We start from the raw sequence: 115,343 nt of genomic DNA on the forward strand, positions 1-115,343 counted from the left end.
CGGCAAGAAACACACGACGCTGCACCTAAATGCATTTCGGGGAGAACCAGCTATCACGGAGTTTGATTGGCCTTTCACCCCTAACCACAGGTCATCCCCCAGGTTTTCAACCCTGGTGGGTTCGGTCCTCCACGACCTCTTACAGCCGCTTCAACCTGCCCATGGCTAGATCACTCCGCTTCGGGTCTTGGGCGCGCTACTCTGGTCGCCCTATTCGGACTCGCTTTCGCTACGGCTTCCCCACACGGGTTAACCTCGCAACACACCGCAAACTCGCAGGCTCATTCTTCAAAAGGCACGCAGTCACGAGATGCCACAAAGTACATCCGACGCTCCCACGGCTTGTAGGCACACGGTTTCAGGTACTATTTCACTCCGCTCCCGCGGTACTTTTCACCATTCCCTCACGGTACTATCCGCTATCGGTCACCAGGGAATATTTAGGCTTAACGGGTGGTCCCGCCAGATTCACACGGGATTTCTCGGGCCCCGTGCTACTTGGGTGTCGCACAAGCAAGCCGCTAATGTTTCAGCTACGGGGGTCTTACCCTCTACGCCGGGCCTTCGCATGCCCTTCGCCTACATCAACGGTTTCTGACTCGCCTCCATGGCCGGCAGACCATGAAAGTGCGATCCCACAACCCCGCATACGCAACCCCTGCCGGGTATCACACGCATACGGTTTGGCCTCATCCGGTTTCGCTCGCCACTACTCCCGGGAATCACGGTTGTTTTCTCTTCCTGCGGGTACTGAGATGTTTCACTTCCCCGCGTTCCCTCCATACTGCCTATGTGTTCAGCAGTAGGTGACAGCCCATGACGACTGCCGGGTTTCCCATTCGGACACCCCCGGATCACAGCTCGGTTGACAGCTCCCCGGGGCCTATCGCGGCCTCCCACGTCCTTCATCGGTTCCTGGTGCCAAGGCATCCACCGTGCGCCCTTAAAAACTTGGCCACAGATGCTCGCCGTCCACTGTGCAGTTCTCAAACCAACGACCAGCCACCCATCACCCCACCCCAAAAAGGCGAGTTCACTGGGACCGGCAACTGAAGGACAACCATGACGGCCGTACCCTCAGATACCCAACAGCGTGCCCGGCCCAGCCTCCGAGAAGATTTCGCGTTCCACGCCGAAGCAGTACTAACGAACACCCCTGAGACTGTGCCGAATAGTCAACGTTCCACCCATGAGCAACCGTGCGAGACATTCGCTCGCAGTCGGCTATGTGCTCCTTAGAAAGGAGGTGATCCAGCCGCACCTTCCGGTACGGGCTACCTTGTTACGACTTCGTCCCAATCGCCAGTCCCACCTTCCGACGGCTCCCTCCACAAGGGTTGGGCACCGGCTTCGGGTGTTACCGACTTTCGTGACGTGACGGGCGGTGTGTACAAAGGCCCGGGAACGTATTCACCGCAGCAATGCTGATCTGCGATTACTAGCAACTCCAACTTCATGGGGTCGAGTTGCAGACCCCAATCCGAACTGAGACCGGCTTTTTGAGATTCGCTCCACCTCACGGTATCGCAGCTCATTGTACCGGCCATTGTAGCACGTGTGCAGCCCAAGACATAAGGGGCATGATGACTTGACGTCGTCCCCACCTTCCTCCGAGTTGACCCCGGCAGTCTCCTGTGAGTCCCCATCACCCCGAAAGGCATGCTGGCAACACAGAACAAGGGTTGCGCTCGTTGCGGACTTAACCCAACATCTCACGACACGAGCTGACGACAGCCATGCACCACCTGTACACCGACCACAAGGGGGGCACTATCTCTAGCACTTTCCGGTGTATGTCAAGCCTTGGTAAGGTTCTTCGCGTTGCGTCGAATTAAGCCACATGCTCCGCTGCTTGTGCGGGCCCCCGTCAATTCCTTTGAGTTTTAGCCTTGCGGCCGTACTCCCCAGGCGGGGAACTTAATGCGTTAGCTGCGGCACGGACAACGTGGAATGTCGCCCACACCTAGTTCCCAACGTTTACGGCGTGGACTACCAGGGTATCTAATCCTGTTCGCTCCCCACGCTTTCGCTCCTCAGCGTCAGTATCGGCCCAGAGATCCGCCTTCGCCACCGGTGTTCCTCCTGATATCTGCGCATTTCACCGCTACACCAGGAATTCCGATCTCCCCTACCGAACTCTAGCCTGCCCGTATCGAATGCAGACCCGGGGTTAAGCCCCGGGCTTTCACATCCGACGCGACAAGCCGCCTACGAGCTCTTTACGCCCAATAATTCCGGACAACGCTTGCGCCCTACGTATTACCGCGGCTGCTGGCACGTAGTTAGCCGGCGCTTCTTCTGCAGGTACCGTCACTTGCGCTTCTTCCCTGCTGAAAGAGGTTTACAACCCGAAGGCCGTCATCCCTCACGCGGCGTCGCTGCATCAGGCTTTCGCCCATTGTGCAATATTCCCCACTGCTGCCTCCCGTAGGAGTCTNGGCCGTGTCTCAGTCCCAGTGTGGCCGGTCGCCCTCTCAGGCCGGCTACCCGTCGTCGCCTTGGTAGGCCATCACCCCACCAACAAGCTGATAGGCCGCGGGCTCATCCTGCACCGCCGGAGCTTTCCACCACCAGGGATGCCCCCAGTAGTCGTATCCGGTATTAGACCCCGTTTCCAGGGCTTGTCCCAGAGTGCAGGGCAGATTGCCCACGTGTTACTCACCCGTTCGCCACTAATCCCCGGCCGAAACCGGTTCATCGTTCGACTTGCATGTGTTAAGCACGCCGCCAGCGTTCGTCCTGAGCCAGGATCAAACTCTCCGTGAATGTTTACCGGCCGCGTTTAATTAAAAACTGCCGGTGCACACACACGAGAGCGGAACAACCAGGCGGAATAAGCCCGGTCGTTCACAGCGTCCTCGCTGTGTATTTCAAAGGAACCTCACCCACCACAACGTGGTGGACGGGGTTATTTTATAGTCTGGCGTTGACTTTTGGCACGCTGTTGAGTTCTCAAGGAACGGACGCTTCCTTCGTACTCACCCTCTCGGGCTTTCCTCCGGGCGCTTCCCTTCGGTGTTTCCAACCTTACCAGATCCGATTTCTCGTTTCCGGCCCCCTGCTGGAGCGGGGTTTCTCGCCTTTTCGCTTTCGCGTCCCGGCGTGATCACTACTTTAGCGGATTTCCCCGGTGACTCCTAATCGAAGTCCGAGCCGGAATTCGGGCACGCCGAAATCCATCCCGTTCAGGGGCCGTGCAGTAGTGGATGCCGCCGGTGCGGCCAGAGGTGCCGCCCCGTCATCCGTATGGACGCCGTGGCAACCCGAAGAACTCTACACGAGGCTGTACGCACCATCAAATCCCTCGCGGAGGCCCCCTGCCCGGGGTACTGTCGTCCGCATGACCAAGCAGCATGCGCACACCCAACAGTGGTGGGCCGCCTAGGGCGGCCGGTTCTCGCATGCACTCAACGGCCGCCGCCTCGGCGGCCGTTTTTGCTGTCCGTGGCGGTGGTCCCGCACCTGGGGAGAAGGACACCATGACCACACGGACCACTCGGATCTTCAGCGGCGTCAAGCCCACCGGCCACCTCACCCTTGGCAACTACCTCGGCGCCATTCGCCAGTGGGTGGAATCCGACCAGCACCGGGCCGAGGCCCTGTTCTGCGTGGTCGATCTGCATGCGCTGACCGTGGATCACGACCCCGCCCGGGTGCGGCGGCTCAGCCGGCAGACGGCGACCCTGTTCCTGGCCGCCGGCCTGGACCCGGAGCTCTGCACGCTGTTTGTACAAAGCCATGTGGACGAGCACACCCGCCTCTCCTATCTCCTGGAGTGCACGGCCACCGATGGCGAGATGCGCCGGATGATCCAGTACAAGGAGAAATCGGTCCGCGAGCGGTCCACCGGAGGCAGCGTAAGGCTGTCCCTGCTGACCTATCCCGCGCTGATGGCGGCGGACATCCTCGCCTATGGCGCGGACGAGGTCCCGGTCGGCGACGACCAGGCCCAGCACGTCGAGCTGACCCGGGACCTGGCGGTCCGCTTCAACCAACGCTATGGGCACACCTTCACCGTGCCCCGGGCAGTGCTGCCGGAGGTCGCGTCCCGGGTGATGGACCTCCAGGACCCGACGTCCAAGATGGGCAAGTCGCACGCCGAGACCTCCGGCATCGTCTATCTGCTCGATGAACCGGAGGTGGTGCGCAAGAAGATCATGCGCGCGGTCACCGACAGCGGAAGCGATGTGGTCTACGACCGTGAGGCGCACCCGGGAGTGGCCAATCTGCTGGAGCTGCTGGCCTCCTGCACCGGCGACAAGCCCGCGGTGCTGGCCGAGCAGTACAGCTCGTACGGCGCGCTGAAGAGGGACACCGCCGAAGCGGTGGTCGAGCTGCTGCGTCCGGTGCAGGCACGGCACGCCGAGCTGTGCGCCGACCCGGGCACGGTGGACGCGGTGCTGCGTACCGGCGCCGAACGGGCCCGGGCGCTGGCCCGGCCGACTGTTGACGCGGCATACCGGGCCATCGGGCTGTTGCCCGCGGCTTGAAGTGAGAACACCGGCGGGGACGGGGCAGCGCCCGCGTCCCCGCCGGCCCAACCCTTCCGGTGGTCAGCCCTGTCCGGAAGCCAGTTCCCGGCTGCGGTCGCGGGCTGCCTCCAGGGCGGCGATCAGCGCATGCCGTACCCCGTGCTTCTCCAGCTCCCGGATGGCGCTGATGGTGGTACCGGCCGGGGAGGTCACCGCCTCACGCAGCTTGACCGGGTGCTCACCGCTGTCGCGGAGCATCACCGCGGCACCGATGGCCGCCTGGACGATCAGATCGTGGGCCTTGTCCCGGGGCAGGCCGAGCAGGATGCCGGCGTCCGTCATGGCCTCGACCAGGAAGTAGAAGTAGGCGGGGCCCGAACCGGACAGCGCGGTGGCCGCATCCTGCTGCGCCTCCGGCAGCCGAAGCGTCTTGCCCACCGGCTTGAAGATCGCCTCCGCCCGGAGCAGATGCTCCTCCCCGGCGTGACTGCCGGCCGAGATGACGGACATGCCCTCGTCCACCAGCACCGGCGTATTGGGCATCACCCGCACCACGGCCGTACCGGCCGGCAGCCGCTCCTCGAAGAAGGCGGTGGGCACGCCGGCCGCCGCGCTGATGACCAGCCGGTCAGCGGGCAGATGCGGGGCGAGCTCGGTCAGCAGGGCCGCCATGTCCTGTGGCTTCACGGCCAGAATCAGAGTGTCGGCACGTTTGGCCGCCTCCGCGTTATCCACCACCTGTACGCCGTAGCGCTCCCGGAGCGCTTCCGCACGCTCCGGGCGACGGGCGGTGCACATGAGGTCGGCCGGTGACCAGCCGGCCCGGATCATGCCACTCAGCAGGGCTTCACCGATCTTTCCGGTGCCGAGGACGGCGACCGTCTGGGGCATGGGCACGGACTGACTCACCTCTTCGCGGTACTGGGCGTACTGGGCAGCACGCAGGCCGCAATCCTGCCACTCACACCGGGCGGCATGCGGCGCCTTTACGGCCCGTCTGCCAAGGGCCCCGTACGCACACGCGGTCAGCCGACCAGCAGCACCACCTTGCCCCGGCCGTGCCCACGCTCCACGTCCCGCTGGGCGTCGGCGGCACGCTCCAGCGGATAGGCGGCGCGAATGTGCCAGGCCAGCTCGCCCCGTATATACCGCTCGGCCAGCTCGGCGAGACGCGCCGCCGACCGGGCCGGCGGGGTGGTCCGTACGCCGGCGGAGGCGGCGCGGTCGTGTTCAACCAGGGTCAGCATCCGGGAACGGTTCTTGACCAGGCCGAGCGAGAGGTCGAAGGCCTCGCCCCCCGCCCCGTCGATCACCATGTCCACGCCCTCCGGCGCCAGCCGGCGGATGCGATCGACCAGCCCGTCCCCGTACGCCACCGGGACGGCGCCCAGCGACCGCACATACTCATGGTTGGCCTCCCGGGCGGTGCCGATCACCATGGCGCCGGCCGCCCGGGCCAGCTGTACGGCCGAGGTGCCCACCGAACCGGCGGCACCATGCACCAGCAGTACCTCGCCGGGCCTCGGCGCCAGCACCTCCAGGGCGATATGCGCGGTCTGGTTGCCCGCGGTGAAACCGCCCGCGACCTCCCAGGACATCCCCTCCGGCTTACGGGCGATCTGATCTGCGGGCGAGACCAGCAGCTCGGCATAGGCTCCGAGCCGGCCGAAGCCCAGCACCTCGTCCCCTACCGCCCAGCCGGTGACGCCCGGCCCCACCTGGTCGATCACCCCGGCGAACTCATTGCCCGGGATCCGGGGCAGCGGCCCGGCCCCGGGCGGCGTCCAGCCGGAGCGAATGGCCACGTCATACGGCTGGACTCCGGCGGCCCGCACCCGGACCCGTACCTGTCCCGGACCCGCCTGCACCTCCGCGACCTCCTCCAGCCGCAGCACCTCCGCCCCTCCGGGCTGATGGAACACAATGGCTCGACTCATGGTCCGCTCCCTCCGCTGCCTGGTGATGCGACGCGCGATGTCGTCGTCGCTGGTCACGACCGTAGGCAGCGGGGCGGCACGGGGAATCCGTAGCGCTACGGTAGTCAGCGGGGCGGATCCGCCAGCAGGGCCGCCAGCTCTCTGCGGGACCCGATGCCGAGCTTTGGGTAGGCCTTGTAGAGGTGGTATTCGACCGTGCGCGAGCTGAGGAAGAGCCGGGCGGCGATGTCCCGGTTTCCCACCCCGCCGGCGGCCAGCCGGACCACCTGGCGCTCCTGCGGGGTCAGCGCACCCAGCGGATCGGGGCGCGCGACCGGCGCATCCAAGGTGTCATCACCCACCGCGCGCAACTCCACGCGGGCGCGCTCGGCCCAGGGTATGGCGCCCAGCCGCTTGAACTCCGCCAGCGCATGGCGCAGTTGGGGGCGTGCATCGGTTCGGCGACGCGCCCTGCGCAACCACTCTCCGTACAAGAGCTCGGTACGCGCCTGTTCAAACGGCCGTCCTCCCTCCCGATGCCGGGCCAACGCGGCCTGGTACCGCTTCTCGGCCTCCTCCTCCGGTCCCGTCAACGCCGCACAACGCAGCGCCATGGCACCGGCCCATGACTGCCCGCCCGCCTCGGCCCAGGCGGTGAAGGCCGCCAGCGGCCCGGCCGCCCGCTCCGGCACACCGGCCCGTACCGCCGCTTCCACCAGGTCACCGGTGGCGGGCAGCAGCGCCACGGCCGCCGCCGGCCCACTCCGGCGGGCGTCCTCCAGCCCGCACAGCGCCTGCTCATAACGGCCAAGGCCAAGATCCAGCAGGGCGACCGCGGCCGGCCCGGCGGCCCGCACACCGGCCGCGTCCAGCGCCCGCTCGTCCCCGGCCGACGCCGCGGTACGAGCCGATACCCGCGCGGCGACCGCCAGCAGCCGATCGCGCGGCGCCGCCGCCACATCCGCGATGGTCGCGGCGGCACTCTCCGCCTCATCGGCGATCGACTCGGCCTCCCGCTTACGGCCCGTCACCAGCTGGACGGTGGCCAGCGTGCCCAGCACATCGCCCAGCGAGAGCAGGGTGCTCCGGGCGAAACAGCGGACGGCCTCGGCAGCGGCCAGGTCCAGCGTGGCCTCGTCATCACCGGTCAGCACCGCACAGTCCATGGCCAGCAACCGGATCAGATGGGAGTCGGGGTTGTGATCGCGTACATCGGCCACAAAGCCCCGCAAGGTGTTCATCGCCCGGCGAACCATTGGCCAATCCTCTTGATCCACGGCGGTGTTGAGAGCGGCAACCGCCATAAGCGCCGCCTCGGGAAGATGCTCCGGCCCCAACCGCCCCGCAAGTTCGGCGACCCGGCGCACCAGCGCCCCGTCCGCCACGGCCCAGGCGCTGCGCCAGGCGAGCACCAGCAGCGGAACGGCGGCGTCACGGTGGACCGGCACCATGGGCTCGGCATGGTCCAGGAAGATGTACGCGGCCGCCCGCGGATCCCCGTTGGCATCCGCCACCGCGCCACGCACCATGCCCAGCCCGGCCCTCAGCCGACGGTCGGCGGTCAGCTCCAGGGCCTGTCCGGCCAGCTCACCGGCCTGGTCGACCCGCCCGGTGGTGACCGCCACCTGCGCCGCGGACAACAGCCGGCGGGCGCGCTCCCCTGCTGTCGCGCTGAGCTCGGCCGCCCGTAGCCGGCCGGCGATGGACGCGGCGAACGCCCCGCGCTCCCAGGCCGATTGGCCAACCCGCTCCAGCCGGGACGCGACCTCCTCGTCCGGCCCGTCGGCGGCCGCGGCCAGATGCCAGGCAATACGGTCCGGGCACCGGTCGGCATCGAGCACGTCGGCCAGCGCCCGGTGCGCGGCACGGCGCTCGGCGGGCTCGGCGCCCTGGTAGGCGGCCGCACGGATCAACGGATGCCGGAATCGCAGAATGCCGTCCCAACCACCCTGACTGCTCCCGGTATTCCCGTTCCCCCCGAGGTGGATCAGCCCGGCGTGCTCGGCTGCCCGCAGCTCCTCGGCTCCGGCTCCGAGCCTGCCCGCCGCCGCCAGCACGGTGCCAAGCTCACCGCTGCCCTCGGCCGCCGCGACCAGCAGCACGGTACGGGCCCCAAGAGCCTCGATCCTGGCCTGGTACTCCACCAACAGCCGGTTGGGCACCGGCAGTTCATCCGGCAGCGGAGCGGCACCCGCCTGCTGGGCGGTGGTCAGTGCGCTCGGCAGCTCGACCAGAGCCAGCGGATGGCCGCCGGACTGGACGATCACCCGCTCCCGGACCGGCGCCGCCAGCCCCGGCACCCGTTCGGCCAGCAACTCCCCGGCCGCGGTGGCATCGAGGGAGGCAAGGCGCAAATCCGGAATGCCCGCGGCCAATGGCCGCAGCTCGGCGGGGAGCGGATCACGGGCCGCCAGCAGAAAGGCGATGGGCTCGCCCTCCAGCCGGCGCGCGGCGAACAGCAGGGCCTCGGCGGAGGACGGGTCCAGCCACTGCACATCGTCCACCAGGCAGAGCAGCGGCTGTTCGGCAGCGAGGTGGGAGAGCAGGGTAAGCACCGCCAGGCCGGTGCGAAAACGGTCCTCCGGCGCTTCGTCGGCCAGCCCCAACGCCCCACAGAGCGCCCGCCGTTGCGGACCTGGCAGTGCGGCGAGCCGCTCCTCGGTCAGCACCGGGCGCAACAGCAGATGCAGTGCGGCAAACGGCAGCCTTGCCTCCGCCTCCACCCCGGTGGCCCGCAGCACCCGGACCGCGCTGCCGGCCGTACCCGCCCGGCGAGCGGCCTCACCCAGCAGCGCGGATTTACCGATCCCCGCGATTCCATGTATCAGCAGGGCACCACCCTGCCCGTCCCATGCCCGCTCTAACAGCCCCGCGACCGCGGACTGTTCCGCGTCCCGCCCATACAGCAACGTTTCCCCCTCCCTTGGCCCCATGGCCTCCGGGGACCGCGGGACCCATGGTCCCGGGCGCCCGTAGTCCTACGGATTCGCCAACCAACCCGGGAAGCCTACGTTTTCCAGCATGCTTCGAACCAAGATCGGCGTCTTCGCCCCGGCCCTGACCCTCGACCCCGCCGCCGCTCCCGGAGAGACCGTGGAAGCGGCCCGGCTGGCCGAGGAACTGGGCTTTGAATCCTTCTGGACCAGCGATCTGCTCACCGGCCGCTGCCCCATGCTCGATCCCCTGCTGCTCCTGGCCACGGCCGCCTCGGTCACCACCCGGCTGCGCCTGGGTACCGCCGCATTGGTACCGGCCCTGCAGCCGTTGCCCGTACTGGCCCAGCGGCTGGCAACGCTGCAGTTCCTGTCCGGCGGGCGGCTGATGTTGGGGTGTGACGCGGGCGACGGCACCTGGGCCCGGTGGCGGGGCGGGCTCAAAGACCAGGCCGCTTGGCGGGCCTTGGACATTCCCTTTGAAGAACGGGACACCAGGACGGATGCCACGCTCGCCCGGCTGCCCGGTGTTCTGCGCGGTGAACCGGGTCTACTCGACCCGGAGCAGCCGGAGTTGGCCCTTTCCATTCCCGCCGCGGTGCCGCCACTGCTGATCGGAGGTGAAACGGAAACGGCGCTACGAAGGGTGGTGACCCATGGCGACCACTGGTTCCCGGCCCTTACCTCTCCGGCTTCATTGCGCACCGGCCTGGCACACCTTGGGAAACTGGCGCAGGAAACCGGACGGCCCATGCCGGGCGTCACCATCGCCCAGCCCTTCGGCCTGGGTGACGACGTCGGCCGTCCCCTGATACCCAACCAGGCGGATGCGGTGGCCCAGGTCTATGGCTTCCCGGACGACCGGGCCAAGGCCCTGCTCATTGGCGGCAGCCCGCAGCAGGCGGCGGAACACATCGCGGAGTTCATCGAGGCCGGCGCGGACCGAATCGTCTTCAGCACCTATGACCCGGCCTGGCACAAGCAATACGAATTGCTGGCGGAGGCGGTGGCACTGCTCGGCGACCAGATCCCTGAATCCCATGAATTCCACTGAACGCGCCTGAACGCAAAAATGCCTCAGGGGCGATCCATCAAATGAATCGCCCCTGAGGCTAAAAATTGTTCGGCGGCGTCCTACTCTCCCACACGGTCCCCCATGCAGTACCATCGGCGCTGAAAGGCTTAGCTTCCGGGTTCGGAATGTAACCGGGCGTTTCCCTAACGCAATGACCACCGAAACACTATGAAACAGACAACCGGCTTTTGGTTGTTCGTGGTTTCAGAACCAACACAGTGGACGCGAGCAACTGAGGACAAGCCCTCGGCCTATTAGTACCAGTCAGCTCCAACCGTTACCGGTCTTCCACACCTGGCCTATCAACCCAGTCGTCTACTGGGAGCCTTACCCCATCAAGTGGGTGGGAGCCCTCATCTCGAAGCAGGCTTCCCGCTTAGATGCTTTCAGCGGTTATCCCTCCCGAACGTAGCCAACCAGCCATGCCCTTGGCAGGACAACTGGCACACCAGAGGTTCGTCCGTCCCGGTCCTCTCGTACTAGGGACAGCCCTTCTCAAGACTCCTACGCGCACAGCGGATAGGGACCGAACTGTCTCACGACGTTCTAAACCCAGCTCGCGTACCGCTTTAATGGGCGAACAGCCCAACCCTTGGGACCGACTCCAGCCCCAGGATGCGACGAGCCGACATCGAGGTGCCAAACCATCCCGTCGATATGGACTCTTGGGGAAGATCAGCCTGTTATCCCCGGGGTACCTTTTATCCGTTGAGCGACGGCGCTTCCACAAGCCACCGCCGGATCACTAGTCCCGACTTTCGTCCCTGCTCGACCCGTCGGTCTCACAGTCAAGCTCCCTTGTGCACTTACACTCAACACCTGATTACCAACCAGGCTGAGGGAACCTTTGGGCGCCTCCGTTACCCTTTAGGAGGCAACCGCCCCAGTTAAACTACCCACCAGACACTGTCCCTGATCCGGATCACGGACCCAGGTTAGACATCCAGCACGACCAGAGTGGTATTTCAACGACGACTCCACACACACTGGCGTGCATGCTTCACAGTCTCCCACCTATCCTACACAAGCCGAACCGAACACCAATATCAAGCTATAGTAAAGGTCCCGGGGTCTTTCCGTCCTGCTGCGCGAAACGAGCATCTTTACTCGTAGTGCAATTTCACCGGGCCTATGGTTGAGACAGTCGAGAAGTCGTTACGCCATTCGTGCAGGTCGGAACTTACCCGACAAGGAATTTCGCTACCTTAGGATGGTTATAGTTACCACCGCCGTTTACTGGCGCTTAAGTTCTCAGCTTCGCCCCACCGAAATGGAGCTAACCGGTCCCCTTAACGTTCCAGCACCGGGCAGGCGTCAGTCCGTATACATCGCCTTACGGCTTCGCACGGACCTGTGTTTTTAGTAAACAGTCGCTTCTCGCTGGTCTCTGCGGCCACACCCAGCTCAGAGAGCGTGTCTCATCACCGGACATGGCCCCCCTTCTCCCGAAGTTACGGGGGCATTTTGCCGAGTTCCTTAACCATAGTTCACCCGAACGCCTCGGTATTCTCTACCTGACCACCTGAGTCGGTTTAGGGTACGGGCCGCCATGAAACTCGCTAGAGGCTTTTCTCGACAGCATAGGATCATCCACTTCACCACAATCGGCTCGGCATCAGGTCTCAGACTATGTGTCACGCGGATTTGCCTACGTGACGTCCTACACCCTTACCCCGGGACAACCACCGCCCGGGCTGGACTACCTTCCTGCGTCACCCCATCGCTCACCTACTACAGGTCTGGTCCGTCGGCTCCACCACTCCCCTCAACTCCGAAGAGATCAGGGCGGCTTCACGGACTTAGCATCGCCTGGTTCAGCGCTGGCGCTTCAAAGCGGGTACCGGAATATCAACCGGTTGTCCATCGACTACGCCTGTCGGCCTCGCCTTAGGTCCCGACTTACCCTGGGCAGATCAGCTTGACCCAGGAACCCTTAGTCAATCGGCGCAAGAGTTTCCCACTCTTGTATCGCTACTCATGCCTGCATTCTCACTCGTGAACCGTCCACAACTACCTTCCGGCGCTGCTTCACCCGGCACACGACGCTCCCCTACCCATCACAGCCACCGTTAGATGTACATGCTGCAATGACACGACTTCGGCGGTACGCTTGAGCCCCGCTACATTGTCGGCGCGGAATCACTTGACCAGTGAGCTATTACGCACTCTTTCAAGGGTGGCTGCTTCTAAGCCAACCTCCTGGTTGTCTCTGCGACTCCACATCCTTTCCCACTTAGCGTACGCTTAGGGGCCTTAGTCGATGCTCTGGGCTGTTTCCCTCTCGACCATGGAGCTTATCCCCCACAGTCTCACTGCCGCGCTCTCACTTACCGGCATTCGGAGTTTGGCTAAGGTCAGTAACCCGGTAGGGCCCATCGCCTATCCAGTGCTCTACCTCCGGCAAGAAACACACGACGCTGCACCTAAATGCATTTCGGGGAGAACCAGCTATCACGGAGTTTGATTGGCCTTTCACCCCTAACCACAGGTCATCCCCCAGGTTTTCAACCCTGGTGGGTTCGGTCCTCCACGACCTCTTACAGCCGCTTCAACCTGCCCATGGCTAGATCACTCCGCTTCGGGTCTTGGGCGCGCTACTCTGGTCGCCCTATTCGGACTCGCTTTCGCTACGGCTTCCCCACACGGGTTAACCTCGCAACACACCGCAAACTCGCAGGCTCATTCTTCAAAAGGCACGCAGTCACGAGATGCACAAAGTACATCCGACGCTCCCACGGCTTGTAGGCACACGGTTTCAGGTACTATTTCACTCCGCTCCCGCGGTACTTTTCACCATTCCCTCACGGTACTATCCGCTATCGGTCACCAGGGAATATTTAGGCTTAACGGGTGGTCCCGCCAGATTCACACGGGATTTCTCGGGCCCCGTGCTACTTGGGTGTCGCACAAGCAAGCCGCTAATGTTTCAGCTACGGGGGTCTTACCCTCTACGCCGGGCCTTTCGCATGCCCTTCGCCTACATCAACGGTTTCTGACTCGCCTCATGGCCGGCAGACCATGAAAGTGCGATCCCACAACCCCGCATACGCAACCCCTGCCGGGTATCACACGCATACGGTTTGGCCTCATCCGGTTTCGCTCGCCACTACTCCCGGAATCACGGTTGTTTTCTCTTCCTGCGGGTACTGAGATGTTTCACTTCCCCGCGTTCCCTCCATACTGCCTATGTGTTCAGCAGTAGGTGACAGCCCATGACGACTGCCGGGTTTCCCCATTCGGACACCCCCGGATCACAGCTCGGTTGACAGCTCCCCGGGGCCTATCGCGGCCTCCCACGTCCTTCATCGGTTCCTGGTGCCAAGGCATCCACCGTGCGCCCTTAAAAACTTGGCCACAGATGCTCGCGTCCACTGTGCAGTTCTCAAACAACGACCAGCCACCCATCACCCCACCCCAAAAAGGCGAGTTCACTGGGACCGGCAACTGAAGGACAACCATGACGGCCGTACCCTCAGATACCCAACAGCGTGCCCGGCCCAGCCTCCGAGAAGATTTCGCGTTCCACGCCGAAGCAGTACTAACGAACACCCCTGAGACTGTGCCGAATAGTCAACGTTCCACCCATGAGCAACCGTGCGAGACATTCGCTCGCAGTCGGCTATGTGCTCCTTAGAAAGGAGGTGATCCAGCCGCACCTTCCGGTACGGCTACCTTGTTACGACTTCGTCCCAATCGCCAGTCCCACCTTCGACGGCTCCCTCCACAAGGGTTGGGCCACCGGCTTCGGGTGTTACCGACTTTCGTGACGTGACGGGCGGTGTGTACAAGGCCCGGGAACGTATTCACCGCAGCAATGCTGATCTGCGATTACTAGCAACTCCAACTTCATGGGGTCGAGTTGCAGACCCCAATCCGAACTGAGACCGGCTTTTTGAGATTCGCTCCACCTCACGGTATCGCAGCTCATTGTACCGGCCATTGTAGCACGTGTGCAGCCCAAGACATAAGGGGCATGATGACTTGACGTCGTCCCCACCTTCCTCCGAGTTGACCCCGGCAGTCTCCTGTGAGTCCCCATCACCCCGAAAGGCATGCTGGCAACACAGAACAAGGGTTGCGCTCGTTGCGGGACTTAACCCAACATCTCACGACACGAGCTGACGACAGCCATGCACCACCTGTACACCGACCACAAGGGGGGCACTATCTCTAGCACTTTCCGGTGTATGTCAAGCCTTGGTAAGGTTCTTCGCGTTGCGTCGAATTAAGCCACATGCTCCGCTGCTTGTGCGGGCCCCCGTCAATTCCTTTGAGTTTTAGCCTTGCGGCCGTACTCCCCAGGCGGGGAACTTAATGCGTTAGCTGCGGCACGGACAACGTGGAATGTCGCCCACACCTAGTTCCCAACGTTTACGGCGTGGACTACCAGGGTATCTAATCCTGTTCGCTCCCCACGCTTTCGCTCCTCAGCGTCAGTATCGGCCCAGAGATCCGCCTTCGCCACCGGTGTTCCTCCTGATATCTGCGCATTTCACCGCTACACCAGGAATTCCGATCTCCCCTACCGAACTCTAGCCTGCCCGTATCGAATGCAGACCCGGGGTTAAGCCCCGGGCTTTCACATCCGACGCGACAAGCCGCCTACGAGCTCTTTACGCCCAATAATTCCGGACAACGCTTGCGCCCTACGTATTACCGCGGCTGCTGGCACGTAGTTAGCCGGCGCTTCTTCTGCAGGTACCGTCACTTGCGCTTCTTCCCTGCTGAAAGAGGTTTACAACCCGAAGGCCGTCATCCCTCACGCGGCGTCGCTGCATCAGGCTTTCGCCCATTGTGCAATATTCCCCACTGCTGCCTCCCGTAGGAGTCTGGGCCGTGTCTCAGTCCCAGTGTGGCCGGTCGCCCTCTCAGGCCGGCTACCCGTCGTCGCCTTGGTAGGCCATCACCCCACCAACAAGCTGATAGGCCGCGGGCTCATCCTGCACCGCCGGAGCTTTCCACCACCAGGGATGCCCCCAGTAGTCGTATCCGGTATTAGACCCCGTTTCCAGGGCTTGTCCCAGAGTGCAGGGCAGATTGCCCACGTGTTACTCACCCGTTCGCCACTAATCCCCGGCCGAAACCGGTTCATCGTTCGACTTGCATGTGTTAAGCACGCCGCCAGCGTTCGTCCTGAGCCAGGATCAAACTCTCCGTGAATGTTTACCGGATATCCGGTGCACACACACGAGAGCGGAACAACCAGGCGGAATAAGCCCGGTCGTTCACAGCGTCCTCGCTGTGTTTTTCAAAGGAACCTCACCCACCACAACGTGGTGGACGGGGTTGTTTTATAGTCTGGCGTTGACTTTTGGCACGCTGTTGAGTTCTCAAGGAACGGACGCTTCCTTCGTACTCACCCTCTCGGGCTTTCCTCCGGGCGCTTCCCTTCGGTGTTTCCAACCTTACCAGATCCGATTTCTCGTTTCCGGCCCCCTGCTGGAGCGGGGTTTCTCGCCTTTTCGCTTTCGCGTCCCGGCGTGATCACTACTTTAGCGGATTTCCCCGGTGACTCCTAATCGAAGTCCGAGCCGGAATTCGGGCACGCCGAAATCCATCCCGTTCAGGGGCCGTGCAGTAGTGGATGCCGCCGGTGCGGCCAGAGGTGCCGCCGTGAAACCCTGAAGGGTCCGTGGCAGCTCGGAGAACATTACGGGTCTGCCGAACCGGTGTCAACCCTGGTTCAGTCAAGGTCACTCAGACGCCCGTCGGCGTCCGGCTGGGCGTTCTCCACCCGGCGCAGCAGGCGCGTCAGCAGTTCGCCCAGCTTGCCCCGGTCCTCGGCGGAGAGGTCCTGGAGCAGCTCCTCCTCGAAGACGGTGGCCATGCGCATGGCGTCCATCCACTTATGGCGGCCGCTCTGGGTGAGGCCGACGATCACTCGTACCCGGTTGCTCTCGTCCCGTTCCCGGGTGACCAGTCCTTCGGCGACCATCCGGTCGATGCGGTGGGTCATCGCGGCGGGAGTGAGGCCGAGCCGCTTGGCCAGGTCGCCCGGGCCCATGCGGTAGGGGTCGCCGGCCAGGACCAGGGCCTTGAGGACCTCCCACTCGGCGTTGCTTATGCCGAGCTCCGCCGTCTGCCTGCCATAGGCGACGTTCATACGCCGGTTGAGGCGGCTGAGGGCCGAGACGACCTGCTCGACCTGGGGGTCGAGGTCCTGGAACTCGCGCTGATAGGCGGCGATCTGGTCTTCGAGGCTCGGCTCGGCGGAGCCCGGGATGTCAGCCATGGCCCGCAGTATGACACGGCCGTTGACGCTAAAGCCCTTTGATGTGTACTCTTTAACTTCGAAGTTTAGAGTTGAAGTCTTTGAGCCTGGACTGTTGCGCTCTGTGCCGGTCCAGGCTCTCTCCTGACCTAGGAAGGTGAGTGTGACCACCGCGATGGGCGCAGCACTGCGCCGGATCCAGTTGGGCAACGCGTTGAGCGCGTTCGGCAACGGTTTCACCGTCCCGTTCCTGTTCGTCTATGTGTCGCAGGTACGGGGTCTCGGGGCGAGTACGGCAGGCGTCGTGCTCGCGACCTTTGCCGTGGCCGCTCTTGTTGTGCTGCCGTTCATCGGTCGGGTGATCGACCGACGGGGTCCGCTGCCTGTCGCCGTCGCGGGTACGGTCTCCGCCGCCATCGGGTCGATGGGGCTCGGCCTGGCCGACACCAAGGAGCTGGTGGTGGCGGCCGCCGCCGCGCTGGGCGCGGGTATAGCGGTCGTCCAGCCCTCGCTGGCGACCATGATCGTCTGGTGTTCCACCACGGCCACCCGCTCCCGGGCCTTCGCCATGCAGTTCTTCCTCAACAACCTCGGGCTGGGTGTGGGCGGTCTGCTCGGCGGGCAGCTGGTGGACACCTCCAATGCAGGCAGCTTTGTCCGGCTGTTCGCCATCGAGGCCGTGATGTTCCTGGTCCTGGGCGCCACCGTGGCGACCGTCCGGCTGCCCAAGGCGCCCAAGGTGGAGGACGCGATACCCAGCGACCGCTCCGCCGGGGGCGGCTGGCGGGCCCTGGTGGCCGACCGGGCCATGGTGCAGCTGCTGGTGCTGGGCTTTGTGATGTTCTTCGCCTGCTACGGCCAGTTCGAGTCCGGGCTGGCGGCCTTCGCGGTGGATGTCACCCGGATATCGCCCGCCACCCTGGGCATGGCCCTGGCGGCCAACACCGCGGCCATCGTGCTGGCCCAATTTGTGATGCTCAAGCTGGTGGAGCGGCGCCGCCGCAGCCGGGTGATCGCGACGGTGGGGCTGATATGGACGGCGGCCTGGCTGGCCGCCGGCTTCTCCGGGCTGGTCCCCGGGGCGCATGCCCTGGCGACCACCCTGCTGATCTCCACCTATGCCCTGTTCGGTCTGGGTGAGTCGATGCTGTCGCCGACCATGGCCCCGCTGGTGGCCGACCTCGCGCCGACTCGCCTGGTCGGGCAGTACAACTCGGCGTTTGCCCTGGTCAAGCAGCTGGCGCTGGCAGCCGGTCCGGCGGCCGGCGGGATGATGGCCGGTGCCGGGATGTACGCGGCGTACATCGTGCTGCTGATCTTCTGCTCGCTGGGCATCACGGTGCTGGCGCTGCGGCTGGGCCGCCGGCTCACCCCCGCCCAGGAGAATCCGCTGCGGCACACGGTCGTCCAGCGACGGGTGCCCTCGGACCGTGAGCTGGTGGCCGCCTGAGCGCTCCGCCGGAAGTGCGGGGCGGCGTCAGCCGTGGATGAGAGTCGTGGCTGGTCGCGCCCCGGCGGCGGAGCCGCATGGTGGACAGCGTCCATACCCTTCACCCTTCGCGGCGCCGTCAGGCCGCACCGGGCTGCGCATCCGGCCATGACCCGGTGACGGGCGTCACCCGGCGGTCCGTGTCATAGGTGGCCTGCCGTGGCCGGGAGGGCGAATTCGCACCAGACCGCCTTGCCTCCGCCGGGCGTCCGCCGGGACCCCCAGGAGGAGGCAATGGTGGCGATGATCGAGATGCCCCGCCCGGCCTCGTCCGCCGGTTCGGCGCGCCGCCGCCGGGGCAGGTGGTCGTCCCCGTCGGTGACCTCGATGATCAGCCGCCGGTCGGTGCGCCGCAGCCGCAGCCGCATCGGCGGGGTGCCGTGCTGGAGCGAGTTGGCCACCAGCTCGCTCGCCGCCAGAACCCCCAGGTCCCGCAGGTCGGCGGGGAACCGCCAGCTGGCCAGCACCCCCGAGGCGAAGGCCCGGGCCCGGGGCGCGGCCTCCACCCCGCCGAGCAGCTCCAGCGCGGCGTTGTGGAAGAGCTCCGCGTCGTGCCCGGTACGCGCGGGGTGCTGGAGGACCAGGACGGCGACATCGTCATCGTGCTCTTCGGTGATGCCCATGGTGCGGATCAGCCGGTCGCACATCACCTGGGGCGAGCCGGTGGCGCCGGCGAAGGCCCGCTCCAGGGCGGCCACGCCCTCGTCGATGTCCTGGTTGCGCCGCTCCACCAGGCCGTCGGTGTAGAGGACGGCACTGGAGCCGGGCCCCAGCGGCATCGAGCCCGAGGTGTGCAGCCAGCCGCCGGTGCCCAGCGGCGGCCCGGTGGGCTCGGCGGCGCGGTGGACCACGCCGTCCGGGTCGCGGACCAGGATCGGCAGATGCCCGGCGGAGGCGTAGACCAGCCGTCCCTCGTTGGGGTCGTGCACGGCGTAGACGCAGGTGGCGATCTGGGTGGCGTCGATCTCGGCGGCCAGCCCGTCCAGCAGTTGCAGCACCTCGTGCGGTGGCAGATCCAGCCGGGCGTAGGCCCGTACCGCCGTGCGCAGCTGGCCCATCACGGCGGCGGCCCGTACCCCGCGGCCCATCACATCGCCGATGACCAGCGCGGTGCGTCCGGCGCCCAGGGTGATCACGTCGTACCAGTCACCGCCCACCGCGGTGTCCTGGCCGCCGGGCTGGTAGGTGGCGGCGACCCGGAGGTCGTCCGGCTGTTCCAGCTCCTGGGGCAGCAGGCTGCGCTGCAGGGTGACGGCGGCCTCCCGCTGGCGGCGTTCGCTGGCGCGCAGCCGCTCGGCGGCCTCCACCTGGTCGGTGACATCGGCGGCGAAGACCAGCACCCCGGACTGGTGGCGCGGTGCGCCCTCGCCCGCCGCGATCTGGATGGGTGAGCAGGTGAAGGTGTAGTAGCTGTGCCGGGCGGCGGGTTCGGCGGTGGTGACCCGGCGGGACTTCACCGTGCGCGGCCGGCCGCTGCGCAGCACCTGGTCCATCAGCGGCAGCAGGCCCAGCTCCGCCAGCTCGGGCAGGGCCTCCCGGGCGGGCATGCCGAGGGTGCGCGGGCCGAAGGTCGCGGCATAGGAGTCATTGACATAGGCGAGGCGGTGGTCGGCGCCGTGCACCACCGCGACCAGGGCCGGGACCTGGCCGAGGATGTCGTGCACACAGAGCCCGCCGAGGGCGGGCACGGCACCGGCGGGGTGCGGGGCGGTCTCGGCGCGGGCCGCCGGGACGGAGCCGCCGGCGGCCGGGGCCGCCGCGGCGGTCGTACGGTCGGCGGCCCGCGCCGCTGCTCGGCGCTGTGTTCCGGGGAGCCGGGCGCTCCAGCGGGTGAAGTTCACTGAGGATTACCTCGCGGAGTCGTGCCGGATCAGCTCGGCGACATGCGGTGGCGCGGTCGGGCGCCCGGTGCGGGGCCACGGTCGGCGATGCGGGGTCCGGGCCCCGGGGATGTGCGGCACGCGTCCAAACCCTCATGATCGTTACTCTTCGGAAGTACGAACCCACCCATGGTCACACGACCAGTGTGGCCGACCGGACTGACATCCGTGAGACGTCGGGAACTCCCGCGGGAGTTCCCCGCTCCGGCGCCGGTCCACCGAGTGGGTCAACTGGCCTCCGGCTGGCGGCCGGTGCCCGCCGCCAGCTCGAACTCGGCGCGCGGGTTCTCCAGCGAGCCGAGTGAGACGATCTCACGTTTGAACAGGCCGGCCAGGGTCCACTCGGCCAGCACCCGGGCCTTGCGGTTGAAAGTGGGGACCCGGCTGAGGTGATAGGCGCGGTGCAGGAACCAGGCCGGGTAGCCCTTGAACTTACGGCCGTAGACATGTGCCACGCCCTTGTGCAGGCCCAGTGAGGCGACCGAGCCCACGTATTTGTGCCGGTATTCGGTCAGCGGCCGGCCGTGCAGCGCGGCGATCACATTGCCCGCCAGGGTCTTCGCCTGGCGTACCGCGTGCTGGGCGTTGGGCGCGCACTCCACGCCCTCCCGCTCGGCGGTCAGGTCGGGTACGGCGGCCGCGTCACCCGCCGACCAGGCGTGGTCCACCTCCTCGATGCGCAGGTCCGGACGGCAGCGCAGCCGGCCGCGCTCATTGCGGGGCAGGTCGGTTGCGGCGAGCACCGGATGCGGTTTGACGCCCGCGGTCCACACCAGGGTGCGGGTGGGGTGCCGGGAGCCGTCGCTGAGCACCGCGACCCGGTTCTCGCAGGACTCCAGCCGGGTTTCCAGGCGTACGTCGATATTGCGGCCGCGCAGCTCCCGCACGGCGTAGACGCCCATCTCCTCGCCGACCTCGGGGAGGATCCGCCCGGTGGCCTCGACCAGCAGGAACTTCAGGTCGTTGGGCTCCAGGTTGTGGTAGTAGCGGGCGGCGTAGCGGGCCATGTCCTCCAGTTCGGCCAGGGCCTCCACGCCCGCGTAGCCGCCGCCGACGAAGACGAAGGTCAGGGCGGCGGCCCGGACCTCGGGGTCGCGGGTGGAGGAGGCTATGTCCAGCTGTTCCAGGACGTGGTTGCGCAGGCCGATGGCCTCTTCCACGGTCTTGAAGCCGATGCCGTGTTCGGCCAGACCGGGCACCGGCAGGGTGCGGGAGACCGAGCCGGGGGCGATCACCAGTTCGTCGTAGTGGATGTCGATGGGGCCGGTGCCCTGTTCCCTGGTGGCCAGGGTGGTGATGGTCGCGGTGCGTTTGGCGTGGTCGATGCCGACGGCCTCGCCGACCAGCACCTGGCACTTGTCCAGGGTGCGGCGCAGCGGTACCACCACATGGCGCGGCGAGATGGAGCCGGCCGCGGCCTCGGGCAGAAACGGCTGGTAGGTCATATACGGGTCGGGGCTGAGCACCAGGATCTCGGCCTCGTCGGCTCTGAGCTTCCGCTGCAGGTGCAGTGCGGTGTACATCCCTACATAACCGCCGCCGACGATCAGGATGCGGGCCGGTTGCTTCTCCGCCGTTGCCTTGGCCAAGGGTGCCCCTTCGGATCGTGGTCCCGAGTCTTCCGCTCCCGGCAAAGCTTCCTTCCATGAGGCAACGCCGGCCGGGGTTTGTCCACAGGGCCGTCGAAATGTATGACAGGCAGCGGAGCTGATCCCTCCCCGTTCCGCCCGTCCTTCCATGGAACGGCCGCGCAGGTCAGAGTGGGTGTGCCGGGGTGGTGAAGTGGTGTGCGATCAACGGTCGGCGAGCGCGTACTCCGATTGGGGACGACCGGTGCGGAACAACCCTCTTCTTTCTTGACCTGGGCTCAACTATGTTCGTACTTCGTCGGGGTACGGAGAGGGCGTGCCCGGCAGTCAGGGCGGGGAGTCTCCGGGGGGAGACGTCATAACCGGGGGAACATATGCACATTCAGGGCTCTCATTGGTCTACCGCTGTCGCGCCGTCGGACAGTAACGGCGGTCGCAGCACGCCACTGCGGGTGGACGCTCAGCGCAACCTCGAACACGTACTGCGAGCGGCTCGCGAGGTCTTCGGCGAGCTGGGGTACGGGGCGCCGATGGAGGATGTGGCGCGCCGGGCCCGGGTGGGCGTGGGGACGGTCTACCGACGGTTCCCCAGCAAGGACGTGCTGGTCAGGCGGATAGCCGAGGAGGAGACGGCCCGGCTGACCGAGCAGGCGCGCACCGCGCTCGGTCAGGAGGAGGAGCCCTGGTCGGCGCTCTCCCGGTTCCTGCGCACCTCGGTGGCCTCGGGCGCCGGGCGGCTGCTGCCGCCCCAGGTGCTGCGGGTCGGGGTGGACGCGGAGACGGTACAGACGCAGGAGGCGCAGCCCCAGCAGCAGCCCCAGCCGAGGGTGCCGCAGCAGCGCCAGCCGGGGGCCACCGGCGGCCAGTTGCACGAGCTGCGGCTGGTGGAGCAGCGCCCGGTGGTCACCGAGGAGCGCGAGAGCTCGAGTGCGGCGGCACTGCTGGATGTGGTCGGACGGCTGGTTGAGCGGGCCCGGGCGGCCGGGGAGCTGCGGCCCGATGTGACGGTGGCCGATGTGCTGCTGGTGATAGCCACCGCCGCGCCGTCACTGCCGGATGCCGCCCAACAGGCCGCGGCGTCCTCGCGGTTGCTGGACATCCTGCTGGAGGGTCTGCGCTCGCGGCCGGTGGGGTAGGTGGTTACCGGGCCGCCTCCGCACCGGGTGCACTCGCGGGAGCGAGACAAGTGTGGGGCGGCCGCCCCTATCGGGTGAATTTCGGCGGCCTCCGTCAACTTGGCGCCAACTCCGGTACGGCCGAAAGGGGTTGCCATCGGGCCGCCGCCTGGTGTTCCGATGTGCGAACTCAACCCGGATGAGTGGTTGCCGTTCAAGCATCTGTTTTTGCCGCGCGCACCCGTGCGACGCTGGCCCGGTATTCGGGTGTCTGTCCGGCGTTGTACGGGAGCCTGAACCATGGGAGTTGACGAGCGGGACGAACCGCAGGGGCATGACGGCGCGGATCGCGCGCCGGCCCGCCAGGTGCCGGGCATTCCCGCGCAGGGCGGACCGGCTACCCCCGGCCGTGCCACATCCGGTGAGGACGTTGCCGGCGATACCGAAGGCGGGGCGAGCGTGCCCCAGCAGCGCAAGGGGGCGCGGCGGGGGGCACACGCCCGTACGGACGGGAGCGCTCGCGCGGAGGGGAGTTCCCGTACGGACCAGACGGACCAGGAGGACGATGCCGCCGGGCCCGGCGGAGAACCGCCGGCGGAGGCCGAACCGCCGCCGTCCGACGCCGAGTTGGTGGCCCGCATCCGGGAGGGCCGGGACGCCGAGGAGCAGGGCACGGCTCACGCGGCGTACCAGGAGCTGTACCGCAGACACGCGCCCGCGGTCCGCGGCTACGCCCGTACCTGCTGCCGTGATCTGCACACCGCCGACGATCTGACCGACGAGGTCTTCGCCCGTACCCTGCACGCGGTGCGCCTGGGCTCGGGGCCGGACACCGCGGTAAGGGCCTATCTGCTGACCACGGTCCGGCAGGTGGCCGCGGCCTGGACCCGTACCGCCCGGCGGGATCAACTGGTGGAGGAGTTCGCCGAGTTCGCCGCCTCGGCCGAGGCGGCCGCCACGGTGGAGCTGGAGGCGGGTTTCGAGCCGGGCGCGGATGTCCGGGCCATGCGACAGGCCGAGGCGTCGCTGACGGTACGGGCCTTCCACAGCCTGCCGGAGCGCTGGCAGATGGTGCTCTGGCACACCATCGTGGAGAACGAGTCGCCAAGCCAGGTGGCCCCGTTGCTGGGCCTGTCCGCCGATGCCACGGCGGTGCTGGCCCGCCGGGCCAGGGAGGGCCTCAAGCAGGCGCACCTCCAGGCGCATGTCGGCAGCGCGCAGGCGGCGGGCGGCGGTTGCGCCCAGTACGCCGACCGGTTGGGCGCCTACGCCCGCGGCGGGCTGCGGATGCGTACCGAGCGGGGGATGCGCAAACACCTGGAGAGCTGCGCCAGGTGCCGCACCGCCGCGCTGGAACTGGCCGATGTGGACGGCCAGTTGCGGGCACTGCTTCCGGTGGCGGTGATTGGCTGGTTTACCGCCGGAGCGTCCGTGAAGGTGGTGGCCAGTGCGGTTGGTGTGACCGGAGCGGCGGAAACGGGAGCAGGAGCCGGAGCGGCGGGCGGGGGCGCGGCCGGTTCCGGTGCGAGTGCGGGCGGGGGCCGGGGTGAGGGGGCTTCCGGCCCGGCCTCGGGTCCGGGTGCGGGGGCTGGTGCGGGGGCTGGCGCGGTCCCGGACGGGGGCGCGGGTGCGGCTTCGCATGCGAGCGCGGTGGGTTCGGGAGCGGCGGGCGGCGGGTCCGCGGCGGGGTACGGGGCCTCGGCGGCCGCGGGGTCCGGTGCGGGATCGGGTGCCGGCTCCGGCCAGGGGGGTACCGCCTCCGGCACAGGAGCGGCAGCCGGAGCCGTCGCCGGGGCCGGTTCAGGCATCGCGGGCGGCGGCGCCGGTGGCGCCACGGCGGGCTCCCGGGCGGGCACCGGCTCCGGCTCGGGGAGCGGCTCGGGGGCGGGGAGCGCCGCCGGGGAGGGCATCAGTGTGCCCGCGAAGGTCGGCATCGCCGCCGGGGCGATGCTTGCCGCCGGTGCGGTGATCGCCTACGCGCTGACCGGTGACCCCTCGGCGCATCCCCCAAGGAAGGTGCAGGCCAACAGCTCGGTGGCACCGGCCGTTCCTTCGCCAACGCCCAGCCCGGAGCAGGAACACACCGAACCACCGGCTCCCTCGTCAGCACCCGCTCCCCCGCCGGAAGCCGCTCCCACCCCTGCGCCACCCCCGGCGAGGCCCGTCCCGCCGCCGCCCGCCGCGCCGCAGCGCCAGCGGGCGACCGTGGCCCGGCCCGCGCCCACCCGGCCGCCCGCCACCCATCACGTCGCTCCCCCGCCCGAGGCGGCTCCCGCCCCGTCGCACCGGGCCAAGCCGGTGGCGCCCGACCGGCCGCCGGCCCCCAAGCCGATGTCCAAGCCGGTCCACCACCCGGCCAAGCCGTCCCCCCGCCCCGCCCCGGCGCCACACCGGCCGTCGGCCTACCAGCTCACCCAGCTGGAGCTGGAGGGAATCGGCGAGGTCGAGGAGCCGGAGACCGGCCTGGAGGAGGGCTTCTCCGCCTGGCCCAGCCACCAGTTCCAGACCCGGCAGGCCGGCTACCGGCACGGGGTGACCGCCAATGGCTCGTCCGAGGTGAGCATCCAACTGCACAAGCCCTGCGCTTCCTTTGACGCCATGGTGCGCGTGGACGAGAGCTCGCTGGGCGAGGGCGCGGTGCGGTTCGTGGTTTACGGGGACGGCATCCGGCTGTGGAGCTCCGGCCTGGTACGGGCCGGTCATCCGGCGCTGCCGGTTCATGTGTCGCTGCATGGGCACAAGCGGCTGCGGCTGGTCGCGGAGCCGAAGGAGCCGTTCGAGGGAGTGGCGCTGGTGGATTGGGGGCAGGCCCGCATCCGCTGCTGACCCGGGGCCCGGGCCGGGTCCGGTGGCGTCCGCCGCTGCGCGGCGGGTTTCGCCCACCCGCCGACCCGATTGCCCCGCGCGATGACCGTGGTTGCGTTTCGCCTGCGGGCCGTTGGAGGTTGTTCGCGCAGTTCCCCGCGCCCCTTACGGGGCGCCCCCTCACCCCCCAAGCGCCCCCCGCAGGCTGGCCCGGTGGGATACCCCGCCCGCGACGGCGCGCTGGCGGGGTGTCACGCCCGTCCAGCAGGTGCCGCGCCGGGCCAGCAGGCGGCGTAGCCAGGTCTCCATGGCGATCACCTCGGCCAGGCCGTCCAGGGGCAGTGGCGCGCCCTCGGCGGCCGCCTGCAGGGCCCCGCGCACCACTTGGGCCTCGATCAGGCCCGCGTCCGCCAGCAGCGGGGTTTCGAAGAGCCCGGCCAGGGGCGCGGCGAAGGTCCGCAGCCCGGCGCGCAGGGCCGCCTGGTGGGAGGCGTGCGAGGTCGCTCCCCAGCCGGGCGGCAGATCGCGGATGCCCGACCCGGCCAGCACGGCGCGCAACACCGAGGCGCGCGCTCCGGGTTGCACTCGTAGCGTTTCGGGGAGCGCGCGGCAGGCCCGTACCACCTGGTTGTCCAGAAAGGGCGCGTGCAGCCGCTGCCCGCGTACCTCGGCCGCCTGTTCAAGGATGCGCAGGTCGGCGCCCTGCCTGGCCAGTGCTGCCGCGGCCCGTTGCTCTCCGGGCCGCTGGGGCAGGCCAGTTGGGCGTACCGCCGCCGCCTGTAGCCGGGCCGACACCTCGGCCAGTGCCTCTCCGGTGAGCCAGCGCGCGGCCGGTCCCGGGCGGCACCAGCTCAGGGCCGCCAGTGAGGCGTCCACCGCGCCCGGCACCCCGGCCAGCCGCTCCCGGTCCGCGAACCCGGGCGTCAACAGCCGTGCGGCGGCGGCCTCCAGGCCCTCCCGGTAGGAGGTACGGGCCAGCCGCCGGGCGGCCCGGTAGACGGTGAAGGGAACGGTGAGAGGGTGGGCCGCGGGCCCGTCGGCCCGTGCCAGGGCGGACACCGGGCGCAGCAGATGGCGTCGTCTGCGGTCCAGCAACAGGTCGGCCAGCCGGGCCGGATGGGCGTCCAGCACCTGCCGTGCGCCATGCCCGGTGAAGTGGTCGGCGCTGCCCGCCACCAGGCGCTGGCGGTGCCGTTCGGCGACGGTCAGCGAGGGTGCCGGTTCATCGGTGAGCGGTCCGGACTCCAAGTCGGCGCAGGGCAGGGCGGTTTCGCCCGCCGCCACCACCACATGGCGCATCCGGGGCCCGGTGGCCAGGGCGCGGGCGCGCTCCAGTTCCTGGGCGCCGGCCCGTCCGCTGTCGGTGGCCAGGTCGTTGAAGGTGACCGCCAGCAGGCGCTCGCCCGTGCCATGCCCGTAGGGGGTGCCCGGAATTCCCGGCAGTCCGGCGGCCAGCAGCGCCAGGGTGCCCGAGGCGCTGCCGCCGGAGAGGTCGGCCCCCAATCCGGGCGCCGGACCGCCGCGGGCGGCGCGCCGGAAGGCCGGCCCCATGCCGGGCACGGGGCCGGGATCCAGCACCCCGGCCCCGTACGCCGACAGATGGCGCGGGGCGGCCAGCCGGGTGCGGACTGCCTCCACCAGGGCGTCCCGGACGCCCTCCACCGCCTGGTCCGGGTCGAGTTGGGGGGCGGCCACGGCGAGCGAGGCAAGGGGTTCGTACCCGGAGATGTCCCGGGCTCCGTCGCGCACCACCAGCGCGTGCCCGGGCGGCACCCGCCGTACGCCCGCGTACGGGGTCCCGTCGCCCACCGCCTCCGGCGAGTCCGGGCAGGCCAGCAGCGCCGCCAGATGCCCTATGTCCAGCTGGGCCTCCACCAGGTCGGCCAGCGGCAGGGCGGCGGTGGCGTAGGCGGTGCCGCCGGCCCAGGCCGCGTGGAACACCGGACGGGCCCCGGCCAGGTCACCGGCGATGGTGATGCGGCGGCCGATCTGGGCGACCGCGGTATAGCTGCCCGGCCAGGCGGTCAGATGGCGCAGTGCCCCGCCGCGCGCCGCCAGCAGTCCGGTGCGCAGCTGCTCGTCGGTGGCGCCGCAGCGGCCCAGCACCGCGATCCGGGTCACCATGGCGGCCCCGGTGCGGCCGGGCTGGTCGGCCCAGACCAGGCGCACCTCGTCGGGCCGCCAGTCGCCCACCGCCCACAGCGGATCCGGGTCCCCCCACAGGAGTTGGGCCCCAACCGGCTGCACGGTGGGGCCGGTGGCCTCCGGTTCGGCGCGGTGCGCGGTCCCGGCGCGGCTCCACCCCACCAACCAGCGCATCGTCGCCTCCACAGGCTGTGGACAACCAGCAATCAGCAGCCATCATGCACAGTGGGACGAACGTCGCGGCGCAAACGCGGACGGCGGATTCGGCCGCCGCCCTGCGCCCAACTCCCCCTGGTCCGAGGTGAAGTGCCGTTTCGCCGGGTCCCCGCGCAGCGCTCCATGCTGCCATGAGCGCGGCCGGATGTGACCATTCCGTATGTGTCCACGGCCGCGTCGCGGCGAAACGATCCGGCCAACGACGGTCCGGCGCAGCCAGACACGACCAGGCGCGGCCAGGTGCGACCAGGTGGTGGCCAGACGCGGCCAGACGCACGGGCGCGACCAGGCGCACGGGCGCGGAGCCGTCGGACCACAGCGGGAAGCCCGCGAAACCATCGAAATGCGGCGTCGCCGCCACCCGTCCCCACCGCCGCCCCCACCGGGCGAACTCCCCCGGGCGGACGGGGCGTTCGCGCGGCGGTGTGCCGCAGTGGTGCCGCGGCGCAGCCCGGGAGGCGCCGCAAGGTGCGCCCCCCGGGCCGTACCGCCGCCCGCGGGGAATGAGGCGACGGCTCCCCCAGCCCACTGGATCCAGGCAGCGGGCCAACCCACGCACCACCATGGAAGCGCCACCGCGAGGGCGGGGACAGAGCGCACGGCGGGCGCACGCGCACACACAACCGGAGCACGTGCCCCTCGGTGCACGCACATACGGACCGCAATCTCGCCATCCGGGACAACGCCCCTTAACGGTCGGGATGTGGGGAACTACGCTGGGTTTACGGATGCCCCGCGCTTATGCCGGGGCGGGCGTCGCCGTAGTCGAGGGGTGCGCATGTCCAGGGAGTCACGCGGGCCGAACGAGAAGCTGGGCACGGTCCTGGCTCTCGCCGGAATCAGCAACGCCGGACTGGCGCGCCGGGTCAACGACCTCGGTGCGCAGCGCGGATTGACCCTCCGCTATGACAAGACCTCGGTGGCCCGCTGGGTTTCCAAGGGCATGGTCCCGCAGGGTGCGGCGCCGCATCTGATCGCCGCCGCGATAGCCGGGAAGCTGGGCCGGCCGGTGCCGCTGCACGAAATCGGCCTGGCGGACGCCGATCCGGCGCCCGAGGTGGGGCTGGCCTTTCCGCGCGATGTCGGCCAGGCGGTGCGCTCGGCGACCGAGCTCTACCGGCTGGATTCCGCCGGGCGGCGCGGGGGCGGGGGCATCTGGCAGAGCCTGGCCGGTTCCTTCTCCGTCAGCGCCTACTCCACGCCCGCCTCGCGCTGGCTGATAACGCCCGCCGACTCCTCGGTGGCCCGGGAGCCCCAACAGGCCGCCCGGGAACGGGAGTCGGGCACGGTCCCGGACTGCGGAGTGCCGCAGCGAGTGGGCCACAGCGATGTGTCCAAACTGCGCGAGGCGGCCGAGGACGCCCGCCGCTGGGACTCCAAGTACGGTGGCGGCGACTGGCGTTCGTCCATGGTCCCCGAGTGCCTGCGGGTGGACGCCGCCCCGCTGCTGCTGGGTTCGTACACCGACGAGGTGGGACGGGCGCTGTTCGGCGCCACCGCCGAACTCACCAGGCTGGCCGGGTGGATGGCCTTTGACACCGGCCAGCAGGAGGCCGCCCAGCGCTACTACATCCAGGCGCTGCGGCTGGCCCGGGCCGCCGCCGATGTCCCGCTCGGCGGGTACGTCCTGGCCTCGATGAGCCTGCAGGCCACCTACCGGGGCTGCGCCGACGACGGGGTGGACCTCGCCCAGGCCGCGCTGGAGCGCAACCGGGGGCTGGCCACCGCCCGCACCATGAGCTTCTTCCGGCTGGTGGAGGCCCGCGCCCAGGCCAAGGCCGGTGACCAGAGCGCCTGCGGGGCCGCGCTCAAGGCCGCCGAGGGCTGGCTGGAACGGGCCAGGGCGGGCGACCCCGACCCCTCCTGGCTGGATTTCTACACCCAGGAGCGGTTCGCCGCGGACGCCGCCGAGTGCTACCGGGACCTGGGCATGCCGCGGCAGGTGCAGCGCTTCACCGAGCAGGCGCTGGCCCGTCCGACCGAGGAGTTCGTCCGCTCGCACGGGCTGCGGCTGGTGGTCTCGGCGGTGGCCGAGCTGGAGTCCGGCAATCTGGACGCGGCCTGCGCGGCCGGCGCCCGGGCGGTGGAGGTGGCCGGGCGCATCTCCTCGGCCCGTACCACCGAGTATGTACGGGACCTGCTGCACCGGCTGGAGCCCTATGGCAATGAGCCCCGGGTGGTGGAGCTGCGCGAGCGGGCCCGGCCGTTATTGGTGGCTTCCACGGCCTGAGCCCATTGGCTTCCGTCCGGTCCCGTTGACGTCCGTCCGGTCCCGTTGACGTCCGTCCGATCCCGTTGACGTCCGTCCGGGCCCGCCGGCCTCGGGGTCCAGGCGCCTCGGGATGCGGGGCGACGGCCCCGAGTATGTTCCCGCCGCGGCGGCGACCGGCCACCAGGACGGAACCCGGCGGTGCCCAAATGCGCCGCTACCCCTCGGCGGAAATCCGCGGAGCGCTCGGTTTCAGGCCACTGTCAGTGGCGCACGTCATGATAGGAGCCTGGAGTCGGGGTGCGGGGAGCGCGGGGAACGCGGGGAGGTGGGCGGCATGGTGGCGTACGACTGCGATGTGCTGGTGATCGGCGGCGGGATCGTGGGCCTCTCGACGGCCTATGCGATCACGCGTGCCGCGCCGGGCACGCAAGTGGTGGTGCTGGAGAAGGAGCGGGGGCCCGCCTTCCACCAGACCGGGCGCAACAGCGGAGTGATCCACAGCGGGATCTACTACCGGCCGGGCTCCTACAAGGCCCGGTTCGCGGTGCAGGGCGCCGCCGAGATGGTCAAGTTCTGTGCGGAGTACGGGATTGCGCATGAGGTCACCGGCAAGCTGATCGTCGCCACCGAGCACACCGAGCTGCCCCGGCTGCACGCCCTGGTCCAGCGCGGCCGCCGGAACGGCATCCCGGTAAGGGAGTTGGGGCCCCGGCAGATAGCCGAGTTCGAGCCGCGGGTGCGCGGGCTGGCGGCCATCCATGTCGGCACCACGGGCGTGGTGGACTTCGGCACGGTGGCCGGACGGCTGGCCGAGCTGGCCGAGGATGCGGGGGCCTCGGTGCGGTACGGGGCCGAGGTGCGCCGCATCGGCCGGCGCGGGCCGGTGGTCGCGGTACGCACCGCGGACGGCACGGTGCTGCGGGCCCGGGCGCTGGTCAACTGCGCCGGGCTGCACAGTGACCGGGTGGCCCGGCTGGCGGGCGTGGATCCGGGCATCCGGATCATCCCCTTCCGCGGCGAGTTCTATGAGCTCGTCCCCGGCCGTACGCACCTGGTCCGCGGCCTGGTCTATCCCGTGCCCGACCCGGCCTTCCCCTTCCTGGGAGTGCACCTCACCCGGGGCATCGACGGCCAGGTGCACATCGGGCCCAACGCGGTGCCCGCGCTGGCCCGCGAGGGCTATCACCGGCGCACCATACGTCCTGCGGACCTCGCCACCACCCTGGGCTACCCGGGCAGCTGGCGCCTGGCCCGCCACCACTGGCGATACGGCCTCGGCGAGTTCCACCGCTCGCTCTCCAAGCGCGCCTTCACGGCGGCGGTCCGCCGGCTGCTGCCCGAGGTCACCCCGGAGGACCTGATACCCGCCCCGTCCGGGGTGCGGGCCCAGGCGGTGCTGCCGGACGGAACCCTGGCCGACGACTTCCACTTCGCCCGCTCCCCGCGCATGGTGCATGTACTCAACGCACCGTCCCCGGCAGCCACCGCCTCCCTGCCCATCGGCCGCGAGGTGGCCCGCCGGGTGCTGGCGGAACTGCACTGAGGGCTGCCCGGGCCGTCTGCACGGGCCGTCTGCCCTGGCCGCCTTGTCCTGGCCGTCCGCCGGGGCCGTCCGCCGAGGCCGTCTGGGCCGACCGCCCGTCCGCGCCGACCGCCCGGACTGTGCGTCCGGGTGCGGCGCGGTGCGGGCACGGGCCGGTACGGGCACGAGCCGGCACGGGCACGAGCCGGCACGGGCACGAGCCAGTACGGGCACGAGCCAGTACGGGCATGGGCAGTACGGTCCGTGCACATCCGGCGCCACCTCACCCGCCCATACGACGCCCTCCGCACCGGCCCCGTACCGCCTCGGTCGCTCGCCCGGCGCCCGCCCCGTACCGCCTCCCTCACCCGCCCGTCCCCGCCCTCACCCGCCCGTACTATGGAAGGACTGTGCCCGAGAACCATGCCCCCACTCAGCCGACCGCCCAGCCGACCGCCCCGCCCCGTGCCCGGCGGGAGCCGATGTTTCCCGATGGTCCGGCCCCGGACCCGGCCGGCTCGCACCATGAGCGGCGCATCCGCTCCTTCCAGCCGCGCCGCAGCCGGGTGACCACCGGGCAGGCCGAGGCGCTGCGCCGCCTGTGGCCCAAGTGGGGCCTGGACATTGACGGCCTGCACCGCCTCGACCTCGGCGAACTCTTCGGCGACCCGAAGCTGCCGGTCGTCCTGGAGATCGGCTTCGGCATGGGCGAGGCCACCGCGCGGATGGCCGCCGCCGACCCGTCCACCGGCATCCTGGCCTGCGATGTCCACACCCCCGGCCAGGGCAACCTGCTGGCCCTCGCCGAACGCGAGGGGCTGGAGAACATCCGGGTCGCCAACGGCGACGCGATCATCCTGCTGCGCGAGATGCTCGCCCCCGACTCCCTCTCCGGCCTGCGCGTCTACTTCCCCGACCCGTGGCCCAAGAAGCGGCACCACAAGCGCCGGCTGATCCAGCCGGAGTTCCTGGACCTGGCCGCCACCCGGCTCGCCCCCGGCGCCCTGCTGCACTGCGCCACCGACTGGGAGCCATACGCCGAGCAGATGCTGGAGGTCCTCACCGCGCACCCGCGCTTCGAGAACACCCAGCCCGACGGCGGCTTCGCCCCGCGCCCCGAGTTCCGTCCGCTGACCCGCTTCGAGGGCCAGGGCCTGGACAAGGGACACATCGTCCGCGACCTGCTCTTCCGCCGCGTCTGACGGCCCCGGGCGGCCGGGAAACCACACCCGGAACGTCACCCCCCTGCCTTAGGGTCGTCAGGTGCATGAGTCGCCGTCCAACCAGCAGCCGATATCCGCGCCCGCACCCGCGCCGCCCGGCGGTTTCCCCGCCCCGGCCCAGGTGCGTTACAAGCCGCGCCGCGCCCTGTGGGACAACAAGGCGATGCGCGCGGGCACCCTGATCCTGCTGCTCGCCCTGTGCGGCCTGCTGATCCTGGCGCTGGTCCGGGAGCAGACCGGCACCCAGGGCTTCCTGGTGGGCCTCGGCCTGGCCGTCCTGCCCGTCCCGCTGCTGATAGCGGCCTTCCGCTGGATGGACCGGGTGGAGCCCAAACCCTGGCGCGTCCTGGTCTTCGCCTTCGCCTGGGGCGCCTGCGCGGCCACCCTGGTCGCCCTGCTGGCCAACGGCTACGCCACCAAGTGGCTGCTCAACACCATCGATGTGGCCCACCGCGGGGACATCAACACCTGGGGCGCCACCTTCGTCGCCCCCGTGGTCGAGGAAAGCGCCAAAGCCGCCGCCATCCTCCTGCTCTACCTCTACCGGCGCCGGGACTTCAACGGGATCATCGACGGCGTGGTGGTCGCCGGCATCACCGCCACCGGCTTCGCCTTCACCGAGAACATCCTCTACCTGGGCAACGCCTACGCCTCGGACCGCTCCTTCGGCGCCTCCGGCTTCTCCACCACCGCCGGGACCTTTGTGGTCCGCGTCCTGATGTCCCCCTTCGCGCACCCCCTCTTCACCTCGATGACCGGACTGGGCTTCGGCATAGCCGCCTCCCTCCCGCAGACCCGCCGCGTCCTGCGCGCCCTGGTGCCCTTCGCCGGACTGCTGACCGCCATGGTCCTGCACAGCGTCTGGAACGGCTCCGCCTCCCTGGGCGGGCTGGGCTTCTTCGCTGTCTACGCCCTGTTCATGGTCCCCGTCTTCGGCACCCTGACCTGGCTGACCATCCACTCCCGCCAGACCGAACTCCGCACCATCCGCGCTTACTTGCCGGAGTACCAGGCCGCCGGCTGGCTCACCCCGCCGGAACCGGTCGCCCTCTCCTCCATGCGTGCCCGCGCCATCGCCCGCGATGTCGCCAAACGCACCGGCGGCCCGGCCGCGGCCCGCACCGTCGCCGAGTACATCTCCTTCGCCACCTCCCTGGCCTTCCTCCGCCAGCGCGCCTACCGGGGCCTGATCGCCCCCGACTTCGAAGCGCGCGAGCGCGAGTTGCTCCACCACCTCTGGCAGCGCAAGCACGTGGCCCAGCCCGCCCTGGCCCAGGCCTCGGCCTCGGCACCACGGCCGGTCCTGGTCCGTCCAGTGCCGTACGGGGCGGCACCGGGGGCGTACGGGCCTGCGGGCCCGGCAGCGTACGGCCCCGGCGTGCCGGGCGGGTACGGGACCCCGACGCCGGGCACCGTGCCGCCATACGGCCCGGGCACCCCGGCCCCGGGCCAGCACCCGGGGTGGGCACCGCCGGGGGCTACGGGGCCTTGGGCGGGACGGTAGGGGTAAGGCAGGCCGGGATCCAAGGGGGCACCACGCCCCACTACCCTCTGAAGGGTGCCCGAAGAATCCGCCTGGACAGCACCCCCCGGTTCCTGGGCTTCCTCGGCTGCCCGCCGCCGCAATATGCAGGCCATCCGCAGCCGGGACACAAAGCCTGAGCAGCTGATCCGGCGCATGGTCCACGCCCAGGGTCTGCGCTACCGAGTAGCCGCCAGGCCCCTGCCAGACCTGCGCCGGACCGCAGACCTCGTCTTCCGCCCGGCCAAGGTCGCCGTCTTCATCGACGGCTGCTACTGGCACGGCTGCCCCGAGCACTACGTACCGCCCCGGACGAATCCCGGCTACTGGTCAGACAAGGTCGCACGCAACATGGCGCGCGACCGCGACACCGATGAACGGCTCACCGCGGCAGGGTGGTTGGTGCTCCGCTTCTGGGAGCACGAGCCATCAGACGTTTGTTGCCTGAAGATCGTTGACACGGTCAGAAACCGCCGGGCACAACTCGGCCTCGCCACGGGCAGCGGGGAGTAGCTCTCCCTCAAAGGGGTTCTCACCAGCACCTGCCACAGACTGCTGCCCCGCGTCGGGGCGGAGCACAGCCTTGATCGCCTCTCCCACAGATTTCGCCACCGGCGGAGGGAAAGCATTGCCAACCTGGCGGTACCGTGCCGTCTTTCCGCCGGAGAACGTCCAACTACGATCGAAGCCTTGGATAATCGCCGCTTGTTCCACTGTAAGCATCGGGCCAGTCGGCCGGAACAAGTCTCGCTCCGGATCACACTTCTCAGGGTCATTGGCGACGCCCCAGGCATCGACACCCAAAGCCTTCCAAGCCGCCTTTGCCCGGCTAGGCCCCAAATCGGCTCCGCCATGCTTCTTGGAACCGCCAACCAGCGTAGGAGCCTCGGTCCCACATCTGGTGGCGTCCTGGAGCCACTTGTCGAAGACAGCCCGCCCTCTGGCCCCGAAAGGTTCACACCGCTCCCGCATAGTTTGCTCAAGCGCCTTGGCGACGGTGACGACTCTGTCGTTACCGGTGGGCCATTCAAACTTAGTGTCCTTCAGGTACTTTTTGGCGATCATTACGAGGATTGCCCGAGGCCGGAGTTGAGGCACCCCGTAACGACGCGCCTCGATCAGCTCCCAGCCGCAGAGCTCGTAGCCGTAACTCTCCAGCTCGGCAACGATGCGATTGCGGTACGGGGTGAACTTATCGTCGAGAATTCCACGGACATTCTCGATCATCACAGCCTTGGGCCTGAGTTGACCAGCAAGCTCCAGCATCCTGGGGAAGAGGTCACGCTCGTCTTCTTCGCCCAGCTGCTGTCCGGCAACTGAGAATGGCGGGCAAGGTACGCCTCCAGCCAAGAGGTCGAGCTCACCGGGCTCAAGCTCGGCCCTGAACTTCTTCAGCTGCTCATGCTGGAACGGGTCAACGTCCTTCACATCGGCTTCGATGATCTCGCACCCAGCCCAGTCTGGGCGCTTGCTGACGTTGTCCCGCAAGGTCTGGCAGGCATGCTTGTCGATCTCCAGGAGAGCGAGGTGGCGGAAACCTGCCTCGTGCAGGCCATACGCCTGCCCGCCAGCACCGGCACAGATCTCAATAGAGGTCGGTCGGTTGTCGCCGGGACTCATCAGCCCTCCTGGGTTAGCTCATTGCAGACGCTCAAGTGTCGCAGAAACCGCCCTGACCGCTGCGGGAGCGCAACGGCACAGGACAGGTCATCTGAACCAGGAGTGTGGCACTAGCCACTGACATCGGAGCTCCGCCGACTGCAGTCTCAGTCCTGCAGCAGGTCGTACAGCCTGCCTTTCAGCTCATCACGGTGAGCGGCTGGAAGCTGCCAGTACAGGGCCCATGCCTTCTCCGCAGGGTTCTGCGGGCGCCCGTTGTGCACCATCCAGGCCAAGAGACTCTTCCGGTCATTCTTAGACAGATTCTCGATGCGATCCCAGACCTGTTCTTTGCCCATCTGCACACCCGTGAGGTGGCGCACAGCTTCGTTGCAGCGCGCGCACTCCGTGATGAGATCTTCAGCGCGCGCCGTGCCGCCAGCTTTGTGAGAGATGACGTGACCCAAGGTCAGCCGAGCCGGCGTACGGGGCTCCTCCGCGTAGAGCTCACCCGCGGTGATCCCACAGCGGCGGCACACATGCCCGTCGCGTTCGAAGACCTCGCGTCGGATCCGCGCGCTGATCTGGCGCAAGCCGGCGTTGCGATGCTCGTGCTCCCAGACCGGCTTGCCAATGGTCTCAAGGTATAGCTGATCAGGCAGCAGACCCGATTTATCCCGATAGGTCTTGATTACCCAGCCTGCCGGCCGAAGGTCACGCATACGCCGGTCTACCTGCTCGGTGCCATGAATCGCTTGGCGGAGCTGCTGCTTGGAGAAGGTTCCCTTCTCACCCACCTCGTCCCGCAGCCACAAGGCAACCCGGACACGAGCTCCCAGCGTCTCATCCCGCCAGTCCAGACCCTCCGACACCCCAACCCCTTTCGAACAAAAGACCGATCGATCACTCGATTAAGCGATTTAGCATAGACGTGCCACACGTTGCCGCGGCAAGTCGCGGCAAGCTGCGTAGTGTGACTGACGACACGTTTCTGGCAAAGCTTGCCACAGGCAGTCCCGCCCTCACCTCGATCGAAGTCTGCGCTGGTGCCGGGGGGTTGGCGATGGGGCTTGAGGCTGCCGGCTTCAACCACCACCTGCTCCTTGAGCTCGATCCGGACGCCTGCCAGACCCTCCACCGAAACCGCCCGTGCTGGCCCGTGCAGCAAGGGGACCTTCGCTCCTTCAGTCCGCCGGTGAACGGCCCAAGCCACAGCCTCGACTTGCTGTCGGGTGGTGTGCCCTGTCCGCCGTTTTCGGTGGCAGGCAGGCAGTTAGGGCAGGCGGACGAGCGCGATCTGTTTCCTGCATTCCTTGATCTGGTCGAGCGCCTCCAGCCACGGGCCGTGCTCGTCGAAAACGTGCGGGGAATCCTGCAAGCCAGATTCGGCAGCTATCGCAAGCAGGTTCTCCAACGCCTTGCCTCATGCGGTTACAGGACCGATTGGCGCCTTCTCTACTCGTGCGACTATGGGGTCCCACAACTGCGGCCACGAGCGATTCTTGTCGCGCTCCGGCCGGAAGCATTCCCCCGCTTCGCTTGGCCGACGGCGATCACATGCAAAGACAGCGCGCCGACAGTCGGCCAAGTGCTTTACGAATCCATGGCTGCCCGTGGCTGGGACCTAGCTGAGGCCTGGGCGAAAACAGCAGACCGAATCGCTCCCACTATCTGTGGCGGCTCACGCAAGCACGGCGGCCCAGATCTCGGGCCCTCAAGGGCGCGTGCCTCCTGGGCGAAGATGGGAGTCAACGGCTCGGCAGTCGCCGACGACGCCCCACTTCCCGGCGCATCAGTGCCAGTGCGTCTAACTCTTCCCCAACTGGCCCTGCTTCAAGGGTTCCCCACCGACTGGCGATTCGCTGGCAGCAAGACATCATGCTACCGCCAGATTGGCAACGCCTTTCCCCCGCCTGTAGCAGTAGCAGTTGGCCGGGCGGTGGCAACAGCGCTTTCACCCTCTTGCTGTTTGCTGGACTCAGGAACCGAACTCAGCGCCTGACACTGGTCGTATGACGCTCTCTACTGAGACGTCTATAACTGCTGGGGGTCGTGCGGCGAGTGCTCAAGCTCGTGCTTTATACGGCGAGCACAGTCGTCAATTTGTTCGCCTGAGGGCAGATGTACAACACCGTGCTTGCGCTGAACCTCCATGGCCAGCTCGACAAAGCTCAGACCAAGGTCCTGGCCATCTGTGAGGATTTCGCGAGCCTGAGGCTTTCTTCCAGCACTGCCGTCCCGGAATTCCTCGTTCTTTATATATAGGGACAAAACTGCGCTGCCACACCACCCATCCACGCGGAACAATGCGTCCGCGAGTGGATGGGTGCGCATGTCAAGACCCATTTCACGCAGACAAGAAAGGACATATATCTCGCGAATGAACGAATAGTAGAACAATCCTATGCGCCACTGCATTGCGGCCCTGGCCTGCTCCCAGGTGCACCGCCCACTGGCCACAACCTTCTCCACGTGAGAGCGCGCGGGTTGCCCCAGCATGCGTATCCCGTCCGGATCTTGAGCGGCAAAGCGGCGCAACTCCTCATAGGGAAACACTCCGCCTAATTTCTCCGCGCAACAATGGAGAATGTGAGCGAAGGCGAAGTCCGGGCGCCAGTCCTTTATGGCAGACACTGCATATCCCTGCTCCGGACGTATGTCCCCTATGGCATGTTCGGAAATCAATCCTTTAACGTCTTGCGGAGTTATCCGATACACCGCTGCAGTTACATGCTGCATGACGTACTCCGGAACATGCCCGCGCCTTGGATGCCGCATCCACCTTTCCAGGTCCCGCCGGGCCCTTCCAGCCTGTGCAAACAGACGGACCACGTCATCGGCCTTGGTGCAGGTCATACCATTCATCGTTTGCCTCCCAGGAGGGAAGCGTAGGTGCAACTCCCTTCGGCCGCTAGGGACTTGCGCACGCAGATGCGTCCGAGCATACCGGCCGCCGACATGCCGCTACGGAAAGCGGCGGAGCGACGACAACGAGCGAACAGAGAGTTCGGCCAGCCGAGTCAATGGTTCTGGGAGTAGGGCAGCATGGTCAACCGACCCTAGAAAAAGATGCGTTGATCTTGTTCGAGACGGCAAGTCCGGATCGCCGCGAGCATGGCCTTCAGCCCGGCACAGGTCACGCGCAGGGTAACACTCGGCTCGTCGCTCTCACGGAATTGCAGAAAGCCATTCGAGTCCCGTTTCACTGTCAAGCACTCTGCACCGCTGCTCGAAAAAGTCGACTTCTGCCATATACACGCCTTGGACATGCTGAGGACCTCACATCTCGCGCGCAATCTGATTGATCAGATCCCTTGACTCTCCCGGGCTCAGAGCCGTGTCCTCGATAACGTTCATGAGTTCTCGGTACTGGACGAGCTGAGGCAAGGCGTCCAGGAATCCACCCCCGAACGGGGAATCGATATGGACGGTATCGAGCTGCGGAACTGCCCCGCCTGCGTAGAAGACAGACTGGGCATGTCCGGTAATCTCCTCGACCTCGAACGGGATCACGCGCAGAGTGACGGAGGGCCAGTCCGCTGCTTCCAGCAGGGCGCCCAACTGGCCCTTCGCCACACGTCGGCCTCCGTAGCGCATTCTCAACGCCGCTTCATGAACGATTGCCTTGTAGGGAACAGGTTCAGCTCTGTTCAGAACCATGCGCCGCCGCGTCCTGAACTCGACAAGAGCCTCCAGCTCATTCACCGGCAGTCCATTGCCGAAGATGGCGCGGGCGTAATCGCGGGTCTGGAAGATGCCCAGCACCACGAGCATTTGGACCGTGCGCACATAAGTGGCGTGATGTTCGAGCTCTGCCACATCCAGCGAGGAAGCCGGCAAGGCGTCCCGGTACGCATCCCACCAAAACTGGCCCCGGCGTTCGCGTGCGATGCCGCACAACGCATCGATGAGGGCCGGATCGTCGCAGGCGTAGAACCCAGCAAGTTTGCGGATACGTTCTTCGCTGATTCCTCGCCGCCCCGCCTCGATCATGCTCATCTTGGCCTGGTCGGTACCAAGCAACTCACCGGCCGCACGCGCTGTCTTGCCGGCGCTCTCTCGCAGCCGCCGCAACTCCGTGCCCAAACGGACCTGTCGAGCCGTGGGGTTGTCCCTCGGTGGCATGTCACCTCCTCGTGCGGCTACGAGTCTGCCGCCCAGAGACATGCCGGTCCACCCACAGGGTGAATCATCTGGGGGAACCTTGCCCCGGGGGATGTATACCCCCTACGGTCCCATCAACCACCGCGCCACACCGCCGGGAAGACCCGAAGTGCAGTCAGCAATCGATGAGTTGATCGTCATCGGCTGGTGGCCAGGCCACGGATGGCGGAGTACGTATGGCGCCCCCAACAGCGCGTTTGGAGACCGTCCCATGAGCGCAACCACCCTTGACGTACCGTCTCAAGAGCACACCTGGCCCTACCAGTTGCTCGTGCCTGCCGTGCCCAGCACCGTGCGCGTCGCACGTGAATTCGTTACGGCCGTGCTGATCGCCACCGACCATGCGGCGCTGGTGGACGACGCTCGCGTCTGCGTATCAGACGTGGTGGCCAATGTGGTGCAGCACGCGGGGGTGCCCAACCTGTCGGTGCAGGTGGACGATCACTGCGATCACGTACTGATCGCCGTGTGCGACGAGAACCCCCACCGCCACCCCTACCTCCGCCTGGCGGGCGAGGACGAGGAAAGCGGGCGGGGGCTCGCGCTGTTGCAGAGTCTGGCCGATGCCTCGGGGCTGAGCCTGGTCTGGGACGGCCTGGAGGTCGTGGGCAAGAGGATGTGGTTTGTGCTGCGGTGATGGTGGCGGGTTGACCTCAACCTTGATTGAGGGAACACGCTGGGGGCATGGACCTACAGCAGATCACCGACCGGCTCGATATCGAGCGGCTGGTCAACCAGTACCTTCGCTCGCTCGACAACAAGAGCTATGAGAACGACGACCGTTGGGCGCACCGCTACTTCACCGAGGATGCGTGGAGTGGGACGCCGGTTGGGGTGTACGAGGGCGCGGATGCTCAACTCTCGTCCACTCGGCGCGGGATGGCGCCGTTTGAGGGGACCGTGCACTTTGGGTCGAACGTCATGGTCGAGCTGGATGGGGATCGGGCCGAGGTGCGGTGGAATCAGTTGAGTACGCACAGGTTGCGGGAGGGAGAAGGGGACCGGCTGTTCTTCTCCGGCGGGCATGTTGAGGCGGAGGTGGTTCGTACGGGAGAGGGCTGGCGGATGCGGCGGATGAGGCTCGCGATCGCTTGGACTCAGGGCACGCCGCCCATTGGGGCGGTGAGTTGAGGGGCGGCGGATTGCAGGGCCTCCCAGCCGGGGCTGTTTCCGCGTTGCGGGTTGGAAAACCTTTGGGAGTCGCGGCCCTGTGCGAAGGGTTTCTGCACCCGGTTTCGTGTTCAACGGTCTCCATGGGTCGCCGGGCGGGGGTGGCGGGGGCGGAGTTAGCCTCGGGGCGATCGGTTTCCTGATTTTGGGAGGTTGGCGGCGGTGGCGAAGGTTCCGGTGGCGGTGACGGCCGCGAGTGGGCTGGTCGGCGGGTATGGGGTGGCCCGGTGGACGAAGAAGCGGCCGCTGGGTGGGGTGGTGCTGGCGGCCGCGGGGGCGGTTGCGGCGCGGCAGTGGACGGAGAAGGCCGGGGCCGGGAAGGCGGCGGCGCTGAGCGGGCTGTATGTGGCCGCGTTCGCTGGGTCGCACCCATTGGCGAAGAAGGTGGGGGCCTGGCCGTCGGTGTTCGCGGTGGCGGGGACGGTGGCGCTGGCGTCATGGGTGGTGGAGCGGGGGGCCGGCGCCTCCTGATTTCCGAGGAGGGGAGGGAGCGGGTCGGCGCCGGGTGGTGGCGAAGGCGTAGCCCGGAGAGCTTGTTGGGTGCCCGTACTGGGCGTCGGGACGCGGCCTGGAGGGGGCGAGGGTAGGGCAGGATGCCCGAGCCTCGGAGCCTGTGCCTGGGGCTCATGGCGAGTGTTGCAGTGGCCCCGCGCGCAGGCCGCGCGGCTATTCGGCAGTGGGTCGGCGGCCAAGTGCCGCGCTGCGGGGCGCCGAGGTGGGGCGACAGAGGCGCGTCGAGGGTTCCCCGGACGGCCGGACGGACGGACGAGCCAAGCGGTGCGGCGCTGGCGAAGGGCTCGCCGGACGCGAAAGGGCGCTGAAGCGGACTGCCTCCGGCCCGCGCCGCCGCCCCGCCGGCGAAGGGCGCCCTACTCCGACGCCGCCCTCAGTCGCTCGATCTCCCCCTCCGTCAGGCGGAGGTCCGCGGCGGCCAGCAAGGGTGGGAGCTGTTCCACCGTGCGGGCGCTGGCCAGGCAGGAGGTCACCGTGGGCTGGGCGGCGAGCCAGGAGAGGGCCACGGTGGCGACGGGGACCTGGTGGGCGGCGGCCACCTCGTGCAGGGCGGACAGGACGCGGCGGCCGCGTTCGGTCTGCAAGTGCCGTGCGGCGCTGGGAGCCCGGGGGCTGTCCACCTCGGTGCCCGGGCGGTACTTGCCGGTGAGGAAGCCGGAGGCCAGGGCGAGGTAGGGGACGGCGGCCAGATTGTGCCGGGCGGCCACGCCGCGGAGTTCGCCCTCGTAGGTGTTACGGGAGACCAGGCTGTACTGGGGCTGGATGGCGGCGTACTTGGCCAGACCGGCCGCGTCCGAGAACTCCAGGGATTCGGCCAGGCGTTGGGGGGAGATGTTGGAGGCGGCGATCTCGCGGATCTTGCCTTCCCGCACCAACTCGTCGAGGGCGGTGAGGAATTCGGCGACGGGGACGGTCTCGTCGTCGTAGTGGGTGTAGTAGAGGTCGATGTGGTCGGTGCGCAGGCGGCGCAGGGAGGCTTCCAGGCCGGTGCGGATGGTGGCGGCGGAGAGGCCGGCCTTGTCCGGGAAGCCGCCGCCGACCTTGGTGGCGATGACCACCCGGTCGCGGTTGCCGCGGCTGGCCATCCAGTCGCCGATGATGGTCTCCGACTCGCCGCCGGAATTGCCGGGCGCCCAGGCGGAGTAGACATCGGCGGTGTCTATGAAGTTGCCGCCCGCCTCGGCATAGGCGTCCAGCACGGCGAAGGACTGGGCGCGGTCGGCGGTCCAGCCGAAGACATTGCCGCCGAGCGCGAGCGGGTGGACGGACAGGCTTCCGATACGGCGAAGAGCGCGGCGCGAGTGGTCGAGCGAGTGGTCAGGCGAATGGCCGGCGGTGTTGGTCATGGCCTTTATGGTTCGCCCCGGGCGGAGGATCCGCCACTGCTCAGTCCGCCGGGGCCGGGGCAGGGGCGGGCATTGGTTCCTTCTGCACGGACAGCGGGGTGGCGATGTCCTCCAGGGAACGGCCCTCGGCGGGTACCGCCAGGAAGGCCGCCACCAGCCCGGCCAGGCACATCAGGGTGGCGCCGATCTGGAAGGCCAGCACCGTGTCACCGACCACCCCACTGCTGGTGAGATCGGCGAAGAGCAGTGGGCCGCTGATGCCGCCCGCCGCCGTGCCCACCGCGTAGAAGAAGGCGATGGCCATGGCCCGGGTCTCGGTCGGGAAGACCTCGGAGACGGTCAGGTACGCGCTGCTGGCCCCGGCCGAGGCGAAGAAGAGCACCACCGCCCAGCAGGCGGTGAGCTTGACGGCACTGAGGTAGCCCGCGCCGAAGAGCCAGGCGGTGACGAACAGCAGGGCGCCGGAGAGGACAAAGGTGGAGGAGATCATGATCCGCCGGCCCACCGTGTCGAACAGCTTGCCCAGCAGCAGCGGGCCAAGGAAGTTCCCCACCGCTATCACGGCGAAGAAGTAGCCGGTGTGGGAGGTGGAGACGCCGAAGAACTTGGTCAGGATCTCCCCGAAGCCAAAGGTGATGGCGTTGTAGAGGAAGGCCTGGCCGATGAAGAGCGCCAGACCCAGGAAGGCGCGCCGCCGGTAGTCGGTGAAGACGGTACGGGCGATGTCCCGGAAGCTGGTGCTCCTGCGCTGGCGGATGGTGATCCGGCCCCGGGCAGGCGGCAGGGTGATGCCCTTCTCCCGCTCGATGCGCCGCTCGATCTGGCCGACCAGTTCCTCCGCCTCCTCGGCCCGGCCATGGATGAACAGCCAGCGCGGGCTCTCCGGCACCTGGCGCCGTACCAGCAGGATCACCAGGCCGAGGACCACACCGAAGCCGAAGGTCAGCCGCCAGCCCACGTCCTTGGGCAGCAGGCTGACATTGAGGAGGATTATCGACAGCAGTGATCCGGCGATGGCGCCGATCCAGAAGCTGCCGTTGATGATGAGGTCCACCCGGCCCCGGTAGCGGGCCGGAATCAGCTCGTCCACCGCGGAGTTGATCGCCGCGTACTCCCCGCCGATGCCAAAGCCGGTGAGGAAGCGGAAGAGGAAGAACCACCAGGAGGTGTAGGAGAGCGCTGTCAGTGCGGTCGCCCCGAGATAGACGGCGAGGGTGACCATGAACAGCTTCTTGCGGCCGAAGCGGTCGGTGAGGCGGCCGAAGAAAAGGGCCCCGCTGCAGGCGCCCGCTACATAGAGCGCCGCGGCGAGGCCCGTGACCTGGGCTCCGGTAATCGGCAATCCACTGCCGTGCTCGGAGAGCCGGCCGGCGATATTGCCGACGACGGTGACCTCAAGGCCATCGAGGATCCAGACCGTGCCCAGTCCGATGACCACGGTCCAATGCCAGCGGGACCACGGCAGCCGGTCCAGGCGCGCGGGCACGGAAGTGCTGATGGTCGCGGTCGTCACACAATCTGAGTTCCCGATCGCACTCGGAACATTCGCGGCAATTTGCCGGATGGGTGTGTGACGGAAGGAGGGCGGCGCGCGCCGTGAATGCGAGCGGGGAGTGGGCGCCCCCGCTTTGCCGCCGAGCACAGCGCCACCGCCGTTTGGGTGCGGGCCGTCTTGGGCTGGTCCCGCCCACGCGGCGGAGCCGCATAAAGAGGCGCCCCGCGCCCCTTATGGGACGCCCTTGCTACGGATGCAGCCCGTGCGCGCGGAGCCAGGGCAGTGGGTCCACCGGGTGACCGCCGGCCGGCCGGACCTCCAGATGCAGATGCGGGCCGGTGGCGTTGCCGGTGGCACCGACCCTGCCGATCACGGTGCCGGTGGCCACCTTGCCGGAGGTGACCACCATGGACGACAGATGGCAGAACCACAGCTCGGTGCCGTCGTGCAGGCGCAGCACTATGCGGTAGCCGTACGCGCCGGCCCAGCCGGCGTGGATGACGGTGCCGCCGCTGACGGCCCGGACCGGGCTGCCGGTCGGGGCGGCGAAGTCCTGGCCGGTGTGGTGGTGCGCCCAGTGGTGGCCGGACTGCCCAAAGCCGGCGGTGAGGCGGTAGGAGGTCAGCGGGAGGATATAGCGGGCGTGGTGGTGCGAACTCCCCTGCGGGGCATGGTGCTTGGTGGAGTGGTGCTGGTGCTTGGTGGAGTGGTGCGGGGCGGGGTGGGCCGCGTTCGCGGCGGCCTCCGCGGCCTGGGCGGCGTCGGCGGCGTGCGTGGCACCGGCGGCGGGGGCGGCGTCGGCACCAGCAGCATGGGCCGCATGCGCGGCGTCGGGGCCTTGGGCGGTGTCCGTGGCCGGGGCCGGCTGGGTCCCGGGGCGTCCGGCCTCCGGGTGGCCCGGCTGCCGGACCGCCTGGGCCGCCTCCTGGGCGGACTTGGCGGCCTGCTCCGCCTTCTGCGCCGCGATTCCGGCGGCGGCCATCCGCTCGGCGTCCGCCGCGGCCCGTTCCTGGGCCTCGGGCCCGGTGCTGTCGTCGGAGGCGGCCTGCTGGAAGCCGACCTGCTGAAGGATGCGGGCGCGCAGCGCTTCGCCGGCGTCCCGGGCGTCCTGGGCGGCGCGGGCGGCGTCCTCGGGGGTGAGGGAGGCGGCGGGGGCGGTTTCGGTCAGGTCCGCCGCTGCCTTGGCCTCGGGTGCGATCTCAGGCGCGGTCACGGGTGCGGTCTCAGGCGCGGGCGCCGTCGCGGGCGCGGCCTCGAGTGCGTTCTCGGGCACGTCCGGGACGGATATCGCCGCCGTGGGGCGCTCCTGGGCATCGGCCACCCCGCCGGCGCCCACCGCCGCGATCACTCCGACGCCCAGCACCGCGCCACCGCGGACCATGGTGCCACCGCGCTGCTTCGGCACCCGGTGTCTGCCCCGGGAAGCCGGGCCGTCGGCTTCCGCCGGACCCTCCCCCCAGGCGGCCGGTTCGGACGAACTGCCTTCGGTGACAGGGCTGTTGGACGCCACGGGGGCGTACTCCTTTCCTTCCCTCTCGCCTACCGGGTTAGCTGACGGGTTCGGAGCAGGAAGGTCTCCTACGGGCCGCCGGAACGGTCCGATGCACCCCAAGGGTTGGTGGTTCCCCGGTTCCTCACGGGATTCGGCGAAGCGACAAACACGGTGCGGGCCGCCTCTTACGGCGGTTGAGGACCGCACTGCGTTATCGAACGTTAATAGACGCGGAGGGTGGTTTCCAAGCCGAAAGCGTGAATCTGCCGGGGACTTGGCAATTGCTTGGAACCATTCCGCTCCGGGTCGCGTCAGGGCGCCGCCCCCAGGGCCGGCGCCCTTCCGGTACCTCAGGCCGTCGGCCGCCGACGGGGCCGCGTGGAGGCCCGTCCACCGGAACGGCGGCCCCCGGTACGGGACTTGGCGGACGAACCGGACGAACCGGAGGGATTGGCCGAAGCCGGGCTCGACGGAGGTGCGATGACCACCGGCACCCCACTGGGCTCCCGGGCACCGGTGATGTCCGTGAGGACCTCGTCCTGCGGGCGCACCCGGGCCACCTTGGGGGTGATCTTCGCGGTGGCCATCAGCCGGTTCATCTCCCGCCGCTGCTCGGGGAGGACCAGGGTGACCACCGTGCCGGACTCCCCGGCCCGGGCGGTACGCCCGCCCCGGTGCAGATAGTCCTTGTGGTCCATCGGCGGATCGATGTTGACGACCAGGTCCAGGCCGTCGATGTGGATGCCGCGCGCCGCCACATTGGTGGCGATCAGCGCGGTCACCTGCTCGGTGCGGAACTGCTCCAGGGTGCGGTTGCGCTGCGGCTGGCTCTTGCCGCCATGCAGCGCGGCGGCCCGTACGCCCTGCGACAGCAGCCGCTTGACCAGCCGGTCGGCGCCCCGCTTGGTGTCCACGAACATGATCACCCGGCCCTCGCGGGCGGCGATCCGGGTGACCACCTCCTTCTTGGAGCTGTCGTCCATCAGGTGCAGCAGGTGGTGGTCCATGGTGACCACCGCGCCGACCGAGGCGTCCACGGAGTGGGTCACCGGGTCGGAGAGGAAGCGGCGCACCAGCCGGTCCACATTGCGGTCCAGGGTGGCGGAGAACAGCATCCGCTGGCCGCCCGGGGCGACCTGGTCCAGCAGCTTGGTGACCTGCGGCAGAAAGCCCATGTCGGCCATCTGGTCGGCCTCGTCGAGGACAGTGACGGCCACATCGCCGAGCGCGCAGTCACCGCGCTGGATGAGGTCGGCCAGCCGGCCGGGCGTCGCCACCAGCACCTCGGCGCCGCGCGCCAGCGCATTGGCCTGGCGGCCGATGGACATGCCGCCGACCACGGTCGTCATCCGCAGATTGACGGCGGTGGCATAGGCGCTGAGCGAGTCGGTGACCTGCTGGGCCAGCTCCCGGGTGGGCACCAGGACCAGGGCCAGCGGCCGCCGGGGTTCGGCACGTCGGCCGGCGGTACGGGCCAGCAGCGCCAGGCCGAAGGCCAGCGTCTTGCCGGACCCGGTACGGCCCCGGCCCAGGACGTCCCGGCCGGTCAGCGAGTTGGGCAGGGTGGCGGCCTGGATGGGGAAGGGCTCGGTGACGCCCTCCCGGGTCAGGGTGGCCAGCAGCGCCTGCGGCAGATCCAGCTCGGCGAAGGAGGCCACCGGCGGCAGGGCGGGGGTGCTGGTGACGGGCGTCTCGAAGTCGCCCTGCACGGGTGCGGGCCGTCGGCGGGCGGACGCCTGGCCGTCACGGCTACGGGCCGGGGCCTGGGCGTCGCGATTACGGGCGGGCGCCTGGCCGTCACGGGTACGGGCCGGACGCGGGGCGCGCGGGGGGCGCGGAGAACGGGCGGGCCTGCCGGAACCGGCGGCGGAAGCAGTGGACGAACCGGTGGACGCACCGGCGGTGGAACCGGCGGAACGGGCGGAACCGGTGGAGCGAGTCATTCGGGGACCTTCCCTCAAGGGGTGGCACGCCCGAGAAGGAGGCTCCGACGATCCGGTGTGGGCCTGGGCGCGCAGTGCGGGGGGCGAGAGCGGGGGCGACAATGGGGCGCGCACCGCTGGTGCGCGCCCCATTGAGCGTCGTCGGACGGAGTTCGTCAGATGGTGACGATGTTCTCCGCCTGCAGGCCCTTCTGGCCCTGGGTGACGTCGAAGGAAACCTTCTGGCCCTCGAGCAGCTCACGGAAGCCGCTGGAGGCGATGTTCGAGTAGTGGGCGAAGACGTCGGGGCCGCCGCCGTCCTGCTCGATGAAGCCGAAGCCCTTTTCCGAGTTGAACCACTTCACGGTGCCAGTAGCCATGTCTATCTCCTTATTGGGATGGGCCCCAGGACCGGAACAGACCGGCTAAAACAAAAATGCGCCTTCGGCTACATAACCGAGGCGCACACGAGTTCATGGGTACCACAACTGCAACTTTCATCGACCGTAGCACGGGCCGACGGGCTCCCGTAAGCCCCGCCGGCCCGACAGCTCAGTGACCTGCGTCACACCTCGGTCAATGCACTGGCCGGCTATAACTCCACACCCAGCGCCCGGGCGTGCCGGTCCGCCGCCACCTCGGCCTCCGCCTCGTCCAGATAGACCTCGCACACCAGCCGCCCATCGGCGGTCATATTGTGCTCCAGCTCCCAGAGGCTGACCTCGCCGCCGCCCTCCAGCAGGAAGGCGTGCTCATAGAAGCGGCACCAGGTGGCATCCCGGCCGGGTCCGCGCCGCCGGGGCTTGGTGATCAGCGCGATGTGGTGGCCCAGTGCGCCGCTGAGGATCTCGCCGATCACCTCTCCGGGACCGTCGGTGTTCTCCGCCCGGCGCAGCAGCCGCCGGGCGTGGTCCGGGGAGGCCTCCGAGACATACTCCCGGCGCGGCCGGGTGGGCCCCATGGCCAGCAGCAGCTCCTCGGCCAGCCAGGCGGGCAGCTCCTCGTCCTCGCTGCCGGGGCCGATGCCGCCGCCGATACGCTGGTGGACCCGCTGCTCGGCCTCGTCCAGCGCGTCCTCGTCCGTATAGAGCTCGTAGTTGTGGTCGGCGGGGCCGGTGTCGTGCTCCAGCTCGTACAGCAGCAGGCTGCTGCCGTCGGCGAGCAGGAAGATATGCCGGTAGGTATTGCAGCGCAGCGGCCGTGGGCAGTCGTTGCGCTGGCGGTACGAGCGCAGTTCGGTCTGGTGCATCAGCGCCGTACGCAGCCGGGCGAGCACCGGCTCGTCGATCTCGAAGCCGTTCTGGGCCCGTTTCATCAGCTCCGCGACCTGTGCGGCGGGCGTCGGGTCGCCCACCTCGCCCCCACCCATCCGCATCTGCTCCATGCCTCTCGACCTCCCCGCCTTCGCCGCACCCTCCCCGCGCACTTACCGTAGCGGCGCGAACACCAAGCGGGGGCGGGGTTTCCGGCAACTGGCCGGAAGGGTCCGTGGAGTCGGCCGGAGCGGCGGACGCGGAGCAGAGCGTCAAGGTTGAGTCAAGTAGTTGCACCTTCGTGCAAATAAGGGTCTATGCTGCTCCTGTTGTGAAATGCAGGAGGCACCTCGTTCGGTGAGGCGTCTGCACGGACACAGGCCACTGACCCCACGACGTCGAGAGACGCCCAGGGTCAGGACAGGTCTCCCCGGCCCAAGGGGTGACCCCAAGTGGCTTCCCCGGCAAGGGGATTACGCCGTGCAGTGCCAAAGCTCTGACGAGTTGGGGTGAGCCGGTCGTCTGCGGACCGGTCCGCTCCTTGCCGTGTCGTCCGGCGCCCGCGTGCGCCCCGGCCGGGAGGAGGCGAGAGACATGGATGGCAGTTGCAGTAGTCCGGGCCACAGTCGGCCCCGTATCCGTATGTCCTCGTTGACCTCCGGTACGCGGTAACAACCTTTCCTGCGCGTCCTTCACCAGTTGCCACCCGTGCGGCCTTGGCCGCCCCGGGCGCTTGTGCTGCGCGCACGCAGGGAGGATCGCTGCTGCGTGCCCGCAACTTCCCCCATGGGGGACCCGGGAGGCTGTCATGACCGACACCATCACCACCCCTGAGACCGCTCGGGCGCCGCGCGCCGCGGTTCTCGACGAAGCCCACCTCGGCGACATCCGGGGCGCGCTCGGCACCATCAAGCTCGACGACACCGCTCCCCGCAAGGGACTGTCCGCCAAGCTCAAGACCCTGCTGGCGATAGTCGGCCCCGGCCTGATCGTGATGGTCGGCGACAATGACGCGGGCGCCTTCGACACCTATGGCAACGCCGGCCAGAACTACGGCACCAGCCTGCTGTGGACGCTGCTGCTGCTGGTGCCCGTCCTCTATGTCAACCAGGAGATGGTGCTGCGGCTGGGCGCCGTCACCGGCGTCGGGCACGCCCGGCTGATCCTGGAGCGCTTCGGCAAGTTCTGGGGCGCGTTCTCCGTCATCGACCTGTTTCTGCTCAACGCCCTGACGATCGTTACCGAGTTCATCGGTGTCACGCTGGCGGTGGGCTATCTGGGGCTGCCCAAGACACTGAGTGTGCTGGTGGCCGCGGCGGTGGTGATCGCGGCCGCAACCACCGGCTCGTTCCGGCGGTTTGAGCGCACGGCGATCCTGCTGTGTGTGGGGTCGCTGCTGCTGATCCCCATCTACTTCATGATCCACCCGAGCACCGGGACGATGGTCCATGACTTCGTGGTGCCCGGCATGCCGCACGACTCCAAGCTGTCGGATGTGATGCTGCTGATCATCGCGATCGTGGGGACCACGGTGGCGCCCTGGCAGCTGTTCTTCCAGCAGTCCTATGTCATCGACAAGCGCATCACCCCGCGCTTTATGAAGTACGAGAAGGCCGACCTGTGGATCGGCATCGTGATCGTGGTGCTGGGCGCCGCCGCGATGATCGGCTTCACCGCCGCGACCTTCGCGGGCACCAAGGAGTTCGGCAACTTCGATGACGCGGCGGGCATCGCGCGGGGACTTGAGGCCCACGCGGGCAAGCTGGCGGGAGTGCTGTTCGCCATCGCGCTGCTGGACGCCTCCATCATCGGCGCCTCGGCGGTCTCGCTCTCCACGGCCTATGCGCTGGGGGACGTACTGGGCCTGAAGCACTCCCTGCACCGTGGGGTGAGCGGGGCGAAGGGGTTCTACGCGATCTTCGCGGGCGTGATTCTGCTGGCCGCCGTGATCGTGATCATTCCGGGTTCGCCGCTGGGGCTGATCACCACCGGGGTGCAGACCCTGGCCGGAGTGCTGCTGCCGTCCGCCACGGTGTTCCTGCTGCTGCTGTGCAACGACAAGGCGGTGCTGGGGCCTTGGGTCAACGGCCGCTGGACCAACGCGTTCACCTCGGCGGTGGTGGGTGTGCTGGTGATGCTGTCCATCATCCTGACCGCCTCGGTGACGTTCCCGGACATCACCTCCGGCGCGATTCTGGACATCATGGCCATTTGCGGTGTCGCCGGCATCCTGGCCATCGGCTACGCCGAGGTACGCCGCCGCCGCAAGGGCTGGGCGCCGGCGGCTCCGGTGGACCGTACGGGCAAGGAGAACTGGCGGATGCCGCCGCTGGAGGAGCTGCCCGCGCCGGTGATGTCCACCGGGCGGAAGGTGGGGATGGGGGCGCTGCGGGGGTACCTGGTGGTCGCCATGGTTCTGGTGGTGATCCACGTGGTGCAGCTCGCTCAGGGGTGAGGTTGCTTTGGGGGCGGCGTGGGGGTTCCCCCGCGCTGCCGGGGGCCCTGGGTGGTCGGCTGCTGGTTGTGGGTGGTTGCTCGCGCCCGCGCGGCGGAGCCGCAAGGTGCAACTGCCCCGCGCCCCTGAGGGCCGTACCCGGCGGTGATTGGGCGGCTGGCGGTGGACTTAGTTGGTCGGCTGCCGGCCGTGGGGGGGCTGGTCGCGCAGTTCCTCGCGCCCCTGAGGGGGCGCCCGGAGTGGAAGGAGGAGGCATGACGCACAAGTGCCCCTGTGTGCGGCTCGCGTTGTATGAAGGCCCCGAGCGGGCCTACCTGCTGCACGATCCGCAGAGCTGCCCCGCTGCCGCGTCCGGTGCGGTGTACGACCGGCGTGTTCACCTCGCCTATGTCCTGGCCGGACAGGGCCATCGCCCCCACTGGCTCGCCCAGTTCACCGCGCTGCCGCTGGCCGCCGCGCAGCGCATCGCCGAGGCGGCCTCGCCCGCGCCGCGCCCTCACTGACGGCCCGGCCCCCATCCGCGGAGCCGTATGACCCGGGCGCCCCGCGCCCATTTCTCCCGCTTCCGACCGGAGGTGATTCCGCATGTCCGTCTTCACCCTGCACCACCACCCGCTGCGTCACGCCCCCGCCCGCCCGCACCGGCCGCTGTCCGCGCTGTTCGGCCGGGCGCGCCGGATCGCCGCGCGGGTTGCGGACGGTGCCGTGGACAGCCCGGTGCTGCACACCACCGCCCGTCCCCGGGCCCACTGGCGGCCGGTCATCGACGACGACGGCCGACGCCGGCTGGCGGCTTCGTGGCACCGAGAGCTCTGAACAACGCCGTTTCCTTCTCAGGACATTGACGGAGTTACTCATGACCCTGTACCACCAGGACACGCACTGCACCCGCCACGACATCCTCATTGACCACGGCCGCCGTTCGGTGACCGCCGAAGGGCGCGAACTGGAGCTTACCTATGCCGAGTTCGAGATCCTCGCCCGGCTGGCCGCCCGCCCGCTCCAGGTGCACAGCAGGCACCAGCTGCTGACCGCCGTGCACGGCGTCAGCACCGCGGGCGGCCGTACCGTGGATGTCCATATCGCGCGGCTGCGCGGCAAGTTGGGGCCGCGGCTGCGCGAGGTCATCCGCACCGTACGGAAGGTCGGCTATGCCTATGACCCGTCCCGGGCGGCGGCGGCCTGATGCGCTTTGTCCCGCTGACCCGCGTCCGGGCCGCCCGGCAGGGCCCGCCGCCGGTGCCCGTCACCCTGCATGCCCAGTGCGCCGCCGAGGCCGAGGCCAAGGTGCGGGCGCTGTGCATCCTCACCCTGACCTCGACCGGTGCCCATCTGCTGGCTTTCGACCGCCATCCGCAGCCCGACGGCACCGTGCTGATCCGCGTCACCCTGGCCGTGGACGGGCCCGGCGCCTGGCCCCTGGAGGAGCTGGTGGGGCAGCTCTCCCGGGAGCCGGCGGTGCGCGGGCTGCGCTGGCGTCAGGAGACCGGGGTCACCTGACCACCACCGTGACCCGCCAGAGCACGGCGAGGTGCGGGCAGAGGTGGCCCGGGTCGGCCACACACTTCTTGACCGACTGGATCCGGGCGGAGCCCGCGGTGTTGACCCGGAAGTAGCCCATGGCGTCACCGCTGGCGGTGTTCTCGCCTATGGTCCGGGTGAGCACCTGGGGGCTCTCACTGACCGGGATGGACCAGGCCCAGGTGGCGCCGGCGGTCCGGGAGCCGGTGAGCGAGACCCGTACCGTGTCGCCGGGCCGGACCTCGACGGTCCGGCCGTTGTCGGCGTTGGTGAGCCTGACATCCCGTACGGCCGTCACCGGGTGTCCGTCGTCCGGGGCGGCGGAGGCCGGGGCCGCCAGGGCGACGGCGACCATCGCCAGGCCGGCGGCGAATGGAAGGGCGAGCGATTTCGTGGCGTTCATGATCCCCACCTTCGGTAGCCATGTCCTCCGTCATCGACAGGGAGGCGGGGACTCGTCTACACCCTCCGGGGCCGCTCGGCACCCCCGGGGCACCGGATCGCGCCAGGGCCCGGAACGGCGCGTGGATCCGTTCCGGGCCCTGGGCCGGGTAGGCCGTGTGGGACTCGAACCCACAACCAATGGATTAAAAGTCCACTGCTCTGCCAATTGAGCTAACGGCCCGCCCCCGCAGCATAGCCCGCTGCGGGCGGTCAGCTCCGGTCGGCCGCCGCCAGGCGGCGGACCTCGGCCGGCGGGGCCAGGGCAGCCACCACCCGCTCGGGCTCCCCGGTGAAGTCGATCAGGCAGGCGATCTCGTCCACGCCCGCGTTTTTCACGGGAGATGCCGTCCGCCGTGGCGAAGTCCTCGGCCGGCCGGTCACCCACCACGGGGACAGGCGCCCGGCAGGCACGACATTCATACCGTCGAAACCCGGATATATGTCCCTTGTCCGGCACTCGGCGCCCGGCGGAGGATGGCAACTGCCAACCGCGCTACGAAGAAAGGGAGTTACGGACATGCTGTGGGCGGGCTTGGGGCTGGGAGCGATCCTCTTCTGCATCGGCTACTACCGGAATGTGATCCGCAAGAAGAACCAGTAAGCGGACAACGGGATGGCGGTTTCTTTGCCGGCCCACCGCCGAACCGGCCGGGGACGCTCACAGCCTTGGCCGCCGGCTACAACCATCCGTTCTGGCGTGCTTTGTTGACGGCCTCCATACGGTTCCGCGCACCGGTCTTCCGGGTGGCGGAGGAGAGGTAGTTGCGCACGGTGCTGTCGGAGAGGTGCAAACGCCTGGCGAGGGACACCACGGGCGCTCCGTCCACGGCGGCGGCCAGCACCTCGCGTTCCCGGGCGGTCAGCGGGCTGGGCCCGGCGGCCAGCGCGGCGGCGGCCATCAGCGGGTCCACCACCTGCTCGCCGGCGTGCACCCGGCGGATGGCGTCGGCCAGTTCCTCCACCGGCTTGTCCTTGGCCATAAAGCCCAGGGCGCCGGCGTCCAGGGCGCGGCGGCAGTAGCCGGGCCCGCTGAAGGTGGTCACGATGAGCACCCGGCACATCAGGCCCTCGCGGCGCAGCTCCTCGGCAACCTCGATACCGGTGCGGCCGGGCATTTCGATGTCCAGAACAGCCACCTGCGGCCTGGCCGCGCGGACCGCCTGGAGCACCTCGGCGCCCGAGGCGACCTGGGCCACCACCTCGATGTCCCGTTCCAGCCCCAGCAGTTGGGCGATGGCGCCCCGCATCATGCCCTGGTCCTCGGCCAGCAGAACGCGGATCACTGCGTCCCCATCTTCTCTGCGCTCCTCCTGACGACGGGCAACGTGGCCAGCAGGCGGTAGCCGCCGCCCGGCATATGGGCCGCGTTCAGCGCGCCGCCGGCGGCCGACAGCCGCTCGGCCAGCCCCAGCAGACCTTGACCCGGGATGCCGCTCTCCCTCATCTTCCCGGCGCCCGCGGCAGCGTCGCCGCCATCGTCGCTGATCTTCAACTCCACGGCCCCGGATCCATGCGCCACCTCGATCTCGCAGCTGCGGGCCTCGCTGTGGCGGATCACATTGGTGACCCCTTCCCGGACCACCCAGCCCAGCAGCGCGTCCGCGTCGGCCGGCAGCGGCGGCCCGTCCTGGCGTATCGCGGCGGCTGTCCCGGCATCCCGCAGGGCGAGTTGCGCGCTCTTGAGCTCGGCCTTCAGGGACCGCTCGCGGTAGCCGGACACCGCCTCGCGGATCTCCTCCAGTGAGGTGCGGCCGACCGACTCGATATCACCGGCGTGCCGCCTGACCGTCTCCGGGTCAAGGTCGGCGAACCGGCGCACCGCCTCGGCCTTGACCACGATCAGCGAGATGGAGTGGCCCAGCAGATCGTGCAAGTCGCGGGCGAAGCGCAGCCGTTCCTCGGCGACGGCCGAGTGGGCCAGCTCCTCCTGGGCCTCGCGCAGCTCCATCACGGTGGAGAACAGGCGCACTATGGTCGCCGCGGCGATCCCGGACAGCTGGGTGGCGTAGATGATGCCGAAGGACTCGCCCATCTCGTTCCCGGCGATGGCCGCGGTCACCCCGCCCAGGACAGTCGTCAGGACCACGGCCAGGGTGGGCCGCAGCAGCAGCCGTCGGCCGGCCAGGATGCTCCAGACCACCGCCAGCAGGGAGAACAGCCAGAGCATCCCCTCGCCGAAGCGGAGGGAGAGGACCACCGTGAGCACGGTGAGCGCCAAGGCGGGCAACAGGACCAGCACCCGTCCGCACCGGTCGCTGAAGGCCGTCCAGACCGAGAAGAGGTAGCAGGCGCAGAAGACCAGGAGGCCGGTGACGGACGCCCATGCGGGGTTGTCGCGGCCTTCCAGGATGTCCGACAGGGCTCCGATGGCGACGACGACCGCGGGATAGAAAATGTACGGCGCCTTTTCCAGGCCGAATTGCTCGAACTGCTCGAACTGCTCTTGAATCAATGTCTTTCGGCGGAACACTGTGTTCCAAGCCTCCTGAGTCGAGGTCCGGCCCCGGCCCCCACTGGCCTCAGGCGGTGGCGCCCTTGCGGTAGCCCAGGACGGCCAGGCCGGCCAGCGCAACGCTCCAGGCGAGCAGGATGGCCAGCGCGGCGGTGTTCATGGAGTGGCCCAGGGCCAGGTCGGTGGCCAGCTGCTTGTAGCGGTTGATGGGGGTCCAGCCGGAGACCTTGGCCAGCCAGTGCGGGAAGTTCTTGGTGTCGATCAGCAGGCCGCCGACCACCGAGAGCATCAGATAGGAGATCAGGCCCACCGAGTGCGCCTTGGCGCCCTCGATCAGATAGCCGCAGCCCAGGGCCAGCATCGCGATGGGCACGATGCCCACCCACAGCAGGGCCGTCATCTCGCCCCACTCGGCCGCGCTCAGCGAGACATTGTTGACCAGCCCGGCCAGCAGGCTGACCGCCAGCACCGGCGGCAGCGCCAGGAACATGGCGGTGATGCCACGGCCGATGATCACCGTCACGGTGGGGAGCGGGGTCAGGCGCAGCTGCCGCAGCCAGCCGGCCTTCTTGTCCTCGGCGATGCCGCCGGAGGTGGTCATCACCGCGCCCAGGGCACCGAAGCCCGCCATACCGGCCAGGGTGCGCACATCATCCGCGTGGGTGGGGTGGTCGCCGCCCATGTGGCTGGTGAGCAGGTACATCATCACCGGCGCGGCCAGGGACATGATCAGGAAGCCGCCGTCCCGGACGGTGCGGAGCAGCTCCAGCCGAAGGTATCCGAGCAACATGTTACGAACCGCTCCTCGCGTTGTTGCCGCTGGTCAGGGAGATGAAGGCTTCCTCGAGACCGCCGCCGGTGACCTCGATGTTCCGCAGCGCGCCGGACTGGGCGAGGGCGGTGACGGTGGCGTCCGCGTCCACGGTGTTCAGATGGAGCCGGGCACCGCGCACCTCGACCTGGCTGACTCCGGGCATCCGGGAGAAGCCGTCGGGGTCCCAGTCACCGAGGTCGATGCTGACGGTCTTGCCGCCGACGCTCTTCTTCAGCTCGGCGCCGGTACCGTCGGCCAGCACCTTGCCCTGGGCGATGACGACGATCCGCTCGGCGTACTCGTCGGCCTCCTCCAGGTAATGGGTGGAGAACAGCAGGGTGTTGCCGCGGGCGGCGTAGGCGGCCATGGTCTGCCACAGATCGCGGCGGGACTGGATGTCCAGGGCCGCGGTGGGCTCGTCCAGCACGATCAGTTCGGGGTTTCCGCAGAGCGCCAGGGCGAACCGCACCCGCTGGGCCTGGCCGCCGGAGAGCTTGTCCGCCTTGCGGTCGGCCAGCTTGGTGAGCTGGGCGATCTCCAGGATCTCGGCGAGCGGCATCGGGTTGGCGTAGGTGCCGCGCATGAACTCGATGAGCTCCTTGATGGTGACCCGGGGGATCAGGCCGCCCTCCTGGAGCATCGCGCCCACCTGGCCGGCCCGCACCGCCTCCTGCGGCTCCCGGCCCAGCAGCTCGATCCGGCCGCCGTCATTGGCCAGCAGGCCCAGCAGCATATTGATGGTGGTGGACTTGCCGGCGCCGTTGGGGCCGAGCAGCGCGACCGTCTCGCCGCGGTCGATGGCCAGGTCCAGGCCCGCGACGGCGTGGACATCGCCATAACTCTTGGTCACATTGGTGAAGTTGACCGCGGACCCGGTCCTCAGCGGTGTCCGGGATCGCCTGGCTGTCTGCGTCATGCGACTGACCCTATGAAGGGCGCCCAGAGCGCTGATAGAGACAAAAAACCTCTCCTCAGCAGGAGAAATGTCCTGTCCGGGAGAGGGGGCAATACACCGGTGGGCGCCGGGATCCTGGTTGAACCATAAGGTCCTTCCGGGAGCCCGGGAAAGCCGTCAGCGACGGCAATCCGAGCCGGCCGTGCTCAAGTGGTGGCCCTGATATGGCCGTTGGCAATGCGTCCACTGCCGCCAGGTGATTGGCCGGACCAGCCAGGCCCGCTTGGCCGCGCCGGGCGTGAAGTCCGGGTCGTTTTCGGCCACCGGGCACTGCGGCTGTGACGGGCCAAAGGCATCCACAGCTTTGTCGTAAGTCACACGCAAGCGCCCCGCCCGGCGGTGGCCGGACGGGGCGCTGAACGGTAGGCCGTGTGGGACTCGAACCCACAACCAATGGATTAAAAGTCCACTGCTCTGCCAATTGAGCTAACGGCCCGCCCCCGCAGCATAGCCCGGCCGCCCGCCGGACCCGCAGCGGTTTACGCCGCCCGCCATGCGCGAGAGCCCGCGCGGCGCGGGTGCGCCGTGCGGGCTCTGCCTGGGTGGTGGGCCGTCAGCCGTTGCGCTTCCAGCGCGGCTTGTCGGCGCGCCGGTCGAAGGAGGCACCGGCCCGGTTGTTGTCGAAGTGACGGTCGTCGCGGCGGCCGTAGGGGCGGTCGCCGCCGGAGCGGTGGCCGCCGGAGGGACGGTCGTCGCGGCGGTCGCGGTTGAACGGACGGTCGCCGCCACCGGAGCGGTAGCCGCGGTCGTCCCGGCGGAAGCCGGACGGGCGGTCCTCACGGCGGAAGCCACCGCGGTCCTCGCGGTTGTCCCGGCGGAAGCCACCGCGGTCGTCCCGGTCGTCGCGGCGGAAGCCGCCGGACGGACGGTCCTCACGACGGAAGCCACCACGGTCGTCACGGTTGTCGCGGTTGTCCCGGCGGAAGCCGCCACGGTCGTCCCGGTCGTCCCGGCGGAAGCCACCGGACGGACGGTCCTCACGACGGAAGCCACCACGGTCCTCGCGGTTGTCCCGGCGGAAGCCACCGCGGTCGTCCCGGTCGTCCCGGCGGAAGCCACCGGACGGACGGTCCTCACGACGGAAGCCACCACGGTCGTCACGGCGCTCGTCCCGGCGGAAACCGCCGCGGTCCTCGCGACGGTCCTCACGACGGTCGTCGCGCCGCTCCTCGCGGCGGTAACCGCCGCCCCGGCGCTCGAAGTTGCCCCGCTCGTCACGGCGCTCCTGGGCGGGCGCGGCGGCCTGGGCCGGCACCGCCGCGGCGGCGGCCTCCTGCTCGGCGGCCTCGGCGGCGGCTTCCTCGGCGGCCGCGGCGATCACGGCCTCCGGGTCCTCGCCGCGCTCCCGGGCGGCGCGGGCCAGCAGCCGGTCGGCCTCCTCGCGGAGCTCGGTGGCCCGGCGCTGGGCGCGCTCCAGCTGGCGGCCCAGCTCGGCCAGCTCGCGCTCGGCCTGCTTGGCGGCGTTGGCCGCGGAGTCGGCCTGCACCTCGGTGAGCGAGCGGGCGCCGGTGATCCGGGCCACGTCCTCGTCGAAGGCGCCGGCCCCGCCGACGATGTGGCGCGAGGCGTCCACGCCCGCGTCCTCCATCAGCCGGAAGATCTGGCGGCGCTGGTGCGGCAGCGCCAGCGAGACCACGGTGCCGGACTGGCCGGCCCGCGCGGTACGGCCGGAGCGGTGCAGATAGTCCTTGTGGTCACCGGCCGGGTCCACATTGAGCACCAGGTCGATGCCGTCCACATGGATGCCGCGGGCGGCGACATCGGTGGCGACCAGGACGTTGACGTAACCGCGCTTGAAGTCCTCCAGCACCCGGGTACGGGCGCCCTGGGTCATGCCGCCGTGCAGCGCGTCCGCGCGCACCCCGGCGTCCACCAGCTGCTCGGCGACCCGGTCGGCACCCATCTGGGTGCGGACGAAGATGATGGTGCGGCCCTTGCGGGCGGCGATGGCGGCAGTGACCGGAGCCTTGTCCTTGGGCTTCACCACCAGGACGTGGTGGGTCATGGTGGTGACCGCACCGGCCGAGGGGTCCACCTCATGGGTGACCGGGTTGACCAGGTAGCGCTTGACCAGGGTGTCGATCTCGTTCTCCAGGGTGGCGGAGAACAGCAGCCGCTGGCCGCCGACCGGCACCTGGTCCAGGATCTCGGTGACCTCGGGCAGGAAGCCCATGTCGGCCATCTGGTCGGCCTCGTCCAGCACGGCCACCTGGACCTTGTCCAGCGAGGCGGCGCCACGGTCGATGATGTCGCGCAGCCGGCCCGGGGTGGCCACCAGGATGTCCACCCCGCGCTCCAGGGCGTGGATCTGGTTGCCCATGGAGGTGCCGCCGCAGACCACCTTCATCTTCAGGCCCAGTACATCGCCGTAGGGCTGGAGGGCGTCCGCCACCTGCATGGCGAGCTCACGGGTGGGGGTGAGGATCAGGCCACGCGGGCGCTTCTTCTCGGTGTGGCCGCCGGCCAGGGTGGACAGCAGCGGCAGACCGAAGGAGAGGGTCTTGCCGGAGCCGGTACGGCCACGGCCCAGGATGTCCTTGCCGGCCAGGGCGTCCGGGATGGTGGCCGCCTGGATCGGGAACGGAGTGGTGACACCGTTCTGCGCCAGCTTGCGGACCACGGCCTCGTCCAGGCCCAGGTCACCGAAGGTGATCGTCGGCTCCTCGACGGCCTCGACGGTCTCAACGGCCTCGGTGACCTCGACGGTCTCGGTGACCTCGGTGACCTCGGCCTCGGTGACGGCCTCGGGCAGGATGGACTGCTCAGTGGAAATAGACATGCGAAATGCGAAACCTTCCGGAGTTTCGGCACGCGCCCAAGCTCCGTGTCGGCTTCACAAATGACCGCCTCGATGCGGTCAGCCACGGCAAGGTAAGGAACGCGCCACGCGGCGCGCTGCTGTTAGGCGCCGGGCAAATGGGATCAAACGATCTACCACCATACGCACCCCCCACCCCTGAGCGCAAGCCGCCTGCTCAGCGCCGTTTCCACGACCCCGGGGGCCACCCCTCAGGCGACCGGCCCGGCCTGCGGCGTGGGGTGCGGGGCGGGCGAGGTGGCGGGCGGGGGCGGCGGAGGCGGCGAGGAGGGCGGCGGCGGGCTGACCGGCGGCCGGGCGGGCGGCGGCGAGGAGGCGGGCGGCCGGGCCGGAGCGCTGGCCGGCGGCTTGGCGGGCCCCCCGGGCTTGCCCTGCCGGGCCGGCGGTGCGGCATCGTCCGAGTTCTCGGCGGACGGCGCGGCGGAGGACGAGCCGGAGCGCGCGCCCTTGGCCGAAGGGCTGCCACTGGCGCCGTGCGCCGCCTTGGCGTCCGTCCGCCCGGGACGCTCCCCGGCCACCGGAAGCCCGTCGTCCGGCTCGGCCCCGGCCTCGCGCTGCTTGCCGGAGACGGAGGGAGCGGGGCGGCCCGGGTCGCTGACGCTCATGCACCCGCCCAGCGCCAGGGCCGCCACGGCCACGGCCGCGCACCGGATGCCCGCCGAGCGCGCTCTGCGCAGGGGAGGAACAGCGTGCACGGGGATCACGCGCATGGGGGACCGCCTTCAGGTCACAGGGGGACGGGCCCCCTGCCCAACTGGCCCCGCCCCGCGCAGGACACGCGGTCCCCTCCGGCCCCGGGCGTGACCTCAGCCATAGCCCAGTTGGTCCAGCCGTTCGTCATCGATGCCGAAGTGGTGCGCGATCTCATGAACGACCGTCACCTCCGCCTGCTCCACCACCTCTTCCCGGGTGCGGCAGCCGCGCAGGGTGGGGCCCCGGTAGATGGTGATCCGGTCCGGCAGCACCCCCGCGTACCACTCACCGCGCTCGGTCAGCGGCGTCCCCTCATAGAGCCCGAGCAGTCCCGGCCGGTCCGCCGGCGGCTCGTCCTCCACAAACACCGCGACGTTGTCCATCAGCCTCGTCAGCTCCGGCGGGATCCGGTCCAGCGCCTCGGCGACCAGCTCCTCGAACTCCTCGCGCGTCATCTCCAGCACGCTGGCCATTCTGCGGCAGCGGAGGGCTTCCCGCCGGGGGCCGCAGCGGGCCCCGGCAAACCGTTTTGGCGTTCCCACCCGCCATCCCATATGCTTCTCACGTCCCCGAGGCGCTGAACAGCGCAGAGGTGGGCCATCAGCCCTCATCGTCTAGTGGCCCAGGACGCCGCCCTTTCAAGGCGGTAGCACGGGTTCGAATCCCGTTGGGGGCACGCGTGATCCTGTGCGAGACTGGTTCTCGCACACCACAAGGTCCTGTGGAGCAGTTTGGAGTGCTCGCCACCCTGTCAAGGTGGAGGCCGCGGGTTCAAATCCCGTCAGGACCGCTGCACTCTCGCAAGAGAGTGCTTCCCCAAGCTCTTCGAGCTGGGGGATACCCCTAGGCTGGGTAGCTCAGTTGGTACGAGCGTCCGCCTGAAAAGCGGAAGGTCGCCGGTTCGACCCCGGCCCCAGCCACGGTGCGCCCCCCATCTTTGATGGGGGGCGCTGTTTTATGTTGCGGGTTACGGCCGGTCCGGCATCCCGGACCGCACCATTCCGCTCCCAAATGCGTTGGCCGCTCCACAGCGCCGGGTGCGATCCTGGAGCTCGTATGTCTACGCAGCCTGCCCCCACCGTCGCCGATCTCGCCACGCGCCTGACCGAGCTCTCCCTGCGTGATGCGCAGCGGCTCGGCCGCAGGCTGGACGGCGCCCGCCGCATCCGCAAGTCCGAGGCCCGCATGGCGGTGTTCGCCGAGATCGCGGCCGAGATCGACCAAGCCGAGCAGCGGCTCGCGCGCCGCCGCGCGGCCGTCCCGGCCATCAGCTACCCCGAGCAGCTGCCGGTCAGCCAGAAGAAGGACGAGATCCTGGCGGCGGTGCGCGATCACCAGGTGGTGATCGTCGCGGGCGAGACCGGCTCCGGGAAGACCACCCAGATCCCCAAGATCTGCCTGGAGCTCGGCCGGGGGGTGAAGGGCCTGATCGGCCACACCCAGCCCCGCCGGCTCGCGGCCCGTACGGTCGCCGAGCGGGTGGCGGAGGAGCTGCGGACGCCGCTGGGCGAGTCCGTGGGCTTCAAGGTCCGCTTCACCGACCAGGTGAGCCCGGACACCCATATCAAGCTGATGACCGACGGCATCCTGCTCGCCGAGATCCAGACCGACCGCGAGCTGCGCCAGTACGACACGATCATCATCGACGAGGCCCATGAGCGCAGCCTCAATATCGACTTCATCCTGGGCTACCTGGCCCAGCTGCTCCCCCGCCGCCCCGACCTCAAGGTCGTCATCACCTCGGCGACCATCGACCCGGAGCGCTTCTCCCGGCACTTCGGGGACGCCCCGATCATCGAGGTCAGCGGCCGTACCTATCCGGTGGAGGTGCGCTACCGGCCGCTGCTGGAGGAGGGCTCCCAGGACCCGGACCGCGACCAGATCACCGCCATCTGTGACGCGGTGGACGAGCTGGCGCGCGAGGGAGACGGCGACATCCTGGTCTTCCTCTCCGGCGAACGGGAGATCCGCGACACGGCGGACGCGCTGGAGAAGAAGAAGCTCAGGTTCACCGAAATCCTGCCGCTGTACGCCCGGCTCTCCCATGCCGAGCAGCACCGGGTCTTCCAGCGGCACACCGGACGCCGGATCGTCCTGGCCACCAATGTCGCCGAGACCTCGCTGACCGTCCCCGGCATCCGCTATGTCATCGACCCCGGCTTCGCCCGGATCTCCCGCTACAGCCACCGCACCAAGGTGCAGCGGCTGCCGATCGAGCCGGTCTCCCAGGCCAGCGCCAACCAGCGCAAGGGCCGCTGTGGCCGGACCAGCGACGGTATCTGCATCCGGCTGTACTCCGAGGACGACTTCCTGGCCCGGCCGGAATTCACCGATGCCGAGATTCTGCGCACCAATCTGGCCTCCGTCATCCTCCAGATGACCGCCGCCGGGCTGGGCGATATCGAGAAGTTCCCCTTTATCGATCCGCCGGACCGCCGCAACATCAAGGACGGCATCGATCTGCTGCAGGAGCTGGGCGCGCTCGACCCGCGGCAGAAGGATCCGAAAAAGCGCCTCACCCCGCTGGGCCGCAAACTCTCCCAGCTGCCGGTGGACCCCCGGCTGGCCCGGATGGTGCTGGAGGCGGACCGCAATGGCTGTGTCCGCGAGGTCATGGTGATCGCCGCCGCGCTCTCCATCCAGGACCCCCGCGAACGGCCCTCCGACAAGCAGCAGCAGGCCGACCAGCAGCACGCCCGCTTCAAGGACGAGACCAGCGACTTCCTGGCCTTCCTCAATCTGTGGCGCTACATCCGCGAACAGCAGAAGGCGCTGTCCTCCTCCGCGTTCCGGCGGATGTGCAAGTCGGAGTTCCTCAACTATCTGCGGATACGCGAATGGCAGGACATCTACGCCCAGCTGCGCACCGTGGTGAAGACCATGGGTGTGCATATCGCCGAGGAGGACGCGCCCGCCGAGCGCATCCACCAGTCGCTGCTGGCGGGCCTGTTGTCGCACATTGGTCTCAAGGACACCGAGAAGAACGAGTATCTGGGCGCCCGCAGCGCCAAGTTCGCGGTCTTCCCCGGTTCGGCGCTGTTCAAGAAGCCGCCGCGCTGGGTGATGTCCGCCGAGCTGGTGGAGACCTCCCGGCTGTGGGCCCGGGTCAACGCCCGGATCGAGCCGGAGTGGATCGAACCGCTGGCCCAGCACCTGGTCAAGCGCACCTACAGCGAGCCGCACTGGGAGCAGAAGCAGGCCGCGGTGCTGGCCTATGAGCGGGTGACGCTCTATGGGGTGCCCATCGTCGCCCAGCGCAAGGTCAACTACGGCCGGATCGACCCCGAGGTCAGCAGGGAGCTGTTCATCCGCCATGCCCTGGTGGAGGGCGACTGGCGCACCCATCACCAGTTCTTCCATGACAACCGCAAACTCCTCGGCGAGGTCGAGGAGTTGGAGCACCGGGCGCGGCGCCGGGACATCCTGGTGGACGATGAGACCCTGTTCGACTTCTATGACCAGCGGCTGCCCGAACATGTGGTCTCCGGTGCGCACTTCGACTCCTGGTGGAAGCACAAGCACCGCGAGGAGCCGGAGTTGCTCAACTTTGAGCACTCCATGCTCATCAATGAGAACGCGGAGGCGGTCACCAAGGCCGACTACCCGGACTCCTGGCGCCAGGGCCGGCTGAAGTTCAAGGTCACCTATCAGTTCGAGCCGGGCGCGGACGCGGACGGTGTCACCGTGCACATCCCGCTCCAGGTGCTCAACCAGGTCACCTCCGAGGGCTTCGACTGGCAGATCCCCGGACTGCGCGAGGGCCTGGTCACCGAGCTGATCCGCGCACTGCCCAAGCCCATCCGCCGGCACTGTGTACCGGCGCCCGACTACGCCGCCGCCTTCCTGGACTCCGTGGTGCCCCTCCAGGAGCCGCTCACCGCCGCCCTGGCCCGGGAGCTGCACCGCAGGACGGGGGTGCGGGTGGAGCCCGAGGACTTCGACCTGGGCAAGATCCCCGACCACCTGAAGATCACCTTCCGGGTGGTGGACGAGCGCAAGCGGAAGATCGCCGAGGACAAGGACCTGGAGGCGCTGCGGCTGCGGCTGAAGCCCAGGACCCAGGCGGCCATCACCAAGGCCTTCGAAAAGGCCGCCGAGTCCGCCTCCGGCGCCCCCGCGGGCCCCGAGCAGCGGTCGGGCCTCACCCGGTGGACCATCGGCACCCTGCCCCGCACCTTCGAGACCAAGCGGGCCGGCCAGCCGGTCAAGGCGTACCCGGCGCTGGTGGACGAGGGCGCCTCGGTGGCCGTACGGCTCTTCGACACCGAGGCGGAGCAGCGGACCGCCATGTGGCGGGGCACCCGCCGGCTGATCCTGCTCAATCTGCCGTCCAACCCCGCCAAGTTCGCCCAGGACAAGCTGAGCAACCAGCAGAAGCTGGCGCTGTCCGCCAATCCGCATGGCTCCATCCAGGCGCTGTTCGAGGACTGCGTCGCCGGGGCGGCGGACCGGCTGATCGCCGCGCATGGCGGCCCGGCCTGGGACGAGGAGGGCTTCCGCAAGCTCTTCGACGCGGTGCGCACCGACATTGTGAATGTGACGCTGGACACCATCCGCCAGACCCAGGAGGTGCTGGCCGCCTGGCACGCCTGCGAGCGCCGGCTGAAGGCGACCACCAGCCCGGTGCTGCTGCCCTCGCTCACCGATGTCCGGCAGCAGCTGGATGCGCTGATCAAGCCGGGCTTTGTCACCGAGCACGGGGTGCGGCGCCTGCCCGATCTGATGCGCTACCTGGTGGCGGTGGACCGCCGGCTGGCCCAACTGCCCACCAACGCCCAGCGGGACGCCGCCCGGCTGGCCAAGATCAAGGAGATGCAGGACGAGCACGCCTGGCTGCTGGAGCAGTTCCCCAAGGGGCGCCCGGTGCCCCAGGAGGCGCTGGACATCCGCTGGATGATCGAGGAGCTCCGGGTGAGCTACTTCGCCCATGCGCTGGGCACCGCCTTCCCGGTCTCGGACAAGCGGATCGTCAAGGCGATCGACGCCCTGGCCCCCTGACGCCGGAGCGCCGGCGGGCGGCCGGGGAGATCGGGTTCGACCGCACCCCCTGACCTGCTGTAGAGTCTTGCTTCGCAGCCCCGCGGAAGCGGAGCGGCAAGCAAGGTCCTGTGGAGCAGTTTGGAGTGCTCGCCACCCTGTCAAGGTGGAGGCCGCGGGTTCAAATCCCGTCAGGACCGCATCGATTGAGAGGCCCGGACCCCTGGGGGTTCGGGCCTCTCTCCTTTTCTCCGGAACCCTGCGGCCGAGGCCGCCCGGGTCCTAGACTGTGGCGCAGGCCACGCAAATCCCGTCAGGTCCGCCCCGGTTGCGGGCGTTGAAGGCCGGCTCCCCCGGGTCCGGCCTTCTTGTGTGCGCGCTTGACTGGGACACGTGCCAGAGGTACCCACTCAGTGGGAGGTGCTGCGCTCGATGACGATGACCACCCGGACCGAGAGCACCAGCACGGCGGACGGCATCCGGCATGCGACCCGGGCCCTGTTGCGGGCCCATCTCGCGGCAGCCACCGGCTATCGGCACCTGACCCGGCACTGCCCGGTCTGCCACCGGCTGCTGCGGCTGGCCCAGGAGGGCGCCGAGGGGCCCATACGCGGCTGAGAGGGCCCAACGGCGGCCCATGGCAAGGCAATCGGTGACACCGGCCGTCCTCTACCGCTTCCGCACGGCGGGCAGCAAGAACCTCGCACTGTGACGGTAGTCACCCTAAATCCTTACGTATGGGGGGAACTCACACCCTGCCCACCACCGGTCAATTTAATATGTGCAATTGCACCGACCGCTCAACCAACTCCCCGGACCCCTCCGGGAGTCGGCCGGGCGGCGCCCCGCGGGCATAAAAAGATCGCGCTGGACCCGGCGGAGTCCAGCGCGCTCTTCACGTACCAGTCGGGCGGCTCACCGGGTTGGGGGCCCCGGAAATCGCCCCGTCATTCAGTTGTTCAGGCTTCGCTTCGCTGCTGCGGAATGCCCGCCAGCAGGGCACGGACCTCCGCTTCGCGGTATCGGCGATGCCCTCCGAGCGTGCGGATGGACGTGAGCTTGCCTGCCTTGGCCCACCGCGTGACCGTCTTCGGGTCCACGCGGAACATCGTGGCAACCTCAGCCGGGGTCAGCAGCGGCTCGGCATCAGGGGTGCGAGCGGTCATGAGCGGCCTCCTCGGGAGAACCGAGTTCAGGATCGGTTCTTTCCTCTAAATTCTGCACCTTGACCCACGTTGCCCGAAATGGCGGACGCGGGCCGAGTCGGTTATAGGACGAACGGCTTGTCCTCGGCACTACAACTACACCATCTGTCCAGCCACGTCGGCCAAACCGATGGAATTGCCCTCTCAGGTGTTCAACCTCGACGGAACCCGATGGACCATGTCATAGCGGACAGTCACGCAGTCGTGACGATCAGTCACAGTGGGATCAGGGGTCATCAGGCCCGTCAAGAAGAGCAATACCGATCAATCCACCCGTACTCGGATAGAAGGAGCCCTTCCCGGACTCCTTGTCCTATTTTGCCACGAGGGTGGGCGATGGGCGCAAGACTTGACGTAAGTGCGTTAGATCACGGTTGCTCCAATGGCCCGGATCAGGACCTAGGTCCCGTAGCGGAAATCACAACGGTCCCACCATGCCCAAAAGCGGCGTCAGTTGGCGAACTGACGGTCCCGGACGGCCCGCCAGCGCTCGGTGAGCCGTGCATACGCCTCCCCCGCCCGCCGGCCGTCACCGGCCCGCAGGGCGGCCAGCCCCTCCGCGGTGTCCGCCGCGGAACGGTCGTCGGCCAACTGTGCCTCCGGAACCATATGCACCAGCCCGCCGTAGTCCAGCTCCACCAGCGAACGCGGATGGAACTCCTCCAGCCAGCGCCCCACCTCCACCAGGCCGTCGATCAACGGCCCCTCCTCAATGGCATCCCGCAGCGTACGCAGTGCCCGGGCCACCCGTCGCCGGGCCTGCACCATGGGAGTGCGGTAGCGCAGCCGCAGCCCCCCGCCGCCGGAACCCCCGCCGCCCTGCGGGGCCTTGCCGTACTCGCGTTCCTCGTCGGAGAAGAGCACGAACCAGCGCAGCGGCACCTGCCAGGTGGCGGTGCGGATCCATGGCCGGGCATCGGGATTGCGCTCCTGCCAGCGCGCGTAGTCCGCCTCCGCCTGCCGGCGCACCACCGGCGGCAGCACCGCGTCCAGCACCGCGGCCGGAAACCGTTCGGAGAGCTCCTCCAGCGCCAGCCAGCCGCGCAGCCGGGTGCGCCAGGGACAGACACAGACCACGCCGTCCACCACCGCGACAAAGGCGTCACCGCTCTCATGCACCGGCACCGCCACCGGCGGGGTGGGCAGCAAGTCGGCCAGCGAGCGGCGGAGTTCGTCCTGCGCGGTGGGCAGCTCCTCGCGCCGGGCGTAGCCGGCCCAGTGGGAGCGTTCGGGTTCCGGGAAGGCGCCCAGCGGTTCGTAAACCCGGAGATACGCCGCGTACGGGACGTTCACCGACGACGCCAGACCCACGCTCGCTCCCTCAAGCCGGAGGATCACCGCGGGGAGCCGGCCGCCCGCTCCCCCTCCGGTGCAAATCGTCCCATGGCGCCGGAGCCCGGGAGAGTGATCCTCGGCACCGCACCCATGCGAGGGCCGTCCAGGCCCTACGCTCGTGCCAACCGGCCCTCCGGTACCCCGGGAGGGCAACTCCGCGAGACATATGGAGTCACCACAGTGACTGACGTACGTCCCACCTCCGGCACCGACACCGGCAGCACCGAAGGCGTGCTGCACACCCTGTTCCGCTCCGACCTCGGCGGCCATGAGCAGGTGGTGCTCTGCCAGGACCGGGCCACCGGCCTCAAGGCCGTGATCGCCCTCCACTCCACCGCCCTGGGCCCCGCCCTGGGCGGTACGCGTTTCTACCCCTATGCCTCCGAGGAGGAGGCGGTACGGGACGCGCTCAATCTCTCCCGCGGGATGTCCTACAAGAACGCCCTGGCGGGACTGGAGCATGGCGGCGGAAAGGCCGTGATCATCGGCGACCCCGAAGAGATCAAGACCGAACAACTGCTGCTCGCCTACGGCCGGTTCGTGGCCTCTCTTGGCGGCCGCTATGTCACCGCCTGCGATGTGGGCACCTATGTCCAGGACATGGACGTGGTGGCCCGGGAGTGCCGCTGGACCACCGGCCGTTCACCGGAGCGGGGCGGCGCCGGTGACTCCTCGGTGCTCACCGCCTTCGGCGTCTTCCAGGGCATGCGGGCCGCGGCCGGGCACCGGTGGGGTGAGCCCACGCTGCGCGGCCGCCGGGTGGGCGTGGCCGGGGTGGGCAAGGTCGGGCACCACCTGGTGGAGCATCTGATCGAGGACGGCGCCCAGGTGGTGGTCACCGATGTCCGGCCGGAGGCCGTGGCCCGGATCACCGAGCGCCACCCGGAGGTCACCGCGGTGCCGGATGCGGCGGCCCTGGTCCGCGCCCCCCTCGATGTCTACGCCCCCTGCGCCCTCGGCGGCGCGCTGGACGACGCCACGGTGGCCGCCCTGACCGCCACCGTGGTCTGCGGCGCGGCCAACAACCAGCTGGCCCACCCCGGGGTGGAGAAGGACCTGGCCGACCGGGGCATCCTCTACGCCCCCGACTATGTGGTGAACGCCGGCGGAGTGATCCAGGTCGCCGATGAACTGAACGGTTTCGACTTCGACCGGGCCAAGGCCAAGGCGGCCAAGATCTACGACACCACGCTGGCCATATTCGACCGGGCGCATACGGATGGAGTACCGCCGGCGGTGGCCGCCGACCGGCTGGCGGAGGCACGGATGGCCGAGGCACGGGCGACCCGGGTGCCCCGCCAGGCACAGCGGTAACGAGCGGATGCCCGGGAGCCGCACAGCGGTCCCCACAGACGCCCCGCCGGGGTGTGGCAAGGGAGATATCCCTCACCACCCCTCGGCGGGTCGTCGCCAAGAACCGGTTAAAATCGCGGCTGACCAGTGTGGACGGGGCTCCTCGCGGGTTGTGCTCCGTGGCACGTCATGCGGGCGACGTACCGTATGGCCGCGGAAGCAGGTACCGTTGAAGTCCTACAGGCCGGATCCCTCAGCGGGGATCCGCTCTGATCAATGAACGCGTGTCAAGACTCTGGGGCCGTCGAGCCCCGTCATTGAGGGGGTCGAGCCATGGGGCGCGGCCGGGCCAAGGCCAAGCAGACAAAGGTCGCCCGCCAGCTGAAGTACAACAGCGGCGGGACCGACCTCTCACGTCTGGCCAATGAGCTGGGCGCAACGCAGCCGTCAACGAAGCGGCCGCCGAACAGCGAGCCGCTCGAGGACGAGCTGGACGACGACCCGTACGCCCAGTACGCGGCGCGTTACAACGATGACGAGGATGAGGACGACCACACGGTGTCCGATCACTCCGCATACCGTCGCCGCGCTTGACGCGAAGACTCTCACCGACCCGGTCCGGGGCTTGGCCCCGGACCGGGTTCTGTGCTGCCCGGCGCCGGTCAGGCTGAGTAGTCACCGGTCAGGGCCACCGCTTCGGAGTGCTCGCCGCGCTCGGTGATCTCGCCCGCGACCCAGGCGTCCAGGCCCCGGTCAGCGCAGGTGGCCAGGGCCACCTCCACGGACTCCGGCGGCACCACCGCGATCATGCCGACGCCCATGTTGAGGGTCTTCTCCAGTTCCGGACGGGCCACCTCGCCCAGCCGGCCGACCAGGTCGAAGACCGCGCCCGGGGTCCAGGTCGAGCGGTCAACGCTCGCATGGAGATGGTCCGGGATCACTCGTGCCAGATTGTTGGCCAGTCCGCCTCCGGTGATGTGCGAAAAGGCATGCACTCGGGCGGTGCGGGTGAGCGCCAGGCAGTCCAGCGCATAGATCCGGGTGGGCTCCAGCAGTTCCTCACCCAGGGTGCGGCCGAACTCGGGCACCTGGCGGTCCAGCTCCCAGCCGGCCCGGTCGAAGAGCACATGGCGGACCAGCGAGTACCCGTTCGAGTGAAGTCCGGACGAGGCCATCGCGATGACGGCATCACCCTTGCGAATGAGATCCGCGCCCAGCACCCGGTCGGCCTCGACCACTCCGGTGCCCGCGCCGGCCACATCGAACTCGTCCGGCCCCAGCAGCCCGGGGTGCTCGGCGGTCTCCCCGCCGATCAGCGCGCAGCCGGCCAGCGAGCAGCCCTCGGCGATGCCCTTGACGATGGCCGCCACCCGCTCGGGGTGGACCTTGCCCACACAGATGTAGTCGGTCATGAACAGCGGCTCGGCGCCGCACACCACCAGGTCGTCCACGACCATGCCGACCAGGTCGTGGCCGATGGTGTCGTAGACGCCCATCCGGCGGGCGATGTCCACCTTGGTGCCCACGCCATCGGTGGCGGAGGCGAGCAGCGGACGTTCATAGCGCTTGAGGGCACTGGCGTCGAAGAGGCCGGCGAAGCCGCCGAGGCCGCCGACGACCTCGGGGCGGGTGGCCTTCTTCACCCACTGCTTCATCAGTTCGACGGCGCGGTCGCCCGCCTCGATATCGACGCCCGCGCTTGCGTAGCTGGCACCGGTGGTCTCCGAAGACATTGGTCTAGAGATCTTTCGTGTCGGGTGTTACGGGCGGCGCAGGGCGTCCGCGGCGTCGGGGCCGCCTGCGAGCTCGGTCTCCAGCAGGTGCTTGCCGAGCAGCTCGGGGTCGGGCAGCTCCATCGGGTACTCGCCGTCGAAGCAGGCGCGGCAGAGGTTGCCCTTGGCGATGGTGGTGGCCTCGATCATGCCGTCGATGGAGATGTACGCCAGGGAGTCGGCGCCCAGCGACTTGCCGATCTCCTCCACGGTCATCCCATTGGCGATCAGCTCGGCGCGGGTGGCGAAGTCGATGCCGAAGAAGCAGGGCCACTTGATGGGCGGCGAGGAGATCCGGATGTGCACCTCGGCGGCACCGGCCTCACGCAGCATCCGCACCAGGGCGCGCTGGGTGTTGCCGCGGACGATGGAGTCGTCCACCACCACCAGGCGCTTGCCGCGGATGACTTCCTTCAGCGGGTTGAGCTTCAGCCGGATGCCCAGCTGGCGGATGGTCTGGCTGGGCTGGATGAAGGTCCGTCCCACATAGCTGTTCTTGACCAGGCCGGAGCTGTAGGGGATCCCACTGGCCTCGGCGTAGCCCACGGCGGCCGGGGTGCCGGATTCCGGGGTCGCTATCACCAGGTCGGCCTCGGCCGGGGCCTCGGCGGCGAGCCGGCGGCCCATCTCCACCCGGGAGAGGTAGACATTGCGGCCGGCGATGTCGGTGTCCGGGCGGGCCAGATAGACGTACTCGAAGACACAGCCCTTGGGGCGGGCATCGGTGAAGCGGCTGTTGCGCACGCCCTGCTCGTCGATGGCGATCAGCTCGCCGGGCTCCACCTCGCGGACGAAGCTGGCGCCCACGATGTCCAGGGCGGCGGTCTCCGAGGCGACCACCCAGCCGCGCTCCAGACGGCCCAGCACCAGCGGGCGGATGCCCTGCGGGTCGCGGGCGGCATAGAGGGTGTGCTCGTCCATGAAGACCAGCGAGAAGGCGCCCCGGACGTCCGGCAGGACCTTCTTGGCCGCGTCCTCCACGGTCAGCGGCTTGCCGTCGTCATCGGTCTGCCCGGCCAGCAGGGCGGTGACCAGGTCGGTGTCATTGGTCGCCGCGACCTGGGTGGCCCGCCCGTTCTCCTTGGGCAGCGCGGCCACCATCTCGGCCAGCTCGGCCGTGTTGACCAGGTTGCCGTTGTGGCCCAGCGCGATGGAGCCGTTGCCGGTGGCCCGGAAGGTGGGCTGGGCGTTCTCCCACACCGAGGCTCCGGTGGTGGAGTAGCGGACATGACCGACCGCGATATGGCCCTGGAGGGAGCCGAGGGAGGTCTCGTCGAAGACCTGGGAGACCAGTCCCATGTCCTTGAAGACCAGGATCTGGGAGCCGTTGCTCACCGCGATGCCCGCGGACTCCTGTCCACGGTGCTGCAGCGCATACAGCCCGAAATAGGTGAGTTTGGCGACCTCTTCTCCCGGAGCCCAGACACCGAAGACACCGCAAGCGTCCTGGGGGCCCTTTTCGCCGGGAAGCAGGTCGTGGTTGAGTCGTCCGTCACCACGAGGCACACCTTGAGTCTATGGCAGCCGGAAGGTTCATCCGAACCGGGGACGACCGGGGATGTCTCACACCACGCACAGCCACCCGACCGGCACGGTGAATCACTGTCCGCTCAATCGAGCAAGGGCAGTTGTGCGGAGATGTCCGCCCGTTCGCCACTCGCCGTGACGGACGCCTCCGCCACCGCCGAGCTCCAGGCGGTACGGCCGGCGGCCAGCCGCAGCCAGGTGAGCGGGTCGGTCTCCACCACATTGGGCGGGGTGCCCCGGGTGTGCCGGGGGCCCTGGACGCACTGCACCACCGCGAAGGGCGGGATGCGCACCTCCACCGAGCCGCCGGGCGCCCGGTGGGCCAGCGCGTCGGCCAGCAGCCGGGTGGTGATGGCCAACGCCTGCCGGTCATGGGCGATGGTGAGCCCGGTGGCGGCCGCCAGGTCATCGGCGTGGAGCACCGTACGAAGCACCAGGGTGAGGGCGAAGTCCCCCGCGTTGACGGGGCCGTGGGGGGAACGGAGCAGGGTGCCGGGGTCCGCCTCGGCGCCCTCCAGCGCCCGGACGGCGGCGGTCAGCCGGGCGAGCGGATCGGGGTCCGGGGTCACCTCGGCGGGACGGCGGTATGCGGCCAACCAGCCCTGGACGTCCAGGCGTTGCTCGCCCCGGGCGGGGGCGGGCCCGGCGAGCAGGCGGGGCAGCTCCTCCAGAACGGCGGCCAGCTGTGTGATCAGTTGGCCGGTGGTCCAGCCGGGCAGGCGGGTGGGGGCGGCGAGCGCTTCGGCGGGGAGCCCGGCCGCCACCGTCCGTACCGCCTCCGCCTCGCGGAGCAGGGCGGTGCGGGTCTTGGCCGGGTCATAGGCACGGGCCCTGGGCCTGGCGGTCATCGGACGGCCTCCGCTCCGTACTCGCCCAGCCCGAACTCCACCATGGCAAAGGCCCGCTCGGCCAGCGCCACCGCGTCGGGCTGGACGGCTGCGGCGGACTCCCCCGCCAGCAGCCGCTGGATGTTGTGGTCGATCAGCGCATTGCGCGCGCCCATCAGCTGGGCGGCGGCCACCCTGGCCAGATGCGGATCGCCCGGTACCGCCGACTCCAGCTCCTCGGCGAGCAGTTGCTGGGCGCGCAGGGAGAACTGGTGGCGCCGGTCCCGCAGGGCGGGCGTCCGGTCGATCAGCCGGAGCACCCGCAGGATGGACTCCTCGTCCAAGAGCCCCACCGAGGCGTCGTGTTCGGCCAGCGCGCGCAGGAACTGATCCCGGACCGCGGCCACCACCGACTCACCGGGCCGCCGGTCGCGCACCGCTCGGGCCGCGTCGTCGATGTGCACCTCCATGGGGCCGAGGACCAGATCCTCTTTGCTGGAGACGTAGTTGAAGACGGTCATCTTGGACACCTGGGCCGCCGCGGCCACCTCGGCCACCGAGACATTGTCATAGCCGCGCTCGATGAACAGGTCGGCCGCGGTGCGCCAGATGACCGCCCGGGTCTGGATCTTCTTGCGCTCGCGGAGGCTGACTCCTTCGGTCTCCATGGAACGACCTTAGCAAGATCGGTTTGGCCGGGTCGAAAAACATACTCGGCTGAAAAATTGACTCGGTATACCTCGATGCCCCATGGTGGTCCCGGGGGACACAACGGATCACAACCGCCCGTGGAACACGGGCACTTCAAGGGGGCACCCATGTCCGACTCCGCCGGGCGCCGCAGGATCTGCTTCGCCGTGTGCATAGTCACGATCCTGCTGGCCGTCCTGGACCAGAACATCGTCTCGGCCGCCACCGTCCCGATCGTCCGCGATCTGGACCCGGTCCATGGCGTCGATCGCATCCCCTGGCTGATCAGCGCCTTCGCTCTGGCCGCCACCGCCGCCCTGCCGCTCTACGGCAAACTGAGCGACTCCTATGGCGCCAAGCGGGTCTTCCTGGGGGCGGTGGCCACCTTCCTGGTGGGCTCGGCACTCTGCGGAACGGCCCACACCATGCCGCAGTTGATCGCCTTCCGGGCGCTGCAAGGGCTCGGCGGCGGCGGGCTGATGAGCATCACCATGGTGCTGATGGCCCAGCTCAGGGGAGCGGGCGGCAAGGGACCGGGGATCGCCGGCATCGGCGCGGTGATCGCGGGTGCGGGCATGGCGCTGGGACCGGTGGTCGGCGGCGCGCTGGCCGACCACGCCGGCTGGCGCTGGGTGTTCTATATCAACCTGCCCATCGGGCTTGCCGTGCTGGTGCTCGCCGCCCTGCTGATCCATGTACCGCACAAGGCCAACCGGCACCGCATCGACTACCCCGGCGCGGCCCTGGCCGCCGCCTTCTCCATCGCCCTGCTGCTGATCGCGGAGTGGGGCGGCAAGGAGTACGCCTGGGGCTCGGCCACCATCCTGGGACTGGGCGCGGCCTTCGCCGCACTGCTGGCCCTCTTCCTCTGGCGGCAGGCCACCGCGGCCGAACCCGTGCTGCCGCTGTCGATGTTCAAAAACCCGGTGCTGCGCGGCTCCTTCGCGCTCCAGGCCATGCTGGGCGTGGCCCTGATGGGCACCGTGGTCTACATCATGATCTATCTGCAGATCGCCCGTGGCATCAGCGCCAGTGACGCCAGCCTCTTTATGATCCCCATGGCCGTGGGACTGGTGGGAACCGGCCTGTCCTCCGGCCTGTTGCAGAAGCGCGGCTGGAACCACCGCAGCTTCCTGCGCACCGGCACCACGGTCAACGCCCTCGCCGCCATCTCCCTGATCTTCACCGGAGTGCACACCAGCCTCTGGCTGCTGGGCTTTGAACTACTGCTGCTGGGTGTGGGGTTCGGGCTGCTGCTGGGCCAGGTGCTCACCCTGGCCATGGAGTCCACGGCGCCCGAACAGATCGGGGTGGCCACCACCGGCGTCCGCTTCTTCCAGAGCCTGGGCGGCGCCCTGGGCACCGCGCTGTTCGGCACGGTGCTCAGCCGGGTCTATGAGTCCAAGGTCCCCGGCGGCTCCACCAGCCGGATCGCCCGGCTGTCCGGTGCCGCCCACACCCATGCGGTACACGCCCTGGTGACCTCGGTGGACACCGTGTTCGCCTGCGCCGCCGGGGCCATGGTGCTGGCGGTGGTACTGGCCGTACGGCTGCGGATCCCGGCCGGGACGGCCGGACGCGGCACCACGGCCCCGGACGGGAAGACCACCGTGGTGCCGGTCAGGATCAAATGACCGTACGGCGCCGGACGGGCCAACTCGCCCGTCCGGCGCCATATTTCAACCGAACAGCGCGGGGATGGTCCCCTGGTGCGCGGAGCGCAGCTCGTCCAGGGAGATGCCGAACTCGCCCTGGACCTCCAGGGATTCGCCGTCCACCACACCGATCCGGGTGGCGGGCAGGCCGCGCGCCCCGCACATATCGGTGAACCGCAGCTCCTCGCTGCGCGGCACCGCCACCACCGCCCGGCCCGCCGACTCCGAGAAGAGGAAGACAAAGGGGTCCAGCCCCTCGGGCACCAGGATCCGCGCCCCATTGCCCCCGCGCAGACAGGACTCCACGAGGGCCTGGACCAGACCGCCGTCGGAGAGGTCATGCGCCGCGTCGATCATGCCGTCCCGGGAGGCGGCGATCAGGATCTCGGCGAGCAGCTTCTCCCGCTCCAGGTCCACCCTGGGCGGCAGCCCGCCCAGATGGTCATGGATCACCTGGGACCAGGCCGAGCCGCCGAGCTCCTCATGGGTCTCGCCGAGCAGATACAGCAGCTGGCCCTGCTCGGTGAACGCCATCGGGGTACGGCGGTTGACGTCGTCGATGACGCCCAGCACCGCGACCACCGGCGTGGGGTGGATGGCAGTCTCGCCGGTCTGGTTGTAGAGCGAGACATTGCCGCCGGTCACCGGAGTGCCCAGGGCCAGGCAGCCATCGGCCAGTCCCCGGGTGGCCTCGGCGAACTGCCACATCACACCCGGGTCCTCGGGGGAACCGAAGTTCAGGCAGTTGGAGATGGCCAGCGGACGGGCGCCGGTGGCGGCCACATTGCGGTACGACTCCGCCAGCGCCAGCTGCGCCCCCGTATAGGGGTCGAGCTTGGTGTAACGGCCATTGCCGTCGGTGGCCACCGCCACACCCAGGTTGGTGGACTCGTCGATACGGACCATGCCGGAGTCCTCCGGCTGCGCCAGCACCGTATTGCCCTGGACAAAGCGGTCGTACTGGTCGGTGATCCAGGACTTGGACGCCTGGTTGGGCGAGGCCAGCACCTTGAGCACCTGCTCCCGCAGCTCGTCCGAACTCGCCGGGCGGGGCAGCTTGTTGGCGTCGTCCGCCTGCAGCTCGTCCTGCCAGGACGGGCGGGCGTACGGGCGCTCGTACACCGGGCCCTCATGGGCCACGGTGCGCGGCGGTACATCCACGATCTGCTCGCCGTGCCAGAAGATCTCCAGCCGCTCGCCCTCGGTGACCTCACCGATCACGGTGGCGATGACATCCCACTTCTCGCAGATCTCCATAAAGCGGGCGACCTTGCCGGGCTCCACAATGGCGCACATCCGCTCCTGGGACTCGCTCATGAGGATCTCCTCGGGCGAGAGAGTGGCGTCGCGCAGCGGGACGGTGTCCAGTTCCACCCGCATACCGCCGGAACCGGCGCTGGCCAGCTCGCTGGTGGCACAGGACAGACCGGCGCCGCCGAGGTCCTGGATGCCCTCGACCAGGTGCTCCCGGAACAACTCCAGGGTGCACTCGATCAGCAGCTTCTCCTGGAAGGGGTCGCCGACCTGGACGGCCGGGCGCTTGGCCGGACCGGTAGCGTCGAATGTCTCCGAGGCCAGCACCGAGACACCGCCGATGCCGTCGCCGCCGGTGCGGGCGCCATAGAGGATGACCTTGTTCCCGGCGCCGGAGGCCTTGGCCAGGTGGATGTCCTCATGCTTCATCACGCCCACGCACAGCGCGTTGACCAGCGGGTTGCCCTGGTAGCAGGGGTCGAAGACCACCTCGCCGCCGATATTGGGCAGACCCAGGCAGTTGCCATAGCCGCCGATGCCGGCCACCACGCCGGGCAGCACCCGCTTGGTGTCGGGGTGGTCGGCGGCGCCGAACCGCAGCGGGTCCATCACCGCGACCGGGCGGGCGCCCATGGCGAGGATGTCGCGGACGATGCCGCCCACACCCGTGGCCGCGCCCTGGTAGGGCTCGATATACGAGGGGTGGTTGTGGGACTCCACCTTGAAGGTGACCGCATAGCCCTGGCCGACGTCCACCACACCGGCGTTCTCGCCGATGCCGACCAGCAGGGCGTCGTTCTCGGGGGCCTTCTCGCCGAACTGGCGCAGGTGCACCTTGCTGCTCTTGTACGAGCAGTGCTCGGACCACATCACCGAGTACATGGCGAGCTCGGCGCCGGTGGGCCGGCGGCCCAGGATGGCGCGGATCCGCTCGTACTCGTCCTGCTTCAGGCCGAGTTCGGCCCAGGGCTGGGCGGTGTCCGGGGTTTCGGCCGCGTGCTTGACCGTATCCAGGCTCATGAGTTGACCAGCTTCTTGAGGAGCGAGGTGAAGAACCCGAGGCCGTCGGTGCGGCCGGTGCCGATCAGCGGCTCCACCGCGTGCTCGGGGTGCGGCATCAGACCGACCACGTTTCCGGCGGCGTTGGTGATGCCGGCGATGTCACGGAGCGAGCCATTGGGGTTGCCGTCCAGGTAGCGGAAGACGACCCGGCCTTCGGCCTCCAGCTCGTCCAGGGTGCGCTCGTCGGCCACATAGCGGCCGTCGATGTTCTTCAGCGGGACGGAGATCTGCTGGCCCGCCCGGTAGTCGGCGGTCCAGGCGGTGTCCGCGTTCTCCACCCGCAGCTTCTGGTCGCGGCAGATGAAGTGCAGATGGTTGTTGCGGAGCATGGCGCCGGGCAGCAGATGGGTCTCGGTGAGCACCTGGAAGCCATTGCAGATGCCCAGGACGGGCATGCCCGCCTTCGCCTGCTCGATGACGCTCTCCATCACCGGCGAGAAGCGGGAGATGGCCCCCGCCCGCAGATAGTCGCCATAGGAGAAACCACCGGGCAGGACCACCGCGTCAACCTGCTTGAGGTCCTTGTCCCGGTGCCACAGCGGTACGGCTTCCAGACCGGCGATCCGCACCGCCCGCTGGGTGTCGCGGTCGTCGAGGGTGCCGGGGAAGGTAACGACTCCTACGCGTGCCGTCACGATTCGACTCGCACGGTGAAGTCCTCGATCACGGTGTTGGCGAGAAACGTTTCCGCCATCTCATGGATTCGGGCGAGGGCGGCCTCATCGACCGGGCCCTGAACCTCGAGTTCAAAGCGCTTGCCCTGACGGACGTCGGCGATCCCCTCGAAACCCAGGCGTGGCAGTGCGCGCTGCACCGCCTGCCCCTGCGGGTCGAGGATCTCCGGCTTGAGCATGACGTCGACTACGACGCGTGCCACTGGCACTCCCGGTGTGTGGTGCGTGAGCTGAAGCGGTACGGCCAGCGTACAGTCCAGAAAAATCTACGCGCATAGATATCCGGGGGAACGCGCTCGCGTTTACCGGGCGGCCCCGGCGGACGCAAGAAAAAACGCGAAAAAACACCGAAGGGCCCACCGCTGGGATTGCGCCCGGGCACACCGACGGAATTAACTGGGCTTCACTATTTAGCGACCTTTGTTGTACAAAGGTTTTGACATTGGCCGAGAACCCTCGGAATCCTTGCATCACCGCAGGTCAACGCGGGAATGCAAGGGGTGATGCAGCTGAAAGGACCTTTTCGTGGCGCAGCGCGTGGTGGTCATGCTCTCTGACGACATCGACGGCTCGGAAGCCGACGAGACCGTCGAGTTCGGTATCGACGGCAAGTCGTACGAGATCGACCTCAACAAGGCCAACGCCAAGAAACTCCGGGAGATCCTGGCGCCTTACATGGCGATGGGCCGCAAGCGGGCCCGGTCCGGCCGGACCTACCGCCGGACCGCCGTGGCGCCGGACCCGGCGGCGGTGCGCGCCTGGGCCCGCTCGCACGGCATGGAGGTGCCGCCCCGGGGCCGCATCCCCAAGAAGGTCTACGAGGCGTTCAACGCGGGCAACCGGCAAGGGGCCTGAGCCGGCGAGCGGGCCGGCCGGTGGCAGGGGCCCTGAGGCCGGGCCCCCTTCGGCGCCTCCCTTCGACGCCTCCCCCTTCAGCGCTCCCCGGAACCGGATTTGCATTGCACCCCCCATGATCCGCTAGAGTCTGGAGCACGCCGAGGGGCGAGGCCGAAAGGCCGGACTCCCCGGAACGCGCGGGTGTAGCTCAGTAGTAGAGCGCCCCCTTTCCAAGGGGGAGGCGCAGTGTGCGATTCCTGTCACCCGCTCTCACCGTTTACCGGTCACCTCAAGTGGCCTGGTGGATGGTTGCGCGGGTGTAGCTCAGTAGTAGAGCGCCCCCTTTCCAAGGGGGAGGCGCAGTGTGCGATTCCTGTCACCCGCTCTCATCGCTTACCGGCCACTCAAGTGGATCAGGTACAGTGGTGTTCGCACCGCGCGAGAGCGCGGAGCGATGCGGACGTAGCTCAGTTGGTAGAGCGCAACCTTGCCAAGGTTGAGGTCGCGAGTTCGAGCCTCGTCGTCCGCTCTGGAATGGAAGGCCCTGGTCGTCACTGCGACCGGGGCCTTCTTCCGTTCCGGGCAAGGCCGTTGAGAGCGCACGGACGGCAACCGGCCCCGGCCGGGCCGCCGTTGCGGGCTCCTGACGAGGGGAACAGGGATGGGCGGCATACGCGGGCGGCTGGTGGGCTGGCGGGGACGCAGCCGGGCCGCCCAGGTGGACAGCTTCACCCGCTGGACGCTCTATCTGGTGCCCTTCCTCTTCCCCCTGGCCTCGCTGGGCTCGCTGGCGGAGAAGGGGGACGCGGACCTGGTGCCGCGCTGCCTGATGGTGGCCGTCTGCTTTCTGCAGTGCCTGTTCGGCACCGGACTGATCAAGCGTGGCCTTGCTCACTATCTGCGCGGGCGGCCCGCGCCCTGGCTGCGACTGGCCGTCTCCGGCGGGCTCTTCCTGCTCTCGCTCACCCTGCTGATGGTGCTGGCACGGCTCGACGGGCCGGTGCACGCCACCTCGCGGGCCTGGATGGTGCAGGGTTCGGCCTTTGTCTTCCTGGGCGCCTTCAGCCTGCTGGTGCGCATCCGCCGGTATCTGCTGTGCTGCGCGGCCGGGACCCTGGTGCTGGCGGCGGCCTGTGTGCCGGCTGGGCGTGACCTGACGTCCGGGGCCGCGATGGCGGCCGCGGTACTGGTGCTGATGCTCTTCCAGACGCTGTGGAGCATGTGTGTGCGCTCCTCGGCCTGGATCCTCTCGGTGCTGTGGGAGGCGGAGTCGGCGCGGGCGGTGCAGGCGAGGCTGGCGGTGGCCGAGGAACGGCTGCGGTTCGGGCGGGACATGCACGATGTGCTGGGGCGCAATCTGACCGTGATCGCGCTGAAGAGCGAGCTGGCGGGGCAGTTGGTGGGGCGGTTGGGGGCGGACGGTTCGCCGGGTGCGGACGGTTCACCGGCCTCGTCGGGTGCGTCTGCCGCGTCTGCCGCTCTTGAGCAGCTGGCGGAGGTGCAGCGGATCGCCCGGGAGTCGCAGCGGGATATGCGCGCGGTGGTGCGCGGCTACCGGGAGGTGGACCTGCGCACCGAACTGGTCGGCGCCCGGGGGGTGCTGGCCTCGGCGGGCATCGACTGCCGGGTGGAGGACTCGGTTCACGGGGAGCTGCCCGGCGCGGTGCAGTCGGTACTGGCCTGGGTGGTCCGCGAGGGCACCACCAATGTGCTGCGGCACTCCGATGCCCGGCGGTGCGCGGTGCGGCTGTCGGTGACGGACGGGGTGGCCGTCCTGGTCCTGGAGAACGACGGGGTGCGCGGGGACGGCACATCCGAGGGCGAGGGCTCGGGCCTGGCCGGTCTCCGGGACCGCCTCGCCGCACTGGGCGGCGCGCTGGCGGTGGAACGGCAGGGGCGGGTGTTCCGGCTGATGGCGGCGGTGGGGCCGTGTGTTCCGGGTGGTGGTCCGGGGGTTCCGGATGTTCCGGAGACGGCGGGACATTTCAGGCTTTCGGATTCTTCGGAACCTTTGGAGCTTCCTGGCGGAGGGGACGGGCCTTCCGGCGGGGGGTCCGGCTCGGGTTCCGGGCATACGGGGAGTGCGCCAGTGGCACCGGGCGCATCGGGTGTTCCGGGGGTTCCGGGCGAGCGGATCGGCCCGGAACGCCCTCGCGCGGCGGGCGCGCTCCTGGGAGCGTCCGTCTCCGATGGACCGTCGCCGGCACCGGACCTCGCGGGTGCGGGGTCCGGACGGGAACGCGGCCCGATGCCGGGTGAGGCCGTACGGAGGGCCGCCGGGGGCGGCCGGTCGAAGGGAGGTGCCGGTGGGGGTGCGGGTGTTGCTCGCGGATGACGAGCATCTGATCCGGGGGGCGCTGGCCGTGCTGCTGGGGCTGGAGGAGGATCTCGAGGTGGTCGCGGAGGCCGCCTCGGGGCCGGAGGCGATCGCCATGGCGCGGGCGTACCGCCCGGATGTGGCGGTGCTGGATCTTCAGATGCCGGGTGCGGACGGTGTGACAGTGGCCACATCGATACGGGCCGAACTCCCCTGCTGCCAGGTCATGATCGTGACCGGGCACGGCCGCCCGGGGCACCTCAAGCGGGCCCTGGAAGCGGGCGTCCGGGGCTTTGTGCCCAAGACCCTCTCCGCTCGGCGGCTGGCCGAGATCATCCGCACCGTGCACGGCGGAAGCCGTTATGTGGACCCGGAGTTGGCGGCCGACGCGATCTGCGCGGGCGACTCGCCGCTGACCGCTCGCGAGGCGGAACTGCTCGAACTGGCCGAGGACGGGGCGTCCATCGCGGAGATCGCGGAGCGGGTCTCGCTGACCCGGGGAACGGTGCGCAACTATCTCTCCTCGGCCACCGCCAAGCTGGGAGCCGAGAACCGTCATGCGGCAGCGCGCATCGCACGGTCCCAGGGTTGGCTATAGTGGAACCCGCACCGCCCGAGAGGGCAGCGAAATGCGGACGTAGCTCAGTTGGTAGAGCGCAACCTTGCCAAGGTTGAGGTCGCGAGTTCGAGCCTCGTCGTCCGCTCTGGAATCGAAGGCCCCGGTCGTTTACGACCGGGGCCTTCGGCGTTGCGGCGGCCGTTGGCCCGGCCGGGCGATCAGGCCCAGTGCAGGCCGGTGATGCGCTCATACGCCTCGATATAGCGGGCGCGCGTCTGCTCCACCACGGCGGGCGGCAGCTCCGGCGGCGGCAGCTGGCCATGGCGGTCCCAGCCGGACTCCGGGGAGCTCAGCCAGTCGCGGACGTACTGCTTGTCGAAGGAGGGCTGCGGACGGCCCGGCTGCCACTGGTCGGCGGGCCAGAAGCGGGACGAGTCCGGGGTGAGCACCTCGTCGGCCAGCACCAGGTCCTCGCCGTCGAAGCCGAACTCGAACTTGGTGTCGGCCAGGATGATGCCCCGCTCACGGGCGATCTCCCGGCCCCGGCTGTAGACGGCGAGGGTGGCCTGGCGCAGCCGGTGGGCCGTCTCGGCGCCGACCGCGCGGGCCACCTCCTCGTAGGAGACGTTCTCGTCATGCTCGCCGACCTCCGCCTTGGCGGCCGGGGTGAAGATCGGCGAGGGCAGCTCGGAGCCGTCGGTCAGGCCCTCGGGCAGGGCCAGGCCGCAGACGGTGCGGGTCTGCCGGTACTCCGCCAGGCCGGAGCCGGTCAGATAGCCGCGGGCCACGCACTCCACCGGGAGCATCTCGAGCGAGCGGCAGATCAGGGTGCGCCCGGCCCAGTCGGCGGGGGCGCCGGGCGGCAGCTCGGTGGTCAGCACATGGTGGCTCACCAGGTCGGCGAGGCGCTCGAACCACCACAGGGAGAGCTGGGTGAGGACCCGGCCCTTGTCGGGGATCTCGGTGGGCAGCACCCAGTCATAGGCGGACATCCGGTCGCTGGCGACCATCACCAGCTCCCCGCTCTCGGTGCGGTAGAGGTCGCGGACCTTTCCGGTGTGCAGATGCACAAGGCCCGGCACCTCCACGGGTTCGGGCTTCTCGACGAATCCGGACACGCGTCCTCCTGGTGGTTTGTCCAAACGCACTGGAATTCTGCCGTATGGCGGCGGGTGCCCTGCCAGGCGGGGTCACACCCGTTTGCAGATGTGGTCCAGAAGGTTGGCGGTGGCCCGCTGGATCCTGGGGTCGGCATGGCCGGGGCGGTCCAGGGCCCGGGTCCAGCCATGGGTGCCGGCGGCGAAGACCAGGGCGCCACCGGGGGCCCGGTAGAGGGAGGTTTCCTGGTGGCGGCGGGTGCCCTTGGCGTCCCGGTACGGGGAGTGGGCGAGCAGGACGCGCTCGGTGTGCGGGGGCAGCGCGGTGCGCGGGTGGTAGCGGTCGGCCTCGCCGGTCACCAGGCCGGGCAGTTCCTCGCCTTCGGCGGTGCCGGTGCCTTCCCACAGCCAGTGGCCGGAGTTGCGGACCACCAGCGGGGCCGGTGCGGGCACCCGGCCCGCCGACTGGATGCCCAGCAGCTGCTGCTCGGGCAGGCCCGCGTCGCGCCACAGCGGGCGCCGGCCGCGGCGGACCAGCAGCCGGTCCGGACCGGCCGGGGAGGGGGCCAGCTCCGCCCGGCGGTTGAGGGTGCCGGCGGACAGGAAGACCAGCGAGGTGCCCACATCACGGGCCTGCTCCACGGCTTGTCGCATGGGAGCCGTCCAGTAGGTGTGGCACCCCGGGAAGACCAGGCCCCGGTAGCGGCCCGGGTCGATCCGGCCGGAGTGCAGGTCGTGGCCGTGGGCGTAGGCCAGGTCGTAGCCCAGGCGCTCGGCCCAGCGGATGAAGTCGTGCACCGCGGCCAGGCCGGCCGGGCGGCCGTCGCCCGCGTAGGGGCGGTCCAGGGAGAGGGTGGCGGGCGGCTCATGGCCCGGGCCCCCCGCCTCCGGGTAGGCGTTGGCGGCCTGCCAGCTGAGGTCCGGCAGCACCAGCAGGAGGTCGCCGGGCCCGCCGTCGCGGACGGTGAAGGGGACGTAGCCGCGCTGCCCGTCGGCGGCTCTGAGCTCGGCGAGATAGGCGCCCGGCCGCCAGTCCCGCGGGATGCGCAGCCGCCAGGAGAGCCACCAGTGATGGCAGGCGGCGGTACGGCCCGCCACCAGCGGCTCCGGCTGCGCCAGCCCCGGCAGCCGGGGGCTGACGGCCACCTCGGCGGTGGGGTGCCCCGGGTAGTGGCCGACCCGGTGGATATGCACGGTGAAGGGCTGCGGCGGCTCGGTGGTGACCCGCAGGTCGAGGCACTCCCCGGGGGCGACGGCGGCCTCCCCGGCAAAGCCGGCGATCCGGGCGGGGCCCGGCGCGCGGTCCGCGTCGGCCCCTTCCCGGCACTTGGGGATCGCGCCGGATGGCGGGGGGGCCACCGGGCCGGGCGGGGAGGGGTTCGGCTTGATCCGGCTCCGGTCGGGGGCCGGGGCCGGGGGTGGCCCGGCGGAGAGGAGGGACGCTGCCGGGGTTGGCCCGGCGGGCGAGGGGGCCGCTGGCGGGGCTGGGGCGGGCCGGGGAGAGGGAGGGACGGTCACGCCAGCCGGACCGGTTTTTCCGGGCGGACGCCCACCTCGCCCAGCCAGGCGCGCAGGGGCTCGCCATCGCCGTCGTCGATCAGGCTGTGGACGGAGCGCAGCAGATCCGCGCGGCGGGCGCCGCCGATGAGGAGGGCGGGGCCGTCCAGCCAGTCCAGGCCGGGGGTGGCGCCGGCGGTGTCCACGGCGGCGCAGCAGACCATGGCGGTGACATGGTCGGTGAGCAGCTCCCGGCCGCTGCGCGGCGGCTGGAGGGGGAAGAGCGGGGCCAGGCCGTCCATCCGGAGGGCACCGGCCCCGGTGCGGCCCGCGGCCAGCCGGCTCGCCTCCCGGGCCACCTCGGCGCTCAGTCTGGCCTCCAGTTCTTCTCCTATGCCGCCGGCCGCGGGGCCGGTGAGCCGGTCCAGGACCCGGGCCACGGTGGGGGCCACCGGGGTGGTGCAGGCGGCGGAGGCGGCGTCCGGGGCGGCGCCGGTGGCGGCGATGTCGTCCAGGACGCGGTGCAGCCGGGCGGCCTCCAGCCGCCAGGTGCGGTCCACGACCTCCTCCGGGTACTGGCTCCAGCTGACCGGGGCCCAGCCGGGGCCCGGCTCGGCCGGGCCGCCGTGGAAGAGCCGGGCGGCCAGCAGGGAGGCGGCCTCGTCGATCAGGCCGGGCTCCTCCAGCAGGTCACAGGCGGGGCGCTCGCCCAGCCGGGAGGTGAAGCCCTCGGCGAGGCGGTCCCGGCGGGAGAGCTCGGTGAGCGCGGAGACCACGCCCGCGTCCAGCCGGGAGGGCCAGCGGCCCATCCGCCAGGCGGGCAGGGCGACCCGGTTGAGCAGCCGGTCCCAGCCGGCGTAGGCGAGGCCGACCTGTTCCTGGGCGACGATCCGCAGGCCGTAGTCCACCGCCTGGGCCCGCTCGGAGGCGGCGGTGGCCACCCCGCGTTCCATCTCGGCGGCGTGCTCCCGGCAGGAGCGCAGCAGCAGCCGGGCGACCCAGCCCACGAACGCCAGGTGGGGCCTGCTCGCCGCGACGGCCACGGCGGCGTCCAGGCCCCGGACGAAGCGGCGGGCGGCGGCTATGTCGGGGTGGGCGGCCGGGCCGGTGCCGGCCACCACGGGGGCCAGCAGGGCGCGTAGCTCGGCGACCCGCATCCACCACAGGAAGGGCGAGCCGATCACCAGCACGGGGGCGGTGGCCGCCCGCCGCCGGCGGCCGGTCCGGCGGCCGTGCGCGGGGTGGGTACGGTCCTCCAGCCAGCTGTCGCAGTCGGGGGTGAGGGCTATGGCGGAGGGGGCCGGCACCTCCAGCCGGTCGGCGAGGTCGCGTACCAGGCGGTAGAGGTCGGGGGCGGTCTCCTCGGGGATCGCCACGGTGGGGCTGAGGGCCGGTCTGGCCCTGGCCACCACCACGGCCACCACCGCGGCCAGCGCCAGGGCGGCCAGCGCGGCGGCGCTCACCGCCGGGCGGATGGCATCGCCCACGCTGCCGTCCGGGATCCGGCCGGTGAGAGTGCCGACCAGCAGCACCACGGCGACGGCGGCCGGCAGCAGGGCGACGGCCACCGCGGTGCCGCGTACCCGCAGCACGGCCAGGGCGCGGGTACGGGCGGTGTGCGTACCCCCGCCGTTTTCAGCGCTTTCGGTGGCTGCCATGTGATCGATCACCCCCTCGCCTTCCGTGGCGTCGTGCGGTCTGCCGTCGTGGTCCATCCACCACTGTGGCACCGGGTTCGGACATCGCAATGCCGGTGGGCCAGTGGACGGACGGCTTGCGCCGCACGGTAGTTGGGGGTGGGGGCTACGTCAGCCGGTTGGCGGGGTGGTCACTCGATGGGATGGCTTTGGGGAAAGGTGGGTGCGTTTGCCGGGGCGTCGTGGGTGGGCATGCGCCTGCGGCGCGTATTCCGCCCACCCATCCGCCCGGCTACCCGGCGCGATCAGCCTTGGCCCGGCCTTCCGCCGCCTTCGCCGCGATGTCCGTGCGGTGGTGGGAGCCGGCCAGCCGGATGCGGGAGACCGCCCGGTATGCCCGTTCCCGCGCCACGGCCAGGTCCTCGCCGGTGGCGGTCACCGAGAGCACCCGGCCGCCCGCGCCGACCACCGCGCCGGAGTCGTCCCGGGCGGTGCCCGCGTGCAGGACGTACGCTCCCTCGGCCTGGTTCGCCTCCGTCAGGCCCTCGATCACATCGCCGGTGCGCGGGGTGCCGGGGTAGTTGTGCGCGGCCACCACCACGGTGACGGCCGCCTCCTCGCTCCAGCGCAGCGGCGGCAGGGCGGCCAGCGAGCCGGTCGCGGCGGCCAGCAGCAGCCCGGACAGCGGGGTCTTCAGCCGGGCCAGCACCACCTGGGTCTCCGGGTCGCCGAAGCGCGCATTGAACTCGATCACCCGCACCCCGCGCGAGGTGATCGCCAGCCCCGCGTAGAGCAGCCCGGCGAAGGGGGTGCCGCGCCGGCGCAGTTCGTCCACGGTGGGCTGCAGAACGCTCTGCAGCACCTCCTCCACCAGCTTGGGGTCGGCCCAGGGCAGCGGGGAGTAGGCGCCCATGCCGCCGGTGTTGGGGCCCTGGTCGCCGTCCAGCGCCCGCTTGAAGTCCTGGGCGGGCTGCAGCGGCAGCACGGTCTCGCCGTCGGTGACCGCGAACAGGGAGACCTCGGGGCCGTCCAGATACTCCTCGATCACCACCCGGTCACAGGCCAGCGCGTGCTCCCGGGCCGCCGCCAGATCCTCGGTGACCACCACGCCCTTGCCGGCCGCCAGGCCGTCGTCCTTGACCACATAGGGGGCGCCGAAGGCGTCCAGCGCCTCGTCGATCTCCTCCGGGGTGGTGCAGACATAGCTGCGGGCGGTGGGCACATTGGCGGAGGCCATCACGGACTTGGCGAAGGCCTTGGAGCCCTCCAGCTCGGCCGCCCGCGCGGAGGGGCCGAAGACCGGGATGCCGCGTTCGCGCACCGCGTCGGCCACCCCCGCCACCAGCGGGGCCTCCGGGCCGACCACCACCAGGCCGGCGTCCAGCGCGACGGCGAGATCGGCGACGGCCGCGCCGTCCAGGGGGTTCACCTGGTGCAGTTCGGCGACTTCCGCGATGCCGGCGTTGCCGGGCGCGCAGTGCAGGGCGGTGACGTCGGGGTCGAGGGACAGGGAGCGGCACAGGGCGTGTTCGCGGGCGCCGCCGCCGATGACGAGGACCTTCACGGGGCTCACCCTATTGCCTCTCCGGTTGATCAACTCCCGCCCGGGCCACCGGCTCCGATACGGTCGGTGACCACTCTTTCGAGTGGCCCGAAGTGCGCTCATATCCGAATCCGCTGCACTTACGGGCGGCAAAGGCCGGATCCGGCCCCAAACCCAGCCGTTCGGCGGTAGGAATGAGGCCGGTGTCACGGGTAGTACGCAGCGGCGACAGAGGGAGTGCAGGGGTGAGCCAGCCTGAGATGCAGCCCGAAGGGCTCCCCACGGAGCAAGGCGGGAGGCACCGTGGCGACCTGCGCGGCAGGACCTTCCCGCTCGGCGACTGGGGGGAACCCGCTCAGCGTCTTGACGAGCTGTACCGATGGGTGGAGGACGGCGCGATCTATCTGGCCGACTGGTACTTGGCCGACCGCGCCTGGAAACGGCGCTGGGCACGCGGACTCCGGGTGAGCGCGGCGGTCTTCGCGGTGGTGGGTGCGGCGCTGCCGCTGCTGGAGCTGACCCGGGCGGTGCACACCGGGTCCTGGGCGTTCCTGGCGCTGCTGGGCGCGGTGGCCTGTGTGGCCTGTGACCGCTATTTCGGGCTGACCACCGGCTGGATGCGCGCGGTGGCCACCTCCCAGGCGGTGCAACGGCGCCTGGAGGCGCTGCAGTTCGACTGGGCGTCGGAGTGTGTACGGGAGGTGCTGGGCCCTACGGAGGGTACGGCCAGCGAGGCGGCGGAGCGCTGTCTGTCCGTACTGCGCCGGTTCTCCGAGGACGTCTCGGAGCTGGTACGGGCCGAAACGGCGGACTGGATGGTGGAGTTCCGGGCCGGGCCCGCGCCGCTGCTGACCCAGTCCCTGGTGTCCTGGGGGCCAAGGGGCGAGAACGGGGGGCCCGTTGGGCGGTTTCCGCTGCCGCCGGGGTCGCGGCCGAACATGCCCCGGCAGCGGCCGCCGGAGTCGCCTCGGTAGGGCGCCCCGCCAGGGGCGCGGGGCTCCGATGACCATGCGGCTCCGCCACGTGGGCGCGACCAGCCACAACCAACCCGCACCCGAAAACGCGCCAACCGCGCCCCCTTCGCCATGCGTTCAGCTGAACACAATCATCGACCCCTGAGCCAAGCTGCGCGTAGCCGCCGCATGCAAGCCCAGCCAGACATGCCGTTCCCGGGCGAAGGGCCCGTCCTCGTCCGGGCCAGGCGCCGCCCGCTCCTCCAGCGTGGTGGGACGGTCCGGCGCGGCCGGCGGCGCGGGCGGGTTGTCCGGGTCGATGCCCAACACCGGGGCCACCTGGTGCAGTTCACGCAGCAGACCATGGCTGGATCCCAACGGCCCGCCGCCGTCCAGCAGTTCCTCGTTGGACAGCGGATGGGCGAAGTCCACCGGAACGTACGCACCGGCATGGTCGAAGTGCCAGACCAGATGGGACTGCTGCGCCGTGGGCTCGAACATCTCCAGCAACTGCTCGTAGTCCCCGCCCAGTTCGTCCACCGGGGTCACCGACAGCCCGCACAGGTTGAGCAGATGGGCGCGGCGCAGGAAGTGCAGGGCGTCATAGTCGAAGGCGGCCACCGGGGCCACGCCCCCGGACAGGCCGGGCACATAGCCGAAGACCGGAACCGGCGGCAGCCCCGCGTCGCCCAGCGCCTTGTCATAGGCCGCGATCTCCTCGGCGAAGGGATTGTCGGGGCTGTGGCAGAGCACATCGACAAGGGGGACCAGCCACAGGTCACAGGCCACGTGAGCTCACTCTCGTTCTCGCCGATGGGACATTCTCGCCAATGGGGTCAATAGTGAGATGGTCGGGCCAGCGTAGTGCCGTCCGGGGGGTGAGCGTGGTTCAGGAACCGGCCAGTGACTCGATCAGGGCCAGTGCGTGGTCGTTGTAGTCCAGGGTGAGCCGCATCACCTCGGCCGAGTCCCGCCGGGCCAGGGCCTGGACCATCTCGGGGTGGCCGCGCCACAGCCGTCCGCGCAGGTCCGGCACCCGGCGCAGCAGCGGCACCATAAAGACCCAGCTCTGCACCCGCACCCTGGCCAGGAAGCCGGCCACATAGGGGTTGCCCACCAGCGCCGCGAACTCGCCCCAGAACCGCAGGTCGTAGCCGATGAGGACGTCCAGTTCCCCGGCCGAGGCGGCGCGGGCCGCCTCGTCCGCGCGGCGGCGTACCGAGGCCAGCACCTCGGGGCCGGCGCCATTGACGGCCCGTTCGATGGCATGCCGGAACATGCCCTCGAACATCATCCGGCGGGCCTCCATCATGGCCAGGAAGTCGGTGTACGAGAACTCGCGTACCCGGTAGCCCTTGTGCAGCTCCACATCGAGCAGGCCCTGGGAGCACAGGTCGAGCAGCGCCTCACGGACCGGGGTGGCGGAGACGCCATAGCTCTCGGCGATCTCCTTGACGGTGAACTGGCGGCCCGCCGGAAGCCGTCCGGCGATCACCTCCTCGCGCAGGGCGTCCGCGATCTGCGAGCGCAGGGTGGTGCGCTTGACAGCGTCGCTGCCGGGCATGGTGCCTGGCCCCCTCTTGCCGAGTCGTCGATCCCCTGACCGTCCGCGGGCATGCGAACGGCCCCCGCAACAAGATAGGCGAGGGCGGTCGCTCGTGTGTACGGTCGGGTGGCCGGGGTCAGCCGGTGGTGTGGGCGTCGGCCACCGTGAGGGCCTCGTCCAGAATCGCCAGGCCGGCGCGGGCCTCGTCCTCGGTGAGGGTGCAGGGCGGCACCACATGGAGGCGGTTCATATTGACGAAGGGCCATAGTCCGCCCTTGCGGCAGGCGGCGGCGAAGGCGGCCATCGGGGCGTTGTCCTCACCTGCGGCGTTGTACGGGACCAGGGGCTCGCGGGTGGTGCGGTCCTTGACCAGTTCCAGGGCCCAGAAGACGCCCAGGCCGCGTACCTCGCCCACCGAGGGGTGGCGCTCGGCGAGCTCCCGCAGGCCGGGGCCGAGGAGGTGCTCGCCCAGGTGGGCGGCGTGTTCCACGATGCCCTCCTCGGCCATGGCGTTGATGGTGGCCACCGCTGAGGCACAGGCCAGCGGATGGCCGGAATATGTCAGACCGCCGGGGTAGGGGCGCTTGTCGAAGGTGGCGGCGATCTCCGCGGAGATGGCCACTCCGCCCAGCGGCACATAGCCGGAGTTGACGCCCTTGGCGAAGGTGAGCAGGTCGGGGGTGACCCGCCAGTGGTCGGCGGCGAACCAGGCGCCGGTGCGGCCGAACCCGGACATCACCTCGTCCAGGATGAAGACAATCCCGTACCGGTCGCAGATCTCCCGCACGCCCGCCAGATAACCGGCCGGCGGCACCAGGACGCCCGCGGTGCCCACCACGGTCTCCAGGATGATCGCGGCCACCGTCTGCGGCCCCTCGAAGGCGACCACCTCCTCCAGGTGCGCCAGCGCCCGCTCGCACTCCTGCTCCTGGCCGGTGGCGTGGAAGTGGGAGCGGTAGAGGAACGGGCCCCAGAAGTGCACCACCCCGGCCGAGGCGGTGTCGGAGGGCCAGCGCCGGGGGTCACCGGTGAGGTTGATGGCGGCGGCGGTGGCGCCGTGGTACGAGCGGTAGGCGCTGAGCACCTTGGGGCGGCCGGTGTGCAGCCGGGCCATCCGCACCGCGTTCTCCACCGCCTCGGCCCCGCCATTGGTGAAGAAGATCTTGTCCAGGTCACCGGGGGTGCGCTCGGCGACCAGCCGGGCGGCCTCGGCCCGTACGTCCACCGCGAAGCCGGGGGCGATGGTGCACAGCCGGCCGGCCTGCTCCTGGATGGCGGCGACCACCTTGGGGTGCTGGTGGCCGATGTTGGTGTTGACCAGCTGGGAGGAGAAGTCCAGATAGCGGTTGCCGTCGTGGTCCCAGAAGTACGAGCCCTCGGCGCCGGCCACCGCCAGCGGGTCGATCAGGCCCTGGGCGGACCAGGAGTGGAAGACATGCCTGCGGTCGGCGGCCTTCACCGCGGCGCCGGTGGCGGGGAGCGTGCTCACGGTCGGTCCTCGGGGGGTCGGGGATTCGGGGGACTCTGCGGGGCTCGGGGGCCGGGGATGCAGGGGGACGCAGCGGAACTCGGCGGGACCCGGGCGTTCGAGGGTTCGGGGGCGGCGGCGGCAGGCACAGCCTAGGGATCAGCGCGACCGCCCGGTACCGGCACAGTGTCGGGGAGCCCGGCAGACCGCCGACAGAGTGCCGGGGCACGCCACCGGCAACTCATCCGGGACAAATACCGATTCACCGGTATTTCACGTGCTACGGTCGTCCGCGGTTCGCAGTTATGGAACCCCAAGTCCTCTGCGCCTGACGGTCCGAGACCTCGGGCGCTCTTCTCTTTCAAGCACTTTCCGATCTTTCCCAAACGGCACTCACCATCCCCCCACCATCGAGGAGTTCGCCTTGGCTACTGGCACCGTGAAGTGGTTCAACTCGGAGAAGGGCTTCGGCTTCATCCAGCAGGACGGCGGCGGCGCCGACGTCTTCGCCCACTACTCCAACATCGCCACCCATGGCTTCCGGGAACTGACCGAGGGCCAGAAGGTGACCTTTGACATCACCCAGGGTCACAAGGGCCCGCAGGCGGAGAACATCGTCCCGTCCTGACCGCCCGTCGGCACCGGCTCGGCAGGGGCCGGGGCTCCGCGTTTCGCACGCGGGGCTCCGGCCCCTTCGGCGTCCGGCTATTCTCCGCATCGACGAACACGGGGGCACGGGGGTGTTGAAGGAGTGCGGACGTCCATGGAAGCGTTGTCGCCCGATGATCCGCGGACGCTGGGCGGATACCGACTGCTCGGCCGGCTCGGCGCGGGCGGCATGGGCCGGGTGTACCTGGCCCGCTCGGACCGGGGCCGCACGGTGGCGGTCAAGCTGGTCCGGCCGGAGCTGGCCGGGCAGGAGGAGTTCCGCCGCCGCTTCCGCCAGGAGGTCAGCGCCGCCCGGCAGGTGGGCGGCGAGTGGACGGCGCCGGTGCTGGACGCCGACACCGAGGCGGAGATCCCCTGGGTGGCCACCGGCTATATAGCCGGGCCCTCGCTGACCCAGGTGGTGGAGGAGTACGGGCCGCTGCCCGAGCGCAGCGTACGGATCCTGGCCGCCGCCCTGGCGCGGGCCCTGGAGTCCGTGCACGCCGCCGGGCTGGTGCACCGGGACCTCAAGCCCTCCAACGTGCTGATCACCCTGGACGGGCCCAGGGTGATCGACTTCGGTATCGCCCGCGCCCTGGACGCGGTGACCGGCAGCGGACTGACCCGCACCGGGGCGCCGGTCGGCTCCCCCGGCTTTATGTCCCCCGAGCAGGTACGGGGCCGGCCGGTGACCCCGGCCAGCGACATCTTCTGCCTGGGCTCGGTGCTGGCCTTCGCCGCCACCGGGCTGTCCCCCTTCGGCACCGCCGACAGCGGGGTGCACGCCCTGATGTTCCGGATCGCCGAGGAGGAGCCGGACCTGGACCGGGTCCCGGAGAGCCTGCGCCCGCTGGTCGCCTCCATGCTGGCCAAGGACCCGGACCGGCGGCCCACCCCCGGGCAGTTGCTGGAGCGCCCCGGGTCGCGGGAGGCGCTGGACGGGCTGCGCGGCGGCGACCCCTGGCTGCCCGGCGCGCTGGTGGCCCAGCTGGGGCGGCACGCCGCCCAGCTGCTGGAGCTGGAGGAGCCCGGCGCACCGGTGCCGCCCTCCGAGGCGCCCACCCAGGTCGGCCACCCCGCCCAGCCGCCCACCATGACCGCCGCCCCGCCCGTGGCGCCGGTCTGGCACCCGCCGACCGTGGTCCACCAGCCGCCGCCCGCCCAAGAGCGCCCCCGGCGGTCGTATCTGCTGGTGGCGATTGCCGTGCTCGGGGTGCTGGCCGGGGCCGGAACGGTCTATCTGCTCCGGCACCATGGCACCACCCAGGCCGCGCCGAGCCCCTCGCCCACCGTTTCCGCCACCGTCTCCCCCACCCATGGCACCACGCCGACGCAGAGCGCCACCCCCGTCACCGGCACCGCCCAGGACTTCCTGGGGGTCTGGCAGTCCGGCTTCGACACCCATGGCGGTCACAGCAGCCGCACCATCACCATTGGGCAGGACACCGCCCGCATCCAGGGCAGCGGCTTCCTGGACGACGGCACCGCCTACACCTGCGCCTGGAGCGCCACCGTCAACGGCGGGGGCACCGGCGGCACCCCGCTGCACCTGGGCCCCTCCAGCGTGGTCCAGGCCAGCCCCGCCTCCGCCTGCCAGCCCGGCTCCCCCTCCGACCTGGTGCTGCTGCCGGACGGCCGGATGCGGCGCGACTTCACGGACACCGGGACCAAGGACGCGTCGCTGGTGTACCGGCGGGCGGGGTGAGGGCACGCGGCGCGTATCAGCTCACGTAGTTCTTGAGGATCTCCGTGTCGAGGGTGATGCCCACGGGGCCGGGGAGGGCGACCCGGTCACCGAAGGGGGCGCGGTGGAGATCCCGGTAGCACCCGCGCTTGGCGTCCGGGTTGTTGAAGACGACGACCTCGCAGGAATCGCGGTCGATCAGCAGATAGACCGGGATGCCCGCAGCGGCATAGGCATCCGGCTTCTCGATCCGGTCGCGGTCATTGGTGTCCCCGTCGAACGACGTGACCTCCACAACCATCAGCACTCCCGCCGGCTCCGCCCATTCACCCTGCCCCGCGAAGTGCGCGACCGGCGCGAGAGAGGCGTCCGGACGAGCGCGGCCCTTACGGTATCCCTCGACTTTCAGACCTTGCGTCGGGTTGAGGTCGAGTTCGGGACGGGCCTGCATGCACTGCCTGAGCAGCCACATGATGATCGCGCCATGATCACCGTCCGCCACGCGTTTCTCCCCGATCCGTCCATTGATGAACTCCAACATGACGGTCTCGGGCGCGGCGGAGGCGATCTGCTCGAACTCCTCGACCAGCATGTGCGACGCGCGTTCGGCCATGACCGTCATGGTGCACTCCCCTCCAGTCGAAGGCCAGCTTTGCCGACTGCCGACGGCGGCCGGTCTCCTTTGCCGGCCGGTCATCCGGGTGGGTGACACGCCTCTGCCAGGACGGGCCGTCTTATGGGCCGGGAGGGGCGCACGATCCCCTGGTACGTCGGATGTCCCCCTCGCGGGGTGCGCACCCAAGCTTGTTCAACCCGGCCTCGGCGCGGTACAGCTCCAGAGCCTCGGTGATCAGCGCCTTGGCCTCCGCGAAGTCCTGCCCCCAGCTGGTTGTGCCGGTGACCGGCTCCAAAGCGTTGTAACCGCCCTCGTCGGGTGTGTACAGAATGCGGAAGGCGCCGCGCTGATCAGGCATGCGGGGGGCCTCCGGGGGGGATTGACGGCACCAAGTGCCCGTCTGCCGGACGCTGTTGGGCGAGGAACGGCCCGGTCCCGCGGTGAGCGCGGAACCGGGCGAGGGGGCAGTTCCGCCGGGGCGTGGAGGGACGAACCAGCTACGGCCAGTGCACGCCCCTGCTGCCGCGCACGTCCCTGCGGCAATCCGGAGTGTGGGCGGGCGGTGTCGTCACGGGCATACCGTCGAGGGCCCGGCAGAGCTGCGCATGGAGGTGTTCCGCCTCGGCGGGCGAGAGCCGGAGCGAGAGATCGGCGTCGAATCTGCCGTCGCGTTCCAGCCAGAGGGGGATGGTGAGGTTGCCGTCCTCGTCCCGGTGTACGGGCTTGCAGGGCACTCGGCTGATGCGGAGCCCGTAGGGGGTGTGGGGCTGCGGGGTTCCCATCAGGCCGCCACCGCCTGGCGAATTGGCGTGGCCGCCGGAGCCGGGGTACCGATGCGGTGACCGTGGATCACCCATGGGCCGACATCGATGCCGTCGAGGGCGAGCGCGAGGGCGGTGCGGCGCTCGCGTTGTTCGTGTGTGACGTAGTAAGGGCGGATGAGGGGCGCGGTGCGGTGCCAAGTGGGGGCGGCATGCGGTGAGTTGAGGTACGGCTGCCGCCCGGCGGGGAGGCGGGGCGGGGTGAGGGCCCGGACGAGGAGGCGGAGGCCGGAGGCGGTTTGGGGTGGTTGCGGCGCCTGAGGGCGATGTCCGGTGGCGGGACGACCGCCGACTGGCGAGAGCGGACGGCCGAGGCGGCGGGCGCCGGTAGCAGGGAAGAGCAGGGCGAGGAGGGGGCTGAATGTTCGTTGCAGGGCTCGAACGGTACGGTTGGGCACGCTGACGCTCCTATGCGGCGTTGGCCGGCCCCGGGGCGCGCACACGCCGCCGGGGCGCTTTGCATGTGAACGCCGGACAACCCTCGGTGCACGGCGTCGAGTTGAGACCGTAGCCGCATCGCGCCTAGCTCATCAACATTTATGCGTCACGAACAGTGAACCGGCATATGCCAGTTAGCGACATGAGCATGCTCCGCCGACAGCAAGGGCTCGAAAAGCTCCGAACAGGGAGGGTTCAGTAGGGCAGCGCGACACTTCCGGCCGCCTTGAGGCTTGCGAGGAGGCCACCAACGCCTCGGACGGGAGCAGCGATCACAAAGTCCGGCTCGTCACTTTCCCGCAGGAGCACGGCACCGCTGCTCGCAGCCAGCTCAAGACAGTTGTCGCCCTGTTCAGAGAACGACGACTTTTGCCAATCCATTTCCACCCTCATCCCGCTTTCATAGCTCATGCATCACCTCACGGATAAAGTCCCGTGAACGGTCCGGTTCGAGCGACCGTGCTTCGGTTCGCTTCAACACCTCACGGTAGTTCTCAAGGTGAGTCTCCGCATGCAGGAATGTCGATCCCGTGGGAACGTCCAGCTGCACGGTGTCCAGCTGTTGCACCGGCCCGCATACATAGAGAGCGGAGCTGCCCGCGCTGGGAAACCCGCCGGCCGAGAAGGGAACGACGCGGACCCTGACGTTCTCCCGCTCCGATTGCTCAAGCAGGTAGTCCAGTTGGCATCTGGTCACCTTCAAGCTGCCGAACCTCATGCGCAGAGCCGCTTCGTGGACGAGAAACAAACAGTCCGGCGGGTTCGGCCGGTCCAGGACGGCACGTCGCCGCATGCGAAACGCAACCTTGTGTTCAAAGTCCTCCGGCGCCAGCGTCGGCACCGCCTCCCGGAATACGGCACGCACATATTCCTCGTGCTGCAGAAGGCCCGGCAGATGAGTGATCTGTACGTTCCGCAGCGCGACCGCATGATGCTCAAGCTCCGCGAGATCCAGCGCGGTCGCCGTCATCGTTTCACGGTGCTCGTCCCACCAGCGCGGTCCGCGCTCCCGTGCCATCTCGGCGAGCGCCTCGATGTATCTGCGGTCGGCGCACTGGTAGTTGGCGGCCCAGACCCGGACACGGTCGGCGCTCACGCCGAAGCGAGCGGACTCCGTGTTGCTGAGCGTGGTCTTGTTCACCCGGTGCAGGGCGGCCGCCTCGGTCAACGACAGGCCGATGCGCTCACGCATCTTGCGCAGCTCCACCCCCAGGCGCCGCTGCCGCTCGGTTATCGGGCGTCTGATCGGCATGGGCTTCTCGGTCTCCTTGCTTCACAGTGTTGACCGCACTCTGGCACAAGAAGCGAGCAGCCGCCGCCGTGCGAAGCGCTACCCCGCGTCGGCGGCGCAGGCGCACCGGATACAACCGTGGCCGACGGGTCAACCCGACCCGTCGGCCACGCGCGTTCGGTCACCCGGTCACGTCACGTCACCGGAAACCGATCAGAACCGTACTCAGGACAGAAACGAGTTGATCTCGATCGTCTCGTCCCGGCCCGGGCCCACGCCGATCGCGGAGATCGGCGCGCCCGACATCTCCTCCAGCGCCTTGACGTACGCCTGCGCGTTCTTGGGCAGTTCGGCGAAGGACTTCGCCTTGGAGATGTCCTCGCTCCAGCCCGGCAGCATCTCGTACACCGGCTTCGCGTGGTGGAAGTCGGTCTGGCTGTACGGGAGTTCCTCCACCCGCTTGCCGTCGATCTCATAGGCCACGCAGACCGGGATCTGCTCCCAGCCGGTGAGCACATCCAGCTTGGTGAGGAAGAAGTCGGTCAGACCGTTGACCCGGGTCGCATAGCGGGCGATCACCGCGTCGAACCAGCCGCAGCGGCGGTCCCGGCCGGTGGTGACACCGCGCTCGCCGCCGATGACGCGCAGCTTCTCGCCGTCCTCGTCGAACAGCTCGGTGGGGAACGGACCGGCGCCCACGCGGGTGGTGTACGCCTTGAGGATGCCGATCACCCGGTTGATCTTGGTCGGGCCCACGCCCGCGCCGGTGCAGGCACCGCCCGCGGTCGGGTTGGAGGAGGTGACGAACGGGTACGTGCCGTGGTCCACATCCAGCAGGGTGCCCTGGCCGCCCTCGAAGAGGACGACCTTGCCCTCGTCGATGGCGTTGTTGAGGATCAGCGTGGTGTCCGCGACAAAGGGCTTGATCTGCTCGGCGTAGCCCAGCAGCTCCTCCACGATCCGCTGCGGCTCAATGGCGCGGCGGTTGTACAGCTTGGCCAGCACCTGGTTCTTGAAGTCCAGGGCCGCCTCCACCTTCTGGGTGAGGATGGACTCGTCGTAGAGGTCCTGGACCCGGATGCCCACCCGGTTGATCTTGTCCGCGTAGGTCGGACCGATGCCCCGGCCGGTGGTGCCGATCTTGCGCTTGCCCAGGAAGCGCTCGGTCACCTTGTCGATGGTGGTGTGGTACGAGGTGATCAGGTGGGCGTTACCGCTGATCAGCAGCTTGGACGTGTCTACGCCACGCTCGTTCAGCCCGCTCAGCTCGGAGAGCAGGACCGCCGGGTCGACGACCACGCCATTGCCGATCACCGGGGTGCATCCCGGCGAAAGGATTCCGGAGGGGAGGAGGTGCAGCGCGTACTTCTGGTCGCCGACGACCACCGTGTGGCCGGCGTTGTTGCCACCTTGGTAGCGCACTACATAGTCAACGGAACCACCGAGCAGGTCGGTGGCCTTTCCCTTGCCCTCGTCACCCCACTGAGCACCGAGCAGCACAAGTGCGGGCACAGGCGTACACCCCTTCCGGGCGGGGCATGTCCAACGTGCACAGGGTGGTGTCAGCGCTTGGTTTTGGGTGCGCACCACCGCCAGAGCCGTCGAACCGGTGCCCCGGATAGACGAAGCCCCTGGCGCAACAGCGACAGGGGCTCTTGCACCGAGAGGTTACCTGAGGAAGGACGAACGTGTCGGCTGCAGACCCGACCGGACGGCAGCTGCTCGTCGTCATCGACCCGGTCGCCCGGCGCATGGACGGCGAATCCGTACGGATCGCCAGGGACGTGCTGTGCGGTGGGGCGGCGGCGAAGATCTGCCTCCCCAACGGTCCGCAGGAGACCGTCCGGGCGGTGGCCCGGCGCGGCCGGCGGCGGATCGTGATGATCGGCGACGACCGGGCATTACTGCGCGTGGTCGGCTGGCTGCACCGGCAGCGGGAGCTGGACGGGACGCCGCTGGCCTGGGTGCCGGTGGGGCCACCGGAGGCGGTCTCGGTGGCCCGGGCCCTGGGCGTCCCGCTGGGCGCGGTGGCCGCGGCCCGGGCGGTGCTGGAGGGTACGGAACGGCGGCTGGGGCTGCTGGCCGATGACGGGGACGGGGTGGTGCTGGGCGGGCTGTGGGTGCCGGCCGGTTCCTCCGCGCCGTACGGGCCCGCCCTCCCGGCCCCGGCCCGGCCCTGGTGGCGGCCCACGGCGCGGGGTGCGCTGGCCCTGCTGTCCCGCCCCACGGTCCGGTACCGGGCCCGGACGGGCTCTGCGGAGCTGCGGGTGGTGGCGGACGGGGTGCTGCTGGCGGAGCCGGGGCAGGCGGTGGGGCGGGTGGCGGTGTCCGCGGTGGAGGGGCTGGCGGAGGTGGAGGTCCATCCGCTGGGGGTGGAGGATCCGCTACGGTGCCGGGCTCGTTCGGTGACCGTTTCCGGTCCCGGTTTCCGCTACCGCGCGGACAATCACGCCCGGGGGCCGGTGCGGGTTCGCACGTGGACGGCTGTCCCGGAGGGGTGGCGCCTCGTCCTGCCGGGTGCGCCCTAGTTTGCTCCCCGGAGGTTTGCCGGGTGCGCCCCTTTAGGGGCGCGGGGAACTGCCCGACCAGCCGGCGGCGGGCCGCACGTGAAGTCAGCCGGAATGAGGGTGGCGCCGTTTCGGTTACGGGTTCGCTTTCGGCTGCGGGCCGTCGTCGGCCGTTCGCGCAGTTCCCCGCGCCCCTGATGGGGCGCCCGGCGATTCCCCGCGCCCCTGGAGGGGGCACCCTGGTCAGAGTTCGATGAGCAATTCGCGGGGGCCGCGTATGACAAAGCCCCGTTTCCAGGAGGGCTCGGCAATCAGCCGGAGCCCCGGCGCGCGGCGGAGCAATTCGCCGAAGGACGCGGCGAGTTCGAGGCGGGCCAGCGGTGCGCCCAAGCAGTAGTGGATGCCCGCACCAAGGCTGAGGTGAGGGTTGTCGGGGCGGGTGACATCCAGCCGCTCCGGCGCCCGGAACACCGCCGGATCCCGGTTCGCGGAACCGAAGAGCAGGGCGAGCTCCGCGCCGCGCGGGATCACCGTCCCGTCGATCTCGATATCGTCCAGCACCCAGCGCTCGAAGAGCTGAAGCGGGGTGTCGTAGCGCATCAGCTCCTCGATGGCGCCCGGCAGCAGGCCGTGGTCGGCGCGCAGCGCAGCCAGCTGGTCCGGGTGCCGGAACAGCGCCCACCACCCGTTCCCGGTGGTGTTGACCGTCGCCTCGTGCCCGGCGTTGAGCAGCAGCACACAGGTGGCCACCACCTCGTGCTCCGACAGCCGCTCCCCCTGGTCACAGGCCGCGATCAGCCCGCTGATCAGGTCGTCCGCCGGGCGGGACCGCCGCTCGGCGATCAGCTGCGACAGATAGGCGGAGAACTCCTCCGACGCCCGTACCGCCCGCCGCGCGGTCTCCTCGTCCGGGTTGAGCTCGTACATTCCGCAGATGGCCGCGGACCAGGGCCGCAGCAGCCCCCGGTCGGCGGCGGGCACGCCCAGCAGTTCGGCGATCACGGCCACCGGCAGCGGTTCGGCCAGCTCGCTCATCAGGTCGCCGCCGCCGTCCGCCAGCAGCCCGTCCACCAGTTCCCGGGCCAGCCGGGCGACGGCCGGGGCCAGGCCGGCCACCGTACGCGGGGTGAACGCCTGGGAGATCAGGCGCCGTATGCGGGTGTGGTCGGCGCCCTCCAGATCCAGCAGGCCGCTGTCATTGAGCCGGGTGAAGGGCTCGTACTCGGGCGGCGGTGGGGTGCGCCCGAACTCCTCGTGGCCGAAGCGGTGCCGATAGGTGCGGCCCAGCCGCCGGTCGCGCAGCAGCGCGCCGACATCCGCGTGGTGCGGCACCAGCCACTGCCGGGTGGGTTCGAACCAGTGCACCCGCCCGGCCTCGCGGAGCCGGGCGTAGCCGGGGTACGGGTCCGCGGCGAACTCCGCGGACCAGGGGTCGAAAGCGGCCTGAGCCGCCGTATGCGCAGCCATGGGCGGAGGCTAGTGCCCGCCGCTCACCGGCGGGAGTGGCCGAGGACCGCGACCAGCGCCCCGAACGCCCCCGCCCCCGGCGTGATCAGCGCATAGTGGCCGACACCGCTCAGCACCCGCAGCGGCGCCCCCGCCGCCCCCGCGAACCGCCGGGACAGCGTGACCGGCACCTCCGTGTCCCGCGCACCGTGCAGCAGCCGGGCGGGCGCCCGCAAGGGCAGCCACGCCATGGGATCGGCGGACGCGCAAGCCGCACCCCCCAGGAACTCCCGCACCGCGCCCCCGCTCAGCCCCAGTTCGTCCGCCAGGGCCAGATCGGCCACCGGGGCCAGCGCCACCACCGGCGCCACCCCGGCCGCGGCGAGCAGCAGTGCCAGGTGGCCGCCCGCCGAGTGCCCCACCACCAGCCCGGCGGCAGCGCCATCGCCGCCGACCGCCCGCCGGACGTCCAGGAAGCTCTCGGGCCAGCCGCCTCCGCCGCCCACCCGCCGGTACTCCACCAGCGCCACCTCGAAGCCGAGTTCCGCCAACGCCCTTGCGCAGGGCGCCAGATGACGGCGGTCATAGGCCTCGCGCCAGAAGCCGCCGTGCAGCAGGGCCACCCGTGCCCCGGCGTTCCGGCCCCGGCGGCCCGGCAGATAGCGGTCCACCACCTGGCTGGGATGCGGACCGTAGGCCACCGTCTCGTCCGGCGGGGCGTAGGGCAGCGCCAGCAGCGCGCCGGCCTCCGCCGCGGGGTCCCCGGGGCTCCCGGAGTCCGCGGGGTCAGACATGGCTGCGGGCCGTCCACAGTTCGGGGAAGACGCTCTTGGTGGCCCGCTTCTCCAGCCAGGCCACCCCCGAGGAACCGCCGGTGCCCGGCTTGGCGCCCATCGCCCGCCGGGTGGCCACCAGATGGTTGTTGCGCCAGCGCCAGATCAGTTCGCCGATCTCGGTCAGCGTCTCGCCCAGCCGCAGCGCCTCCGCGTCCCCCGCGCCGTCCTCCGCCCCCTCGGCCGCGTAGACGCGCAGCCAGACGGCCTCCACACCTGGGTCGGCGGTGTACCGCTCGGCCATGTCCCGTCCGAGCACCGCCTCCGGCACCGGGTGGCCGCGCCGGGCCAGCCAGCGCAGCACCTCGTCGTAGAGGCCGGGCTCGTGCAGCGCCTTCTCCAGCTCGGCGTGGACCGCGGGGGCGTGGCGGTAGGGCACCAGCATGGCCGGTGACTTCTCGCCGAGCAGGAACTCCAGGCGCCGGTACATCGCCGACTGGAAGCCGGAGGCGTCACCGAGTGCGGAGCGGTAGCGGTTGAACTGGGCGGGCGTCAGATGGGCCAGCGGTTTCCAGGAGTCGTTGAGCGACTGGAGCTCGTACACCGAGCGGCCCAGGGCGGCCAGCGCGGCCGGCAGATCGTCACCGCGCAGGGCGCGGGCGGCGGTTTCCCACTCATGCACCAGCAGGGTGAACCACAGCTCCATGACCTGGGTGGTGACCAGGAAGGACATCTCTCCGGGGTCGTCGGAGAGCGGTTGCTGGAGGTGGCTGAGCACCGAGGCTCGTACGTACTGCTCGTACGGGGTGGTGCCGGTGAACTCCAGGTTGGGGGTGTCACCTGTCGATGCGGACGGTGATGCGGACGGTGGTGTGGGCGTCATCTCGCCTGCCTCCCCTGGGAGTTGGTCCCGGGATCGCCGGGTCTCGCCGCGATCATCGTGCGGGGAGGGGCCCCCGGCAAGGGTTTGACACCCCTGCCGTGGGCACCATGTGAGGTCCGCTCAGCCCAGGGTGCCGGCGGCGGTGGGGGAGCTGTCCTTGAGGAAGGCCGAGCAGCGCTCGTACTCCTCCTGCTCACCGATCGCCTGGGCGGCCCGGGCGAGGGCGTGCAGGGCGCGCAGGAAACCGCGGTTGGGCTCGTGCTCGAAGGGGATGGGGCCGTGGCCCTTCCAGCCGTTGCGGCGCAGGGCGTCCAGGCCGCGGTGGTAGCCGGTACGGGCGTAGGCGTACGACTCCACGGTGCGGCCCGCCTCGAAGGCGTCGTCGGCGAGCTGGGCCCAGGCCAGCGAGGACGCCGGGTAGTTGGCGGCCACCTCGGCGGGGGCGGCACCGGAGGCCAGCGCCTCGCGGGGCTCGGGGTCGTCGGGCAGGTAGGTGGGGGGCGGTCCCCCGAGCAGGTTCTCGTGAATGGACATGGGCTCCATCGTATTTCCGGAGCGCCGGGATGGGCCGGTCCGCGAAGGGTTCGTTCGGTGAACGGCCGCCCGGGGGCGTTGTCCACCGGGCCAGGACCCCGCCTCATGGGTCCCCCGGATCCAGCGGTGGCGCGCTCACCCCGCAGTGGTACTCGGCCTCCGGGTGGCAGGCCGCGCCGCGCGGGGACCGGATGGTGAACCAGGCGAGGGCGGAGCCCAGGACCAGCAGGCCCGCGCAGTAGATCATCGCCAGCCGGAAGCCGCTGCCGAACGCCGCCGGGTCGCGGTAGGAGCTCTCGCCCAGCCCGGCGGCCAGCGGCAGCGCGGCCACCGCCACCAGGCCCGCCGCCCGCGCGGCGGCGTTGTTGATGCCGCTGGCGATCCCGGCCCGGGAGACCTCCACCGAGGCCAGCACGGTGGCGGTGAGCGGGGCCACCAGGGTCACCATGCCCAGGCCCAGCACCAGCAGCCCGGGCAGGACGTCCCGCCAGTACACCGCTCCGGCGCCCACCCGGGCCATCAGCAGCATGCCGACGGCACACAGCAGCGGGCCCACGGTCAGCGGCAGCCGGGGACCGGTCAGCTGCCCCAGCCGTCCGGACCGGCTGGACAGCAGCAGCATCAGCACCGTGGTGGGCAGCAGCGCGGTACCGGCGGCCAGCGCCGACCAGCCGGAGACGATCTGCAGTTGCAGCACCGAGAGGAAGAAGAAGCCGCTGAAGGCCGCGTAGACGCACACGGTCACCGCGTTGACCGCGGAGAACACCCGGATCCTGAAGAGCGCGGGCGGCAGCATGGGGTCCGTCCGCCGCCCCTCCAGCCGGACGAAGACCACCCCCAGCAGCACTCCGGCCACCGCCGGGACCAGCACCCGTGGGGAGAGACCGGCGGCGGGGGCGGCGATCAGCGCATAGGTCACCAGGCCCAGGGCCAGCGCCCCCAGCACCGCGCCGGGTAGGTCGAAGCGGCCGTGCGCGGCCGGGTCCCTGGTCTCCGGTACCTGGCGCAGGGCCACCGGGACGCAGACCGCGGCCACCGGCAGGTTGATCAGGAACACCCAGCGCCAGCCCGGCCCGTCCACCAGCCAGCCGCCCAGAAAGGGGCCGACCGCGGTGGCCACCCCGCCCAGTCCGGACCAGGCACCCACCGCGGCCGCCCGGTCGTCCGGGTGGAAGACGGACTGGATCAGGGCCAGCGAGCCGGGGGTGAGCAGGGCGCCGCCCACCCCCTGCAGTGCCCGCGCGGTGATCAGCACCCCGGCGCTGGGAGCCACCCCGCACAGCAGCGAGGCCAGCGCGAACCACACCACGCCCACCACGAACACCCGCCGCCGGCCATAGCGGTCGCCCAGCGCACCGCCGAGCAGGATCAGCCCGGCCAGGGTGAGCATGTAGGCGTTGACGGTCCACTGGAGCACCGCCAGCCCGGCACCCAGGTCCCGGCCGATATGCGGCAGGGCCACATTGACCACGGTGCTGTCCAGCATGGCCATGCCGGAGCCGAGCACCGCGGTCAGCAGGACATACCGGCCGGTGGGCGTGCGCAGGCGTACGGCGGCTTCGCCGGCGGTTCGGCTCATGCCCCGATGGTCCCCCGGCGGGCGGGTGACGGCCATGCGAGAGGCCCGGCACCGCGAACGGTGCCGGGCCTCAGCCGTGTGTGTGGGGGGCTACTTCAGCTTGGTGCCGGTGGAGCGCAGGTCGGCGCAGGCGCGGGTGACGCGCTCGGCCATGCCGGCCTCGGCCAGCTTGCCCCAGCTGCGCGGGTCGTAGGTCTTCTTGTTGCCGACCTCGCCATCGACCTTCAGCACACCGTCGTAGTTGCGGAACATGTGGTCCGCGACCGGGCGGGTGAAGGCGTACTGGGTGTCGGTGTCCAGGTTCATCTTCACCACGCCGTTCTCCAGCGCGGTGCGGATCTCCTCCTCGGTGGAGCCGGAGCCGCCGTGGAAGACGAAGTCAAAGGGGTCGGCCTTGCCGAAGCGGGCGGCCACGCCCTCCTGGAGGTCCTTGAGCAGCTCGGGACGGAGCACCACATTGCCCGGCTTGTAGACGCCGTGGACATTGCCGAAGGAGGCGGCCAGCAGGTAGCGGCCCTTCTCGCCCAGGCCCAGGGCCTCGGCGGTGCGCATGGCGTCCTCGACGGTGGTGTACAGCTCGTCGTTGATCTCGTGGCTGACGCCGTCCTCCTCACCGCCGGTGGGGGTGATCTCCACCTCCAGGATGATCCGGGCGGCGGCGGCCTTGGCCAGCAGCTCCTGGCCGATGGCCAGGTTGTCGGCGAGGGTCTCGGCCGAGCCATCCCACATGTGGGACTGGAACAGCGGGTTCTCGCCCCGGGCGACGCGCTCCGCGGAGATCTCCAGCAGCGGACGGACATAGCCGTCCAGCTTGTCCTTGGGGCAGTGGTCGGTGTGCAGGGCGATGTTCACCGGGTACTTCTTGGCGACCACATGCGCGAACTCGGCCAGGCCGACCGCGCCGGAGACCATGTCCTTGTTGTACTGGCCGCCCAGGAACTCCGCGCCACCGGTGGAGATCTGGATGATGCCGTCGCTCTCCGCCTCGGCGAAGCCGCGCAGGGCGGCGTGCAGAGTCTGGGTCGAGGTCACGTTGATGGCCGGGTAGGCGAACTTGCCTGCCTTCGCCCGGTCGAGCATCTCGTTGTAGACCTCGGGGGTTGCGATGGGCATTGTCCGCTCCTTGTGATGTACGCGGTGACTTCTTTGCCTGAAAGGGGGCGTTGCCTAGGCGTTGCCTAAAGGGGGGCGACGGTCATCGTCGGACCCATCTTCCCAGACTCACCGAATTGCTCCACAGGTGGACTGTTCGACTCTGGGGCGGGGCGGCCGGGCGGGGTGGGGTTTCCAAGGTCTCCGAGGTTTCACGTGAAACCTCGGAAGACCTTGGGACCCCGCGGCGTTCAGGACAGGCCGAGGTCGTCCAGGCCGTATGCGCTGATGTAGCGCAGCCCGGCGTCTGCGATGGCCTGGGCGGCGCCGCGGTCCACGATGGTGGCCACCGCCACCACCTCGGCGCCGGCTTCCCGGGCCGCCTCCACGGCGGTGAGCGGGGAGCCGCCGGTGGTGGAGGTGTCCTCGACCACCAGCACCCGGCGGCCCTTGATGTCCGGGCCCTCGATACGGCGCTGCATGCCATGCGTCTTCTGGGCCTTGCGGACCACAAAGGCGTCCAGCTCCCGGCCCCGCGCGGCGGCCGCGTGCAGCATCGAGGCGGCGACCGGGTCGGCGCCCAGGGTGAGGCCGCCGACCGCGTCGTACTCCAGGTCCGCGGTGGCGTCCAGCATCACCTGGCCGACCAGCGGGGCGGCCTGGGCGTCCAGGGTGATCCGGCGCAGGTCGATGTAGTAGTCGGCCTCCTTGCCGGAGGAGAGGGTCACCTTGCCGTGGATCACGGCCTTGTCCTTGATCTGCTGAAGCAGGGCGTCACGCGCGTCGGTCATGCCGATGAGCTTAGGCGAGGGTGCGCCAGGTGAAGGTGGTGCTGATTTCCAGCGGATCGATGGGCGTCACCAGGCGGGGGTGGGTGTTCAGCCCGTTCGGCGGGCCGGACTGGGGCTCCACACAGACCGCCGCCTCCTGCTCGTCATAGATCACCACCCACTCGGTGCGGCTGCTGACGGTCAGCTCCAGGGCGTCCGGCCAGGTGAGGGTCACCTTGACTCCCTCGGGCATGCCGAAGCAGTCGTCCCAGGGGCCGGGCCGGGGCTCGATGCGGCGGCCGGTGGGGATGTGGTCCTCGCCGCGCTCCTCCTGCCAGGCGGCGGAGAAGCCGAGCCGTACGTCCCCGCCGGTGCCGAGGTTCCTCAGGAACCAGGGGTGCCAGCCGGCCTGGGCGGGGAAGGAGTCGGCGGTGGCCTCCACCCCCATGGCGAGGGTGAGGGAATCCTCGGTCAGCTCCACCGTCTGGGTGACCCGGCCGGGGTACGGCCAGGGTTCGGCGAGGTCATAGGTGAACACCGCGGAGGTGTCATCCGCCTTGACGGTGCGCCAGGAGGTGTCGCGGCCGGTGCCATGGATGGCGTGCGGGGGGTGGTTGACGGGGAGCTGGTGGACCTGGTCGCCGGTGCGGAAGCGGGCGTAGGCGGTACGGCCGCACCAGGGGACCATGGGGAAGCAGCCGTACTTGTCTCCTTGCCGCAGGAGCTCGGTGCCGTGGATCTTCAGGCTGGTCAGGGTGCCGCCGTGGCGGTCCACAGCGACTTCGGCGGGGCCGGCGGTCAGCCGGGTGATGTCATTGCTCACGGTCCGACCATAGGTTCCCGCCGCCGGGCGGCAACCCGCAGACGCCAACGGCGGGCCGTCCCCACAGGCGAGCTCACCATTCCGGTTCCGGCCACGGGTGGTGCGCAGGTGGGAGCCAAACGCCCCGCAGGGGCGTGCCCACCCACCGGCGGACGGCCGGAAACGCTCAGCGGCGCCGCCGCAGCACCCGCCCCACCACCACCGCGGATGCGAGCAGCACCGCGGCCGGCGCGGCCCACCGCAGCGCCGCCCGCCCGGTCACCGTCTCCGGCGCCGGAACCGGCGCATAGCGCCCCCTCGGCGGAGCGTGATCGACCTCCTCCGCGGAGCGCCCGATCATCGTCCGCCGGGCATGCGCCGCCTCGGCCGGCGGCTCCTCCTCGCCGAGCAACGCCTCCTCCACCGCCTCGGTGTCGATGGCATCGACGTCCGCCTCCAGCCCGTCCGCCGTCACCGGCTCCGGGCCGGAAATCTCCGGACCGGAAAGCTCGGAGCCGGGGAGCCCGGAACCGGGGAGCTCGGCACCGGAGACCTCCGGAACCTCCCCGCGCAGCTCCTCCGCCAGCGCCGCGCCGAACCGGTCCAGCAGCCGCCGCGCCACCCCCTGCACCGTCTTCTCGTCGAACTCGGCCAGCCGCCCCGCGCTGTCCACCGAGCCGGTGCAGGCCAGCCGGGTCCCGCCCGGCACCGGCTCCGCCTCCGCGCGCAGCACCAGCGTCACCGTGGCCGCGCCCCGCGCCTCGGTGCCCTCGCCGGACAGCTCATAGCGCCCGTCCCGCTCCGTCAGCCGCAGCTCGCCCCGGTAGGTGATGGTGGAACCGCCGATGCGCACCCGCAGCCGCCCGGCCAGCGCGCCGCCGTGCTCACCCGCATCGCCCGCGTCCCCCGGTTCACCGGCGTCCTGCTGCAGCCCGGGTACGCACCTGGCCACCCGCCCGGGATCGGAGAGCACCCGCCGTACGGCCTCGACGGGAAACGGAACGAACACCTCATGCTCCATGGCAAGCGAGCCTAATTCCTTTGCCTGCGTCACGGGGACCCCCGGGTGGGCATCCATGAGGTCCGGGCACCTGGCTCGGTACCTGCCTCAGTAGCCGACCGTGAACCGCTCCCCCAGGTGCTCCGCCTTCTCCACCTCGTCGAGGAGGGCGACCGCGAAGTCCTCGGCGGAGATCCGGCTGTTGCCCTCCGCGTCCACCACCAGGTCGTCCAGGGCGGTGCGGTAGGTACCGGTGCGCTCGCCCGGTTCGATCAGCGCGGCGGGGCTGAGGTTGGTCCAGCGGACGTCCCGGACCGTGCGGTAGTAGTCCAGCGCGTCCCCATGGGCGTGCATGATCTGGAGCAGGAACTCCGGGATGCCCTCGCCGTCCCATACCAGCGTCCCGTCCGGCTTGCGCAGTGATCCGGCGCCGCCCACGGCGATCAGCCGGGGCGCGGTCTCGCCCAGGGAACGCAGCGCCTGCACCAGGGACTTGGCGGCCGGGGCGATGGTGGCCTGGTGGCCGGGGCCGCCTCCGCCGCCGACCGCGCTGATCACCACGTCCTGGCCCTTGGCCACGGCCGCCACCGAGTCCGGGTCCAGGACATCACCGGTGACCACGGTCAGCGCCGGATGCCGCTCGGTGAAGTCAGCGGGGTTACGGACCACCGCCGTCACCTGGTGGCCGCGGTCCAGCGCCTCACGCAGGATCCGGCTGCCGATGGTTCCGCGGGCGCCAAAGAGTGCGATCTTGGCCATGGGGGTTTCCTCCGTTGTCCATTGCTTTGCGTCAGTTGTCATGCTCGTCCAGCGCCCGGCTGAGCGCTCGCGCTGAGGTGGTGGGGCCGCCCAGCCGCCGCACCCCGCCATCGGGGGTATGCAGCAGCAAAGTCGGGAAGGCGTCCACGCCCAGCCGCCGGACCTCCCGGAAGCCCTCCAGCGCCGTCCGGCGGCTGTCCGGGCCGGTGTACGCGGCCACCGCGGCCGCCCCGTCCAGGCCGGCGGCCAGAGCCACCGAACGCACCGTTTCCGGGTCGGAAAGGCTGCGGCCGTCCAGATACCAGGCCCGCTGCAGCGCGCCCGCCAGCTCCAGGGCCCGGTCGGGGGCCTGCTGGGCCAGTGCCACCAGGGCGGTGGCGGCGGCGGCCGAGTCCAGGACCGAGCCGCCCTCGGCGAGGGCGGCGGCATAGCCCTCGCCGAAGACCGCGCCGGTCAGCTCGGCGATCCGGGCGTCGGCGGCCGGGATATAGGGGTAGGCCGAGACCGGCTTGGCCGAGGGCCCGGTGAACAAACCGCCGCCGAGCACCCTCAGCTCCAGCCGGTCGGCGTTCGCCTCCGCGAACTCGCGGACGGTGGGGCCAAAGCCGTAGCACCAGCCGCAGTAGGCGTCGAAGGCATAGGTGACCCGGTGCCGTGGTGGTTGTGCCATCTCTTTCACCAAAATCGTTGCTTGTAGAACCACTGTTGTCGGTGACGTCCACGCTAGGCGGGCCGCACCACCCCGACCAGGTATGCCGAGGTCTGCTCATGGTGAAAAAGCGACACATCCCCAGCGAGGTCATCGAGCTCAGCTATCAGGCCCCGCCCGGCACCCCGGCCGGGGTGGAGGTGATGAGCCTGGCCGAGCTGCGCACCCGGGCCCCCGAGGGCCTGCTGCCCCGGCCCCAGCGGCTGGACTTCCACCAGCTCCTGGCCGTGGACTCCGGCGCCGCCACCCACACGGTGGACTTCACCGGCTACTGGCTGACCGAGGGCTCACTGCTGTGGGTACGGCCCGGCCAGGTCCAGCAGTTCGGCGAGGTCGCCGCCATGGAGGGCACGGTGCTGCTGTTCCAGCCGGGTTTTCTGCCGCCCGGCAACACCGTGGCGGCCCTCGCCGACGACCCCTTCGGCCCGGTGCTGCACCAGCCGGCCGGGACCGACCGGACGGCGGTCTTCCAGGCGGTACGGCATCTGGCCGCCGAGTTCGCCGCCACCGGCCTGCCCGCCGAGGCGCACACCGAGATCCTGCGCCATCTGCTGTCCGTACTGCTGCTGCGGCTGGCCCACCCCGGCACCCCGGCCGGCAGCAGCGTCCCCGCCCCCGGCGATGCCTTTTTGCGCTTCCGGGCCGCGGTGGAGCGGGACTTCGCCACCAGCCACCGGGTCGCCGACTACGCCCGGCGGCTGGGCTATTCACCGCGCACCCTCTCCCGCGCCACGCTGGCCGCGGCCGGGGTGGGCGCCAAGGAGTTCCTCGACCGGCGGGTGATGCTGGAGGCCAAGCGCCTGCTGGCACACAGCGATCTGCCCGCGGTGCGGATCGGCGAACGGCTGGGCTTCGCGGACGCCGCCAACTTCGCCAAGTTCTTCCAGCTGCGCGCGGGGGTCTCACCCGGCGCCTTCCGCGACTCCCTGGGCAGCGGCGGTGCTCAGTAGCGCGGATGCATCAGCGTCGAGGGCAACAGCCCGTCCTCGCGGGTGAGTTCGGCGGCATGCACGGCGGAGGCCAGGGCCTGGGGCGTCAATGTCCTTGGCACCGGCCCGCCTTGGGGCAGGCGGGGCACAACGGGCGTACGGGACGCCAGCAGCAGCCCCCAGTCCGGCCGGTGGCCCCCGTCCGGCTCCGGCCGCACCTGGTAGGGCAGCGTGTACAGCCCCACCGAGCGCACCGTGGCATCCACCGTCCAGAAGGTATGCGGCTGCTCCGAGAGCTCACCGGCGTGCACCGCCAGCCGTCCTCCGGGGGCGAGTTGACGGGTGACCAGACCGTAGAACTCCTGGGAGTAGAGCTTGACGCCCACCGCGCCCCGGGGGTCGGGCAGATCGCAGATCACCACATCGAACGGCGCGGACGGCGCCGGGTGGCCGCGCAGCCAGTTGAAGAGCCAGGCGGAGTCCACCGTCACCCGGCGGTCCCGGAAGGCCCCGTCGTTGAGGGCGGCCAGCCCCGGGTCGGAGCGGGCCAGGCGCACCACCTCGGCATCGGGCTCCACCATGGTCACCGACGCCACATCCGGATATCGCAGCACCTCACGCAGCGCCAGCCCGTCGCCGCCGCCCAGCAGCAGCACCCGGCGGTGCGGTCCGGCCATGGCGGGGTGCACCAGCGCCTGGGGGTAGCGCAGCGGGTCCCCGCCGCCGGCCCGTAGCCGCCCGTCCAGGAAGAGGGAGAGCGGCTTGCCGCCGGCCCCGCCGGTGACCACCACCTGCTGGCGGTCGGTCTGCACCACGATCCGGACATCCCCCCCGTACACCGCCCGCCGGGCGGCCCGTTCGAAGGGGGCGGTGAGCACCGAGCAGGCGGCCAGCGCCAACAGCACCAGGCAGTTGGCGGTCACCAGCACCCAGCGCGCCCGGGTGCTCAGATCGCGGCGGAACAGCCAGAGCACCAGCGCGCCCCCGGCCACCGCGTTGACCGCGCCGGTGACCAGCGCCCCGGTCAGCTGCCCCAGCACCGGCAGCAGCAGGAAGGGGAAGGCCAGCCCGCCGACCAGCGCCCCCACATAGTCGGCGGCGAACAGTTCGGCCACCGCCCCGCCCGCGTCCTGCCGCCGGATGCGCTGGATCAGCGTCATCAGCAGCGGCACCTCGGCCCCGATCAGCACCCCGATGGCCAGCGAGAACGCCACCAGAGCCGGCCGCATATGGCCGAACCAGGCGAAGCAGGCGTACAGCGCCATGGCGGAGAGCCCGCCCAGCAGTGCCAGCGCCACCTCGACCAGGGCGAAACCGGCGGCCGCGCGCCCGCGCAGCCATTTGGCGAGCAGGGAGCCGACGCCCATGGCGAAGACCATCACCGACAGCACCACGGATGCCTGGGTGACGGAGTCGCCGATCAGGGACGAGGCCAGGGCGACCAGTTCCAGCTCGTACACCAGCCCACAGGCGGCGCAGACGAAGACTGTGGTCAGCACGAGGAGGCGGCCGAGCCCGGCCGGTACGGGCAGTCGCGCGGATACCGGACGGTAGTTCATGCCGGAACGCTACGTCACGATCAGACAACGCCCTGTCACCCACAAGAGTTCAATCTGGCTCAGTCCATGGACAGTTGGGCGGCCGCCCGGCCCTCGGCGGGGGACAGCGCGCCGATCCGTACGCCCACCCGGGTGCGGGTGGCCACCAGCCGCCCCTCCTGGGGATAGGCGTGCCAGGTACGCCAGCTGACCTGGCCGTCCCGGCGCTGGGCGAGCAGCGCGGTGAAGGCGTGCGGGCTGCCGGGGAAGGTCCCGGCCAGGCCCTGGGGGTGCTCGGCCACCAGCGCCAGCAACTCCTGGGCGCGGCCGGCGAAGGAACAGCGGCTGAGGGTCTCCACCCGGGCCGCGAACTCGTACTCCCAGGCGCCCACCCGCTTGGCCACGCCCAGCGGCAGCGGGGTGCTGCTGCCGGGTATGCAGGCCACCGTCTCCGAGCAGACTCCGCTCTCCTCCTCCAGGAGCACCTGGTGCGAGGCGCCGAGCAGCCGCAACTGCACGGCGCAGCCGGGGAAGTTCAGGTCGAGCACGGCCAGTGCCGGCAGCGGCTCCCGGCCCAGACACCAGGCAAGATCCGCCGCCCGGGTATCGGTATAGCTGGTTTTGAGAGTGGTGAGCATGGGGTCGGCTCCGCGAGCGAGCAGTGGAGGGTGGCCGGCCCGCCCCGAGGAGGACCAGATCTTCGGGGGCGCCGGATCGATGCCCACAGTGGAGGCTCCAGGTTCCGCTTGCGGGATTTTTAAGGAATCCGGGTGGAACCCGGGTGTATTGGCCTCGGCACGTGGCCCCGAATGAGAGGGGTCCTGAATCTAGCGGCGCGCACGGCATTTTTACCCATCATCGGCGATTTTCCATCCGTGCGTGGGGCTCGCGGTTCAAACGTTCAACAAAAGTGCGCCCGGCGGGAGTTGAACTCCGCCGGGCGCATATGCGGCTCCGCATGAGCCAGTTGCATGAGCGCTGGTCAAGCGGCCTTCAGCAGCTTCTCCACGGCCTCGGCAATCGACTTCTCCGGCTTACAGAAAGAGAAGCGCACCAGTTGGGACGGGGTGCCCTGGCGCACATAGAAGGCGGCCGTGGGAATGGCCACCACCCCGGCGCGCAGCGGGAGTTCACGGCAAAATCGCACGCCGTCCCCATGCCCCCACGCGCTGATGTCCGCCTGCACGAAATACCCGGCGTCCGCGCGATAGGGACGCAACCCCGCACGCGCCAGTCCGGCGCTCAGCAGATCGCGGTTGTGCGCCAGTATCCGCCGCAACTCCGCGGCCCACTCCTCCACGCCCCCCAGCATCTTCGCCAACGGCCGCTGATAGGGCGCCCCGGAGGTGTAGGTGAGGAACTGCTTGGCCCCCGCCACCGCCGCCACCAGCGGGGCCGGGCCGCACACCCAGCCCACCTTCCAGCCGG

96 protein-coding genes, 10 tRNA genes, 5 rRNA genes and 2 riboswitches (1 of these 113 running past the window's edge) are annotated in these 115,343 nt (G+C 69.9%); of the genes, 40 read left to right on the forward strand and 71 right to left on the reverse strand.

Features of this window, described 5'->3' with window-relative positions:
- Together CV755_RS21970 and CV755_RS21975 are read right to left on the reverse strand one after the other, a co-directional pair.
- A 23S ribosomal RNA gene (locus CV755_RS21970) occupies positions 1–957 on the reverse strand; the annotation flags it as partial.
- Positions 958–1,239: 282 nt separating this feature from the next.
- Positions 1,240–2,766: ribosomal RNA gene (locus CV755_RS21975) — 16S ribosomal RNA — on the reverse strand.
- 713 nt (positions 2,767–3,479) lie between these two features.
- Here CV755_RS21975 and trpS point away from each other — a divergent pair.
- The gene (gene trpS, locus CV755_RS21985) at positions 3,480–4,490 is read left to right on the forward strand and encodes a tryptophan--tRNA ligase (RefSeq protein ID WP_109281870.1); all 1,011 of its coding nucleotides are present in this window, start codon (positions 3,480–3,482) and stop codon (positions 4,488–4,490) included.
- A 63-nt stretch (positions 4,491–4,553) separates the two neighbouring features.
- On the opposite strand, the gene proC is transcribed toward trpS, so the two are convergent.
- The 3 genes from proC to CV755_RS36765 all read right to left on the reverse strand — a co-directional run bounded on the left by proC (position 4,554) and on the right by CV755_RS36765 (position 9,297).
- A complete protein-coding gene (proC, locus tag CV755_RS21990) occupies positions 4,554–5,363 on the reverse strand; it encodes a pyrroline-5-carboxylate reductase (protein ID WP_109282036.1) in 810 nt (269 codons plus the stop codon).
- 134 nt (positions 5,364–5,497) lie between these two features.
- Positions 5,498–6,409, reverse strand: coding sequence for an NADP-dependent oxidoreductase (locus CV755_RS21995; RefSeq protein WP_109282037.1), 912 nt, complete (start codon positions 6,407–6,409; stop codon positions 5,498–5,500).
- 104 nt (positions 6,410–6,513) lie between these two features.
- Positions 6,514–9,297, reverse strand: a complete 2,784-nt coding sequence (locus tag CV755_RS36765; protein WP_206608443.1) for an ATP-binding protein — start codon at positions 9,295–9,297, stop codon at positions 6,514–6,516.
- A gap of 112 nt (positions 9,298–9,409) precedes the next feature.
- Between CV755_RS36765 and CV755_RS22005 the strand changes: the two genes are divergently transcribed.
- Positions 9,410–10,375 carry an LLM class flavin-dependent oxidoreductase gene (locus CV755_RS22005; RefSeq protein ID WP_109282039.1) on the forward strand — a complete coding sequence of 322 codons (966 nt, stop codon included), beginning with the start codon at positions 9,410–9,412 and terminating at the stop codon, positions 10,373–10,375.
- Between the two features lie 67 nt (positions 10,376–10,442).
- Here the strand turns inward: CV755_RS22005 and rrf are convergent.
- The 4 genes from rrf to CV755_RS22030 all read right to left on the reverse strand — a co-directional run bounded on the left by rrf (position 10,443) and on the right by CV755_RS22030 (position 16,628).
- Positions 10,443–10,559, reverse strand: a 5S ribosomal RNA gene (rrf, locus tag CV755_RS22010).
- 71 nt (positions 10,560–10,630) lie between these two features.
- Positions 10,631–13,750 (reverse strand): 23S ribosomal RNA (locus CV755_RS22015).
- 280 nt (positions 13,751–14,030) lie between these two features.
- Positions 14,031–15,556, reverse strand: a 16S ribosomal RNA gene (locus tag CV755_RS22020).
- Between the two features lie 523 nt (positions 15,557–16,079).
- A complete protein-coding gene (locus tag CV755_RS22030; RefSeq protein WP_109282041.1) occupies positions 16,080–16,628 on the reverse strand; it encodes a MarR family winged helix-turn-helix transcriptional regulator in 549 nt (182 codons plus the stop codon).
- A gap of 142 nt (positions 16,629–16,770) precedes the next feature.
- On the opposite strand from CV755_RS22030, the gene CV755_RS22035 reads away from it, so the two are divergent.
- Positions 16,771–18,057, forward strand: coding sequence for an MFS transporter (locus tag CV755_RS22035; RefSeq protein ID WP_109282042.1), 1,287 nt, complete (start codon positions 16,771–16,773; stop codon positions 18,055–18,057).
- Positions 18,058–18,239: 182 nt separating this feature from the next.
- Here the strand turns inward: CV755_RS22035 and CV755_RS22040 are convergent, their stop codons facing one another.
- Both CV755_RS22040 and CV755_RS22045 read right to left on the reverse strand, forming a co-directional pair.
- Positions 18,240–19,937 (reverse strand): ATP-binding SpoIIE family protein phosphatase, encoded by a 1,698-nt coding sequence (locus tag CV755_RS22040; RefSeq protein WP_109282043.1) that lies wholly within the window; start codon positions 19,935–19,937, stop codon positions 18,240–18,242.
- 266 nt (positions 19,938–20,203) lie between these two features.
- Entirely contained in the window at positions 20,204–21,499 is a 1,296-nt protein-coding gene (locus CV755_RS22045; protein ID WP_241561455.1) for an NAD(P)/FAD-dependent oxidoreductase, read from the reverse strand.
- A gap of 440 nt (positions 21,500–21,939) precedes the next feature.
- On the opposite strand from CV755_RS22045, the gene CV755_RS22050 reads away from it, so the two are divergent.
- Both CV755_RS22050 and CV755_RS22055 read left to right on the forward strand, forming a co-directional pair.
- Complete coding sequence (locus tag CV755_RS22050) at positions 21,940–22,701, forward strand: TetR/AcrR family transcriptional regulator (protein WP_109282045.1); 762 nt, start codon at positions 21,940–21,942, stop codon at positions 22,699–22,701.
- 279 nt (positions 22,702–22,980) lie between these two features.
- Positions 22,981–25,506, forward strand: coding sequence for a sigma-70 family RNA polymerase sigma factor (locus CV755_RS22055; RefSeq protein WP_109282046.1), 2,526 nt, complete (start codon positions 22,981–22,983; stop codon positions 25,504–25,506).
- A gap of 159 nt (positions 25,507–25,665) precedes the next feature.
- Here the strand turns inward: CV755_RS22055 and CV755_RS22060 are convergent, their stop codons facing one another.
- Positions 25,666–27,804, reverse strand: coding sequence for an asparagine synthase-related protein (locus tag CV755_RS22060; RefSeq protein WP_109282047.1), 2,139 nt, complete (start codon positions 27,802–27,804; stop codon positions 25,666–25,668).
- Positions 27,805–28,624: 820 nt separating this feature from the next.
- On the opposite strand from CV755_RS22060, the gene CV755_RS22065 reads away from it, so the two are divergent.
- The 5 genes from CV755_RS22065 to CV755_RS22085 all read left to right on the forward strand — a co-directional run bounded on the left by CV755_RS22065 (position 28,625) and on the right by CV755_RS22085 (position 34,838).
- The gene (locus CV755_RS22065) at positions 28,625–30,076 is read left to right on the forward strand and encodes an NsdA family TPR-like regulatory protein (RefSeq protein ID WP_109282048.1); all 1,452 of its coding nucleotides are present in this window, start codon (positions 28,625–28,627) and stop codon (positions 30,074–30,076) included.
- 316 nt (positions 30,077–30,392) lie between these two features.
- On the forward strand, positions 30,393–31,601 hold the full coding sequence (gene lhgO, locus CV755_RS22070; protein ID WP_109283442.1) for an L-2-hydroxyglutarate oxidase: 1,209 nt from the start codon (positions 30,393–30,395) through the stop codon (positions 31,599–31,601).
- Between the two features lie 389 nt (positions 31,602–31,990).
- A complete protein-coding gene (trmB, locus tag CV755_RS22075; RefSeq protein ID WP_109282049.1) occupies positions 31,991–32,782 on the forward strand; it encodes a tRNA (guanosine(46)-N7)-methyltransferase TrmB in 792 nt (263 codons plus the stop codon).
- A gap of 61 nt (positions 32,783–32,843) precedes the next feature.
- Positions 32,844–34,307 carry a PrsW family intramembrane metalloprotease gene (locus CV755_RS22080; RefSeq protein ID WP_422070582.1) on the forward strand — a complete coding sequence of 488 codons (1,464 nt, stop codon included), beginning with the start codon at positions 32,844–32,846 and terminating at the stop codon, positions 34,305–34,307.
- A gap of 54 nt (positions 34,308–34,361) precedes the next feature.
- Entirely contained in the window at positions 34,362–34,838 is a 477-nt protein-coding gene (locus CV755_RS22085) for a very short patch repair endonuclease (RefSeq protein ID WP_109282050.1), read from the forward strand.
- On the opposite strand, the gene CV755_RS22090 is transcribed toward CV755_RS22085, so the two are convergent.
- Together CV755_RS22090 and CV755_RS22095 are read right to left on the reverse strand one after the other, a co-directional pair.
- A complete protein-coding gene (locus tag CV755_RS22090; protein WP_109282051.1) occupies positions 34,755–35,945 on the reverse strand; it encodes a DNA cytosine methyltransferase in 1,191 nt (396 codons plus the stop codon). The genes CV755_RS22085 and CV755_RS22090 overlap by 84 nt on opposite strands.
- A gap of 146 nt (positions 35,946–36,091) precedes the next feature.
- Positions 36,092–36,796, reverse strand: coding sequence for an HNH endonuclease (locus tag CV755_RS22095; RefSeq protein ID WP_109282052.1), 705 nt, complete (start codon positions 36,794–36,796; stop codon positions 36,092–36,094).
- A 191-nt stretch (positions 36,797–36,987) separates the two neighbouring features.
- On the opposite strand from CV755_RS22095, the gene CV755_RS22100 reads away from it, so the two are divergent.
- On the forward strand, positions 36,988–37,926 hold the full coding sequence (locus CV755_RS22100; RefSeq protein ID WP_206608452.1) for a DNA cytosine methyltransferase: 939 nt from the start codon (positions 36,988–36,990) through the stop codon (positions 37,924–37,926).
- A gap of 32 nt (positions 37,927–37,958) precedes the next feature.
- On the opposite strand, the gene CV755_RS34315 is transcribed toward CV755_RS22100, so the two are convergent.
- The 3 genes from CV755_RS34315 to CV755_RS22110 all read right to left on the reverse strand — a co-directional run bounded on the left by CV755_RS34315 (position 37,959) and on the right by CV755_RS22110 (position 40,049).
- A complete protein-coding gene (locus tag CV755_RS34315; RefSeq protein ID WP_153068734.1) occupies positions 37,959–38,780 on the reverse strand; it encodes a hypothetical protein in 822 nt (273 codons plus the stop codon).
- Positions 38,781–38,983: 203 nt separating this feature from the next.
- Positions 38,984–39,193, reverse strand: coding sequence for a DUF397 domain-containing protein (locus CV755_RS22105; protein ID WP_109282053.1), 210 nt, complete (start codon positions 39,191–39,193; stop codon positions 38,984–38,986).
- 10 nt (positions 39,194–39,203) lie between these two features.
- Positions 39,204–40,049: a helix-turn-helix domain-containing protein gene (locus CV755_RS22110; protein ID WP_109282054.1), complete on the reverse strand. Its 846-nt coding sequence runs from the start codon at positions 40,047–40,049 to the stop codon at positions 39,204–39,206.
- Between the two features lie 250 nt (positions 40,050–40,299).
- Here CV755_RS22110 and CV755_RS34730 point away from each other — a divergent pair, with 250 nt between their 5' ends.
- The 3 genes from CV755_RS34730 to CV755_RS22125 all read left to right on the forward strand — a co-directional run bounded on the left by CV755_RS34730 (position 40,300) and on the right by CV755_RS22125 (position 41,729).
- The gene (locus CV755_RS34730) at positions 40,300–40,725 is read left to right on the forward strand and encodes an ATP-binding protein (protein WP_161968728.1); all 426 of its coding nucleotides are present in this window, start codon (positions 40,300–40,302) and stop codon (positions 40,723–40,725) included.
- 47 nt (positions 40,726–40,772) lie between these two features.
- Positions 40,773–41,219 (forward strand): nuclear transport factor 2 family protein, encoded by a 447-nt coding sequence (locus tag CV755_RS22120; protein WP_109282056.1) that lies wholly within the window; start codon positions 40,773–40,775, stop codon positions 41,217–41,219.
- Positions 41,220–41,420: 201 nt separating this feature from the next.
- On the forward strand, positions 41,421–41,729 hold the full coding sequence (locus CV755_RS22125) for a hypothetical protein (RefSeq protein ID WP_109282057.1): 309 nt from the start codon (positions 41,421–41,423) through the stop codon (positions 41,727–41,729).
- Between the two features lie 398 nt (positions 41,730–42,127).
- On the opposite strand, the gene CV755_RS22130 is transcribed toward CV755_RS22125, so the two are convergent.
- From CV755_RS22130 to CV755_RS22155, 6 genes are all read right to left on the reverse strand, one after another.
- Positions 42,128–43,117: an aldo/keto reductase gene (locus CV755_RS22130; RefSeq protein ID WP_109282058.1), complete on the reverse strand. Its 990-nt coding sequence runs from the start codon at positions 43,115–43,117 to the stop codon at positions 42,128–42,130.
- Positions 43,118–43,157: 40 nt separating this feature from the next.
- Positions 43,158–44,630, reverse strand: a complete 1,473-nt coding sequence (locus CV755_RS22135) for an MFS transporter (RefSeq protein ID WP_241561352.1) — start codon at positions 44,628–44,630, stop codon at positions 43,158–43,160.
- A gap of 229 nt (positions 44,631–44,859) precedes the next feature.
- Entirely contained in the window at positions 44,860–46,122 is a 1,263-nt protein-coding gene (locus CV755_RS36770) for a M23 family metallopeptidase (RefSeq protein ID WP_277751845.1), read from the reverse strand.
- 11 nt (positions 46,123–46,133) lie between these two features.
- A riboswitch (cyclic di-AMP (ydaO/yuaA leader) is annotated at positions 46,134–46,271 on the reverse strand.
- A 183-nt stretch (positions 46,272–46,454) separates the two neighbouring features.
- The gene (locus CV755_RS22145) at positions 46,455–48,047 is read right to left on the reverse strand and encodes a DEAD/DEAH box helicase (RefSeq protein WP_206608444.1); all 1,593 of its coding nucleotides are present in this window, start codon (positions 48,045–48,047) and stop codon (positions 46,455–46,457) included.
- Between the two features lie 155 nt (positions 48,048–48,202).
- Complete coding sequence (locus CV755_RS22150) at positions 48,203–48,406, reverse strand: cold-shock protein (RefSeq protein ID WP_109282060.1); 204 nt, start codon at positions 48,404–48,406, stop codon at positions 48,203–48,205.
- 212 nt (positions 48,407–48,618) lie between these two features.
- Complete coding sequence (locus tag CV755_RS22155) at positions 48,619–49,410, reverse strand: DUF6227 family protein (RefSeq protein ID WP_109282061.1); 792 nt, start codon at positions 49,408–49,410, stop codon at positions 48,619–48,621.
- Between the two features lie 211 nt (positions 49,411–49,621).
- Positions 49,622–49,795, forward strand: a riboswitch (M-box (ykoK) riboswitch).
- Between the two features lie 292 nt (positions 49,796–50,087).
- On the opposite strand from CV755_RS22155, the gene CV755_RS22160 reads away from it, so the two are divergent.
- From CV755_RS22160 to CV755_RS22180, 5 genes are all read left to right on the forward strand, one after another.
- Positions 50,088–51,734, forward strand: a complete 1,647-nt coding sequence (locus CV755_RS22160) for an NRAMP family divalent metal transporter (RefSeq protein ID WP_109282062.1) — start codon at positions 50,088–50,090, stop codon at positions 51,732–51,734.
- 254 nt (positions 51,735–51,988) lie between these two features.
- The gene (locus CV755_RS22165) at positions 51,989–52,237 is read left to right on the forward strand and encodes a hypothetical protein (protein ID WP_109282063.1); all 249 of its coding nucleotides are present in this window, start codon (positions 51,989–51,991) and stop codon (positions 52,235–52,237) included.
- A gap of 82 nt (positions 52,238–52,319) precedes the next feature.
- A complete protein-coding gene (locus CV755_RS22170) occupies positions 52,320–52,550 on the forward strand; it encodes a hypothetical protein (protein WP_109282064.1) in 231 nt (76 codons plus the stop codon).
- A gap of 40 nt (positions 52,551–52,590) precedes the next feature.
- Positions 52,591–52,920 (forward strand): winged helix-turn-helix domain-containing protein, encoded by a 330-nt coding sequence (locus CV755_RS22175; RefSeq protein WP_109282065.1) that lies wholly within the window; start codon positions 52,591–52,593, stop codon positions 52,918–52,920.
- Positions 52,920–53,234, forward strand: a complete 315-nt coding sequence (locus tag CV755_RS22180; protein ID WP_109282066.1) for a hypothetical protein — start codon at positions 52,920–52,922, stop codon at positions 53,232–53,234. The genes CV755_RS22175 and CV755_RS22180 overlap by 1 nt, the downstream gene beginning before the upstream one ends.
- Here CV755_RS22180 and CV755_RS22185 read toward each other — a convergent pair.
- From CV755_RS22185 to CV755_RS22230, 11 genes are all read right to left on the reverse strand, one after another.
- Positions 53,227–53,658, reverse strand: a complete 432-nt coding sequence (locus tag CV755_RS22185) for a hypothetical protein (protein ID WP_109282067.1) — start codon at positions 53,656–53,658, stop codon at positions 53,227–53,229. The genes CV755_RS22180 and CV755_RS22185 overlap by 8 nt on opposite strands.
- Positions 53,659–53,807: 149 nt before the next feature.
- Positions 53,808–53,880: transfer RNA gene (locus tag CV755_RS22190), tRNA-Lys, on the reverse strand.
- 29 nt (positions 53,881–53,909) lie between these two features.
- Positions 53,910–54,035 (reverse strand): hypothetical protein, encoded by a 126-nt coding sequence (locus tag CV755_RS36775; RefSeq protein WP_277751848.1) that lies wholly within the window; start codon positions 54,033–54,035, stop codon positions 53,910–53,912.
- A 341-nt stretch (positions 54,036–54,376) separates the two neighbouring features.
- Positions 54,377–54,982, reverse strand: a complete 606-nt coding sequence (locus CV755_RS22195; RefSeq protein ID WP_109282068.1) for a response regulator — start codon at positions 54,980–54,982, stop codon at positions 54,377–54,379.
- A complete protein-coding gene (locus CV755_RS22200; RefSeq protein ID WP_153068735.1) occupies positions 54,979–56,169 on the reverse strand; it encodes a sensor histidine kinase in 1,191 nt (396 codons plus the stop codon). Before CV755_RS22200 ends, CV755_RS22195 begins: the two co-directional genes overlap by 4 nt.
- Positions 56,170–56,218: 49 nt before the next feature.
- The gene (locus CV755_RS22205) at positions 56,219–56,941 is read right to left on the reverse strand and encodes an ABC transporter permease (RefSeq protein ID WP_109282070.1); all 723 of its coding nucleotides are present in this window, start codon (positions 56,939–56,941) and stop codon (positions 56,219–56,221) included.
- A 1-nt stretch (position 56,942) separates the two neighbouring features.
- Positions 56,943–57,881 (reverse strand): ABC transporter ATP-binding protein, encoded by a 939-nt coding sequence (locus CV755_RS22210; protein ID WP_109282071.1) that lies wholly within the window; start codon positions 57,879–57,881, stop codon positions 56,943–56,945.
- 402 nt (positions 57,882–58,283) lie between these two features.
- A tRNA-Lys gene (locus CV755_RS22215) sits at positions 58,284–58,356 on the reverse strand.
- 117 nt (positions 58,357–58,473) lie between these two features.
- Positions 58,474–60,699: a DEAD/DEAH box helicase gene (locus CV755_RS22220; protein WP_109282072.1), complete on the reverse strand. Its 2,226-nt coding sequence runs from the start codon at positions 60,697–60,699 to the stop codon at positions 58,474–58,476.
- Between the two features lie 230 nt (positions 60,700–60,929).
- On the reverse strand, positions 60,930–61,448 hold the full coding sequence (locus CV755_RS22225) for a hypothetical protein (protein WP_153068736.1): 519 nt from the start codon (positions 61,446–61,448) through the stop codon (positions 60,930–60,932).
- 96 nt (positions 61,449–61,544) lie between these two features.
- Entirely contained in the window at positions 61,545–61,895 is a 351-nt protein-coding gene (locus CV755_RS22230) for a metallopeptidase family protein (protein WP_109283447.1), read from the reverse strand.
- A gap of 139 nt (positions 61,896–62,034) precedes the next feature.
- On the opposite strand from CV755_RS22230, the gene CV755_RS22235 reads away from it, so the two are divergent.
- From CV755_RS22235 to CV755_RS22260, 6 genes are all read left to right on the forward strand, one after another.
- A tRNA-Glu gene (locus tag CV755_RS22235) sits at positions 62,035–62,107 on the forward strand.
- Positions 62,108–62,146: 39 nt separating this feature from the next.
- Positions 62,147–62,221 (forward strand) — tRNA-Asp (locus tag CV755_RS22240).
- Between the two features lie 56 nt (positions 62,222–62,277).
- A tRNA-Phe gene (locus CV755_RS22245) sits at positions 62,278–62,351 on the forward strand.
- A 136-nt stretch (positions 62,352–62,487) separates the two neighbouring features.
- Positions 62,488–66,429 (forward strand): ATP-dependent RNA helicase HrpA, encoded by a 3,942-nt coding sequence (gene hrpA / locus CV755_RS22250; protein WP_109282074.1) that lies wholly within the window; start codon positions 62,488–62,490, stop codon positions 66,427–66,429.
- A gap of 104 nt (positions 66,430–66,533) precedes the next feature.
- A tRNA-Asp gene (locus CV755_RS22255) sits at positions 66,534–66,608 on the forward strand.
- A 193-nt stretch (positions 66,609–66,801) separates the two neighbouring features.
- Positions 66,802–67,026, forward strand: a complete 225-nt coding sequence (locus CV755_RS22260) for a DUF6274 family protein (protein WP_241561353.1) — start codon at positions 66,802–66,804, stop codon at positions 67,024–67,026.
- Positions 67,027–67,367: 341 nt separating this feature from the next.
- Here CV755_RS22260 and bldC read toward each other — a convergent pair whose 3' ends face one another.
- On the reverse strand, positions 67,368–67,574 hold the full coding sequence (bldC, locus tag CV755_RS22265; RefSeq protein WP_003949541.1) for a developmental transcriptional regulator BldC: 207 nt from the start codon (positions 67,572–67,574) through the stop codon (positions 67,368–67,370).
- Positions 67,575–68,063: 489 nt separating this feature from the next.
- A complete protein-coding gene (locus CV755_RS22270) occupies positions 68,064–68,924 on the reverse strand; it encodes a DUF8083 family protein (RefSeq protein WP_109282075.1) in 861 nt (286 codons plus the stop codon).
- Positions 68,925–69,128: 204 nt separating this feature from the next.
- On the opposite strand from CV755_RS22270, the gene CV755_RS22275 reads away from it, so the two are divergent.
- Both CV755_RS22275 and CV755_RS22280 read left to right on the forward strand, forming a co-directional pair.
- Positions 69,129–70,262, forward strand: coding sequence for a Leu/Phe/Val dehydrogenase (locus CV755_RS22275; RefSeq protein ID WP_241561354.1), 1,134 nt, complete (start codon positions 69,129–69,131; stop codon positions 70,260–70,262).
- Positions 70,263–70,574: 312 nt separating this feature from the next.
- On the forward strand, positions 70,575–70,835 hold the full coding sequence (locus CV755_RS22280) for a DUF3073 domain-containing protein (protein WP_109282076.1): 261 nt from the start codon (positions 70,575–70,577) through the stop codon (positions 70,833–70,835).
- A gap of 68 nt (positions 70,836–70,903) precedes the next feature.
- Here CV755_RS22280 and purM read toward each other — a convergent pair whose 3' ends face one another.
- From purM to CV755_RS22300, 4 genes are all read right to left on the reverse strand, one after another.
- Complete coding sequence (gene purM, locus CV755_RS22285) at positions 70,904–71,974, reverse strand: phosphoribosylformylglycinamidine cyclo-ligase (protein WP_109282077.1); 1,071 nt, start codon at positions 71,972–71,974, stop codon at positions 70,904–70,906.
- A gap of 27 nt (positions 71,975–72,001) precedes the next feature.
- Entirely contained in the window at positions 72,002–73,519 is a 1,518-nt protein-coding gene (gene purF, locus CV755_RS22290; protein ID WP_109282078.1) for an amidophosphoribosyltransferase, read from the reverse strand.
- A 104-nt stretch (positions 73,520–73,623) separates the two neighbouring features.
- The gene (locus CV755_RS22295) at positions 73,624–74,388 is read right to left on the reverse strand and encodes a sterol carrier family protein (RefSeq protein WP_109282079.1); all 765 of its coding nucleotides are present in this window, start codon (positions 74,386–74,388) and stop codon (positions 73,624–73,626) included.
- The gene (locus CV755_RS22300; protein ID WP_109282080.1) at positions 74,385–75,035 is read right to left on the reverse strand and encodes a TetR/AcrR family transcriptional regulator; all 651 of its coding nucleotides are present in this window, start codon (positions 75,033–75,035) and stop codon (positions 74,385–74,387) included. The genes CV755_RS22295 and CV755_RS22300 overlap by 4 nt, the downstream gene beginning before the upstream one ends.
- Before the next feature lie 150 nt (positions 75,036–75,185).
- Here CV755_RS22300 and CV755_RS22305 point away from each other — a divergent pair, with 150 nt between their 5' ends.
- Positions 75,186–76,691 carry an MFS transporter gene (locus tag CV755_RS22305; RefSeq protein WP_109282081.1) on the forward strand — a complete coding sequence of 502 codons (1,506 nt, stop codon included), beginning with the start codon at positions 75,186–75,188 and terminating at the stop codon, positions 76,689–76,691.
- Between the two features lie 45 nt (positions 76,692–76,736).
- Here the strand turns inward: CV755_RS22305 and purL are convergent, their stop codons facing one another.
- Genes purL through purS form a run of 3 tightly spaced genes read right to left on the reverse strand, consistent with a single transcriptional unit; the run spans position 76,737 to position 79,905 of the window.
- Entirely contained in the window at positions 76,737–78,986 is a 2,250-nt protein-coding gene (gene purL / locus CV755_RS22310; protein WP_109282082.1) for a phosphoribosylformylglycinamidine synthase subunit PurL, read from the reverse strand.
- Positions 78,983–79,663 (reverse strand): phosphoribosylformylglycinamidine synthase subunit PurQ, encoded by a 681-nt coding sequence (purQ, locus tag CV755_RS22315; RefSeq protein ID WP_109282083.1) that lies wholly within the window; start codon positions 79,661–79,663, stop codon positions 78,983–78,985. Before purQ ends, purL begins: the two co-directional genes overlap by 4 nt.
- Positions 79,660–79,905: a phosphoribosylformylglycinamidine synthase subunit PurS gene (gene purS, locus CV755_RS22320; protein WP_109282084.1), complete on the reverse strand. Its 246-nt coding sequence runs from the start codon at positions 79,903–79,905 to the stop codon at positions 79,660–79,662. Before purS ends, purQ begins: the two co-directional genes overlap by 4 nt.
- 322 nt (positions 79,906–80,227) lie before the next feature.
- Here purS and CV755_RS22325 point away from each other — a divergent pair, with 322 nt between their 5' ends.
- The 7 genes from CV755_RS22325 (at position 80,228) to CV755_RS22355 (ending at position 83,560) form a co-directional block, all read left to right on the forward strand.
- Positions 80,228–80,557, forward strand: coding sequence for a histone-like nucleoid-structuring protein Lsr2 (locus CV755_RS22325; protein WP_109282085.1), 330 nt, complete (start codon positions 80,228–80,230; stop codon positions 80,555–80,557).
- A 179-nt stretch (positions 80,558–80,736) separates the two neighbouring features.
- Positions 80,737–80,808, forward strand: a tRNA-Gly gene (locus CV755_RS22330).
- Positions 80,809–80,852: 44 nt separating this feature from the next.
- Positions 80,853–80,924, forward strand: a tRNA-Gly gene (locus tag CV755_RS22335).
- 71 nt (positions 80,925–80,995) lie between these two features.
- A tRNA-Gly gene (locus tag CV755_RS22340) sits at positions 80,996–81,068 on the forward strand.
- Positions 81,069–81,200: 132 nt separating this feature from the next.
- Entirely contained in the window at positions 81,201–82,874 is a 1,674-nt protein-coding gene (locus CV755_RS22345; protein ID WP_109282086.1) for a sensor histidine kinase, read from the forward strand.
- Entirely contained in the window at positions 82,846–83,454 is a 609-nt protein-coding gene (locus CV755_RS22350; protein WP_109283450.1) for a response regulator transcription factor, read from the forward strand. The genes CV755_RS22345 and CV755_RS22350 overlap by 29 nt, the downstream gene beginning before the upstream one ends.
- Positions 83,455–83,487: 33 nt before the next feature.
- Positions 83,488–83,560 (forward strand) — tRNA-Gly (locus CV755_RS22355).
- Positions 83,561–83,633: 73 nt separating this feature from the next.
- On the opposite strand, the gene CV755_RS22360 is transcribed toward CV755_RS22355, so the two are convergent.
- The 4 genes from CV755_RS22360 to purD all read right to left on the reverse strand — a co-directional run bounded on the left by CV755_RS22360 (position 83,634) and on the right by purD (position 89,210).
- Positions 83,634–84,533 carry a phosphoribosylaminoimidazolesuccinocarboxamide synthase gene (locus CV755_RS22360; RefSeq protein WP_109282087.1) on the reverse strand — a complete coding sequence of 300 codons (900 nt, stop codon included), beginning with the start codon at positions 84,531–84,533 and terminating at the stop codon, positions 83,634–83,636.
- Positions 84,534–84,605: 72 nt separating this feature from the next.
- Positions 84,606–86,030, reverse strand: coding sequence for a N,N-dimethylformamidase beta subunit family domain-containing protein (locus CV755_RS22365; protein WP_422070583.1), 1,425 nt, complete (start codon positions 86,028–86,030; stop codon positions 84,606–84,608).
- Complete coding sequence (locus CV755_RS22370; protein WP_109283451.1) at positions 86,027–87,667, reverse strand: hypothetical protein; 1,641 nt, start codon at positions 87,665–87,667, stop codon at positions 86,027–86,029. The genes CV755_RS22365 and CV755_RS22370 overlap by 4 nt, the downstream gene beginning before the upstream one ends.
- A 271-nt stretch (positions 87,668–87,938) precedes the next feature.
- A complete protein-coding gene (gene purD / locus CV755_RS22375) occupies positions 87,939–89,210 on the reverse strand; it encodes a phosphoribosylamine--glycine ligase (RefSeq protein WP_109283452.1) in 1,272 nt (423 codons plus the stop codon).
- A gap of 224 nt (positions 89,211–89,434) precedes the next feature.
- Between purD and CV755_RS22380 the strand changes: the two genes are divergently transcribed.
- Positions 89,435–90,163 carry an SLATT domain-containing protein gene (locus tag CV755_RS22380; protein ID WP_193553458.1) on the forward strand — a complete coding sequence of 243 codons (729 nt, stop codon included), beginning with the start codon at positions 89,435–89,437 and terminating at the stop codon, positions 90,161–90,163.
- 117 nt (positions 90,164–90,280) lie between these two features.
- Here the strand turns inward: CV755_RS22380 and CV755_RS22385 are convergent, their stop codons facing one another.
- The 3 genes from CV755_RS22385 to CV755_RS22395 form a co-directional block, all read right to left on the reverse strand.
- On the reverse strand, positions 90,281–90,931 hold the full coding sequence (locus CV755_RS22385) for a hypothetical protein (RefSeq protein WP_109282090.1): 651 nt from the start codon (positions 90,929–90,931) through the stop codon (positions 90,281–90,283).
- Positions 90,932–91,031: 100 nt separating this feature from the next.
- Entirely contained in the window at positions 91,032–91,706 is a 675-nt protein-coding gene (locus CV755_RS22390) for a GntR family transcriptional regulator (protein ID WP_109282091.1), read from the reverse strand.
- Between the two features lie 118 nt (positions 91,707–91,824).
- Positions 91,825–93,177, reverse strand: a complete 1,353-nt coding sequence (locus CV755_RS22395; RefSeq protein ID WP_109282092.1) for an aspartate aminotransferase family protein — start codon at positions 93,175–93,177, stop codon at positions 91,825–91,827.
- Between the two features lie 403 nt (positions 93,178–93,580).
- Between CV755_RS22395 and CV755_RS22400 the strand changes: the two genes are divergently transcribed.
- Both CV755_RS22400 and CV755_RS22405 read left to right on the forward strand, forming a co-directional pair.
- Positions 93,581–93,784 (forward strand): cold-shock protein, encoded by a 204-nt coding sequence (locus CV755_RS22400; RefSeq protein WP_109282093.1) that lies wholly within the window; start codon positions 93,581–93,583, stop codon positions 93,782–93,784.
- 135 nt (positions 93,785–93,919) lie between these two features.
- A complete protein-coding gene (locus tag CV755_RS22405; RefSeq protein WP_109282094.1) occupies positions 93,920–95,509 on the forward strand; it encodes a serine/threonine-protein kinase in 1,590 nt (529 codons plus the stop codon).
- A gap of 16 nt (positions 95,510–95,525) precedes the next feature.
- Here the strand turns inward: CV755_RS22405 and CV755_RS22410 are convergent, their stop codons facing one another.
- The 7 genes from CV755_RS22410 to CV755_RS22435 form a co-directional block, all read right to left on the reverse strand.
- Positions 95,526–96,110 carry a Uma2 family endonuclease gene (locus CV755_RS22410; protein WP_109282095.1) on the reverse strand — a complete coding sequence of 195 codons (585 nt, stop codon included), beginning with the start codon at positions 96,108–96,110 and terminating at the stop codon, positions 95,526–95,528.
- 112 nt (positions 96,111–96,222) lie between these two features.
- Entirely contained in the window at positions 96,223–96,462 is a 240-nt protein-coding gene (locus tag CV755_RS22415) for a hypothetical protein (RefSeq protein WP_109282096.1), read from the reverse strand.
- A gap of 139 nt (positions 96,463–96,601) precedes the next feature.
- Entirely contained in the window at positions 96,602–96,886 is a 285-nt protein-coding gene (locus tag CV755_RS22420; RefSeq protein ID WP_109282097.1) for a hypothetical protein, read from the reverse strand.
- Positions 96,886–97,323 carry a hypothetical protein gene (locus CV755_RS34320; protein WP_153068737.1) on the reverse strand — a complete coding sequence of 146 codons (438 nt, stop codon included), beginning with the start codon at positions 97,321–97,323 and terminating at the stop codon, positions 96,886–96,888. The genes CV755_RS22420 and CV755_RS34320 overlap by 1 nt, the downstream gene beginning before the upstream one ends.
- A gap of 235 nt (positions 97,324–97,558) precedes the next feature.
- On the reverse strand, positions 97,559–97,774 hold the full coding sequence (locus CV755_RS22425; protein ID WP_241561355.1) for a DUF397 domain-containing protein: 216 nt from the start codon (positions 97,772–97,774) through the stop codon (positions 97,559–97,561).
- Positions 97,764–98,615: a Scr1 family TA system antitoxin-like transcriptional regulator gene (locus CV755_RS22430; protein WP_109282099.1), complete on the reverse strand. Its 852-nt coding sequence runs from the start codon at positions 98,613–98,615 to the stop codon at positions 97,764–97,766. Before CV755_RS22430 ends, CV755_RS22425 begins: the two co-directional genes overlap by 11 nt.
- 204 nt (positions 98,616–98,819) lie before the next feature.
- Positions 98,820–100,106, reverse strand: coding sequence for an adenylosuccinate synthase (locus tag CV755_RS22435; protein WP_109282100.1), 1,287 nt, complete (start codon positions 100,104–100,106; stop codon positions 98,820–98,822).
- Positions 100,107–100,282: 176 nt separating this feature from the next.
- Here CV755_RS22435 and CV755_RS34735 point away from each other — a divergent pair, with 176 nt between their 5' ends.
- A complete protein-coding gene (locus tag CV755_RS34735) occupies positions 100,283–101,122 on the forward strand; it encodes a diacylglycerol kinase (RefSeq protein WP_161968729.1) in 840 nt (279 codons plus the stop codon).
- 222 nt (positions 101,123–101,344) lie between these two features.
- On the opposite strand, the gene CV755_RS22450 is transcribed toward CV755_RS34735, so the two are convergent.
- The 11 genes from CV755_RS22450 to CV755_RS22500 all read right to left on the reverse strand — a co-directional run bounded on the left by CV755_RS22450 (position 101,345) and on the right by CV755_RS22500 (position 111,409).
- Positions 101,345–102,568: a cytochrome P450 gene (locus CV755_RS22450; protein ID WP_109282101.1), complete on the reverse strand. Its 1,224-nt coding sequence runs from the start codon at positions 102,566–102,568 to the stop codon at positions 101,345–101,347.
- Between the two features lie 23 nt (positions 102,569–102,591).
- Entirely contained in the window at positions 102,592–103,341 is a 750-nt protein-coding gene (locus tag CV755_RS22455) for an alpha/beta hydrolase family protein (protein WP_109282102.1), read from the reverse strand.
- Positions 103,334–104,203 (reverse strand): tryptophan 2,3-dioxygenase, encoded by an 870-nt coding sequence (locus CV755_RS22460; protein WP_109282103.1) that lies wholly within the window; start codon positions 104,201–104,203, stop codon positions 103,334–103,336. Before CV755_RS22460 ends, CV755_RS22455 begins: the two co-directional genes overlap by 8 nt.
- 120 nt (positions 104,204–104,323) lie before the next feature.
- Positions 104,324–104,737: a DUF3151 domain-containing protein gene (locus CV755_RS22465; protein ID WP_109283453.1), complete on the reverse strand. Its 414-nt coding sequence runs from the start codon at positions 104,735–104,737 to the stop codon at positions 104,324–104,326.
- A 103-nt stretch (positions 104,738–104,840) separates the two neighbouring features.
- The gene (locus CV755_RS22470) at positions 104,841–106,316 is read right to left on the reverse strand and encodes a DHA2 family efflux MFS transporter permease subunit (RefSeq protein WP_241561356.1); all 1,476 of its coding nucleotides are present in this window, start codon (positions 106,314–106,316) and stop codon (positions 104,841–104,843) included.
- 90 nt (positions 106,317–106,406) lie between these two features.
- On the reverse strand, positions 106,407–107,429 hold the full coding sequence (gene fbaA, locus CV755_RS22475) for a class II fructose-bisphosphate aldolase (RefSeq protein WP_109282105.1): 1,023 nt from the start codon (positions 107,427–107,429) through the stop codon (positions 106,407–106,409).
- A gap of 230 nt (positions 107,430–107,659) precedes the next feature.
- A complete protein-coding gene (gene pyrE / locus CV755_RS22480) occupies positions 107,660–108,199 on the reverse strand; it encodes an orotate phosphoribosyltransferase (RefSeq protein WP_109282106.1) in 540 nt (179 codons plus the stop codon).
- 10 nt (positions 108,200–108,209) lie between these two features.
- Positions 108,210–109,001 (reverse strand): aldose epimerase family protein, encoded by a 792-nt coding sequence (locus CV755_RS22485; protein ID WP_109282107.1) that lies wholly within the window; start codon positions 108,999–109,001, stop codon positions 108,210–108,212.
- A gap of 166 nt (positions 109,002–109,167) precedes the next feature.
- Positions 109,168–110,001, reverse strand: coding sequence for an SRPBCC family protein (locus CV755_RS22490; protein WP_109282108.1), 834 nt, complete (start codon positions 109,999–110,001; stop codon positions 109,168–109,170).
- Positions 110,002–110,088: 87 nt separating this feature from the next.
- The gene (locus CV755_RS22495) at positions 110,089–110,739 is read right to left on the reverse strand and encodes an NAD(P)-dependent oxidoreductase (protein WP_109282109.1); all 651 of its coding nucleotides are present in this window, start codon (positions 110,737–110,739) and stop codon (positions 110,089–110,091) included.
- Between the two features lie 31 nt (positions 110,740–110,770).
- Positions 110,771–111,409 carry a DsbA family protein gene (locus CV755_RS22500; RefSeq protein WP_109282110.1) on the reverse strand — a complete coding sequence of 213 codons (639 nt, stop codon included), beginning with the start codon at positions 111,407–111,409 and terminating at the stop codon, positions 110,771–110,773.
- A gap of 98 nt (positions 111,410–111,507) precedes the next feature.
- Between CV755_RS22500 and CV755_RS22505 the strand changes: the two genes are divergently transcribed.
- Positions 111,508–112,398: an AraC family transcriptional regulator gene (locus CV755_RS22505; RefSeq protein WP_109282111.1), complete on the forward strand. Its 891-nt coding sequence runs from the start codon at positions 111,508–111,510 to the stop codon at positions 112,396–112,398.
- On the opposite strand, the gene CV755_RS22510 is transcribed toward CV755_RS22505, so the two are convergent.
- The 3 genes from CV755_RS22510 to CV755_RS22520 form a co-directional block, all read right to left on the reverse strand.
- Positions 112,392–113,936 carry a polyamine aminopropyltransferase gene (locus CV755_RS22510; RefSeq protein WP_109282112.1) on the reverse strand — a complete coding sequence of 515 codons (1,545 nt, stop codon included), beginning with the start codon at positions 113,934–113,936 and terminating at the stop codon, positions 112,392–112,394. The genes CV755_RS22505 and CV755_RS22510 overlap by 7 nt on opposite strands.
- A gap of 59 nt (positions 113,937–113,995) precedes the next feature.
- Entirely contained in the window at positions 113,996–114,553 is a 558-nt protein-coding gene (locus CV755_RS22515; RefSeq protein WP_109282113.1) for a DUF2617 family protein, read from the reverse strand.
- Between the two features lie 344 nt (positions 114,554–114,897).
- Positions 114,898–115,343, reverse strand: the end of a protein-coding gene (locus tag CV755_RS22520) for an aminotransferase class I/II-fold pyridoxal phosphate-dependent enzyme (protein ID WP_109282114.1). 724 nt of this gene lie beyond the right edge of the window; 446 of the gene's 1,170 nt are visible here — the last part of the coding sequence; its start codon lies beyond the right edge, outside the window; the stop codon is at positions 114,898–114,900.

Source organism: Streptomyces orinoci (genome assembly GCF_003121295.1).
Lineage (GTDB): Bacteria > Actinomycetota > Actinomycetes > Streptomycetales > Streptomycetaceae > Streptomyces > Streptomyces orinoci.

Coding starts and splice junctions, on each gene's coding strand:
- trpS (WP_109281870.1), top strand. CDS start 3,480: ATGACCACACGGACCACTCGGATCTTCAGCGGCGTCAAGCCCACCGGC.
- proC (WP_109282036.1), bottom strand. CDS start 5,363: ATGCCCCAGACGGTCGCCGTCCTCGGCACCGGAAAGATCGGTGAAGCC.
- CV755_RS21995 (WP_109282037.1), bottom strand. CDS start 6,409: ATGAGTCGAGCCATTGTGTTCCATCAGCCCGGAGGGGCGGAGGTGCTG.
- CV755_RS22005 (WP_109282039.1), top strand. CDS start 9,410: ATGCTTCGAACCAAGATCGGCGTCTTCGCCCCGGCCCTGACCCTCGAC.
- CV755_RS22030 (WP_109282041.1), bottom strand. CDS start 16,628: ATGGCTGACATCCCGGGCTCCGCCGAGCCGAGCCTCGAAGACCAGATC.
- CV755_RS22045 (WP_241561455.1), bottom strand. CDS start 21,499: ATGTACACCGCACTGCACCTGCAGCGGAAGCTCAGAGCCGACGAGGCC.
- CV755_RS22050 (WP_109282045.1), top strand. CDS start 21,940: ATGCACATTCAGGGCTCTCATTGGTCTACCGCTGTCGCGCCGTCGGAC.
- CV755_RS22055 (WP_109282046.1), top strand. CDS start 22,981: ATGGGAGTTGACGAGCGGGACGAACCGCAGGGGCATGACGGCGCGGAT.
- CV755_RS22060 (WP_109282047.1), bottom strand. CDS start 27,804: ATGCGCTGGTTGGTGGGGTGGAGCCGCGCCGGGACCGCGCACCGCGCC.
- CV755_RS22065 (WP_109282048.1), top strand. CDS start 28,625: ATGTCCAGGGAGTCACGCGGGCCGAACGAGAAGCTGGGCACGGTCCTG.
- lhgO (WP_109283442.1), top strand. CDS start 30,393: ATGGTGGCGTACGACTGCGATGTGCTGGTGATCGGCGGCGGGATCGTG.
- CV755_RS22090 (WP_109282051.1), bottom strand. CDS start 35,945: ATGAGTCCCGGCGACAACCGACCGACCTCTATTGAGATCTGTGCCGGT.
- CV755_RS22100 (WP_206608452.1), top strand. CDS start 36,988: ATGGGGCTTGAGGCTGCCGGCTTCAACCACCACCTGCTCCTTGAGCTC.
- CV755_RS34315 (WP_153068734.1), bottom strand. CDS start 38,780: ATGACCTGCACCAAGGCCGATGACGTGGTCCGTCTGTTTGCACAGGCT.
- CV755_RS22105 (WP_109282053.1), bottom strand. CDS start 39,193: ATGTCCAAGGCGTGTATATGGCAGAAGTCGACTTTTTCGAGCAGCGGT.
- CV755_RS22110 (WP_109282054.1), bottom strand. CDS start 40,049: ATGCCACCGAGGGACAACCCCACGGCTCGACAGGTCCGTTTGGGCACG.
- CV755_RS34730 (WP_161968728.1), top strand. CDS start 40,300: ATGAGCGCAACCACCCTTGACGTACCGTCTCAAGAGCACACCTGGCCC.
- CV755_RS22120 (WP_109282056.1), top strand. CDS start 40,773: ATGGACCTACAGCAGATCACCGACCGGCTCGATATCGAGCGGCTGGTC.
- CV755_RS22130 (WP_109282058.1), bottom strand. CDS start 43,117: ATGACCAACACCGCCGGCCATTCGCCTGACCACTCGCTCGACCACTCG.
- CV755_RS22145 (WP_206608444.1), bottom strand. CDS start 48,047: ATGACTCGCTCCACCGGTTCCGCCCGTTCCGCCGGTTCCACCGCCGGT.
- CV755_RS22150 (WP_109282060.1), bottom strand. CDS start 48,406: ATGGCTACTGGCACCGTGAAGTGGTTCAACTCGGAAAAGGGCTTCGGC.
- CV755_RS22155 (WP_109282061.1), bottom strand. CDS start 49,410: ATGGAGCAGATGCGGATGGGTGGGGGCGAGGTGGGCGACCCGACGCCC.
- CV755_RS22160 (WP_109282062.1), top strand. CDS start 50,088: ATGACCGACACCATCACCACCCCTGAGACCGCTCGGGCGCCGCGCGCC.
- CV755_RS22165 (WP_109282063.1), top strand. CDS start 51,989: ATGACGCACAAGTGCCCCTGTGTGCGGCTCGCGTTGTATGAAGGCCCC.
- CV755_RS22170 (WP_109282064.1), top strand. CDS start 52,320: ATGTCCGTCTTCACCCTGCACCACCACCCGCTGCGTCACGCCCCCGCC.
- CV755_RS22175 (WP_109282065.1), top strand. CDS start 52,591: ATGACCCTGTACCACCAGGACACGCACTGCACCCGCCACGACATCCTC.
- CV755_RS22180 (WP_109282066.1), top strand. CDS start 52,920: ATGCGCTTTGTCCCGCTGACCCGCGTCCGGGCCGCCCGGCAGGGCCCG.
- CV755_RS22185 (WP_109282067.1), bottom strand. CDS start 53,658: ATGAACGCCACGAAATCGCTCGCCCTTCCATTCGCCGCCGGCCTGGCG.
- CV755_RS22205 (WP_109282070.1), bottom strand. CDS start 56,941: ATGTTGCTCGGATACCTTCGGCTGGAGCTGCTCCGCACCGTCCGGGAC.
- CV755_RS22210 (WP_109282071.1), bottom strand. CDS start 57,881: ATGACGCAGACAGCCAGGCGATCCCGGACACCGCTGAGGACCGGGTCC.
- CV755_RS22220 (WP_109282072.1), bottom strand. CDS start 60,699: ATGTCTATTTCCACTGAGCAGTCCATCCTGCCCGAGGCCGTCACCGAG.
- CV755_RS22225 (WP_153068736.1), bottom strand. CDS start 61,448: ATGCGCGTGATCCCCGTGCACGCTGTTCCTCCCCTGCGCAGAGCGCGC.
- hrpA (WP_109282074.1), top strand. CDS start 62,488: ATGTCTACGCAGCCTGCCCCCACCGTCGCCGATCTCGCCACGCGCCTG.
- bldC (WP_003949541.1), bottom strand. CDS start 67,574: ATGACCGCTCGCACCCCTGATGCCGAGCCGCTGCTGACCCCGGCTGAG.
- CV755_RS22280 (WP_109282076.1), top strand. CDS start 70,575: ATGGGGCGCGGCCGGGCCAAGGCCAAGCAGACAAAGGTCGCCCGCCAG.
- purM (WP_109282077.1), bottom strand. CDS start 71,974: ATGTCTTCGGAGACCACCGGTGCCAGCTACGCAAGCGCGGGCGTCGAT.
- CV755_RS22295 (WP_109282079.1), bottom strand. CDS start 74,388: ATGACCGCCAGGCCCAGGGCCCGTGCCTATGACCCGGCCAAGACCCGC.
- CV755_RS22300 (WP_109282080.1), bottom strand. CDS start 75,035: ATGGAGACCGAAGGAGTCAGCCTCCGCGAGCGCAAGAAGATCCAGACC.
- CV755_RS22305 (WP_109282081.1), top strand. CDS start 75,186: ATGTCCGACTCCGCCGGGCGCCGCAGGATCTGCTTCGCCGTGTGCATA.
- purL (WP_109282082.1), bottom strand. CDS start 78,986: ATGAGCCTGGATACGGTCAAGCACGCGGCCGAAACCCCGGACACCGCC.
- CV755_RS22345 (WP_109282086.1), top strand. CDS start 81,201: ATGGGCGGCATACGCGGGCGGCTGGTGGGCTGGCGGGGACGCAGCCGG.
- CV755_RS22370 (WP_109283451.1), bottom strand. CDS start 87,667: ATGGCAGCCACCGAAAGCGCTGAAAACGGCGGGGGTACGCACACCGCC.
- CV755_RS22390 (WP_109282091.1), bottom strand. CDS start 91,706: ATGCCCGGCAGCGACGCTGTCAAGCGCACCACCCTGCGCTCGCAGATC.
- CV755_RS22405 (WP_109282094.1), top strand. CDS start 93,920: ATGGAAGCGTTGTCGCCCGATGATCCGCGGACGCTGGGCGGATACCGA.
- CV755_RS22410 (WP_109282095.1), bottom strand. CDS start 96,110: ATGACGGTCATGGCCGAACGCGCGTCGCACATGCTGGTCGAGGAGTTC.
- CV755_RS22415 (WP_109282096.1), bottom strand. CDS start 96,462: ATGCCTGATCAGCGCGGCGCCTTCCGCATTCTGTACACACCCGACGAG.
- CV755_RS22420 (WP_109282097.1), bottom strand. CDS start 96,886: ATGGGAACCCCGCAGCCCCACACCCCCTACGGGCTCCGCATCAGCCGA.
- CV755_RS22425 (WP_241561355.1), bottom strand. CDS start 97,774: ATGAGCTATGAAAGCGGGATGAGGGTGGAAATGGATTGGCAAAAGTCG.
- CV755_RS22430 (WP_109282099.1), bottom strand. CDS start 98,615: ATGCCGATCAGACGCCCGATAACCGAGCGGCAGCGGCGCCTGGGGGTG.
- CV755_RS22450 (WP_109282101.1), bottom strand. CDS start 102,568: ATGGCTGCGCATACGGCGGCTCAGGCCGCTTTCGACCCCTGGTCCGCG.
- CV755_RS22455 (WP_109282102.1), bottom strand. CDS start 103,341: ATGTCTGACCCCGCGGACTCCGGGAGCCCCGGGGACCCCGCGGCGGAG.
- CV755_RS22460 (WP_109282103.1), bottom strand. CDS start 104,203: ATGACGCCCACACCACCGTCCGCATCACCGTCCGCATCGACAGGTGAC.
- CV755_RS22465 (WP_109283453.1), bottom strand. CDS start 104,737: ATGTCCATTCACGAGAACCTGCTCGGGGGACCGCCCCCCACCTACCTG.
- CV755_RS22470 (WP_241561356.1), bottom strand. CDS start 106,316: ATGAGCCGAACCGCCGGCGAAGCCGCCGTACGCCTGCGCACGCCCACC.
- fbaA (WP_109282105.1), bottom strand. CDS start 107,429: ATGCCCATCGCAACCCCCGAGGTCTACAACGAGATGCTCGACCGGGCG.
- pyrE (WP_109282106.1), bottom strand. CDS start 108,199: ATGACCGACGCGCGTGACGCCCTGCTTCAGCAGATCAAGGACAAGGCC.
- CV755_RS22490 (WP_109282108.1), bottom strand. CDS start 110,001: ATGGAGCATGAGGTGTTCGTTCCGTTTCCCGTCGAGGCCGTACGGCGG.
- CV755_RS22495 (WP_109282109.1), bottom strand. CDS start 110,739: ATGGCCAAGATCGCACTCTTTGGCGCCCGCGGAACCATCGGCAGCCGG.
- CV755_RS22500 (WP_109282110.1), bottom strand. CDS start 111,409: ATGGCACAACCACCACGGCACCGGGTCACCTATGCCTTCGACGCCTAC.
- CV755_RS22505 (WP_109282111.1), top strand. CDS start 111,508: ATGGTGAAAAAGCGACACATCCCCAGCGAGGTCATCGAGCTCAGCTAT.
- CV755_RS22510 (WP_109282112.1), bottom strand. CDS start 113,936: ATGAACTACCGTCCGGTATCCGCGCGACTGCCCGTACCGGCCGGGCTC.
- CV755_RS22515 (WP_109282113.1), bottom strand. CDS start 114,553: ATGCTCACCACTCTCAAAACCAGCTATACCGATACCCGGGCGGCGGAT.